Source organism: Pseudomonas eucalypticola (assembly GCF_013374995.1).
Taxonomy (GTDB): domain Bacteria; phylum Pseudomonadota; class Gammaproteobacteria; order Pseudomonadales; family Pseudomonadaceae; genus Aquipseudomonas; species Aquipseudomonas eucalypticola.
In genome coordinates, this window is record NZ_CP056030.1 from 4,546,303 (window position 1) to 4,660,760 (window position 114,458).

103 protein-coding genes, 5 tRNA genes and 3 pseudogenes (2 of these 111 only partly in view) are annotated in these 114,458 nt (G+C 60.3%); 45 read left to right on the plus strand and 66 right to left on the minus strand.

The annotated features are described in order from the left end of the window. Positions 1–94: the 5' end (the start) of a LysR family transcriptional regulator gene (locus HWQ56_RS20135; protein ID WP_176571611.1), read on the minus strand. The gene continues 815 nt to the left of window position 1, outside the view; 94 of the gene's 909 nt are visible here — the first part of the coding sequence; its start codon is at positions 92–94; the stop codon falls past the left edge of the window. A 93-nt stretch (positions 95–187) separates the two neighbouring features. Here HWQ56_RS20135 and HWQ56_RS20140 point away from each other — a divergent pair, with 93 nt between their 5' ends. Further along, entirely contained in the window at positions 188–1,366 is a 1,179-nt protein-coding gene (locus HWQ56_RS20140; RefSeq protein ID WP_425331912.1) for an aspartate aminotransferase family protein, read from the plus strand. Here the strand turns inward: HWQ56_RS20140 and HWQ56_RS20145 are convergent. Together HWQ56_RS20145 and HWQ56_RS20150 are read right to left on the minus strand one after the other, a co-directional pair. After that, positions 1,355–1,732: a response regulator gene (locus HWQ56_RS20145; protein ID WP_176571613.1), complete on the minus strand. Its 378-nt coding sequence runs from the start codon at positions 1,730–1,732 to the stop codon at positions 1,355–1,357. The two genes, HWQ56_RS20140 and HWQ56_RS20145, sit on opposite strands and share 12 nt — an antisense overlap. Before the next feature lie 21 nt (positions 1,733–1,753). Beyond that, positions 1,754–3,196, minus strand: coding sequence for an ATPase domain-containing protein (locus HWQ56_RS20150; protein WP_158153953.1), 1,443 nt, complete (start codon positions 3,194–3,196; stop codon positions 1,754–1,756). 317 nt (positions 3,197–3,513) lie between these two features. Between HWQ56_RS20150 and HWQ56_RS20155 the strand changes: the two genes are divergently transcribed. The 4 genes from HWQ56_RS20155 (at position 3,514) to HWQ56_RS20170 (ending at position 6,891) form a co-directional block, all read left to right on the plus strand. Further along, positions 3,514–4,317 (plus strand): formate/nitrite transporter family protein, encoded by an 804-nt coding sequence (locus HWQ56_RS20155; RefSeq protein ID WP_158153954.1) that lies wholly within the window; start codon positions 3,514–3,516, stop codon positions 4,315–4,317. Between the two features lie 92 nt (positions 4,318–4,409). Further along, a complete protein-coding gene (locus tag HWQ56_RS20160; protein WP_176571614.1) occupies positions 4,410–4,679 on the plus strand; it encodes a DUF3253 domain-containing protein in 270 nt (89 codons plus the stop codon). A 131-nt stretch (positions 4,680–4,810) separates the two neighbouring features. Further along, positions 4,811–6,112, plus strand: a complete 1,302-nt coding sequence (gene tcuC, locus HWQ56_RS20165; RefSeq protein ID WP_158153956.1) for an MFS transporter — start codon at positions 4,811–4,813, stop codon at positions 6,110–6,112. An 11-nt stretch (positions 6,113–6,123) separates the two neighbouring features. After that, positions 6,124–6,891, plus strand: coding sequence for a substrate-binding domain-containing protein (locus HWQ56_RS20170; RefSeq protein ID WP_158153957.1), 768 nt, complete (start codon positions 6,124–6,126; stop codon positions 6,889–6,891). On the opposite strand, the gene HWQ56_RS20175 is transcribed toward HWQ56_RS20170, so the two are convergent. After that, entirely contained in the window at positions 6,885–7,793 is a 909-nt protein-coding gene (locus HWQ56_RS20175; RefSeq protein WP_158153958.1) for a LysR family transcriptional regulator, read from the minus strand. The two genes, HWQ56_RS20170 and HWQ56_RS20175, sit on opposite strands and share 7 nt — an antisense overlap. A 192-nt stretch (positions 7,794–7,985) precedes the next feature. Here HWQ56_RS20175 and HWQ56_RS20180 point away from each other — a divergent pair, with 192 nt between their 5' ends. From HWQ56_RS20180 to cobF, 6 genes are all read left to right on the plus strand, one after another. Beyond that, positions 7,986–8,486 carry a DUF4142 domain-containing protein gene (locus HWQ56_RS20180; protein ID WP_158153959.1) on the plus strand — a complete coding sequence of 167 codons (501 nt, stop codon included), beginning with the start codon at positions 7,986–7,988 and terminating at the stop codon, positions 8,484–8,486. A gap of 82 nt (positions 8,487–8,568) precedes the next feature. Then, the gene (locus HWQ56_RS20185) at positions 8,569–9,489 is read left to right on the plus strand and encodes a class I SAM-dependent methyltransferase (protein ID WP_176571615.1); all 921 of its coding nucleotides are present in this window, start codon (positions 8,569–8,571) and stop codon (positions 9,487–9,489) included. Positions 9,490–9,673: 184 nt separating this feature from the next. Beyond that, a complete protein-coding gene (locus tag HWQ56_RS20190; RefSeq protein WP_176571616.1) occupies positions 9,674–10,699 on the plus strand; it encodes an ABC transporter substrate-binding protein in 1,026 nt (341 codons plus the stop codon). Then, complete coding sequence (locus HWQ56_RS20195; RefSeq protein ID WP_176571617.1) at positions 10,696–11,736, plus strand: FecCD family ABC transporter permease; 1,041 nt, start codon at positions 10,696–10,698, stop codon at positions 11,734–11,736. The genes HWQ56_RS20190 and HWQ56_RS20195 overlap by 4 nt, the downstream gene beginning before the upstream one ends. Next, positions 11,733–12,494, plus strand: a complete 762-nt coding sequence (locus tag HWQ56_RS20200) for an ABC transporter ATP-binding protein (RefSeq protein WP_176571618.1) — start codon at positions 11,733–11,735, stop codon at positions 12,492–12,494. The genes HWQ56_RS20195 and HWQ56_RS20200 overlap by 4 nt, the downstream gene beginning before the upstream one ends. Before the next feature lie 10 nt (positions 12,495–12,504). Then, positions 12,505–13,260 carry a precorrin-6A synthase (deacetylating) gene (gene cobF / locus HWQ56_RS20205; RefSeq protein ID WP_158153964.1) on the plus strand — a complete coding sequence of 252 codons (756 nt, stop codon included), beginning with the start codon at positions 12,505–12,507 and terminating at the stop codon, positions 13,258–13,260. A gap of 76 nt (positions 13,261–13,336) precedes the next feature. Here the strand turns inward: cobF and HWQ56_RS20210 are convergent, their stop codons facing one another. The 12 genes from HWQ56_RS20210 to HWQ56_RS20265 form a co-directional block, all read right to left on the minus strand. Beyond that, on the minus strand, positions 13,337–15,211 hold the full coding sequence (locus HWQ56_RS20210; protein ID WP_176571619.1) for a SurA N-terminal domain-containing protein: 1,875 nt from the start codon (positions 15,209–15,211) through the stop codon (positions 13,337–13,339). 207 nt (positions 15,212–15,418) lie between these two features. Next, positions 15,419–15,691: an HU family DNA-binding protein gene (locus HWQ56_RS20215; protein ID WP_008373806.1), complete on the minus strand. Its 273-nt coding sequence runs from the start codon at positions 15,689–15,691 to the stop codon at positions 15,419–15,421. Positions 15,692–15,839: 148 nt separating this feature from the next. Further along, entirely contained in the window at positions 15,840–18,236 is a 2,397-nt protein-coding gene (lon, locus tag HWQ56_RS20220; RefSeq protein ID WP_158153966.1) for an endopeptidase La, read from the minus strand. Between the two features lie 151 nt (positions 18,237–18,387). Continuing rightward, positions 18,388–19,671: an ATP-dependent Clp protease ATP-binding subunit ClpX gene (clpX, locus tag HWQ56_RS20225; protein ID WP_158153967.1), complete on the minus strand. Its 1,284-nt coding sequence runs from the start codon at positions 19,669–19,671 to the stop codon at positions 18,388–18,390. Between the two features lie 107 nt (positions 19,672–19,778). Further along, entirely contained in the window at positions 19,779–20,420 is a 642-nt protein-coding gene (gene clpP / locus HWQ56_RS20230; protein ID WP_158153968.1) for an ATP-dependent Clp endopeptidase proteolytic subunit ClpP, read from the minus strand. 92 nt (positions 20,421–20,512) lie between these two features. After that, the gene (tig, locus tag HWQ56_RS20235) at positions 20,513–21,823 is read right to left on the minus strand and encodes a trigger factor (protein WP_176571620.1); all 1,311 of its coding nucleotides are present in this window, start codon (positions 21,821–21,823) and stop codon (positions 20,513–20,515) included. A 608-nt stretch (positions 21,824–22,431) separates the two neighbouring features. Continuing rightward, a complete protein-coding gene (locus HWQ56_RS20240) occupies positions 22,432–22,719 on the minus strand; it encodes a helix-turn-helix domain-containing protein (RefSeq protein ID WP_158153970.1) in 288 nt (95 codons plus the stop codon). Continuing rightward, positions 22,716–23,036, minus strand: a complete 321-nt coding sequence (locus tag HWQ56_RS20245; RefSeq protein ID WP_176571621.1) for a type II toxin-antitoxin system RelE/ParE family toxin — start codon at positions 23,034–23,036, stop codon at positions 22,716–22,718. Before HWQ56_RS20245 ends, HWQ56_RS20240 begins: the two co-directional genes overlap by 4 nt. 157 nt (positions 23,037–23,193) lie before the next feature. After that, positions 23,194–23,269: transfer RNA gene (locus HWQ56_RS20250), tRNA-His, on the minus strand. Positions 23,270–23,324: 55 nt separating this feature from the next. Beyond that, positions 23,325–23,409 (minus strand) — tRNA-Leu (locus HWQ56_RS20255). A 55-nt stretch (positions 23,410–23,464) separates the two neighbouring features. Beyond that, positions 23,465–23,540 (minus strand) — tRNA-His (locus tag HWQ56_RS20260). A 32-nt stretch (positions 23,541–23,572) separates the two neighbouring features. After that, a tRNA-Arg gene (locus HWQ56_RS20265) sits at positions 23,573–23,649 on the minus strand. Positions 23,650–23,927: 278 nt separating this feature from the next. Here HWQ56_RS20265 and folD point away from each other — a divergent pair. Next, positions 23,928–24,782, plus strand: coding sequence for a bifunctional methylenetetrahydrofolate dehydrogenase/methenyltetrahydrofolate cyclohydrolase FolD (gene folD / locus HWQ56_RS20270; RefSeq protein WP_176571622.1), 855 nt, complete (start codon positions 23,928–23,930; stop codon positions 24,780–24,782). A gap of 86 nt (positions 24,783–24,868) precedes the next feature. Here folD and HWQ56_RS20275 read toward each other — a convergent pair whose 3' ends face one another. From HWQ56_RS20275 to HWQ56_RS20300, 6 genes are read right to left on the minus strand one after another with little or no spacing between them, the layout of a single operon-like run. Continuing rightward, positions 24,869–26,611, minus strand: a complete 1,743-nt coding sequence (locus HWQ56_RS20275) for an ABC transporter substrate-binding protein (protein ID WP_176571623.1) — start codon at positions 26,609–26,611, stop codon at positions 24,869–24,871. A gap of 47 nt (positions 26,612–26,658) precedes the next feature. After that, positions 26,659–26,931, minus strand: a complete 273-nt coding sequence (locus HWQ56_RS20280; protein WP_158158759.1) for a DUF2160 domain-containing protein — start codon at positions 26,929–26,931, stop codon at positions 26,659–26,661. An 11-nt stretch (positions 26,932–26,942) separates the two neighbouring features. After that, positions 26,943–27,743 carry a carbohydrate ABC transporter permease gene (locus HWQ56_RS20285; RefSeq protein WP_158158757.1) on the minus strand — a complete coding sequence of 267 codons (801 nt, stop codon included), beginning with the start codon at positions 27,741–27,743 and terminating at the stop codon, positions 26,943–26,945. 7 nt (positions 27,744–27,750) lie between these two features. Next, positions 27,751–28,614 carry a carbohydrate ABC transporter permease gene (locus tag HWQ56_RS20290; protein ID WP_158158755.1) on the minus strand — a complete coding sequence of 288 codons (864 nt, stop codon included), beginning with the start codon at positions 28,612–28,614 and terminating at the stop codon, positions 27,751–27,753. Continuing rightward, entirely contained in the window at positions 28,611–29,693 is a 1,083-nt protein-coding gene (locus HWQ56_RS20295; RefSeq protein WP_176571624.1) for an ABC transporter ATP-binding protein, read from the minus strand. The genes HWQ56_RS20290 and HWQ56_RS20295 overlap by 4 nt, the downstream gene beginning before the upstream one ends. Further along, entirely contained in the window at positions 29,693–30,787 is a 1,095-nt protein-coding gene (locus HWQ56_RS20300; RefSeq protein ID WP_176571625.1) for an ABC transporter ATP-binding protein, read from the minus strand. The genes HWQ56_RS20295 and HWQ56_RS20300 overlap by 1 nt, the downstream gene beginning before the upstream one ends. 241 nt (positions 30,788–31,028) lie before the next feature. Here HWQ56_RS20300 and HWQ56_RS20305 point away from each other — a divergent pair, with 241 nt between their 5' ends. Beyond that, positions 31,029–32,831 carry a sigma-54-dependent Fis family transcriptional regulator gene (locus HWQ56_RS20305; protein WP_176571626.1) on the plus strand — a complete coding sequence of 601 codons (1,803 nt, stop codon included), beginning with the start codon at positions 31,029–31,031 and terminating at the stop codon, positions 32,829–32,831. A 99-nt stretch (positions 32,832–32,930) separates the two neighbouring features. Continuing rightward, the gene (locus HWQ56_RS20310) at positions 32,931–38,855 is read left to right on the plus strand and encodes an NEL-type E3 ubiquitin ligase domain-containing protein (RefSeq protein ID WP_176571627.1); all 5,925 of its coding nucleotides are present in this window, start codon (positions 32,931–32,933) and stop codon (positions 38,853–38,855) included. Between the two features lie 533 nt (positions 38,856–39,388). Here the strand turns inward: HWQ56_RS20310 and cysS are convergent. After that, complete coding sequence (gene cysS, locus HWQ56_RS20315; protein WP_158159223.1) at positions 39,389–40,771, minus strand: cysteine--tRNA ligase; 1,383 nt, start codon at positions 40,769–40,771, stop codon at positions 39,389–39,391. A gap of 9 nt (positions 40,772–40,780) precedes the next feature. After that, complete coding sequence (locus HWQ56_RS20320; RefSeq protein WP_158159222.1) at positions 40,781–42,487, minus strand: glutamine--tRNA ligase/YqeY domain fusion protein; 1,707 nt, start codon at positions 42,485–42,487, stop codon at positions 40,781–40,783. 214 nt (positions 42,488–42,701) lie between these two features. Here HWQ56_RS20320 and HWQ56_RS20325 point away from each other — a divergent pair, with 214 nt between their 5' ends. Together HWQ56_RS20325 and lpxH are read left to right on the plus strand one after the other, a co-directional pair. After that, positions 42,702–43,205 (plus strand): peptidylprolyl isomerase, encoded by a 504-nt coding sequence (locus tag HWQ56_RS20325; protein ID WP_158159221.1) that lies wholly within the window; start codon positions 42,702–42,704, stop codon positions 43,203–43,205. Further along, positions 43,202–43,921, plus strand: coding sequence for a UDP-2,3-diacylglucosamine diphosphatase (lpxH, locus tag HWQ56_RS20330; protein WP_176571628.1), 720 nt, complete (start codon positions 43,202–43,204; stop codon positions 43,919–43,921). The genes HWQ56_RS20325 and lpxH overlap by 4 nt, the downstream gene beginning before the upstream one ends. 27 nt (positions 43,922–43,948) lie before the next feature. On the opposite strand, the pseudogene HWQ56_RS20335 reads toward lpxH, so the two are convergent. Then, positions 43,949–44,845, minus strand: a pseudogene (locus HWQ56_RS20335) (DUF808 domain-containing protein). Positions 44,846–45,005: 160 nt separating this feature from the next. Between HWQ56_RS20335 and HWQ56_RS20340 the strand changes: the two are divergent. Then, entirely contained in the window at positions 45,006–45,611 is a 606-nt protein-coding gene (locus HWQ56_RS20340; protein WP_158159218.1) for a TetR/AcrR family transcriptional regulator, read from the plus strand. Between the two features lie 55 nt (positions 45,612–45,666). Here the strand turns inward: HWQ56_RS20340 and HWQ56_RS20345 are convergent, their stop codons facing one another. Continuing rightward, complete coding sequence (locus HWQ56_RS20345; protein WP_176571629.1) at positions 45,667–46,101, minus strand: GlcG/HbpS family heme-binding protein; 435 nt, start codon at positions 46,099–46,101, stop codon at positions 45,667–45,669. 202 nt (positions 46,102–46,303) lie between these two features. On the opposite strand from HWQ56_RS20345, the gene gcl reads away from it, so the two are divergent. From gcl to HWQ56_RS20375, 6 genes are all read left to right on the plus strand, one after another. Then, positions 46,304–48,079: a glyoxylate carboligase gene (gene gcl, locus HWQ56_RS20350; protein ID WP_176571630.1), complete on the plus strand. Its 1,776-nt coding sequence runs from the start codon at positions 46,304–46,306 to the stop codon at positions 48,077–48,079. 18 nt (positions 48,080–48,097) lie between these two features. Further along, positions 48,098–48,880 carry a hydroxypyruvate isomerase gene (hyi, locus tag HWQ56_RS20355; protein WP_158158700.1) on the plus strand — a complete coding sequence of 261 codons (783 nt, stop codon included), beginning with the start codon at positions 48,098–48,100 and terminating at the stop codon, positions 48,878–48,880. Positions 48,881–48,972: 92 nt separating this feature from the next. Next, on the plus strand, positions 48,973–49,863 hold the full coding sequence (locus tag HWQ56_RS20360; RefSeq protein ID WP_158158699.1) for a 2-hydroxy-3-oxopropionate reductase: 891 nt from the start codon (positions 48,973–48,975) through the stop codon (positions 49,861–49,863). Between the two features lie 121 nt (positions 49,864–49,984). Further along, complete coding sequence (locus HWQ56_RS20365) at positions 49,985–50,827, plus strand: urea transporter (protein ID WP_158158698.1); 843 nt, start codon at positions 49,985–49,987, stop codon at positions 50,825–50,827. A 39-nt stretch (positions 50,828–50,866) separates the two neighbouring features. Next, entirely contained in the window at positions 50,867–51,691 is an 825-nt protein-coding gene (locus HWQ56_RS20370) for an ion transporter (protein ID WP_158158697.1), read from the plus strand. Positions 51,692–51,781: 90 nt separating this feature from the next. Continuing rightward, the gene (locus HWQ56_RS20375) at positions 51,782–52,783 is read left to right on the plus strand and encodes a sulfate ABC transporter substrate-binding protein (RefSeq protein ID WP_176571631.1); all 1,002 of its coding nucleotides are present in this window, start codon (positions 51,782–51,784) and stop codon (positions 52,781–52,783) included. An 89-nt stretch (positions 52,784–52,872) separates the two neighbouring features. Here the strand turns inward: HWQ56_RS20375 and HWQ56_RS20380 are convergent, their stop codons facing one another. From HWQ56_RS20380 to ccmA, 12 genes are all read right to left on the minus strand, one after another. Further along, a complete protein-coding gene (locus HWQ56_RS20380) occupies positions 52,873–53,478 on the minus strand; it encodes a DUF5666 domain-containing protein (RefSeq protein WP_425331975.1) in 606 nt (201 codons plus the stop codon). Positions 53,479–53,571: 93 nt separating this feature from the next. Continuing rightward, entirely contained in the window at positions 53,572–54,366 is a 795-nt protein-coding gene (locus tag HWQ56_RS20385) for a hypothetical protein (protein ID WP_158158694.1), read from the minus strand. A gap of 168 nt (positions 54,367–54,534) precedes the next feature. Then, the gene (locus HWQ56_RS20390) at positions 54,535–54,939 is read right to left on the minus strand and encodes a hypothetical protein (RefSeq protein WP_158158693.1); all 405 of its coding nucleotides are present in this window, start codon (positions 54,937–54,939) and stop codon (positions 54,535–54,537) included. Positions 54,940–54,941: 2 nt separating this feature from the next. Beyond that, positions 54,942–56,144: a c-type cytochrome biogenesis protein CcmI gene (gene ccmI / locus HWQ56_RS20395; protein WP_176571632.1), complete on the minus strand. Its 1,203-nt coding sequence runs from the start codon at positions 56,142–56,144 to the stop codon at positions 54,942–54,944. Continuing rightward, positions 56,141–56,611 carry a cytochrome c-type biogenesis protein gene (locus tag HWQ56_RS20400; RefSeq protein ID WP_176571633.1) on the minus strand — a complete coding sequence of 157 codons (471 nt, stop codon included), beginning with the start codon at positions 56,609–56,611 and terminating at the stop codon, positions 56,141–56,143. The genes ccmI and HWQ56_RS20400 overlap by 4 nt, the downstream gene beginning before the upstream one ends. After that, positions 56,608–57,144, minus strand: coding sequence for a DsbE family thiol:disulfide interchange protein (locus HWQ56_RS20405; protein ID WP_158158690.1), 537 nt, complete (start codon positions 57,142–57,144; stop codon positions 56,608–56,610). Before HWQ56_RS20405 ends, HWQ56_RS20400 begins: the two co-directional genes overlap by 4 nt. After that, the gene (locus tag HWQ56_RS20410; protein WP_176571634.1) at positions 57,141–59,114 is read right to left on the minus strand and encodes a heme lyase CcmF/NrfE family subunit; all 1,974 of its coding nucleotides are present in this window, start codon (positions 59,112–59,114) and stop codon (positions 57,141–57,143) included. The genes HWQ56_RS20405 and HWQ56_RS20410 overlap by 4 nt, the downstream gene beginning before the upstream one ends. Positions 59,115–59,118: 4 nt before the next feature. Further along, positions 59,119–59,586, minus strand: coding sequence for a cytochrome c maturation protein CcmE (gene ccmE, locus HWQ56_RS20415; RefSeq protein ID WP_158158688.1), 468 nt, complete (start codon positions 59,584–59,586; stop codon positions 59,119–59,121). Then, complete coding sequence (gene ccmD / locus HWQ56_RS20420; RefSeq protein WP_158158687.1) at positions 59,583–59,759, minus strand: heme exporter protein CcmD; 177 nt, start codon at positions 59,757–59,759, stop codon at positions 59,583–59,585. Before ccmD ends, ccmE begins: the two co-directional genes overlap by 4 nt. Beyond that, positions 59,756–60,520 (minus strand): heme ABC transporter permease, encoded by a 765-nt coding sequence (locus HWQ56_RS20425; protein ID WP_176572449.1) that lies wholly within the window; start codon positions 60,518–60,520, stop codon positions 59,756–59,758. Before HWQ56_RS20425 ends, ccmD begins: the two co-directional genes overlap by 4 nt. Before the next feature lie 59 nt (positions 60,521–60,579). Beyond that, the gene (gene ccmB / locus HWQ56_RS20430) at positions 60,580–61,251 is read right to left on the minus strand and encodes a heme exporter protein CcmB (RefSeq protein WP_158158686.1); all 672 of its coding nucleotides are present in this window, start codon (positions 61,249–61,251) and stop codon (positions 60,580–60,582) included. Then, positions 61,248–61,832 (minus strand): cytochrome c biogenesis heme-transporting ATPase CcmA, encoded by a 585-nt coding sequence (gene ccmA, locus HWQ56_RS20435; protein ID WP_233270968.1) that lies wholly within the window; start codon positions 61,830–61,832, stop codon positions 61,248–61,250. The genes ccmB and ccmA overlap by 4 nt, the downstream gene beginning before the upstream one ends. A 249-nt stretch (positions 61,833–62,081) precedes the next feature. Here ccmA and fliK point away from each other — a divergent pair, with 249 nt between their 5' ends. Both fliK and HWQ56_RS20445 read left to right on the plus strand, forming a co-directional pair. Continuing rightward, positions 62,082–63,650: a flagellar hook-length control protein FliK gene (gene fliK / locus HWQ56_RS20440; RefSeq protein ID WP_176571635.1), complete on the plus strand. Its 1,569-nt coding sequence runs from the start codon at positions 62,082–62,084 to the stop codon at positions 63,648–63,650. After that, entirely contained in the window at positions 63,647–63,964 is a 318-nt protein-coding gene (locus HWQ56_RS20445; protein WP_176571636.1) for an EscU/YscU/HrcU family type III secretion system export apparatus switch protein, read from the plus strand. Before fliK ends, HWQ56_RS20445 begins: the two co-directional genes overlap by 4 nt. Positions 63,965–64,453: 489 nt before the next feature. On the opposite strand, the gene uvrB is transcribed toward HWQ56_RS20445, so the two are convergent. Further along, positions 64,454–66,469: an excinuclease ABC subunit UvrB gene (gene uvrB, locus HWQ56_RS20450; RefSeq protein WP_158158682.1), complete on the minus strand. Its 2,016-nt coding sequence runs from the start codon at positions 66,467–66,469 to the stop codon at positions 64,454–64,456. Between the two features lie 329 nt (positions 66,470–66,798). Between uvrB and HWQ56_RS20455 the strand changes: the two genes are divergently transcribed. Next, the gene (locus HWQ56_RS20455) at positions 66,799–67,995 is read left to right on the plus strand and encodes an amino acid aminotransferase (RefSeq protein ID WP_158158681.1); all 1,197 of its coding nucleotides are present in this window, start codon (positions 66,799–66,801) and stop codon (positions 67,993–67,995) included. Positions 67,996–68,065: 70 nt separating this feature from the next. Next, positions 68,066–68,141: transfer RNA gene (locus HWQ56_RS20460), tRNA-Asn, on the plus strand. Between the two features lie 76 nt (positions 68,142–68,217). On the opposite strand, the gene HWQ56_RS20465 is transcribed toward HWQ56_RS20460, so the two are convergent. The 8 genes and pseudogenes from HWQ56_RS20465 to HWQ56_RS20500 all read right to left on the minus strand — a co-directional run. Continuing rightward, entirely contained in the window at positions 68,218–68,622 is a 405-nt protein-coding gene (locus HWQ56_RS20465) for a cupin domain-containing protein (RefSeq protein ID WP_176571637.1), read from the minus strand. Positions 68,623–68,739: 117 nt separating this feature from the next. Beyond that, positions 68,740–69,309 carry a DUF1285 domain-containing protein gene (locus HWQ56_RS20470; RefSeq protein WP_176571638.1) on the minus strand — a complete coding sequence of 190 codons (570 nt, stop codon included), beginning with the start codon at positions 69,307–69,309 and terminating at the stop codon, positions 68,740–68,742. A gap of 19 nt (positions 69,310–69,328) precedes the next feature. After that, positions 69,329–69,934 carry a DUF4823 domain-containing protein gene (locus HWQ56_RS20475; protein WP_158155967.1) on the minus strand — a complete coding sequence of 202 codons (606 nt, stop codon included), beginning with the start codon at positions 69,932–69,934 and terminating at the stop codon, positions 69,329–69,331. A 134-nt stretch (positions 69,935–70,068) separates the two neighbouring features. Beyond that, positions 70,069–70,707: a TetR/AcrR family transcriptional regulator gene (locus HWQ56_RS20480; RefSeq protein WP_158155969.1), complete on the minus strand. Its 639-nt coding sequence runs from the start codon at positions 70,705–70,707 to the stop codon at positions 70,069–70,071. Between the two features lie 377 nt (positions 70,708–71,084). Beyond that, entirely contained in the window at positions 71,085–71,873 is a 789-nt protein-coding gene (locus HWQ56_RS20485) for a TatD family hydrolase (protein WP_176572450.1), read from the minus strand. Between the two features lie 13 nt (positions 71,874–71,886). Next, positions 71,887–72,243, minus strand: coding sequence for a PilZ domain-containing protein (locus HWQ56_RS20490; RefSeq protein ID WP_158155973.1), 357 nt, complete (start codon positions 72,241–72,243; stop codon positions 71,887–71,889). A 60-nt stretch (positions 72,244–72,303) separates the two neighbouring features. Further along, on the minus strand, positions 72,304–73,290 hold the full coding sequence (locus tag HWQ56_RS20495; RefSeq protein ID WP_158155975.1) for a DNA polymerase III subunit delta': 987 nt from the start codon (positions 73,288–73,290) through the stop codon (positions 72,304–72,306). Then, positions 73,283–73,633 (minus strand): annotated as a pseudogene (locus HWQ56_RS20500) (dTMP kinase); the annotation flags it as partial. The pseudogene HWQ56_RS20500 and the gene HWQ56_RS20495, both read right to left, overlap by 8 nt. Positions 73,634–73,736: 103 nt before the next feature. Here HWQ56_RS20500 and HWQ56_RS20505 point away from each other — a divergent pair. The 6 genes from HWQ56_RS20505 (at position 73,737) to HWQ56_RS20530 (ending at position 83,292) form a co-directional block, all read left to right on the plus strand. After that, positions 73,737–74,630: a deoxynucleotide monophosphate kinase family protein gene (locus HWQ56_RS20505; protein WP_176571639.1), complete on the plus strand. Its 894-nt coding sequence runs from the start codon at positions 73,737–73,739 to the stop codon at positions 74,628–74,630. A 14-nt stretch (positions 74,631–74,644) separates the two neighbouring features. Next, on the plus strand, positions 74,645–76,609 hold the full coding sequence (locus tag HWQ56_RS20510) for a hypothetical protein (RefSeq protein ID WP_176571640.1): 1,965 nt from the start codon (positions 74,645–74,647) through the stop codon (positions 76,607–76,609). Continuing rightward, on the plus strand, positions 76,602–78,623 hold the full coding sequence (locus HWQ56_RS20515; protein ID WP_176571641.1) for a tyrosine-type recombinase/integrase: 2,022 nt from the start codon (positions 76,602–76,604) through the stop codon (positions 78,621–78,623). The genes HWQ56_RS20510 and HWQ56_RS20515 overlap by 8 nt, the downstream gene beginning before the upstream one ends. After that, positions 78,623–79,654: a hypothetical protein gene (locus HWQ56_RS20520; RefSeq protein ID WP_176571642.1), complete on the plus strand. Its 1,032-nt coding sequence runs from the start codon at positions 78,623–78,625 to the stop codon at positions 79,652–79,654. Before HWQ56_RS20515 ends, HWQ56_RS20520 begins: the two co-directional genes overlap by 1 nt. A gap of 2 nt (positions 79,655–79,656) precedes the next feature. Beyond that, the gene (locus HWQ56_RS20525) at positions 79,657–80,958 is read left to right on the plus strand and encodes a site-specific integrase (RefSeq protein WP_176571643.1); all 1,302 of its coding nucleotides are present in this window, start codon (positions 79,657–79,659) and stop codon (positions 80,956–80,958) included. Between the two features lie 210 nt (positions 80,959–81,168). Continuing rightward, entirely contained in the window at positions 81,169–83,292 is a 2,124-nt protein-coding gene (locus HWQ56_RS20530; protein WP_176571644.1) for a hypothetical protein, read from the plus strand. Positions 83,293–83,485: 193 nt separating this feature from the next. On the opposite strand, the gene HWQ56_RS20535 is transcribed toward HWQ56_RS20530, so the two are convergent. Together HWQ56_RS20535 and HWQ56_RS20540 are read right to left on the minus strand one after the other, a co-directional pair. Continuing rightward, positions 83,486–83,887: a hypothetical protein gene (locus tag HWQ56_RS20535; RefSeq protein WP_176571645.1), complete on the minus strand. Its 402-nt coding sequence runs from the start codon at positions 83,885–83,887 to the stop codon at positions 83,486–83,488. A 71-nt stretch (positions 83,888–83,958) separates the two neighbouring features. Then, positions 83,959–84,540 carry a hypothetical protein gene (locus HWQ56_RS20540; RefSeq protein ID WP_176571646.1) on the minus strand — a complete coding sequence of 194 codons (582 nt, stop codon included), beginning with the start codon at positions 84,538–84,540 and terminating at the stop codon, positions 83,959–83,961. Positions 84,541–85,202: 662 nt separating this feature from the next. Here HWQ56_RS20540 and HWQ56_RS20545 point away from each other — a divergent pair. Then, on the plus strand, positions 85,203–85,508 hold the full coding sequence (locus HWQ56_RS20545; RefSeq protein WP_176571647.1) for a helix-turn-helix domain-containing protein: 306 nt from the start codon (positions 85,203–85,205) through the stop codon (positions 85,506–85,508). A gap of 131 nt (positions 85,509–85,639) precedes the next feature. Here the strand turns inward: HWQ56_RS20545 and HWQ56_RS20550 are convergent, their stop codons facing one another. After that, positions 85,640–85,963: a hypothetical protein gene (locus tag HWQ56_RS20550; RefSeq protein ID WP_176571648.1), complete on the minus strand. Its 324-nt coding sequence runs from the start codon at positions 85,961–85,963 to the stop codon at positions 85,640–85,642. A gap of 180 nt (positions 85,964–86,143) precedes the next feature. On the opposite strand from HWQ56_RS20550, the gene HWQ56_RS20555 reads away from it, so the two are divergent. After that, positions 86,144–86,389, plus strand: a complete 246-nt coding sequence (locus tag HWQ56_RS20555) for a hypothetical protein (RefSeq protein WP_176571649.1) — start codon at positions 86,144–86,146, stop codon at positions 86,387–86,389. Positions 86,390–86,608: 219 nt separating this feature from the next. Next, positions 86,609–87,688 (plus strand): PIN domain-containing protein, encoded by a 1,080-nt coding sequence (locus HWQ56_RS20560; RefSeq protein ID WP_176571650.1) that lies wholly within the window; start codon positions 86,609–86,611, stop codon positions 87,686–87,688. A gap of 50 nt (positions 87,689–87,738) precedes the next feature. Here the strand turns inward: HWQ56_RS20560 and HWQ56_RS20565 are convergent, their stop codons facing one another. After that, positions 87,739–88,587 carry a hypothetical protein gene (locus HWQ56_RS20565; protein WP_176571651.1) on the minus strand — a complete coding sequence of 283 codons (849 nt, stop codon included), beginning with the start codon at positions 88,585–88,587 and terminating at the stop codon, positions 87,739–87,741. Positions 88,588–89,257: 670 nt separating this feature from the next. Between HWQ56_RS20565 and HWQ56_RS20570 the strand changes: the two genes are divergently transcribed. The 4 genes from HWQ56_RS20570 to HWQ56_RS20585 all read left to right on the plus strand — a co-directional run bounded on the left by HWQ56_RS20570 (position 89,258) and on the right by HWQ56_RS20585 (position 93,085). Continuing rightward, the gene (locus HWQ56_RS20570) at positions 89,258–89,572 is read left to right on the plus strand and encodes a helix-turn-helix transcriptional regulator (protein ID WP_245217789.1); all 315 of its coding nucleotides are present in this window, start codon (positions 89,258–89,260) and stop codon (positions 89,570–89,572) included. After that, positions 89,544–90,599 carry a reverse transcriptase family protein gene (locus tag HWQ56_RS20575; protein WP_176571652.1) on the plus strand — a complete coding sequence of 352 codons (1,056 nt, stop codon included), beginning with the start codon at positions 89,544–89,546 and terminating at the stop codon, positions 90,597–90,599. The genes HWQ56_RS20570 and HWQ56_RS20575 overlap by 29 nt, the downstream gene beginning before the upstream one ends. Positions 90,600–90,782: 183 nt before the next feature. Then, a complete protein-coding gene (locus HWQ56_RS20580; RefSeq protein ID WP_176571653.1) occupies positions 90,783–91,919 on the plus strand; it encodes a DUF5710 domain-containing protein in 1,137 nt (378 codons plus the stop codon). Positions 91,920–92,056: 137 nt separating this feature from the next. After that, positions 92,057–93,085 (plus strand): DUF4238 domain-containing protein, encoded by a 1,029-nt coding sequence (locus HWQ56_RS20585; RefSeq protein ID WP_176571654.1) that lies wholly within the window; start codon positions 92,057–92,059, stop codon positions 93,083–93,085. Between the two features lie 475 nt (positions 93,086–93,560). Here the strand turns inward: HWQ56_RS20585 and HWQ56_RS20590 are convergent, their stop codons facing one another. The 4 genes from HWQ56_RS20590 to HWQ56_RS20605 form a co-directional block, all read right to left on the minus strand. Continuing rightward, on the minus strand, positions 93,561–94,151 hold the full coding sequence (locus tag HWQ56_RS20590; RefSeq protein WP_176571655.1) for a P-loop NTPase family protein: 591 nt from the start codon (positions 94,149–94,151) through the stop codon (positions 93,561–93,563). A 357-nt stretch (positions 94,152–94,508) separates the two neighbouring features. Continuing rightward, complete coding sequence (locus tag HWQ56_RS20595) at positions 94,509–96,665, minus strand: AAA family ATPase (protein WP_176571656.1); 2,157 nt, start codon at positions 96,663–96,665, stop codon at positions 94,509–94,511. A gap of 105 nt (positions 96,666–96,770) precedes the next feature. Continuing rightward, positions 96,771–97,328: a recombinase family protein gene (locus tag HWQ56_RS20600; protein WP_176571657.1), complete on the minus strand. Its 558-nt coding sequence runs from the start codon at positions 97,326–97,328 to the stop codon at positions 96,771–96,773. A gap of 147 nt (positions 97,329–97,475) precedes the next feature. After that, complete coding sequence (locus tag HWQ56_RS20605; protein WP_176571658.1) at positions 97,476–98,444, minus strand: hypothetical protein; 969 nt, start codon at positions 98,442–98,444, stop codon at positions 97,476–97,478. 392 nt (positions 98,445–98,836) lie between these two features. Between HWQ56_RS20605 and HWQ56_RS29140 the strand changes: the two genes are divergently transcribed. The 4 genes from HWQ56_RS29140 to HWQ56_RS20620 all read left to right on the plus strand — a co-directional run bounded on the left by HWQ56_RS29140 (position 98,837) and on the right by HWQ56_RS20620 (position 103,609). Continuing rightward, complete coding sequence (locus HWQ56_RS29140; protein ID WP_245217790.1) at positions 98,837–98,971, plus strand: DUF5710 domain-containing protein; 135 nt, start codon at positions 98,837–98,839, stop codon at positions 98,969–98,971. 123 nt (positions 98,972–99,094) lie between these two features. Next, a complete protein-coding gene (locus tag HWQ56_RS20610; protein ID WP_060501916.1) occupies positions 99,095–100,291 on the plus strand; it encodes an IS256 family transposase in 1,197 nt (398 codons plus the stop codon). A gap of 65 nt (positions 100,292–100,356) precedes the next feature. Beyond that, the gene (locus tag HWQ56_RS20615) at positions 100,357–100,902 is read left to right on the plus strand and encodes a hypothetical protein (protein WP_209008732.1); all 546 of its coding nucleotides are present in this window, start codon (positions 100,357–100,359) and stop codon (positions 100,900–100,902) included. 91 nt (positions 100,903–100,993) lie between these two features. Further along, positions 100,994–103,609, plus strand: coding sequence for an NERD domain-containing protein (locus HWQ56_RS20620; RefSeq protein WP_176571659.1), 2,616 nt, complete (start codon positions 100,994–100,996; stop codon positions 103,607–103,609). 99 nt (positions 103,610–103,708) lie between these two features. Here HWQ56_RS20620 and HWQ56_RS20625 read toward each other — a convergent pair whose 3' ends face one another. Beyond that, entirely contained in the window at positions 103,709–104,251 is a 543-nt protein-coding gene (locus HWQ56_RS20625; RefSeq protein ID WP_176571660.1) for a GNAT family N-acetyltransferase, read from the minus strand. A 134-nt stretch (positions 104,252–104,385) separates the two neighbouring features. Between HWQ56_RS20625 and HWQ56_RS20630 the strand changes: the two genes are divergently transcribed. After that, the gene (locus HWQ56_RS20630) at positions 104,386–104,691 is read left to right on the plus strand and encodes a hypothetical protein (protein WP_176571661.1); all 306 of its coding nucleotides are present in this window, start codon (positions 104,386–104,388) and stop codon (positions 104,689–104,691) included. Positions 104,692–105,373: 682 nt separating this feature from the next. Here the strand turns inward: HWQ56_RS20630 and HWQ56_RS29145 are convergent. The 10 genes and pseudogenes from HWQ56_RS29145 to rpmF all read right to left on the minus strand — a co-directional run. Further along, on the minus strand, positions 105,374–106,210 hold the full coding sequence (locus HWQ56_RS29145; protein WP_245217791.1) for a hypothetical protein: 837 nt from the start codon (positions 106,208–106,210) through the stop codon (positions 105,374–105,376). 1,323 nt (positions 106,211–107,533) lie between these two features. After that, positions 107,534–107,833 (minus strand): annotated as a pseudogene (gene tmk, locus HWQ56_RS20645) (dTMP kinase); the annotation flags it as partial. Then, positions 107,830–108,993, minus strand: a complete 1,164-nt coding sequence (gene mltG, locus HWQ56_RS20650) for an endolytic transglycosylase MltG (protein WP_176571662.1) — start codon at positions 108,991–108,993, stop codon at positions 107,830–107,832. The pseudogene tmk and the gene mltG, both read right to left, overlap by 4 nt. 3 nt (positions 108,994–108,996) lie before the next feature. Continuing rightward, positions 108,997–109,812 (minus strand): aminodeoxychorismate lyase, encoded by an 816-nt coding sequence (pabC, locus tag HWQ56_RS20655; RefSeq protein ID WP_176571663.1) that lies wholly within the window; start codon positions 109,810–109,812, stop codon positions 108,997–108,999. Further along, a complete protein-coding gene (gene fabF, locus HWQ56_RS20660; protein ID WP_158155981.1) occupies positions 109,812–111,056 on the minus strand; it encodes a beta-ketoacyl-ACP synthase II in 1,245 nt (414 codons plus the stop codon). Before fabF ends, pabC begins: the two co-directional genes overlap by 1 nt. Before the next feature lie 111 nt (positions 111,057–111,167). Next, positions 111,168–111,404, minus strand: a complete 237-nt coding sequence (gene acpP / locus HWQ56_RS20665) for an acyl carrier protein (RefSeq protein WP_003175607.1) — start codon at positions 111,402–111,404, stop codon at positions 111,168–111,170. Between the two features lie 197 nt (positions 111,405–111,601). After that, a complete protein-coding gene (gene fabG / locus HWQ56_RS20670; protein ID WP_027977471.1) occupies positions 111,602–112,342 on the minus strand; it encodes a 3-oxoacyl-ACP reductase FabG in 741 nt (246 codons plus the stop codon). A 20-nt stretch (positions 112,343–112,362) separates the two neighbouring features. After that, positions 112,363–113,301 carry an ACP S-malonyltransferase gene (gene fabD, locus HWQ56_RS20675; RefSeq protein WP_158155982.1) on the minus strand — a complete coding sequence of 313 codons (939 nt, stop codon included), beginning with the start codon at positions 113,299–113,301 and terminating at the stop codon, positions 112,363–112,365. Positions 113,302–113,428: 127 nt separating this feature from the next. Further along, a complete protein-coding gene (gene plsX, locus HWQ56_RS20680) occupies positions 113,429–114,439 on the minus strand; it encodes a phosphate acyltransferase PlsX (protein WP_176571664.1) in 1,011 nt (336 codons plus the stop codon). Positions 114,440–114,442: 3 nt separating this feature from the next. Then, positions 114,443–114,458 carry the final stretch of a 50S ribosomal protein L32 gene (gene rpmF / locus HWQ56_RS20685; protein ID WP_008375086.1) on the minus strand. Its footprint extends 167 nt past the window's final position, so only the last 16 of its 183 coding nucleotides appear in the window; its start codon lies off the right edge, out of view; it ends in the stop codon at positions 114,443–114,445.

The following is a 114,458-nucleotide window of genomic DNA, read 5'->3' on the forward strand; positions in this document are numbered from 1 at the left end:
TGGTAGTGGACATGCCACAGGCATCGGCGGCGGCGGTCATGCTGCCACCTTCCACTACCTGGACGAATACACCCATGGCCTGGAACAGGTCCATTATCCACTCCTGCTTGAAAGTCCTTTCAGTGTAGGGCCATTTATCACGCCTTGCTGGATAAAGATACTGGCACCCTTCCCCTGCAAGGACACGATGCCCATGACCGCCCTGATGAACAATTACCAACCCCTGCCCATCAGCTTCGAGCGCGGGCAAGGCTGCCGCCTCTGGGACAGCGAGGGCCGTGAATACCTCGATGCCCTGGCCGGGGTGGCCGTGACCTCGGTAGGCCACAGCCACCCCCGAATCGTCGACGCCATTCGCGACCAGGCCGGCTTGCTGCTGCACTGCTCCAACCTCTACCGCATCGATTGGCAGGCGCGGCTGGCGCAACGCTTGACCGACCTGGCCGGCATGGCGCGTGCGTTCTTCTGCAATTCGGGGGCCGAGGCCAATGAAGCGGCACTGAAGCTGGCCCGTCTGCACGCCACGGCCAAGGGTATCCGCCAGCCGTTGGTGGTGGTGATGGAAAACAGTTTCCACGGCCGCACCTTCGCCACCCTGTCGGCCAGCGACAGCCCCACCTGCCAGGCCGGCTTCGCGCCCTTGGTCGAAGGTTTCGTCAGCGTGCCGTTCGGTGACGTGCTGGCCCTTGAAGCCGTGGCCCAGCGGTATGGGCAACGCATTGCCGCGGTGCTGGTCGAGCCGGTGCAGGGCGAAAGCGGGGTGCAGGTGGCGCCCAGCGGCTACCTGAAGGCTTTGCGCCAGATCTGCGACGCACAGCAGTGGCTGTTGATGCTCGACGAGATCCAGACCGGGCTCTGCCGTACCGGCCGCTGGTTCGCCGGCCAGCATGAAGGCGTAGTGCCCGACGTGATGACCCTGGCCAAGGCCCTGGGCAACGGCGTGCCCATCGGCGCCTGCCTGGCCACGGGGGCCGCAGCCGACCTGTTCGGCCCTGGCAGCCACGGCAGCACGTTCGGCGGCAACCCGCTGGCCTGCCGGGTAGCGTGCACGGTGCTGGACATCATGGAGCAGGAGAACCTGGCCGCCAACGCCGCGCACCAAGGCAGGTTGCTGCTCAATACGTTGCGCAGCGCCCTGACAGGCCATCCGGGAGTAGCGGCAGTGCGTGGCCACGGCCTGATGGTGGGCATCGAACTGCACCAGCCCGCGCCCCACCTGGCCAAGCTGGCGGCCCTCGAGCATGGCCTGTTGATCAACGTGGCCCGCGGCCGGACGATTCGCCTGCTACCGCCGTTGACCCTGGGTGATGATGACCGTGCAGTGATCGTCGAGCGCCTGATGGCCCTGCTGCAATCAGTGGGGTGAATTGTCCGGCGGACCGATCAGCTCACGCACCTTGGCGATCACTTTCATGATCTCGAACGGCTTGTCGAACACCGCGGCGAACAGCTCGGGCGTGGCGCGCCCGATGCTGCCTTGGGCACCACTCATCAACAGGATCGGCAAATGCTTGTGCAGCGGATGCTCGCGGATCTTGCGGGCCATTTCCAGACCGTCCATCACCGGCATCATGAAATCCGTGATGACCAGCGCCGGGCGCTCGCGCTCAAGGACTTCCAAGCCCTTGCGCCCGTTCGCAGCCTTGACGACCTCATAGCCCTCATCCTCGAACGCCAGTTCAAGGATGTTGGCAATCATGAATTCGTCGTCGACGATCAGGATGGTGCTCATGTCAACTCGATCCGGGCGTCTTCAAGGCTTGCTGACCGCCGAGGCGCTTCCGGATAACACTGCCTCTGCATTCTTGAAGGCCTTTTTCAGATCGATACCGCGCTCGTCGATGACCAGCTCCAGCAGTGAAGGGTCATAGACACTGTCCCTTACTTTGAGAATGGACAGCAGGCGTTTAAGTTCAGCTTCATATTCCACGAAGCGCAGCAGGAAGATGTTGTCGACGATGCTCGACAGGTCCGGTGTCGGCGAGGTGACTTCCGGCCCGAACAGGCCACGGATCTCCCAGGTCACGAAGACCGTGACCCCACGGGCACGCAATTCGCCCATCAGGGCACTGAAGAATTCCGTCAGGCGTGCGGGACTGGTGGCGCAGCGGGTCATGCCGCCCAGGCTGTCGATGAGCACGCGCTTGATCTTGAACTGGTCGATCTGCTTGAGCAGGCGCGCGCCGAGACAGTCCACCAGGCCTTCGGTGGTGGGCTGCCAGGACACGAACAGCGCGCCGGCGTCTTGCATGGCCTTGAAGTCATAACCCAAGGCCTGGGCCTTGATTTGCAGGCGCTGGGGCGTTTCATAGAAACCGAAATGCAAGGCCGGCTCAGCCGCGCTGCCTGCCGCCAGGAAGTGAATGCCCAGTGACGTCTTGCCGATGCCTGATGGCCCCATCGCCAGGGTCACCGAGGAGCGAGGCAGGCCACCGCCGATCAGCTTGTCCAGCGCCGGCACACCACTGGGCAGGCGCGTCAGGTCGGCGCTGTCCGGGCGTGACGGGTGGCTGTAGAGGCTTTCCATGCGCGGGTACACCACCAGCCCGTCGTCGGTGATCTCGCATTCATGCAGGCCCGACAGCGCACCGCTGCCGCGGGTCTTGCGCAATTGGATGCGACGAATGGAACGGGTGCCGAACAGCTCTTCACCCATTTCGATGACGCCATCGACCATGGTGTGTTCCGGGCTGCCATCGTCGAGCCTGGAACTGGTCAGGAACAACACGGTGCAGCCGGCGAAAGCGGCGTGGCCTTGCAGTTCCGAGATGAATTTTTTCGTGTCGATCTGCGATTCGGCCTTGGAGCGCGCATTGAGCAGGCCGTCGACGATCAGCACGGTGGCTTTCTGCCGGCTGATCTCGCGGCGCAGCAATTTCACCACTTCGTCCAGGCCTTCGTTCTCCAGGGTATCGAAAGCACTGACGAACTGGATTTCGTTGCCAATGCGCGAGGCATCGAAAAAGCTCAGGGTCGAAAGATACTGAAAGAGGCGCTCGTGGGATTCGGCCAGCAACGTCGCCACCAACACCCGCCCGCCATTGCGCACGTGGTTGAAGCCCAGCTGGTTGGCCAGGATGGTCTTGCCCGAACCTGGTCGCCCCTGGACGATGTAGGACGAGCCCGCGACCAGCCCGCCCTTCAACAGAAGGTCGAGCCCTTCAATACCGCTTTCAAGGCGTTTTAGCTGTTCCAAGTTCCGGCCTGCCTTTGTAAATAATCGCCGAGATGGACCGATCCATGTACGGAACGGTTAATCTCTTGAAGAATAAGGGATTCTATACCCGTTTGGGCAGCATACCCTAGCCATCGGAAAGTTTATTGCAGCATCGCTCACGGGTCAGGCCCTGTGGCCATCGACCTGGTCAATCGCGCTATCGAAACAAGCGATTAGACGTGCAGGCCATGAGCCATTAGCTTTTGCGGCAATCAATGTCGCAAAACGTCGCAGGGCCAGGATGGCGAAAAGCGGGATACGCGCATCCTTTCCACCTGGTTCACGAGTCTGCTTCCATGTCTTTGAATACCCCGCAACAGATCGCTGAAATGGCCATCGAAACCGGTACCCGCAAAGCCCAGGCGCCCTTGCCTGCGGTCATGGTACTGGGGTTTCTGGCCGGCGCCTTCATCGCCCTGGGCTTTCTGCTCGACATTCACGTCAGCACCATGATCCCCGGCCCATGGTCGTCGCTGGGCAACCTGCTGGGGGCGGCGGTGTTTCCCCTGGGCCTGATCCTGGTGGTCTTGGGCGGCGGCGAGTTGCTGACTGGCAACATGATGACCCTGCCCATGGCCCTGTTCAGCGGAACGATATCCCTGGCGGCACTGCTGCGCAACTGGTTGCTGGTGACCCTGGCGAACCTGGCCGGCGCGCTGTTCGTGGCCTACTGCTTCGGCCACCTGCTGGGGCTGACCGAAGGCCCGTTCCTGGCCAAGACGCTGGCCATCGCCAACGCCAAGGCCAGTGCCGACTTCCTGCACGCCTTCGTGTCGGGTATCGGCTGCAACTGGATGGTCTGCCTGGCGGTATGGCTGTCCTATGCGAGCAAGGAAGTGACCGGCAAGATCCTGGGCATGTGGTTTCCGGTCATGGGCTTCGTGGCCATCGGCTTCCAGCACGTGGTGGCGAACATGTTCGTGATTCCGGCGGCGATCTTCGCCGGCGCACTGGACTGGGGCGTTTTCGCCGACAACCTCGTCGCGGTGTTCCTGGGCAATGCGGTAGGCGGTGCGGTGTTCGTGGGCCTGGCCTACTTCGTGGCCTTCGCCAAGCCAGCCCGGGTGCCCCAGGCCAGCCCCGTCGAAGCGCAACGCTGAACCATTGCACTGCGCAGCCACGCCCTGCACGAAAACCTGACGCCGGGCGCCGGCTCTGCTACAAAGGCATTTTGTGACTGCCCAGTACTGCCATGACCATCGACGACAGCCTGATCACCCGTGCCATTTTCGCCCTGCTCGCTCAACGCGCCCCCGAGGAGTCGATCTGCCCCAGCGACGTGGCTCGGGTGCTGGCCGCCGACGAGGCGCTGTGGCGCAGCCTGATGCCGGATATCCGGCGGGTCGCGTCGTGCCTGGCCCAGGCTGACGTTTTGCGCATCACTCAAGGCGAGCTCACGTTGCCGCCCGACCGCATCGGCAGCGGGCCGATCCGTCTGCGCCGCGGCCGCCTGATGCGCTGACTGATAACAGTTGCGCATCAATCCATCAGAAATATGCAGTTATCATTTCAAAATATTTCCGCGACCATCGTCCCCCTACAAAAAACCCATGTGCCCCGTTGCACGTGTCATAAAAATGATGGGAGATGCACATGCAGTCCTCACCCCAGGGCGCGACCGCGTCCGCTCGCGCCAAAGCCGGCGCGGTATTCCGTGTTACCTCCGGCAACTTCCTGGAACAGTTCGATTTCTTTCTGTTCGGGTTCTATGCCACGCATATCGCCGCCGCCTTTTTTCCTGCCAGCAGCGAATTCGCCTCCCTGATGATGACCTTCGCCGTGTTCGGCGCCGGCTTCCTGATGCGCCCGCTGGGCGCGGTGATTCTGGGCGCCTACATCGACGACGTGGGCCGGCGCAAAGGCCTGATCGTGACGCTGTCGATCATGGCCAGCGGGACCATCCTCATCGTCCTGGTGCCCGGTTACGACACCATTGGCCTGCTCGCCCCCGCCCTGGTACTGCTGGGCCGACTGTTGCAGGGCTTTTCGGCGGGTGCCGAGCTGGGCGGGGTCTCGGTGTACCTGGCGGAAATGGCCAGTCCCGGCAAGAAAGGCTTCTACACCAGTTGGCAGTCGGCCAGCCAGCAGGTGGCCATCGTCGTCGCCGCAGCGCTGGGCTATGCCCTGAACCAATGGATGAGCGGTGACGACATCGCTGCCTGGGGCTGGCGCATTCCGTTCGCGGTGGGCTGCATGATCGTGCCGTTCATTTTCCTGCTGCGCCGCAAGCTTGAAGAAACCCAGGAGTTCAGTACCCGCCGCCACCGCCCGACCATGCGTGAGGTGTACAACACCCTGATCGCGAACTGGACCATCGTGGTGGCCGGCATGCTGATGGTGGCCATGACCACCACCGCGTTCTACCTGATCACCGTGTACGCGCCCACCTTCGGCAAGAGCGTGCTGAACCTGAGCACTGCCGACGCGCTGATGGTGACCCTGCTGGTCGGGGTGTCCAACTTCATCTGGTTGCCTATCGGCGGCGCCTTGTCGGACCGCATCGGGCGCAAGCCCATGCTGGTGGCCATGACAGTGTTGGCGATCGCCACCTCGTACCCGGCGCTGTCGTTCCTGGCCCAGGCGCCGAGTTTCGCGCACATGCTCGAAACCCTGTTGTGGCTGTCGTTCCTGTACGGCATGTACAACGGCGCGATGATCCCGGCGCTGACCGAAATCATGCCCGTGGAAGTGCGCGTGGCCGGTTTCTCCCTCGCCTACAGCCTGGCGACCGCGGTATTCGGCGGTTTCACCCCAGCCATCTCCACCGCGCTGATCCATAGCAGTGGCGACAAGGCCGCCCCAGGCTATTGGATGAGCTTCGCGGCCCTGTGCGCGTTGTGCGCCACCTTGTACCTGTACCGGCGCGGCAGCGCCCAGCTGCGTGCCGCGGTATGAGGGGGCATGCCATGAAACGATTGTTCACGACCCTGGCGGCCATGACGCTGGCCGCCTGCAGCCTGGCCCAGGCGGCCGAACTGAAGGTGATGACCTCGGGCGGTTTCACTGCCGCCTATAAGGTGTTGGGGCCGCAGTTCGCTGCTCAGCATGGCGACACCTTGCAGACCATTCTGGGGCCGTCCATGGGCAAGGCGCCCGAGGCCATCCCCAACCGCCTGGCGCGGGGCGAGCAGGCGGACGTAGTGATCATGGTCGGCTACGCCCTGGACGACTTGATCAAGCAAGGCAAAGTAGTGCCAGACTCCCGGGTGGAACTGGCGGACTCGCGCATCGGCCTGGTGGTGAAGGCCGGCGAGCCGAAGCCGGATATCAGCAGTGTCGACGCCTTGAAACAGGCGCTGCTCAACGCCCGCTCGGTAGGGTATTCCGACAGCGCCAGCGGCGTGTATGTGCAGGACCAGTTGTTCAAGCGCCTGGGGATCGAAGCCCAGCTCAAGCCCAAGGCGAAGATGATCGAGCGCATTCCCGTGGCCGGTGAAGTCGCCAAGGGCGAGCCGCAGGTGGGCCTGCAACAGGTCAGCGAACTGTTGCCTATCGCCGGCGTGAGCTACGTGGGCAAGATCCCCGAGCCGGTACAGTCGGTCACCCGTTTCGCCGCCGGCATCCCCGTGGGCGCCCCCCACCCGCAGGAAGCCAAGGCGTTGCTGGACTATCTGGCGTCCCCGCAGGCGCAATCCGTGGTCACCGGTACCGGGCTGGACTCAGTGCCTCACTGATCGGCGAGCGGTTTGCGCAGTTCGCGAATCAGCTCTTCCAGTTCCAGCGCCGCCGGAGTCAGGGCCCTGCCCCGGCGGCGAATCAGCCCGACGCTGCGCTGCACCGCCGGTTCCACCAACGGGATGCTGGTCATCCACTGGTGCTCGCCCAGGGGCAGCGCCATGGACGGCACCGCGGCGATCCCCAGGCCCGCCTCCACCAGCCCCAGCATGGTCGTCACATGGCGTGTCTCGCAGATGCTCGGCCGTGCCGGGCGCACATGCAGCAGCGCCTGGTCCAGGACGAAACGGTTGCCCGAGGTCTTGTCCACCGAGATGTAGTCCTGGTCGAAGTACTCGGCCCAGGTCAACTGTTTGCGCGCTGCCAGCGGATGGTCGCGACGGCACGCGGCCACGTAGTGCTCCTGTATCAACAGTTCGAACTCAAGCTCCGGTGGCAGGTTGCCAGTGAAGCTCAGGCCCAAGTCCGCCTCGCCGCTGAGCACCGCTTCCTGCACCGTGTTGGCGCTGGCATCCAGCACCTTCACGCGGATACGCGGGTACAGCTTGTGGTAGCGGGCGACCACCGTGGGCATGAAGTAATAGGCCGCCGACGGCACGCAGGCCACCGTCACGTTACCCAGGCGCGTGGAGGCCACTTCGCTGATCCCCAGCAACGCGATGTCCAAGTCGTTGAGCAGTCGCTCGGCACTGGGGGCGAAGGCACGGCCGACCATGGTCAGGCTGACCCGGCGGGTGGTGCGGTCGAACAGGCGCACGTTCAGCGCGCCTTCCAGCTTCTCGATCCGCCGGCTCAAGGCTGGCTGGGAAATGCTGATGGCTTCGGCAGCCTTGCGAAAACTGCCTTTCTCTACCACGGCGCGGAAAGCCTGCAAGTCGTTCAGGTCGAAGTTGATGCTCATCCCGGTCACTCATACCGACTTTTATCAGCCGATCAGCTTAACGCATGAATAAGGGCTATTGATGCCATACCAAGGTCGAACACCCGCTCGTCGGGCATGCCCTGATGCCAGCAAAACCTTCCCATCCCTGGTGCGCTCTACCACAAGAGCGATGTTCACATCGCGATAACAACAATTGACGGAGAGAACCCGATGGACGCATTCAAAGCAGGCACGCTGGCACTGGCACTGACCCTGGGTGGCGCCTTCGCAGGCGCGGCAATGGCTGCCACCACCAGTGATTTCGTCTCTGACGCCACCGCCGGTGGCATCACCGAAGTGGAGGCCGGCAAGCTGGCCCTGCAGAAAAGCACCTCGGCGGACGTGAAAGCGTTCGCCCAGCAGATGATCAAGGACCACGGTGCGGCCAACCAGAAACTCGCGGCGGTAGCGCACAAGCTCGACCTGGTGGTGCCGGATGACGCCACGCTGGTAGACCAGGCGAAAAAGAAAATGCTGGAAATGCGCGATGAATCGTTCGACAAGGCCTACGCCGAGAATCAGGTGAAAGCCCACGAGGACACCATCGAACTGTTCCAGAAAGAGCTCGATTCCTCCGACAAGGCCGAGCTCAAGGCCTTCGCCAAAGACACCCTGCCCACCCTTCAGGAACACCTGAAAATGGCCAAGGAACTGCAAGCCAAGCATCAGTAAACCCAGCGAGCGCACGGCCGTCGGTTCCCACGGCCGTGCCCGGGGTTTACCATGGGCGGTTTCCGCCTGCCAAAAGCCTTCGATGAACACCGACGCCATCACCCTGCTGCACCAGCACCTGTCCCGTGCCCTGCAAACCCCTCCCACCGAAACCCGCCGCCTGTTCCATGGGCGTGGCCGTTGCTGGCCAGGGCTGGAGCAGATCACCGTGGACTGGCTGCAAGGCGTGGTGCTGGTGTCCCTGTTTCGCGAGCCCGGCGCCGACGAATTGGCCGCCCTCAAGCCCATGCTGCTGCAACTGGCGCAGGCCACTGCCCAGGCTCACAGCCTGATCCTGCAACACCGTTACTTGCCCGACAGCCATGCCGAATGGTTGCTGGGCGAGCCCGTGGACAGCTGGCTGATCGACGAAGACGGCCTGCGCTACCAGTTGGACCTGGGCCGCAAGCAGAACATCGGCCTGTTCCTGGACATGCGCTACGGTCGCCAGTGGGTACGCGAGCAGGCTGCGGGCAAGCGCGTGCTCAACCTGTTCGCCTATACCTGCGGCTTCAGCCTGGCAGCCATCGCCGGCGGCGCCGAGCACGTGGTGAACCTGGACATGGCGCGCGCCGCCCTCAGCCGCGGCCGCGACAACCATCGCCACAATGGCCACGACCTGGACCGTGTCAGCTTTCTGGGCCACGAACTGTTCAAGTCCTGGGGCAAGGTCAAGCGCGGCGGCCCCTATGAGCTGATCATCATTGACCCGCCATCATTCCAGAAAGGCAGCTTCGTGCTCACCCAGGACTACCGCAAGGTGCTGCGCAAATTGCCGGAACTGTTGACCGAAGGCGGCGTGGTGCTGGCCTGCGTCAACGACCCGGCCGTGGGTTCCGACTTCCTGATCCAGAGCATGGCCGAGGAAGCGCCGGGGCTGACTTTCCAGCGGCGCCTGGCGAATCCGCCGGAGTTTCCGGATGCCGCGGCCGAAGGTGGGTTGAAGGCGCTGGTGTTTGCCTGACCCCGGCGGTGCTTGCCCTGCGCCGCAATGCAGCCTACCCTTCCCCGGTTTTTTCGCGCTTGCAACAGGAAGCCGGTTCGAATCCGGCGCGGTCGCGCCACTGTGTTCGGGCAACCCCGAAAGCCAGACCTTGTCGCCAGCCTTTCTTTCGCCCAACGGACGCGCCATCCCGGGAGCTGTTTTCATGCTGTTACGCCACCTTGCCCTTGCCTGCCTGTCGCTGGCCGCGGCCAACCATGCCCTGGCCGATACCCCCCACACCCACTACCCACTGACCTTGCAGAACTGTGGCCACAGCGTGCGCATCGACGCCGCGCCGCAGCGGGCCGTCAGCCTGGGGCAAGCCAGCACCGAGCTGCTGTTGTCCATGGGGCTGGGGCCGCGCATGGTCGGCACCGGCGTGTGGTTCGGCCCGTTGCCACCACCGCTCGCGGCAGCAGGCGCGCAGGTGCCGCGCCTGGCCGACAATGCGCCCAGCTTCGAGTCGGTGGCCAAGGCCATGCCGGACATTGTCGTGGCCCAGTACACCTATCACGTCGGGCCCAAGGGCGAAGTGGCGACGCCCGAGCAGTTGCTCAAGCTGGGCATCCCCTCCTATGTGTCGCCCAGCGACTGCGACGGCAAGGGCGTGACTGCCACCTCCAATGCCGACGGCAGCCGCGGCCAGCTGTACTCCCTGGACCTGGTGGACAAGGAAATCCGTGAGCTGGCCGCGATTTTCGATGTACCCGCCGCTGGCCAGGCCCTCAGTGCCAAGTTGCATGAACGCGTGGCCGCCGCCGTGAAGCTGGCCACCGAGACGCCGCACCCGCCGCTGTCGGTGCTCTACTGGTTCTCCAGCACGCGCCTGGAAGGCGACGCCTGGGTGGCCGGCAAGAACGGTGCCCCCGGCTACATCTCCAAGGTGCTGGGGCTGAGCAATGTCGTCGACAGTGATGAGGAATGGCCGGGCGTGAGCTGGGAAAGCATCGCCGCCAAGGACCCCGACGTCATCGTGCTGGCGCGCATGCAGCGGCGCCTGTACCCCGCCGACGACGTCGAGAAGAAACTCGCCTTCCTGCGCAATGACCCCGTGACCCGCGAACTCAAGGCCGTGCGCAATGGCCGCCTGATCGTGGTCGACGCCAACAGCCTGAACCCATCCATGGCCGTGGTCGATGCCATCGAACACGTTGCCCAGGGCCTGGCCAAGACAGGCGCGACCCCGTGATCCACCGCCTGACCGCCGACCACGCGCCTATCACGCGCTGGCTGCTGGCCGCGCTGGCGTTGGCCAGCCTGACCCTGTCGGTAAGCCTTGCCGTGTCATTGGGGGAGCTGAACATTCCCCTGGCGGTGACGTTCAAGGCCCTGCTCAACGGCGCGGGGCTGGCTCACTACGAGGTGCCGCGCATCCAGCAGGGCATCATCTGGGATTACCGCCTCAGCCGCGCCCTGGTCGCCGCCTGCTGTGGCGCGGGGCTGTCGCTGTGTGGCGCGGTGCTGCAGGCGCTGCTGCGCAATGTGCTGGCCGAGCCCTATGTGCTGGGCATCAGCGCCGGCGCGTCCACCGGTGCCGTGCTGGTCATGCTGCTGGGGCTGGGGGGCGGCGTGGTGGGTATTTCCCTGGGCGCGTTCATCGGCGCCGCGCTGGCCTTTACCCTGGTGTTGCTGCTGGCGACCGGCATTCAGGGTGGCCCTGCCCAGGTCATCCTGGCCGGGGTAGCGGGGGCGCAGTTGTTCAATGCACTGACAGCCTGGGTAGTGTCGACCTCCGCGAACGCCGAACAGGCCCGCAGCGTGATGTTCTGGCTGCTGGGTAGCCTCAGCGGCGTGCGCTGGGCCGACGTCGGGCTGGCGGCCACGGTCGTCGCCGCAGGGCTCGCGGTATGCCTGTACTGCGCGCGCACCCTGGACGCTTTCGTGTTCGGGGACGATGCCGCGGCCAGCCTCGGGGTGGCGGTAGCGCCTGTGCGCCTGGTGCTGTTTGGTATCACCGCGCTGATCACGGCCTGCCTGGTGAGCATTGTCGGTGCCGTAGGCTTCGTCGGCCTGGTGGTGCCGCACATGGCCCGGTTGCTGGTAGGGCCGCGCCATGTGCGGCTGTTGCTGGCCTGCGTGCTGATCGGCGCCAACTTCATGGTCCTGGCCGACATCGCTTCGCGGCTCATCGTACCGGGGCAAGTGCTGCCGATTGGCGTGGTCACCGCGCTGGTCGGCGCGCCGGTGTTCGCCGCCCTGCTCTACCGCAACCGGAGGCCGGCATGAGCCTGACGGCCGACCAGGTAGGGTGGAACGCGGCGGGCCAGATGATCATCGACGACATCACCCTGACCCTGCCCGAACGCGGCACCCTGGGGCTGATCGGCCCCAACGGCTCGGGCAAGTCGACCCTACTGCGCCTGCTGGCAGGCCTGCGCCCCCCCAGCCGCGGCAGCGTCAGCCTGGACGACCGCCCGCTACCCGAGTGGCCACGCAAGGCCGTCGCCCGGCGGGTGGCCATGGTAGAGCAGCAGGCGGCCACCGAGGTCGATGTGCGGGTACAGGACATCGTTCGCCTGGGCCGCACCCCGCACCGCGGCGCGCTGACGCCCTGGACCCGCGAAGACCAGCGCATCGTCGACCAGGCGCTGGCGCAGACCGGGCTGGCGCCGCTGCGAGACAGGTGCTGGCACAGCCTGTCGGGGGGCGAGCGACAGCGCACGCAGATTGCCCGCGCCTTGGCCCAGTGCCCGAGCGAACTGCTGCTGGATGAGCCCACCAACCACCTGGACATTCAGCACCAACTGCAATTGCTGCAATTGATCCAAGCGCTGCCGGTCACCTGCGTGATGGCCCTGCACGACTTGAACCTGGCGGCGATGTACTGTGATCGCCTGGTCTTGCTGCACCGAGGGCGGGTAGTGGCCAGCGGCACGCCTGCGCATGTGCTGACGGCGCCAATGATCGCGCGCGTGTACGGTGTACGTGCGCAAGTGAGCATTGGCGCGCACCACGGCCGCCCGCATATTCAATATCTGCCTTGAGGCACGTTTCATGAAAACCATTCTGGTCATCGGCATCGGCGCCGGTCACCCCGACCACCTGACGCTGCAAGCGGTCAAGGCGCTGAACCGCGCCGACGTGTTCTTCCTGTTCGACAAAGGGCCCGCCAAACAAGGCCTGGGCGACGTGCGCCGTGAGCTGTGCGCGCGCCTGGCCACCGAGCGCCCGTGGCGCTTCGTGGAGGCGTCCAACCCTGAGCGCGGCCCTGATGGCAACAGTTACACCGGTGCGGTTCGGCAACTCAATGCCGACAAGCAGCAGGTGTTCGAGGACATGATTGCCCAGCACATGGCCGACGGTGAATGCGCCGGCGTGCTGGTGTGGGGCGACCCGGCCCTCTACGACAGCACGCTGCGCATCCTGCAGGCGATCCTGGCGGACGGCCGCCAGGTGTTCGACTACGAGGTCATCCCGGGCATCACCTCGGTGCAGGCGCTGACGGCCAGCCACAAGGTACCGCTGAACGAGATTGGCGGGTCGGTGCAGATCAGCCCGGGGCGCCAGTTGCCAGCACGCATCGAGGCCGGGGACAGCCAGGTGGTGATGCTCGACGCCCACCAGGCGTTCAACCGCCTGCGGGGCCAAGGCCTGCACATCTGGTGGGGGGCGTACGTGGGGTCGGCGGATGAGTTGCTGGTTGCCGGGCCGCTGGATGACGTGGCGGACGAGATAGTGCGGGTGCGTGAGCAAGCGCGCGTGCGCCATGGCTGGATCATGGACAGTTATCTGCTGCGCCACCCTTCCTGAACGCACCGTTGGGGAAAGACAACACAGGAATATGAAAAAGGCCGCTTTCGCGGCCTTTCATGGGGCTGTCACCGGCTTAGTAGCGAGTGATGTCCGCCTTGGTTTCCAGCGCCTTGCGGTAAGCGGCAAAGTCCTGCTGACCGGCACGGGAAGCCAGGAAGCGACGGTATTGCGCTTTCTCGGCATCGGAAGCGGCAGCCGCTTCGTTCACACCGTTCAGGCGCACCACCACGTAGCTGCCATCGGACAGGCTGACGCTGTCGTAGACCGGCTTGTCCTTGCCCTGGGGCTTGGTCATGCGGAACACGTCCTGCAACACGGCGGGATCAACCCCTTCCTGGTTGCGGGTAGCGGCTTCCTGGACCTTCCACGCCTGGCCTTCCTGGGTGGCCGCCAATGGCACGGTACCGCCACGCAGCCCGCTCACCAGGGCATCGGCCTTGGCTTTCACCGCGGCGCTGGCCTTGACCTGCGCCAGGTGCTTGCGAATAGCGTCGGCGACGGCCTCAAGCGGCAGCTGTGCTGGCTTGCGGTGTTCCTTGACGTGCACCACCACGGTGGTTTCCGGGTCCAGTTCGATGGCCGAGCTGTTCGCCCCTTCGTCCATCACTTCCGGGCTGAACGCGGCCTGGATGACGGCGCGGTTGGCGGTCACGCCTTCGCTGCCACCTTCACGGCCGAACGGCGCAGAGGTCTGCACTTTCAGGCCCAGGTCGGAAGCCGGTTGCACCAGGTCCGACGCTTCGAACGAGGAGTCTTCCAGTTTCTTGGCGGCGTCCACGTACATCTGCTCGACCTGTGCGGTTTTCGCCTCGCGGGTCAGCTTGTCCTTCAGGCTGGCGAAGGTCGGCACGTTCGGTGCCTGAACGCCCAACAGCTTGATCAGGTGCCAGCCGAACTGCGAGCGAACCGGCGCCGACACCTGGTCCTTGTTCAGCGAATACAGCGACGCTTCGAAGGCCGGGTCATAAACGCCCTTGCCCGCGTAGCCCAGGTCACCGCCATTGCTGGCCGAACCAGGGTCCTGGGAGAATTCCTTGGCCAGTTTGGCAAAGTCTTCACCTTTGGCCAGGCGCGCCTGGATCTCTTCGATCTTGGCCTTGGCCTGGGCGTCGGTGGTCTTGGCATTCACTTCGATCAGGATGTGCGCGGCGCGGCGCTGCTCGGACAGGGCCGCGGTCTGCGCCTTGTAGGCTGCCTGCAGGTCTTCGTCCTTGACGGTGACCTTGTCGAAGAACGACGACTTCTTCAGTTCCACGTAGTCGATGACCACCTGGTCCGGGCTCATGAACTCCTTGGCATGCTCGTCGTAGTGCGCCTTGACTTCGTCGGCGCTGACGCTCACCGCAGCCGGGTCGGCCTTGAAGGTCAGGGTGGCGAAATCACGGGTCTGCTTCTCCAGGCGCGCAAACGCCTGCACCTGGGCATCGGTGACGAAGCTGCTGCCAGCGACACCGGCGCGCAGTTGGCCGACCAGCATTTCCTGGGCCATCATCTGGCGGAATTGCAGGCGCGAGTAGCCCATCTGGCGGATGACGGCGTCGAAACGGTCGGCACTGAACTTGCCATCCACCTGGAATTCAGGGGTTTGCAGGATCAGTTGGTCAAGCTCGGCTTCCGAGAAGCTGAAGTTGGCATCGGTGGCGCCCTGGATCAGCAGCTTGCGGTCGATGAGGCCCTTGAGGGCCGCTTCACGCAGCATTTTCTCGTCGAGCATCGAAGCGTCGAAATCCTTGCCCAGCTGTTGCATCAGCTGGCGGCGCTGCATTTCGACCGCTTGGGCCAGCTCGCTCTGGGTGATGGCGTCGCCGTTGACCTTGGCCGCGTCGGCGCTATGGTTGGTGGCTTTGAAAATGGCATCGAAGCCGGTCAATGCCATCAAGGCAACGATGACACCGATGATGGTCTTGGCAATCCAGCCTTGTGAATTGTCCCTGATATTCTGCAGCATGCGTCCCCCAGAAACGGTTGTACTGATTAAGCAACCGCGGAGAGTGGGTAGAATCCGGATAGAAGAAAGGCGCATCCGAGGATGCGCCTTCTCGTAACTGGCGGAGCAATCACCGGCGCTGTGCGTCGGCTTGAGGCCAGCTCATGGCTGCTCCGCTTCCAGGTCGGAAGTTTTTCCCGCCCCGGTCGGGCAAAGGCGTGAAAGAGCTTAGTTTACCGCTTCTTTCAAAGCTTTGCCGGCCTTGAAGCCAGGCTTCTTGGCAGCAGCGATTTCCAGGGTCTTGCCAGTCTGTGGGTTACGGCCAACGCGAGCTGGGCGATCGGTCACAGAGAAAGTACCAAAACCAACCAGTACCACGGAGTCGCCAGCCTTCAGAGCGCCAGTGACGGAGTCGATCACTGCGTCCAGCGCGCGGCCGGCAACAGCTTTCGGGATATCAGCAGATGCGGCGATAGCATCAATCAGTTCCGACTTGTTCACTCTAAGTCCCCTTATATCTATATGAGTTTGTTTCTAAGTATGTGGTGAAAGCTAAAACTGCGCCGGGAGGCTGCTGACACATGAAGTGCCGCTTTATAACAAGGGCTAGAAAAAGCTGTCAAGAAAGCCCCCCGGCTGAAAATACGTGCTAGTGCGTGCTGATTCTTTCCTTCGAATCCGAATCGCGCTTCTCGTCCTTGGCGACTATCTCCGGAGCCACATCGGGCAAGGGCTCCGGGGCGTATTGCAGCGCAATCTGCAGCACTTCGTCAATCCATTTAACCGGTTTAATCTGAAGATCCTGCTTGATATTGTCAGGAATTTCCTTCAAATCGCGCACGTTTTCTTCCGGAATGATCACGGTCTTGATTCCACCGCGATGTGCCGCCAGCAATTTCTCTTTCAAACCACCAATGGCCAGCACCTGCCCCCGCAGGGTGATCTCGCCCGTCATGGCTACGTCGGCCCGAACCGGGATCTGCGTCAACGCCGAGACCAGGGCCGTGCACATGCCCACGCCGGCGCTCGGGCCATCCTTGGGCGTGGCGCCTTCAGGCATGTGGATGTGGGTGTCGCGCTTCTCGTGGAAGTCCAGGGGAATGCCCAGGCTCTTGGCGCGGCTGCGCACCACGGTCAGGGCCGCGGTAATGGATTCGACCATCACGTCACCCAGCGAACCGGTCTTGATCAGCTGGCCTTTGCCGGGAACCACGGCGGCTTCGATGGTCAGCAGTTCGCCGCCCACCTGGGTCCACGCCAGGCCGGTGACCTGGCCGATCTGGTCCTGTTGCTCGGCCAGGCCGTAGCGGAATTTGCGCACGCCCAGCAGGTGCTCCAGCGAGTCGGAGGTCACGTTCACCGAGAAGTGTTTCTCGCGAGCATGCTCCTTCACCACCTTGCGGCAGACCTTGGCGATCTGGCGCTCCAGGCCCCGTACGCCGGCTTCGCGGGTGTAGTAGCGGATGATGTCGCGGATGGCGTCCACACCCATTTCCAGCTCACCTTTCTTCAGGCCGTTGGCAGCGATCTGCTTGGGCGTGAGGTACTTGGTGGCGATGTTGATCTTCTCGTCCTCGGTGTAACCCGGCAAGCGGATCACTTCCATGCGGTCCAGCAAGGCTGGCGGGATGTTCATGGAGTTGGAAGTGCAGAGGAACATCACGTCCGAGAGGTCGTAGTCGACTTCCAGGTAGTGGTCGTTGAAGTTGTGGTTCTGCTCGGGGTCGAGCACTTCCAGCAGCGCCGAGGCAGGGTCGCCGCGCATGTCGCTGCCCATCTTGTCGATTTCATCGAGCAGGAACAGCGGGTTGCGCACGCCCACCTTGGTCATCTTCTGAATCAGGCGACCGGGCATGGAACCGATGTAGGTACGACGGTGGCCACGAATCTCGGCCTCGTCGCGCACGCCACCCAAGGCCATGCGCACGAACTTGCGGTTGGTGGCATGGGCGATGGACTCGGCCAGCGAGGTTTTACCCACGCCAGGCGGGCCTACCAGGCACAGCACCGGCCCGCGAATTTTCTTCACGCGCTTCTGCACGGCGAGGTATTCGAGGATACGTTCCTTGACCTCTTCCAGGCCATAGTGGTCGGCGTCGAGGATATCTTCGGCACGGGCCAGGTCCAGGCGTACCTTGCTCTGGGCTTTCCACGGCACCTGCACCAACCAGTCGATGTAGGAGCGCACCACGGTGGCCTCGGCGGACATCGGCGACATCTGCTTGAGCTTGTTCAGTTCGGCCTGGGCCTTGGTGTAGGCATCCTTGGGCAGGCCAGCGGCTTCGATGCGCTTTTTCAGCTCTTCGACTTCGTTGTGGCCTTCGTCGCTGTCGCCGAGCTCTTTCTGAATGGCCTTCATCTGCTCATTCAGGTAGTACTCGCGCTGGCTGCGCTCCATTTGCTTTTTCACGCGGCCGCGAATGCGCTTCTCGACCTGCAACAGGTCGATCTCGGCATCCAGCAAGGCCAATACGTGCTCGACCCGTGCGGACAGGTCGATGATTTCGAGGATTTCCTGCTTCTGCTCGATCTTCAGCGCCATGTGCGCGGCCATGGTGTCTACCAGGCGGCCGGGCTCATCGATGCTGTTGAGGGAAGACAGGACTTCGGCAGGCACTTTCTTGCCCAGCTGAACGTACTGTTCGAACTGCGCCAGCAGGCTGCGCACGAATACTTCGGACTCGCGGTCCGGGGCGTCGACTTCGTCGATCAGTTGCACTTCGGCGCGGCAATGGCCGTCTACCTCCATGAAACGCTCCACGGTGCCGCGTTGCTCGCCTTCGACCAGCACCTTGACGGTGCCATCAGGCAGCTTGAGCAGTTGCAGCACGGTGGCCACGGTGCCCACGCGATACAGGGCGTCTTCGCCTGGATCGTCGTCAGCCGGGTTTTTCTGGGCCAGCAGCAGGATCTGCTTTTCGCCCGTCATCGCCGCCTCGAGGGCTTCGATGGATTTCTCGCGCCCCACGAACAGCGGGATCACCATGTGCGGATACACGACGACATCACGCAATGGCAGGAGAGGCAATTCGATGGTTGTCTTCATGATTTCGCCTCTACAGCGGCCCTAGGGCCGTAGACAGATGGAATTGAGCTTGTAGTCAATGTGGGGGCAGCCCCGGAAAAAAACAAGCGCTGCGGCGCAGGAAAAGCAAAGGGGCCCGAAGGCCCCTTCCTGTTTCAAGCCGTAAAACGGCTTATGCGTCTGGCGCAGCCTTGGCCGGCGTCTCACTGTTTTCGTAGATTAACAGTGGCTTGGACTTGCCTTCGATAACGCTTTCGTCGATCACCACTTTACTGACGTCGGTCTGCGAAGGAATGTCATACATCGTGTCCAGCAGCACGCCTTCGAGAATCGAACGCAGGCCACGGGCACCGGTCTTGCGCTCCAGCGCACGATGGGCCACGGATTTCAGCGCATCGGTGCGGAACTCCAGGTCCACGCCTTCCATCTCGAACAGCTTGGCGTATTGCTTGGTGAGGGCGTTCTTCGGCTCGGTCAGAATCTGCATCAGCGCAGCTTCGTCCAGCTCGTCGAGGGTTGCCAGCACCGGCAGACGGCCGACGAATTCAGGGATCAGACCGAACTTGACCAGGTCGTCAGGCTCGACTTCACGCAGGGACTCGCCCACTTTCTTGCCTTCCTGCTTGCTGCGCACTTCGGCGTTGAAGCCGATGCCGCCCGCCGTGGAACGGTTCTGAATGACCTTTTCGAGGCCCGAGAACGCACCACCGCAGATGAACAGGATGTTGCGGGTGTCGACCTGCAGAAACTCCTGCTGAGGATGCTTGCGACCGCCCTGTGGCGGTACCGAGGCCACGGTGCCCTCGATCAGCTTCAACAGTGCCTGCTGCACGCCCTCGCCCGAGACATCACGAGTGATGGACGGGTTGTCGGACTTGCGCGAGATCTTGTCGATCTCGTCGATGTAGACGATGCCCATCTGGGCTTTTTCCACATCGTAGTCGCACTTCTGCAACAGCTTTTGAATAATGTTTTCAACGTCCTCGCCCACGTAACCCGCTTCGGTAAGCGTGGTGGCGTCGGCAATGGTGAACGGCACGTTGAGCAGGCGGGCCAGCGTCTCGGCCAGCAGCGTCTTGCCCGAACCGGTCGGGCCGATGAGCAGGATGTTGCTTTTGCCCAGCTCGACGTCGTCGTTCTTCTTGTCACGTTGATTGAGGCGCTTGTAGTGGTTGTACACCGCTACCGCCAGAACCTTTTTCGCGCGCTCCTGACCAATGACGTACTGATCCAGGATGCCGCTGATTTCTCTAGGCGAAGGCAATTTATGCACGTTGCTTTCGGCCTGGGCTTCCTGCACCTCCTCGCGGATGATGTCGTTGCACAGGTCGACGCACTCGTCGCAGATAAAGACCGAGGGGCCGGCAATCAATTTGCGTACTTCATGCTGGCTTTTGCCACAGAAGGAGCAATAGAGCAATTTGCCGTTGTCCTCGCCGTTGCGGGTGTCAGTCATTCGATCGATCCAAATCCGATAGGCTTGCCACACAAGATGAAGGCAATCGCGGGGTTTTTCAAGTCCACAGGTGGCCGGTTGTGCCAACCACCTGGCATTGGCCTCGCTTACGCTGGCATCTGACGCTTGTTGATCACCGAATCGACCAGGCCGTATTCGGCCGCACGCTCGGCGCTCATGAAGTTGTCGCGGTTGGTGTCCTGCTCGATCTGCTCCAGGGTCTGGCCCGTGTGGAAAGCCAGCAGTTCGTTCAGGCGCTGACGGATCGAGAGGATTTCACGGGCATGGATGTCGATATCCGACGCCTGGCCCTGGAAACCGCCCAACGGCTGGTGAATCATCACCCGCGAGTTCGGCAGGCAGAAACGCTTGCCCTTGGCGCCGCCGGCAAGCAGGAACGCGCCCATGCTGCAGGCCTGGCCGATGCAGGTGGTGGACACGTCCGGCTTGATGAACTGCATGGTGTCGTAGATCGACATGCCCGCTGTCACCGAACCGCCCGGGGAGTTGATGTAGAGATGGATATCCTTGTCCGGGTTTTCCGCTTCAAGGAACAGCAACTGCGCGCATACCAGGTTGGCCATGTAGTCTTCCACAGGGCCGATCAGGAAGATCACCCGCTCCTTGAGAAGGCGCGAGTAGATGTCGTAGGCGCGTTCGCCACGAGCCGATTGCTCGACAACCATCGGGACCAGACCGCCTGCGGCCTGGATGTCAGAACTCTGCTGAATATAAGAATTGCGGGACATGTCTCGCACTCACTCCCAAATAGTCATGTCTTGAATACGCATAAGCCAGCGCGAAGGCTGGCTTATGGTGGTGTTCCAACGCTGGAAGGGGATCAGTCGGCTTGTGGAGCTTCAGCCGGCTTTACCGCTTCTTCGTAGGAGACCGCTTTGTCGGTCACACTAGCTTTCTGCAGAACAGTATCCACAACTTGCTCTTCCAGCACAACCGAACGCACTTCGTTCAGTTGCTGGTCGTTCTTGTAGTACCACGCCACGACCTGCTCTGGCTCCTGGTAGGCCGAGGCCATTTCCTGGATCATTTCACGTACGCGGGCTTCGTCCGGCTTCAGCTCGTTGGCCTTGACCACTTCAGCGACGATCAGGCCCAGCACGACACGGCGCTTGGCTTGTTCTTCGAACAGCTCGGCCGGCAGTTGGTCTGGCTTGATGTTGCCACCGAATTGCTGAACGGCTTGAACGCGCAGGCGGTTCACTTCGTTTTCCAGAAGGGCCTTCGGCACCTCGATCGGGTTGGCAGCCAGCAGACCGTCCATGACCTGGTTCTTCACCTTGGTCTTGATGGCCTGGCGCAGCTCGCGCTCCATGTTCTTGCGAACTTCGGCGCGGAAGCCTTCCAGACCGGTTTCCTTGATACCGAACTGGTTGAAGAACGCTTCGTTCAGCTCAGGCAGGGTCGGCGCCGAAACGCTGTTGACCTTGACGGTGAACTCGGCGGCCTTGCCGGCCAGGTCCAGGTTCTGGTAGTCCTCTGGGAAGATCACGTTCAGCACGCGCTCTTCACCGGCCTTGGCGCCCACCAGGCCGTCTTCGAAGCCTGGAATCATGCGGCCGGAACCCAGCACCAGCTGGGTGCCCTGGGCCGAACCACCGGCGAACACTTCACCGTCGACCTTGCCGATGAAATCGATGTTCAGCTGGTCTTCGTTCGCAGCGGCGCGGTCGACAGCTTCAAAACGCACGTTCTGCTTGCGCAGCACTTCCAGCATGTTGTCCAGGTCGGCATCAGCCACTTCGGCGCTCAGGCGCTCGACGTTGATGGACTCGAAACCTGCAACGGCGAACTCGGGGAATACTTCGAAGGTCGCGATGTATTCCAGGTCCTTGCCCTTTTCGAACACTTTAGGTTCGACAGCCGGGGCACCGGCTGGATTCAGCTTCTGCTCAACCACGGCTTCGTAGAAAGTCGCCTGGATCAGGTCGCCCAGGGCTTCCTGACGTGCGGAATCTTCGTAGCGCTGACGAATCACGCTCATCGGCACTTTGCCAGGACGGAAGCCTGGAACCTTAGCGCGACGGGCAGTCTGTTGCAGACGCTTGTTGACTTCGGTCTCGATGCGCTCGGCAGGCACGCCGATGGTCATGCGGCGCTCGAGAGCGGAAGTGTTTTCAACAGAAACTTGCATGGATTTTCCTCGTTGCACAGACGTTAGCCGGCCATTTCCGACCCCAATCAAGGGCATGCATTCTAGAGGGTCGAACACAAGAAGTCACCCTGTGCAAGACAGCTTGGAAAAAGGAGTTGCCAAACCACCGCCAAAGCCCGGCCGCAAAGGGCTTGGCAGAGGGTTCGGGTCTCAGCGGAGGGCCTTTTGGCTCACGACGGGCGGCGCGGACGCGAAGTTCGGCAACCTGACATTGGCTGACGTATCTTTTCGAAATATTTACGTTCGTAGACAAACAGTTACAAATTTTCAGTGTCTGATTCATCAGTACGGGTGCATTACCCCCGACACCAGGAGACAACCGTGATCAACAAACTGACCAAACTGACTGTAGCCACCGTGGCCGCGCTCGCGATTCTGAGCACTTCCGGGTGCATTATCTTCCCTGGCCACGGACATGGTGGTGGCGGGTATCACCATGGGTGGTATCGCTGAGTCGCTGATGGGAATGAAAGCCCGCCTTGTGAGAGGCGGGCTTTTTTGTGGGGTATTGGAGGGGGAGACCGGGCGTATGGCTCGACTCATCTGGCGCCCTTGAGACCGAGCACCGCACGCGCTGCGCTCGGTCGTCACACTGACAATGCATTCAGCACATGCACAGGATCATTGTGAATCGCCTTGAGCAGCGCCTTCGCCGGCCCGGTAGGCTGGCGCCGCCCCTGCTCCCAATTACGCAGCGTCCCAAGCTGGACATCGATCATCGCAGCGAACTTGACCTGCGAAAGTCCGGTCGCCTTGCGGATTGCCTTGACCTGCAAAGCATCGACATGAAATTCACGGGAAGGCTCTCGCTCCCCTCGAAGAATTTCGTCCATCTGCCCGACACTTTCCATCAACTCTTCGAAAAAGGTACTCATGCTCGACCCCATCGCTCTATCGCTAACTTTAGCTGCTTGCGCTCCTGGGCAGTCAGATCAGCTTTCTCACCCTTGGCGTAGATCATCAGCAACGCAATCCGTGACGCGCCGACAAAATGGTAATAGATAACCCGAGCACCGCCCCGCTTGCCATGACCGTTCGCCGCCACACGAATCTTGCGCACACCACCCGTACCCTCGATGAGAGCCCCCGCACACGGGTCACTCACCAGCTGCAGCTGCAGCCCAAGGTAACCATCATGGTCCAGGAGCTCGATGGCGCGTCGCGTAAACACAGGCGTTTCGATAAAAATCATGCGCGCAAGGTACGCCGCTGACGCATACCATGGTATCAGATTTTCGTGACCGGATTTGTCGACACCGAGCAGAGGTTGCCCGGCAAAACACCGACCCACAACCCGACCACGACAAAAAAGGCGCCTGATTCGCATCAGGCGCCTTTTTCATGAGATATGGGGTGGACGATGGGGATCGAACCCACGACAACAGGAGTCACAATCCTGTGCTCTACCAACTGAGCTACGCCCACCATAACGCATTTGCAACCGGTTACCCCAAAAACGAACGGGGCGATACAGCTTGTATGGTGCGGACGAAGAGACTCGAACTCTTACAGCTTGCGCCGCTGGAACCTAAATCCAGTGTGTCTACCAATTTCACCACGTCCGCTTGTGAAGCTTTTAAAGCAAAGGCGCCCGACTTTCATCAGGCGCCTTTCGAAATATGGGGTGGACGATGGGGATCGAACCCACGACAACAGGAGTCACAATCCTGTGCTCTACCAACTGAGCTACGCCCACCATATTGCGCTACTTGTGCCAAAGCTGCCTAATGGCGCACCCGGCAGGACTCGAACCTGCGACCATCCGCTTAGAAGGCGGATGCTCTATCCAGCTGAGCTACGGGCGCTTATTAAATCTGCACTCTGTGACGACTACAAATTTTAAGCTTCAGTCCTGCTGAGTTAAACCACTAACTCTGCCTGACCTTTTTCACCAGTGCTAGGCTCTGCCCGACAAGTGCGACGAATGTTATAGACGCCCCGAAAGGCCGTCAACTGTTTTCTTGAAAAAACTCATTTTTTTTAAGGGGTTAGCGGAATCGTCGGACCAAGCGCCTTTGCCCTGCTTCTATAGCATGCGAGAATAGGCGCACCTTTTTTCCCTCTCGATGGTTAATCACGCGTCATGACTGCACAACTAATCGACGGCAAGGCGATCGCCGCTAGCCTGCGCCAGCAGATCGCCCAACGGGTCACCGAACGCCGCCAGCAAGGCCTTCGCACACCCGGCCTCGCCGTGATCCTGGTCGGCAGCGATCCTGCTTCCCAGGTTTATGTCTCGCACAAGCGTAAAGACTGTGAAGAGGTAGGCTTTCTGTCCCAGGCCTTCGACCTTCCCGCCCAGACCACCCAGCATGAACTGGAAAGCCTGATCGACCGTCTGAACGACGACTCGAACATCGACGGCATTCTGCTGCAACTGCCGCTGCCGGAGCACCTGGACGCGTCCCAGCTGCTGGAGCGCATTCGCCCGGACAAAGACGTCGACGGCTTCCACCCCTACAACGTCGGCCGCCTGGCCCAGCGCATCCCGCTGCTGCGCCCCTGCACTCCCAAGGGCATCATGACCTTGCTGGAAAGCACCGGCCAGGACCTGTACGGCATGAACGCCGTGGTGGTGGGCGCCTCCAACATCGTGGGCCGCCCCATGGCCATGGAGCTGCTGCTGGCCGGTTGCACCGTGACCGTCACCCACCGTTTCACCCAGGACCTGGCCGGCCACGTCGGCCGCGCCGACCTGGTGGTGGTGGCTGCGGGCAAGCCCGGGCTGGTCAAGGGTGAGTGGATCAAGGAAGGCGCCATCGTCATCGACGTGGGCATCAACCGTCAGGCCGACGGCAAGCTGGTCGGCGACGTGGTCTATGACACCGCCCTGCCCCGCGCCGGCTGGATCACCCCGGTACCCGGCGGCGTAGGCCCCATGACCCGTGCCTGCCTGCTGGAAAACACGCTCTATGCCTGCGAAACCCTGCATGGCTGAGTGAAGCCGCCCCGCACAGGGCGACGCTTGCAAAAACGCCGCATGCCCAGCCTCGGGATGCGGCGTTTTCGTTGGCACATCAAAGGCTATTTACGCGCCGCCTCCCACGACTTGAGCAGCTCGGTGTAGCTGACGGTCTCACCCTGGGGCTTTTCATTGGCCAGCTTCGGCTTCGGTGCGCCAGGCTGGTCGAACCAGTACTGGGCATCGCGTTCGGGATTCATGATCGGCGCGCAGGTTTTCTGTGCCTTGGAACGCTCAAGCCGGGTCATGACGGCGTCCTGGTCCTTGGCCAGGCCATCCAGCGCCTCTTGCGGGGTTTTCTCGCCACTGGCAACCTCGGCGATATGGCTCCACCACAGCTGGGCCAGGCGCGGGTAGTCGGGCACGTTGGTGCCGGTAGGCGTCCATTGCACACGGGCTGGGCTGCGGTAGAACTCCACCAGCCCGCCCAGCTTGGGCGCCAGGTCGGTCATGGCCTGGGAGTTGATGTCCGACTCGCGAATCGGGGTCAGCCCAACGATGGTCTTTTTCAGCGACACGGTTTTCGAGGTCACGAACTGCGCGTAGAGCCACGCAGCCACGCGTTGTTTTTCAGGGGTGGAGTACAGGAATGTCCACGAACCGGTGTCCTGGTAGCCGAGCTTCATGCCCTCCTCCCAATAAGGCCCCTTCGGTGACGGCGCCATCCGCCATTTCGGCGTGCCATCAGCATTCATCACCGGCAGCCCCGGTTTGGTCATGTCGGCAGTAAAAGCGGTGTACCAGAAGATCTGCTGGGCAATGTTACCCTGGGACGGCACGGGCCCCGACTCGGAGAAGGTCATGCCCGCCGCCTCGGGCGGCGCGTAGGCCTTGAGCCAGTCCACGTATTTCTGGGTGGCGAACACGGCCGCCGGGCCATTGGTGTCGCCACCACGGGTGACACTGGAGCCCACAGGGTGGCAGTCCTGCACGCGGATCCCCCACTCGTCCACCGGCAGGCCGTTGGGCAAGCCCTTGTCACCGCCCCCGGCCATGGAGAACCAGGCATCGGTGAAACGCCAGCCCAGGGAAGGGTCTTTCTTGCCGTAATCCATGTGACCGTAAACTCGCTTGCCATCGATTTCCTTGACGTCCTGGCTGAAAAACCTGGCGATGTCTTCGTACGCCGACCAATTGACCGGCACCCCCAGTTCGTAGCCATACAGTTGCTTGAACTTGGCCTTCAGTTCAGGACGCTCGAACCAGTCGGCGCGGAACCAGTACAGGTTGGCGAACTGCTGGTCAGGCAACTGATAGATCTTGCCGTCGGGGGCGGTGGTGAAGGAAATACCGATGAAGTCCTTGATGTCCAGGGTCGGCGAGGTGAAGTCCTTGGCTTCCTTGGCCATCAGTTCAGTGATGGACTCGGTCTTGCCGTAGCGAAAGTGCGTGCCGATCAGGTCCGAGTCGTTGACCCAGCCGTCGTAGATGTTTTTGTCCGACTGCATCTGCGTTTGCAGCTTCTCCACCACATCACCTTCCTGCAGCAGGTCGTGGGTCAACTGGATGCCGGTGATTTCGGTGAACGCCTTCGCCAGGGTCTTGGACTCGTACTCATGCGTGGTCAGGGTTTCGGAGACGACGTTGATCTTCATGCCACGAAACGGCTCGGCGGCCTTGATGAACCACTGCATTTCCGCCATCTGCTGGTCGGGCGTCAACGTGGAAGGTTTGAACTCGTTGGCTACCCACTTCTTCGCCGCGTCTTGGTAGGCATCGGCCCAGGCAAGGGTGCTCAAGCCGCTGAACGCCAGCGCCGATGCCAGGGCAATGCTATGTCTCAGCGTGTTGTTATTGTCGAACATAGTGACCTCCTGATTGAGTATCCGAAGGAGCGTGCCGACCCGGTCGGTCAACCCCAGCGCATCACAGCCAACAGCCACACCAGGGACAGCAGCGAGGCCACCCAGATGCTCCAGTCGGTAACGCCGATCACCAGCAGGTGCAGGTAGGCGCTGCCGAGCAGTCCGATGAACAAACGGTCGCCGCGTGTGGTGACGATGGGCAGCAGGCCGCGGCGTGCCACGCCCGGCATTCGCAACTCCCACACCGTCATGCCCAGCAGCACCACACCCACGGCGGCAAAGAACACCGCGGTGGGCCACGTCCAGGCCATCCAATCCATGTCTGTACCCTCTACACCCGGCCCAGGGCAAAGCCCTTGGCCACATGGTTGCGAACAAACCAGATCACCAGCATGCCCGGCAAAATGGTCAGCACCCCCGCCGCGGCCAGCACCCCCCAGTCGATGCCCGACGCCGACACCGTTCGGGTCATGACCGCGGCGATGGGTTTGGCGTTGACGGAGGTCAAGGTGCGCGCCAGCAGCAGTTCGACCCAGGAAAACATGAAGCAGAAGAAGGCCGTGACGCCGATGCCCGAGCCGATCAGGGGCATGAACAACTTGAGAAAGAAGCGTGGGAAGCCATAGCCGTCGATGTAGGCGGTTTCATCAATTTCCTTCGGCACGCCGGACATGAACCCTTCGAGGATCCACACCGCCAGTGGCACGTTGAACAGGCAGTGGGCCAGCGCCACCGCGATATGGGTGTCGAACAGGCCGATGGACGAATACAGCTGGAAAAACGGCAACAGGAACACGGCCGGTGGCGCCATGCGGTTGGTCAGCAACCAGAAGAACAGGTGCTTGTCACCCAGGAACCGGTAGCGGGAAAACGCGTAGGCCGCCGGCAATGCCACCGTCAGGGAAATCACCGTGTTCAGGCTCACGTACCACAGGGAATTGAGGTAGCCGCCATACCAGCTGGGGTCGGTGAAGATCACCTGGTAGTTGTGCAGGGTGAAGTCCTGGGGCCACAGCGTCAGGCTGCCGAGGATCTCGCCATTGCGCTTGAACGACATGTTCAACAACCAGTAGATCGGCACCAGCAGAAACAGCAGGTACAGCCACAACGGCAGTGTTTTACGCAGGTTCATGACCACCTCAGCCGTTGTCGTCGCCGTGGGTCATGGCCGTATAGAACAGCCAGGACACCAGGAGAATGATCAGGAAGTACACCAGCGAGAACGCCGCGGCCGGCCCCAGGTCGAACTGGCCGACCGCCATTTTGGTGAGGGTCTGGCTGAGGAACGTGGTGGCATTGCCCGGGCCGCCGCCGGTGAGCACGAAGGGTTCGGTGTAAATCATGAAGCTGTCCATGAAGCGCAGCATCACCGCGATCAGCAGGACGCTCTTCATCTTCGGCAGTTGGATGTAGCGGAACACCGCCCAGGCCGAAGCGCGGTCGATACGCGCGGCCTGGTAGTACACATCGGGAATGGCGCGCAACCCCGAGTAGCACAGCAAGGCCACCAGCGAGGTCCAGTGCCAGACGTCCATCACCAGCACCGTGATCCAGGCATCCCGCGTGTTGGCGGCGTAGTTGTAGCCGATGCCCAAGGTGTTGAGCGACCAACCCAACAAGCCGATGTCGGCACGGCCGAAAATCTGCCAGATGGTGCCCACCACGTTCCACGGAATGAGCAAGGGAATCGCCATCACGATCAGGCACAGCGATGACCAGCGCCCCCGCGCCGGCATGGTCAGGGCGATACCGATGCCCAGAGGGATCTCGATCAGCAGCACGCAGGCCGAATAGATGAACTGGCGCAGCAGCGAGTCATGCAGCTGGGGATCGCGCAGCACCTGGCGGTACCAGTCCGCGCCGACGAAATAGCGGCTGGACTGGTCGAAGATGTCCTGCAGGGAGTAGTTGACCACGGTCATCATCGGCACGATGGCGCTGAACGCGACCAGGGCAAACACCGGCAACACCAGCCACCAGGCCTTGTTGTTCTGCACTTTCACGGCGCCACCTCCACCAGATACTGGTCGGCGTAGATCATCAGCCACTGGGCAGGAAAGCTGACGTAGAGTTGGGCGCCCGGCACCGGGCGGTCCTCGGCCAGGCGCGCCTTGAGGGCCACGCCGTTGAGCGACAAGGTCAGGATCTTGTACGTCCCCAGGTCTTCGACGTGCTGCAACTGCGCCGGCCAGCCGCCCTCGTAGGGGTGGTCCCAGACCCTGACGAATTCCGGGCGTATGCCCACCTGCAAGCGCTGGCCCGGCACATGGCGCAACTGGCGTTGCAAGCCTTCGCCCAAGGGCAGGTGGACACCGGCGAAGTCGACACCGTCGTCGCGGGCCATGGCGTCGATGAGGTTCATGCCCGGGCTGCCGATGAAGTAGCCGACGAACGTGTGCCCCGGCCGCTCGAACAGCTCCCTGGGCGTGCCGAACTGCACGATCTGGCCGCCGTACATCACCGCGATCTTGTCAGCGAACGTGGACGCCTCCAACTGGTCATGGGTGACGTACACCATGGTGATGTTGAACTGCTCGTGGATCTGTTTGAGCTTGCGCCGCAGTTTCCACTTCAGGTGCGGGTCAATCACTGTCAACGGTTCGTCGAAGAGGATCGCCGACACGTCATCACGCACCAGCCCGCGGCCCATGGACACCTTCTGCTTTTCATCGGCGCTGAGGTTGCGCGCCTTGCGCTGCAACAGCCGCTGCAAGTCCAGCACCTGCGCCACTTCCTGCACCCGCGCCCGTACCCGTGCCTCGTCCTGGCCCTGGTTGCGCAATGGAAACGCCAGGTTGTCGAATACCGTCATGGTGTCGTACACCACCGGGAACTGGAACACCTGGGCGATGTTGCGCTGCTCGGGGGTCAGGGCGTTGACCACCTTGCCGTCGAACAGCACCTGGCCCTGGGAGGGGCTCAACAAGCCGGAAATGATATTGAGCAAAGTCGACTTGCCACAGCCGGATGGCCCGAGCAGCGCGTAGGCGCCGCCCTGTTCCCAGACATGATTCATCTCGCGGATGGCATACTCGTCGTCGCCGTAGCGGTGTGCCAGGTGCTGCAAGCGGATCTCGGCCATCAGGCAACCCTCGCCGCGCGCTGCCCGGGGGCCTGGACCAGGCCGCCGTGGGTGGCGAACACAAACAATTTGTGGGTGGGGATGTACACCTTGATCGGCGCGTCCACGTCGCAGGCATGCACGCCGGACAGGTGCAGCACCAGCGAAAAATGCTCGTTGCGCACGTGCAGGAAGGTTTCCGAACCGCTGATTTCAGCCAGCTCCACGGTCACCGCCAACTCCAAGTCGTCGTCATTGGAAGGCACCAGGCTGATGTGGCTGGGGCGCACGCCGAAGCGGTATTCGCCATCGGCGACGCCGCGCAGGTCGGCGTTGCGGGAAAAATGCACGAAGCCGGCGAAACTCACTTCATTGCCGGCAATGCGCCCCGGAATCAGGTTGATCGCCGGCTCCGAAAACAGCTGCGCGGCCAGCATTGTCTCGGGGCGGTGGTACACCTGCGCGGTGGGCCCGCTCTGAATTACCCGCCCTTCGTGCAATACCGTGGTAGTGCCCCCCAACGCCAAGGCTTCGTTGGGCTCGGTCGTGGCGTACACGGCGATGGTGTGGCGGCTGGCGAACAACTGGCGCATTTCCTGGCGCAGCTCCTCGCGCAGCTTGTAGTCCAGGTTCACCAACGGCTCGTCGAACAGAATGAGTTCGGCGTCCTTGACCAAGGCCCTGGCCATGGCGGTCCGTTGCTGCTGGCCGCCGGACAATTCCAGCGGGTGGCGCTTGAGCAAGTGCTCGATACGCAGCATCTGCGCCGTGGCCTGAACACGCTCGGTGATCTGCGGCGCCTTTACCCCCGCCTGGCGCAGCGGCGAGGCAATGTTCTCGAACACCGTCAGGGTGGGGTAATTGATGAATTGCTGATAGACCATCGACACGTTGCGCTCGCGCACCGGGCGCCCGGTCACGTCCACGCCATTCATGAGCACCCGGCCACTGTCGGGGCGGTCCAGCCCGGCCATCAGGCGCATCAGGCTGGTCTTGCCCGCCAGGGTGCGCCCCAGCAGGACGTTGAACGAGCCCGGCTCGAAACTCAGGCAGGCATCATCGATGAAAGGCTGCTGATCGACGACGCGGGTAACGTGTTCCAGCACCAGGGACATGGGCGCGGCCTTCTTTATTGTTGGATTTCAGGCTCAGGCGACGAGGGGAGCGAGTTTCGTGCCAAGCCGCTGTCCCACGCCAAGTCGCTGATTTCACAAGACGTCGCTGCGCAGGCAGCGTGAGCGAGTGCTCAAGGGTGAACACCGCTGAACACTATTGGCTGAACAGCTGAACAGTGGCGCATTGACAAGCCAGCGGCCTGGACGACACTGGTGGAACAAAAACAATAGGCCAACCGCCATGTTCACCCCTAGCGCCACCCTCGATCACGAGGCCATGCTGCAGGACTCCTGGGCTCGCTGCCGCGCGTTCGGGCTGCACCACGGCTGTGCCGCGCACTTCGACCCCTGGACCGGCGAACGCCTGCAACGCTGGCTCGCCCGCCACGCCCACCTGGTGGCCACGGCCTGCCGGGAAGTGCTGCCCTATTACGAAAACATTCTTGGCAACTCCAGCTGCCTGATCCGCCTGGCCGACGGCCAGGGGCGCCTGCTCAAGCGCTGGGGCGAACAACGCCTGGCCGAGCCGCCAGGCTGCGCCGGTTTCGAGCCAGGGGCGTGCTGGGCGGAGCGGCATGTCGGCACCAATGCCATCGGCACGGCGTTGGCCTGCGGCCAGGCCGTGCACATCGAGCATGACGAGCACTTTCTCAAGGCCAACCGCTTCATGTCCGGTTCCGCGGCCCCCATCTTCGATGAGCAACGGTGCATCGTCGGGGTGCTGGACGTGTCCAGCGACAGCTACCTGCCGCCGTCGCATACCCTGGGCATGGTCCGCATGATGAGCCAGAGCGTAGAAAACCGCCTGATCCGCGATGCCTGTGCCGAACGCCATGCACTGCTGACCTTCAACACCGGGCCGAGCAACCTGGACAGCCCGTGGGCCGGGCTCCTGGCCTTGGACGCCCACGGTCGCGTCGTCGCCGCCAACCGCCGGGCCGACAGCCTGTTGGCGCAAGCCTTGCCCGGTACGAGCGTGGAACGGCTGTTCAAGCAAACGCTGGCGGCGTTGCTGGACCATGGCAATGGCGCCACCTTCACCCTGGTGGCAGCCGGGCGCAATCGTTTCCAGTGCAGGCTGCAACTTCCAGCCCAGGGCCTGCCGGCCGGTATCGCCACGGGTAGCCCTGCCCTGCCCGCCACCGCCCTGGACCCCGCGGTGGCCAAGGCGCTCAAGGTCGGGAAGCGCCTGCTCGACAAAGACGTAGGGCTGTTGATCTGCGGCGAGACCGGGGCGGGCAAAGAGTGGCTGGTGCGCGCGCTGCACCAGGCCAGCGAGCGCCACCGCTGCCCGCTGGTGGCGGTCAATTGCGCCGCCATCCCCATGGAGCTGGTGGAGTCGGAGCTGTTCGGCTACGAACGCGGGGCGTTCACCGGCGCTCGGGCCACTGGCAATATCGGCCTGGTTCGCAAGGCGCACACAGGCATACTGCTACTGGACGAAATCGCCGACATGCCACTGGCCACCCAGGCGCGTCTGCTGCGCGTACTGCAGGAACGCGCCATCCAGCCCCTGGGGGCCGGCGACCCGGTACCGGTGGATATCCGCGTGATCTGCGCCACCCACCAGGACCTGCGCCAGCGCGTCAATAGCGGGCACTTTCGCCAGGACCTCTATTACCGTATCGCCGGGGCAACGCTGAACATGCCACCGTTGCGCCAACGCAGCGACAAGCTGGAACTGATCCAGGCCTTGCTGGCGCCGTTGCACACCCCAGGCGAACCGCAACGCCCGCTCAGCCCCGCGGCGTTGAAAGTACTGCTCAGGCACCCCTGGCCGGGCAATATTCGCCAATTGCAGTCGGTCTTGACGGTCGCACACGCCCTGGCCGAAGGCCCGCACATAGAGGTGTGCGACCTGCCTGAATCCTTCCTCGATGAACTGCAGGAGTTGCCCGCCGCCCTGAGCGCTTCGGCGGCGACGCTTGACCTGGGCGAGTTGCTGCGTGATAGCGACGGCAACATTTCACAGCTAGCCCGGCGCCTGGGGGTCAGCCGCAACACGCTCTACAAGCGCTTGCGGGCCCACAAGACCGAGCGATGAGTGAAACACCACAAGGCGTGTGCACATAGACATTGATACCGTTTCCCGTGGAGGCGCCCCTTAGACTGGCAACCCCTCAATGGACAAAAGGACCTTGTCATGCCAGCCCCCGTCAATGCAGCCACACCCCCCACACCCGCCCCCCATTACGAGATTGCCAAGCATGCCATTCCCGCCTGGCTCCTGGAGGCCGGCCGCGACACCCACGCCACGCTGCGGGCGGCCGGCGCGGCAATGCCCCAGTGGTACATCAAAGGGCGCCAGGCCATGCCCGACGTGGTCGAGCAACTGGCGGCCGCCTACCGCGACTACCGTTTCTGCACAGGCCAGGTCGACGAGATTTTCACCCTGCTGCCTACCCCCGAAGCCTTCGCCAAGCCCAAGCTCGAAGCCGAGCTGCAACGACGATTTGGCCTGGACCTCGATACCGCCGCGACCTACCTGTTCCATGCCCGCCACGCAGTGGTCGACAACAGCTTCGCCTCCGCTTCCAAGGACCCTGTGGTGCAACTGCAGAACGCCCGCAAGGCGGCCACCAGCACCCTGTTGCAGGCGGCCATGCAGAACTTCGAAGCCGCTGACACCGTTGCCGGCGGTTTGGACGACGGGCACATTCGCGCTGGCCTCTATTCGCACTACCCGCTCGACGGCCTGGCCATCCGCGGCACGCGGTTGAGCCTAGAACCCCACGCGTTTGCCGGGCTTTGTCGCGACCTTGACCTGGGCAAGCAGTACCAGGAGCACCTGAACCTGGTGCTGCAATGGCCCCAACTCAGGGAGGACGCACCCGGCACCGGCCGCCAGGAAGTGGCCGCGCGGGTGAAACGCCTCGAGCAGTCCCGGCTGCGGCTGTACGCCCACATCGCCCTGCTCAAAGGCGATATCGACCGCGACGTGCACCGCCAGTTGAGTACCCTGACCGCCGAATCCAGCTACACCCACTTCCACCACTTGAGCCTGTTCGACGCGCCCTTGACCGATGTCATGGTCATCATTCACCCGCGAGGTACCGACGACGGGCCGGAGCCCGTCACCGCCTACTTGCCCGGCGACCCCGTGGCCGCACTCAAGACCTATCCCTCGCGGCTGGCCTTGATGCACGCGCTGCGCGACCGGCTGCTGGAGCCCGCTTACCAGCGTTTCTTTGCGACGCGGGTACCGGCGCGCCAGCGCAACGCGCTGTTCAGCCGCTTGAATGCCACCCTTTACCCGAAAACCTGGAACAGCACGCAAGGCTGGTATGAGGTCAAGCGGGACAACGAGGCGGCGATCCACCTGAGCACCACGGCCTTCGACACCTACTGGCTGGAAGCCCTGCACGACCGCAAGCTGGGCACCTTGCGCGATGACGCGCGCTTCCACCTGGTAGCCACCGCCGAACAGGACCGCAAGAGCCGCGAAGCGCGCCTGCAGTATTTCGAGGACAAACTGTTCGATGCGCTTAATGTCGCGGCGTTCGTGGTGCCCGGCCTTGGCGAAGTGATGCTGGCAGTGACCGCCGCGCAGCTGTGCTACAGCACTTACGAGGGCTTCGACGCCTTGGTCAAGGGCGACCAGGACGCGGCGTTCGGCTACCTCATGGGGGTGGTGGATAACCTGGCCATGATCGCCCTGATGGCGGGCGCCGGGGCCGGCGTGGGCGGCAGCCTGCCTGGCGTGGAACCTCCCGAGGCGGTCAAGGCCATGCGCCCGGTGACCCTGCCCGACGGCAGCCAGCGCCTGTGGAAGCCCGACCTGGCGCCGTTTCACCATGACGTGTTGTTGCCACCCACCTTGCGCCCCAACGCCCTGGGCCTTTATGAGCACGGTGGCAAACTGTGGTTGGCCAAGGACGGCCGCACCTACAACGTCAAGCCGCCTGAAGGCGATGGTCCTTACCGCCTGCGCCACCCCCGTCGACCTGACGCCTACGCGCCGCCCGTTCGCAGCAACGGCAAGGGCGCCTGGTTGGATGAACTTGATCGCCCACAGGAGTGGGAAGGTCATGACCTGTTTCGGCGGCTCGGGCCCATGGCCGATGGCATCGACGACCAGGTCGCGGCGCGCATCCTGCGCGTGAGCGACACCCATGAAGCTGTGCTGCGGCGCACGCTCGCCCAGGGCGAACCGCCGCCCGCCCTGCTCGAAGACACCTTGCAGCGCTTTCGCCTGGACCAGCAACTGGGCACCTTCATCGAGCAACTGGAAAGCGCCACCCCCGTCACTGATAGCGCCCTGCAATGGCAACTGCTCACTGAAGCGCCAGGCTGGCCGCAAGGCCGGTCGCTGGAGTGGGTGAGTGCCCAGGGCGAACCCCTGGGGCGCTTTGGCCCCTCCGCCGAGACCGGCACCCGCATCAGGGTCGAGCAAGGCCCGGGCGATCCACTGCCGTCGGTACTGGCACAACTGAGCGAAGCCGAGATCAAGGCGCTGCTGCAGGAAGATTCCAGTGTCGGCCCACTGAGCAGCGCAGTGCGTAGCCGGGCGCTGCGTGAGCAACTGGCGCGGCGCGCCCGACACAACCGCACGCAGTTGTTCGAACAGCGCTACCAGGCCTGGCAGAGAGGTTCCGAGCCCCTGGCCACGTTGATCCAGGCGGCCTTCGAGGGCCTGCCCCGCAGCGTCGCCGAAGAGCTGGCCACCCATGCCACGGCCCAGGAGCGCGCGCACCTGCAAACCGAGGGCAAAGTCCCCCCGCGGCTGGCGGCCGAGGCCCGTGCCTACCTGGCCAATGTGCGCCTGGTTCGCGCTTATGAAGGGCTCTACCTGGATACCCCGGCCAACCCCGACGCCGAAACCGTCAAACTGCACAGCATCGAAGCCCTGCCCGGCTGGTCCCCGCAGGTACGCATCCAGGTGCGTGAGGGCACTTTCACCGGCCCTTTGGTGGACCAGGCAGGGGGCGACAATGCCTCGATCGACAAAGTGCTGATCAGGAACGGCGACCGCTACGAAACCCGTGACAACGATAACCGCCACCTGCACGGCGAGGACACGGTATACGGCGCCGTACTGCATGCCCTGCCCGACACCCAGCGCGCCGAACTGGGCTTCCCGCATGTCGGGCAGCAGCAACCGCTCAGGCACACCGTGCGCCAGGCGCCGTTGCTGCCCCGGCATAAAGTCCGCGAATGGCTGCACATGGGCGCCGACACGCCGGGTGGCAAGTCACCCATGGGGCTGGCCGATGGCCGCACCGGCATGGCACTGCAGGCGCCTGCGCGGGCCGGGCGGATCATCACCGAAGACTCGCTGCTCGACAAACTGCGCGTCCTGGAACTGGAGTCGGCGCTGGATGCCCGCGCCCCGGTGCTGCTGGAAGAATTGTATGGCGCCGGCCTTAGCCGCGAGACCATCGACGAGCGCCTCAACACCTTGCTGGACGAGCAGGCCCAGCTACGTACCGCCCTGGACGAGTGGGTGCTGGAGTCCGCCTCGATCACCCGCCTGGACGACCTGCGGGTCGGCAGCCGCCAGCGTATCGGCGATGCCCTCTGGCATTGCTGGCGCCGCGGCGCCCTGGGTGAAAGCCCCCGGGTCAGCCATGAACTGCGCCTGGAGTCGGTCTACCTGGCGGATTTCCCCCGCGACCTGCCAGCGTTTCTCCTCGAACGGGTGCAGCGCCTGAACCTGCGCGACCTGCACCTGAATACCGACGCGCGCCCGGCGCTGGCAACTTTGGAGGCCAACCAACTGGAAACCGCCGTGCAGGCCGAGACAGATGCTGTAGGCAGTTTCCTTGCCCGCTTTCCACGCGTGACCGCGTTTTCGCTGCAAGGGCACGAGTCGCTGAGCTTCGCCTGGTTTAGAGACTGGCCGAACATGATCGCACAGCAATACCCTGGCCTGGCCGAACTCAGGCTGGTGGACCTGCGCCTGCCCATACACCCCGGGACGCTGCAAGCGCTTCGAGGGCTGCGGCAACTGCGGCGCCTGGACCTGAGCGGCAACCCTGTCTATGGCTCACTGGACCTGTCCGGCATGACCCTGGATCACCTGGGCATGGACCGTACCACCGACCAATGGAGCGCGGTCAGGCCCAACTGGTTCGCGCCCGAAGTGCTGGACCACACGGCCGAGTTGTCGTTGCGTGGCAACCACCTCACCGAGCTGCCAGCCGAGGTCCTCGCCAACCCTACCGGCGCCACCCGCCGCACGCGCCTGGTCGTGCGCGAGAACAACCTGCCCCGCGACGTCATGATCACCGCGCGGATGAGCGAGCGTCCCGACAGCCGCTACACCTTCGACCCGGATTTGCCAGAAGAGACGCTGCGCAAGCTGCTTGAGGACAACCGCCAACTGGAGAAGGCCCTTGACGATTGGCAGGCCACCTCGTCATCGGCGGCGACGGTCGATACCGCCCGCCAGGCCCAGCGAGCCAGCACAGCCCAGGCCATCTCCAGCTATTGGCGCACCTACAGCATCGAAGGATCTGCGCCGTTCCTGAACTTGGAAGGCGCCGCCCTGGCGGACTTCCCCACCAGCCTGCCAGACACTTTCTACCAGAACGTGCGACACGTGACGGTCAGCAACACCAACGCCACCACCGCGCAGATCAACAGCTTTCTCAGGCGCCTGCCCAACGTGCAGAGTCTGGCGTTCACGGGCCACGCCCGGGCAATGAGCGAACTGCCCGCCGCCTTGTTGGACCTGCCTGCGCTGCGCACCCTGAGCCTGAGCGACCAGGGCCTGGTGATCGACCAGGCAGCCATCGATTTCTTCGCACGGCTGCCGGCCCTGGAAACCTTGATCCTCAACCGCAACACCCTGGGCACCATCAGCAACGCCCGAGGATTGGCCGCCCGGCACATGGCCTGGCTGAGCCTGGACAGCACCGGCATAAGCCAGTGGCCCCAGTGGCTCAACGACCTGATCCCCAACCGCCTGGAACGCGTCGGGCTGGAGGGCAACCAGTTGACCGAATTGCCGGAGCACATCCTGGCCAACCACCGCAGCGACACCGGCCACACCATTCTGGAACTGCGCAATAACCCCTTGACCCACGACACCATGCGCAGGGCCCATGTGTCAGAGTCCTACTACCGCCCTTACGCTTTTGACATGGACCTGCCCGATGACATCCTCAACCTCTCCCAGAGCGATGCGCACAGTTCCGACACCGAGCTTTCCTCAGAGGCCAGCCACTCGTCCCATAGCCCCGGTCTGCATGCCGAAGCCGATGCCCAGGTCGCCTCGGTGGAGCCTTGGCTGGCCGGCGACGTCGAGGCACAGGCCAAGCGGCGCAGCACCTGGGCGTCCATCGCCGACGGTAATGACGCTGGGCAACTGCTGAACCTGATCGACCGCCTGCGCCAGACGGCCGATTTCCGTCGGCTGTCTACCCGCGGGGAGCTGATCGAACGCGTGTGGGCCGTCTTGCAGCAGGCGGCCACCGACGTGGAACTGCGTCTTTTGCTCAACGGCATGGCCGAAGAGCCGCTGCAGCAGATTCTGGCCCACGACACCTGCCCCGACGGCATCCGTCTGGCGTTCAACCAGATGGAGATTCAGGTGTTTACCCGCCAGTCGATGGTTGGCATTCCCGAGGGCCAGCGCGGCCAGACCCTGCACCGTCTGGTGCAGCAGCTGTACCGTTCCCAGGAACTGGACCGCTTCGCCATCGAGCAGGCAGGCGCGCGCGACCAGGCCGAGGTGCGCCTGGCCTATCGCCTGCGGTTGGCCCAGGAATTGGACCTGCCGCTGCCGCCAGGGCGCATGCTGTACGAGGGCACGGCGGACCTGCGCCCCAACGAGCTGGAAGAGGCACGGCGCCACGTGCAACGGGGCGAACAGGGCGAGTCCTTCCTGCGCTACGCTGCGGAGCGCGACTTCTGGCAGGCGTACCTGCGCGACGTCTACACGTCGCGGTTTGCCGAGCTGAAGGCCGATTACGAAGCCAAGGTGCTGAAACTGACCGAAGATTCACCCGTTGAGTCGGTAGACCAGTTGAGCGACAGGATCACTGCCCTGGAAACCCAGTGGCACGAGAACGAGCGTCAATTGCTGATGGACCTGACCGCGCAGGAGGGCCGGCGCTACGCTTGAGGCAGCCTGACCGACCGGAAAACCGAGGAAAAAAAAGGTTCTTCACGGAATCTCGGGAAAGTTGTCGCACCACTGCAGATCCACAGTGAGCAACCAGAGCAGATCAGGTGATGTCCCAGGCATAACTGGCCCGAAACGGATGTGGGACCGGGCTTGCCCGGGAAGCGCCGCGCGGGCGGCGCTCGATCTTAACAGCGACACTACAACATCGCCTGGCACTTGGAGGCCCTGATGCAATCCCCAGCCAGGAGCTCCGATGAACATTTTTTCGGCCTGCCTTGCAATTGCATCAAGGCCACCAGATACATGTCTTGGTCTTTTCTGCGCCCCTGAAATCGAGCGCCGCCCGCGCGGCGCTTCCCGGGCAAGCCCGGTCCCACATCTGTTTCGGGCCAGTTATGCCTGTGAGATCACCTAGGCCGCCTTGTTTGTCCACTAAAGATCTTCGTAAGTACAAGCAACCTTCCCGGCATTCCGTGAAGAACCAAAAAAAAGGGGATGCCAACGGCATCCCCTTTTTCATGCAGCGACGGTCAGTCCGCCAGGCGCCAGGTGGTACCACCCTTGCCATCTTCCAGCACCACGCCCATGGCGGTGATCTGGTCGCGGATGCGGTCCGACTCGGCCCAGTCCTTGTTGGCCCGCGCCGCCAGCCGCGCGGCAATCAGGGCTTCGACTTCGGCCGCGTCAACCTTGCCTTCGGCACCGGCACGCAGGAAGTCATCCGCTTCCAGTTGCAGCACACCCAGCAATCCGCCCAGTTCACGCAAGCGCGCCGCCAGGCCTGCCGCCGCGTCGATATCGCTATCGCGCAGGCGGTTGATCTCGCGCACCAGGTCGAACAGCACGGCGCAGGCTTCCGGGGTGGCGAAGTCGTCGTTCATGGCGTCGGTGAAACGCTGAACGTAATCCTCGCCACCGGCGGCAGCCACCGCCGGCAGGCCCTTGAGCGCATGGTAGAACCGCTCCAGCGCACCCTTGGACTCGCGCAGGCTGTCCTCGGAGTAGTTGATGGAGCTGCGGTAGTGGCTGGACACCAGCAGGTAGCGCACCACCTCCGGATGATACTTGGCCAGCACGTCGCGAATGGTGAAGTAGTTGCCCAGGGACTTGGACATCTTCTCGCCATTGATGCGGATCATGCCGCAGTGCATCCAGGCATTGGCGTACTGCTGGCCGGTGGCGGCCTCGCTCTGGGCGATCTCGTTCTCGTGGTGCGGGAACTCCAGGTCGTTACCACCGCCGTGGATGTCGAAGGTGTCGCCCAGGCAGCAGGTCGACATCACCGAGCATTCGATGTGCCAGCCCGGACGGCCTGGGCCCCACGGTGACTCCCAGCTCGGCTCGCCAGGCTTGACGCCCTTCCACAGCACGAAGTCGAGGGGGTCCTGCTTGGCCTCGTCCACCTCGATGCGCGCCCCGATGCGCAGGTCTTCGATTTTCTTGCGCGACAGCTTGCCGTAACCCTGGAACTTGCCGACGCGGTAGTACACGTCGCCGTTGCCCGGAGCGTAGGCGAAGCCCTTGTCGATCAAGGTCTGGATCATCGCGTGCATGCCGGCGATGTGGTCGGTGGCACGCGGCTCCAGGTCTGGCTTGAGGATGTTCAGGCGCGCCTCATCCTCGTGCATCGCGTCGATCATGCGCGCGGTCAGGGCGTCGAAGCTTTCGCCGTTGTCCCGCGCGCGGTTGATGATCTTGTCGTCGATGTCGGTGATGTTGCGCACGTACGTCAGATCGTAGCCGCTATGGCGCAGCCAGCGGGTCACCAGGTCGAAGGCGATCATGCTGCGGCCATGGCCAATGTGGCAGAAGTCGTACACGGTCATGCCGCACACGTACATCCGCACCTTGTTGCCGTCCAGCGGCTTGAAGACTTCCTTGCTCTTGGTGAGCGTGTTGTAGATCGATAGCACGATGATTCCTTAGCTGCCCCACGAGTCGCGCAGGGTGACGGTACGGTTGAATACCGGACGACCAGGCTGGGTATCTTTCAGGTCGGCGCAGAAGTAGCCTTCGCGCTCGAACTGGAAGCGGTCTTCCGGCTGTGCGTTGCCCAACGAAGGCTCGGCACGACAACCGGTCAGCACTTGCAGCGAATCAGGGTTGATGTTGTCCAGGAAGCTGGCGCCTTCCTCGGCCTTTTCCGGGCTCGGGGAGCGGAACAGGCGGTCGTACAGGCGCACTTCGCATTCGACGCTGGCCGCGGCCGGCACCCAGTGGATCACGCCCTTGACCTTGCGGCCCTCGGGGTTCTTGCCCAGGGTGTCGGGGTCGTAGCTGCACAGCAGCTCGACGATGTTGCCGTCGGCGTCCTTGATGGCTTCGTCGGCGCGGATCACGTAGCTGCCGCGCAGGCGCACTTCACCGGCCGGCTCCAGGCGCTTGTAGCCCTTGGGCGGCTCTTCCATGAAGTCGTCGCGGTCGATGTAGATCTCCCGGGCGAACGGCAGCACGCGCACGCCCATGTCTTCTTTGGGGTGGCGTGGCAGCTCCAGGGTTTCTTCCTGGCCTTCGGGGTAGTTGGTGATGGTGACCTTCAGCGGGCGCAGCACGCACATGGCACGCGGGGCGTTGCGGTCCAGGTCGTCACGGATGCTGAATTCCAGCATGTTCATGTCCACCACGCCGTCGGAACGGTTGGTGCCGATCATTTCGCAGAAATTGCGAATCGACGCGGCGGTGTAGCCACGACGACGGAAGCCCGACAGAGTGGACATGCGCGGGTCGTCCCAGCCCTGCACGTGCTGCTCGTCGACCAGTTGCTTGAGCTTGCGCTTGCTGGTCACGGTGTAGCTCAGGTTCAGGCGGCTGAACTCGTACTGGCGCGGGTGGCTGGGCACCGGCAGGTTGTCCAGGAACCAGTCGTACAGCGGGCGATGGCCTTCGAACTCCAGGGTGCAGATGGAGTGGGTGATGCCTTCGATGGCGTCGGACTGGCCATGGGTGAAGTCGTAGTTGGGGTAGATGCACCACGTGTCACCGGTCTGGTGGTGGTGGGCATGCCGGATGCGGTACAGGATCGGGTCGCGCAGGTTCATGTTCGGCGAGGCCATGTCGATCTTGGCGCGCAGCACGCGCTCGCCATCCTGGAACTCGCCGGCCTTCATGCGCGCGAACAGGTCCAGGTTCTCTTCCACCGAACGCTCGCGGAACGGGCTGTTTTTACCTGGCTCGGTCAGGCTGCCACGGTATTCGCGCGCCTGCTCGGGGGTCAGGTCGCAGACGTAGGCCTTGCCGGCCTTGATCAGGTCCACGGCCCAGTCGTGCAACTGGTCGAAATACTGCGAGGCATAGCGCACTTCGCCGGCCCATTCGAAGCCCAGCCATTTGACATCACGCTCGATGGCGTCGATGTACTCCTGGTCTTCCTTGGCCGGGTTGGTGTCGTCGAAGCGCAGGTGGCACACGCCGCCCAGCTCCTTGGCCAGGCCGAAGTTCACGCAGATCGACTTGGCGTGACCGATGTGCAGGTAGCCGTTGGGCTCCGGCGGGAAGCGGGTGACGATGCTGGCGTGCTTGCCCGAGTCCAGGTCGGCCTGCAGGATCGGCCGCAGGAAATTGGTCGGGACTACCGGCGCGCCTTTGGCGTTTGCGGCATTGGGAGCGTGATCGGCGGTGGGCTTGCTCATAGGATCCTTGAAAACGTACCTGTGGCCATGGGTAGGCCGACTAAATCAAAGCGCTTATCATAGCCGAAGCTGTCAAGTCGCTGACAGGCCAGTCTGCCGGGTTTCGCCGGCCGTCTGCGAAAAAACAGCCTCGAAATGCGTATCGCGACCTGTAAACTGCGCGTCAGGGTTATAAATGACCCGCCAAATTCTCCAGAGAAGAGCGAATCCTGAAATGTCCAAAGTAAAACTGACTACCAACTTCGGCGACATCGTGCTGCAGCTGAACGCTGAGAAGGCTCCGAAAACCGTGGCCAACTTCATCGAATACGTCAACGCTGGCCACTACACCAACACCGTGTTCCACCGCGTCATCAGCAACTTCATGATCCAGGGCGGTGGTTTCGAGCCAGGCATGAAGGAAAAGAAAGACAAGCGCCCGAGCATCCAGAACGAAGCCAACAATGGCCTTTCCAACGCCAAGTACACCGTGGCCATGGCCCGTACCATGGAGCCGCATTCGGCTTCGGCGCAGTTCTTCATCAACGTCGCCGACAACACCTTCCTGAACCACAGCGCACCGACCGTTCAAGGCTGGGGCTACGCCGTGTTCGGTGAAGTGGTCGAAGGCAACGACGTGGTCGACAAGATCAAGGGCGTGGCCACTGGCTCCAAGTCGGGCCACCAGGACGTACCGGTAGACGACGTGGTCATCGAGAAAGCCGAGATCGTTGAGTGATTCTGCTGATCTCCGATCTGCACTTGCAGGAAGAACGCCCGGACATTACCCGGGCGTTCCTGGAGTTTCTCGCCGGGCGCGCGCGCTCGGCGAGCGCTCTTTACATCCTGGGGGACTTTTTCGAAGCCTGGATCGGCGACGATGGCATGAGCCCCTACCAGCTTTCGATCGGCGAGGCCCTGCGCGCCCTCAGCGACAGCGGCACGAAGATCTTTGTGATGCACGGCAACCGCGACTTCCTGATCGGCAGGCGGTTTTGCAAACTGGCGGGCGCGACGCTGCTGCGCGACCCCAGCGTGGTGGACTTCTACGGCGAGCCGGTGCTGTTGATGCACGGCGATAGCCTGTGCACCCGCGACGAAGGCTACATGCGCATGCGCCGCATCCTGCGCAACCCGCTGACGTTGTTCGTGCTGCGCCACCTGCCCTTGCGCACCCGCCACAAGCTGGCACGCAAGCTGCGCAGCGAAAGCCGCGCACAGACACGCATGAAAGCCAATGACATTGTCGACGTCACGCCCGAAGAAGTGCCGCGGGTGATGGCCGAACACCAGGTCGCCACTCTGATTCACGGCCATACCCACCGCCCGGCCATCCATAAGCTGCAGGTGGGCGACGCGCCGGCGCGGCGCATCGTGCTGGGCGACTGGGACAAGGAAGGCTGGGCGCTGCAAGTGGATGAACAGGGCATGGCCCTGGCGGCATTCTCCTTCTAGGCTCTGTTGCGGCTACCGGTGACGAACTCAGCCGCGCACGCCGCGCCAGAGCTTGCCGGCCACCGACACCACCGCCAGTACCACGGCACCCGCCGCGACACCCAGCACACCATTGATCAAGGCCATGGTCACGCTGCCGCCGATGTCCTGCACCCAGTGGTGCAATGGCGCGATGCCGTGCACGAGGATGCCGCCCCCCACCAGGAACATCGCCGCCGTGCCGACCACCGACAGGGTTTTCATCATGTACGGTGCCGCGCGCAGGATGCCGCCGCCCACGGTGCGTGTCAGGCGGCCTTGGCGGCGGGTCATCCACAGGCCCAGGTCATCGAGCTTGACGATACCGCCCACCAGGCCTTAGACACCCACGGTCATCACCAGGGCAATGAGGCTCATCACCACCACCTGCTGCATCAGTGGTGCGTCGGCGACGATGCCCAGCGTGATGGCGATGATTTCCGCCGAGAGGATAAAGTCAGTGCGCACCGCGCCCTTGATCTTGTCCTTCTCGTAAGCCACCAGGTCGACCGCCGGGTTGGCGGCCGCCGCGCTCAGGGCCGCGTGTTCGGCATCGCCTTCCTCGTGACGGTGAAGAAAGGAGTGCGCCAGTTTCTCGAAACCCTCAAAGCACAGGTACGCGCCGCCCACCATCAGCAATGGTGTCACCGCCCACGGCGCAAAAGCGCTGATGGCCAAGGCCGCGGGCACCAGGATCACCTTGTTGCGCAGCGAGCCCTTGGCCACCGCCCACACCACCGGCAGTTCCCGATCGGCGCGCACGCCGGTGACCTGCTGGGCGTTCAGCGCCAGGTCGTCACCCAGCACCCCGGTGGTCTGTTTGGCGGCGACCTTGGTCATCACCGAGACGTCGTCGAGCACCGCGGCGATGTCGTCCAGCAACACCAGCAGACTGCTTCCTGCCATAAGAATGGTTCCCATCGTTCATGTTCGATGGGTGCGAGCATACCGTGTCGCCGCGTGGCTGCCCACCGAGAGCTCACGGGCTGGCCGCCCGCATTGAGCGGCGCGCAAGCACGGTGCTACCATGCCCCACCGCCCCAGCAGGCAAGGAACCACCGGGTTTATGAGCACCATTCGCGAGCGCAACAAAGAACTGATCCTGCGCGCGGCCAGCGAAGAGTTCGCCGACAAGGGCTTCGCCGCCACCAAGACCAGCGATATCGCGGCCAAGGCCGGGCTGCCCAAGCCCAATGTGTACTACTACTTCAAGTCCAAGGAAAACCTCTACCGCGAGGTGCTGGAGAGCATCATCGAGCCGATCCTGGCGGCCTCCACGCCGTTCAACCCTGACGGCGACCCCAGTGAAGTGCTCAGCGGTTACATCCGTTCCAAGATCCGCATCTCCCGGGATGTACCCGCGGCGTCGAAGGTCTTCGCCAGCGAAATCATGCATGGCGCCCCGCACCTGAGCCCCGACCAGGTGCAGCAGCTCAACGCCCAGGCCAAGCACAACATCGAGTGCATCCAGACCTGGATCGACCGCGGCCAGATCGCCCATGTCGATGCCCACCACCTGATGTTCAGCATCTGGGCTGCGACCCAGACCTACGCCGACTTCGACTGGCAGATCGCCGGGGTCACCGGCAAGGCGCGGCTGGACGAAAGCGACTACGAAGCGGCGGCACAGACGATCATTCGCATGGTGCTCAAAGGGTGCGCGCCAGACTGAAAACCGTACCGCCTGCTTCCCGAGCTTCGCCCGACCTCACCCGGACGAAGCTCGCTCAAACGCCCGGGTCCGCCACCCACCCCGACGCTTCGATGGCACTCACCGCACACCGCTCATCCACATCCGACGCATCGCCGCTGATGCCCACCGCTCCCACCACCACGCCCTGCTGATCCCGGATCAGCACGCCACCCGGCGCCGGCACTACCCCACCCTGCCCCAACCCGTTCAACGCGGCGAAAAACGCCGGGCGCTGCTGCGCGTCCGTGGCCAGCAATCGCGACCCCTTGCCTAGGGCAATCGCGCCCCAGGCCTTGCCGATGGCCACGTGGGGTCGCAGCAGGCTGGCGCCGTCCTGGCGTTGCAGGCTGATCAGATGACCACCACTGTCCAGCACCGCCACGGTGAGCGGCGCAGCATTGAGTTCATGGCCCGTGGCCAGGGCGTGTTCGGCAAGGCGGTTGGCGACGGTCAAGGTAAGGGTAGACATCGGCAGATCCTCTTCAGTGAAAAATCGACTCGACAAATAGAACACAAATAAAAATATAATTGTATACAATATAGAAGATTTCGCCCGTAAACGCCATTCTTCGGCAAACGCGAAAAGGGTTTGACCTGACGCCACTGCCGTGAATACACTCGAAAGAAAAGCCACTTGTATACAATTACAAAACACAAAGAGGCACAAAACCATGAGCAAAATGAGAGCAATCGATGCAGCCGTTCTGGTGATGCGCCGCGAAGGTGTGGAAACCGCTTTCGGCATTCCCGGCGCCGCCATCAACCCGCTGTATTCGGCCCTCAAGAAAGTCGGCGGCATTGACCATGTGCTGGCGCGCCACGTGGAAGGCGCCTCGCACATGGCCGAGGGCTACACCCGTACTCGCGCCGGCAACATCGGTGTGTGCATCGGCACGTCGGGCCCTGCGGGCACCGACATGGTCACCGGCCTGTACAGCGCCTCGGCCGACTCCATCCCCATCCTGTGCATCACCGGCCAGGCACCCCGCGCCCGGTTGCACAAGGAAGACTTCCAGGCCGTGGACATCACCAGCATCGTCAAGCCGGTGACCAAGTGGGCGACCACCGTGCTGGAGCCGGGCCAGGTACCCTACGCCTTCCAGAAAGCCTTCTTCGAAATGCGCTCCGGGCGCCCCGGCCCCGTGCTGATCGACCTGCCGTTCGACGTGCAGATGGCCGAGATCGAATTCGATATCGATGCCTACGAACCGCTGCCCGTGCACCGCCCGGCCGCCAGCCGCACCCAGATCGAAAAGGCCCTGGCCATGCTCGACCAGGCCGAGCGCCCGCTGCTGGTGAGTGGTGGCGGTGTGATCAACGCCGACGCCAGCGCCAAACTGGTGGAGTTCGCCGAGCTGACCGGCATTCCGGTCATCCCCACACTGATGGGCTGGGGCACCATCCCCGACGACCACCCGCAGATGGTCGGCATGGTCGGCCTGCAAACCTCGCACCGCTACGGCAACGCCACCCTGCTCAAGTCCGACCTGGTACTGGGCATCGGCAACCGCTGGGCCAACCGCCACACCGGTTCGGTGGAGGTGTACACCGAGGGCCGGCGCTTTATTCATGTGGATATCGAACCCACCCAGATCGGCCGGGTGTTCACCCCCGACCTGGGCATCGTCTCCGATGCCGGCAGCGCCCTGGATCGCTTCCTGGAAGTGGCCCGCGAATGGAAAGCCGGCGGCCGCCTCAAGGACCGCAGCGCCTGGCTCGCCGACTGCCAGCAGCGCAAGGCCAGCCTGCAACGCAAGACCCACTTCGACAATGTGCCGGTCAAGCCCCAGCGCGTGTATGAAGAAATGAACCAGGTGTTCGGGCAGGACACCTGCTACGTCAGCACCATCGGCCTGTCGCAGATCGCCGGGGCGCAGTTCCTGCACGTGTACAAGCCGCGCCACTGGATCAACTGCGGCCAGGCCGGCCCCTTGGGCTGGACCATCCCGGCGGCGCTGGGCGTGGTCAAGGCCGACCCGGCGCGCAAGGTGGTGGCCCTCTCGGGCGACTACGACTTCCAGTTCATGATCGAAGAACTGGCCGTGGGCGCGCAGTTCCACCTGCCCTACATCCACGTGGTGGTGAACAACTCCTACCTGGGGCTGATCCGCCAGGCCCAGCGCGGCTTCGACATGGACTACTGCGTGCAGTTGGCCTTCGAGAACCTCAACGCCCCCGAGCTCAACGGCTACGGCGTGGACCATGTGGCCGTGGCCGAGGGCCTGGGTTGCAAGGCGCTGCGGGTGTTCGAACCCGCGCAGATCCAGCAGGCTTTGCGCAAGGCCCAGGCACTGATCGAGGAATTCAAGGTGCCAGTGGTGGTGGAAGTGATCCTGGAGCGGGTGACCAACATTTCCATGGGCACCGAGATCAACGCCATCAACGAATTCGAAGACCTGGCCCTGGTGGGCAACGACGCCCCGACCGCCATCGCCCTGCTCGACTGACCAATCAAGGAGGCTTGTATGCCACGTTTCGCCGCCAACCTGTCGATGCTGTTCACCGAGCAGGACTTCCTCGCCCGCTTCAAGGCTGCCGCCGACGCCGGCTTCGAGGGTGTCGAGTACCTGTTCCCGTACGATTTCACTTCAGCCGAGCTCAAGGCGCAGTTGCAGGCCCATGGGCTGACCCAGGTGCTGTTCAACCTGCCAGCCGGTGACTGGGCCCAGGGCGAGCGCGGTATCGCCTGCCACCCGGACCGGGTCGAGGAATTCCGCGCCGGGGTCGACCTGGCGATCGCCTACGCCCAGGTACTGGGCAACACCCAGGTCAACTGCCTGGCCGGTATCCGCCCCCAGGGCGTGGCCTGCGCCACGGTGGAAACCACCTTCGTCAGCAACCTGCGCTACGCCGCCGACAGGCTGCAAGCGGCCGGCATCCGCCTGGTGATGGAGATGATCAACACCCGCGACATCCCCGGGTTCTACCTGACCACTACCGATCAGGCGCTGGATATCCAGGCCAAAGTGGGCAGCGACAACCTGGCGTTGCAGTACGACATCTACCACATGCAGATCATGGAGGGTGACCTGGCCCCCACCCTGTCCGCGCACCTGGGCAAGATCAACCACGTGCAACTGGCCGACAACCCGGGGCGCCACGAGCCGGGCACGGGCGAGATCAATTACCGGTTCCTGTTCGAGCACCTGGACACCCTTGGCTACCAGGGCTGGGTGGGCTGTGAATACAAACCGCTGACCACGACCGAGGCCGGCCTGGGCTGGCTCAAGACCCACAACGCCATCTAACCCACCGCATGCCCGGACACAAGGCAGCGGCTGTCCGCGCCCTTACCCCGGCCCTGCGGACATTCATCATCCAACAATAAGGGACCACTACCATGGCAAAAATCGGATTCATCGGCACCGGCATCATGGGCCACCCCATGGCGCAGAACCTGCAGAAAGCCGGCCACCAACTGTTCCTGTCCTCGCACCACGACGCGGCCCCCGCCGACCTGGTAAGCGCCGGCGCGCTGGCCCTGGCCAACCCGCGCGACGTGGCGCAGGAAGCCGAGTTCATCATCATCATGGTGCCTGACACCCCGCAAGTCGAAGACGTACTGTTCCGTGAGCACGGCATCGCCGAAGGCCTGGGCAAGGGCAAGGTGGTGATCGACATGAGTTCCATCTCGCCGTCCGCCACCAAGGCCTTTGCCGCCAAGGTGAACGAGCGCGGCGCCCAGTACCTGGACGCACCGGTGTCGGGCGGCGAGGTGGGTGCCAAGGCCGCGACCTTGAGCATCATGGTGGGCGGTGACCAGGATGCCTTCGACCGCGCCCTGCCACTGTTCCAGAGCATGGGCAAGAACATCACCCGGGTAGGCGGCAACGGCGATGGCCAGACCGCCAAGGTGGCCAACCAGATCATCGTCGCCCTGAACATTCAGGCAGTGGCCGAAGCGTTGCTGTTCGCGGCGAAAAACGGCGCCGACCCGGCCAAGGTGCGCGAAGCGCTGATGGGGGGGTTTGCCTCGTCGAAGATTCTGGAAGTGCACGGCGAGCGCATGATCAAGGGCACCTTCGACCCGGGCTTCCGCATCAGCCTGCACCAGAAGGACCTCAACCTGGCCCTGCAGGGCGCGCGCGAACTGGGCGTGAACCTGCCCAACACCGCCAACGCCCAACAGGTATTCAGCACCTGCGCGGCCCTGGGCGGCAGCGGCTGGGACCACTCGGCGCTGATCAAGGGCCTGGAACACATGGCCAACTTCAGCATTCGCGATAACTGATCGCCCCTGCACCACCGTCCCTGTAGCAGCGGACCTGGCCGCGTCCTCGGTACACGCGGCGTGCCCGGGCCGCGTGCTACAAGCCGGCGGCACGTATAACACCACAACGATAACAACGACCGTGCCCAAGCCCTTCTGCCCCGACTGGGCCACCGCCCTGCTCAACGGCTTCAGCCAGGTGCTGCTGCAACGCCACCCGCTCTGCGGCCTGTGTTGCCTGCTGGCCATCCTGCTGTGCGCCCCCCAATCACTCGGTGGCGCGCTGCTGGGCGCCGCCACCGGCCTGCTTACGGCCCAACGCCGCGGCTACCCGCGCGAACACCGCCAGGCAGGCCTGTTCAGCTACAACGGTGTGCTCATTGGCCTGCTGTTCAGCCACTGGCTGCCATTGAACCTGACTCTGCCTTTGCTGATCATCGCCGCCAGCGGCCTGAGCAGCCTGCTGGTAGCGCGCTGGCTGGCGGTCTGCGCGCGGCCGACGTGCCTGCCAGCGTACACGGCCCCCTTCGTCCTCGCCGGCTGGGCCCTGGCCTGGGCCGTGGTGCCGGGCCGGGACACGGCGCAGGTTTTTGCCGTCAGCGACCTGCTTACCGGCCTGGGCCAGGTGTTCGTGCTCGCCAGCCCGATGGCCGGCGCCCTGGTGTTGCTGGGCCTGTGGCTGGCCGACCGACGCGCCGCTTGCTGGGCCCTGGCTGCGTCTGCCGCGGGGCTGGGGTTCGCCTGGCTGCAGAACGAACCGCCGCTGCCTGGGCTGTACGGCGTCAATCCCGCCCTGGCCGCCGTGGCCTTCAGTACCCGACCCCGGTACGCCGTGGTCGCCGTGGTACTGACATTACTGCTGCAACCCGGCTTCGCCAGCCTGCCAGTGCCGGCGCTGACCGCACCGTTTGTCCTCGCCTGCTGGCTGGTGAAGGCCAGCGCTCGCTTGCTGCAGGGCGAACCGGCCTTGCACAGGCCAAGGTAAACCCCCTAGGCTCTGTCCATCTTCTGGACCCGAGCCCTTATGGAAAACCCACGTACCCTGCGCGAAAAGCTCTACACCGTTATCTTCGAAAGCGACACCCGCGCCGGCCGACGCTTCGACACCACCGTGCTGCTGATCATCCTTGCCAGCCTGGTGCTGGTGGTGATCGACAGCATCGAGAGCGTGCACCGCCAATACGCCGACCTGTTCGCCTACATCGAATGGGGCCTGACCACGATATTCGCCGTGGAGTACCTGCTGCGGCTGTACTGCTCCCCCAAGCCGGTGCGTTACGCGTTCAGCTTCTATGGCCTGGTGGACCTGCTGGCGATCGTGCCGGGCATTCTCGCCATCTACTACAGCGACGCCCAATACCTGATGATCGTGCGGGTGATACGCATGCTGCGTATCTTCCGGGTGCTGAAGCTGCGCCCCTACCTGAGCCAGGCCAATTACCTGTTGTCGGCGCTACGCGGCAGCCGGCAGAAAATCATCGTGTTCCTGCTCACCGTGTCCACCCTGGTGACGGTGTTCGGCACGCTGATGTACGTGATCGAAGGCCCGGAAAACGGCTTCACCAGCATTCCCATGGGTATCTACTGGGCCATCGTCACCCTGACCACCGTGGGCTTCGGCGACATCGTGCCCAAGACCCCGGTGGGCCAGATCGTTTCCGCGCTGGTGATGATCACTGGCTACTCGATCATCGCCGTGCCCACGGGCATTTTCACTGCTGAACTGGCCAATGCCATGCGGGGCGAGCGCCAGCAGCGCCCCTGCCCGGTGTGCGCCAAGGCCGACCATGACAGCGAGGCCGCGTTCTGTTCGCGCTGTGGCAACGCCTTGTTCCGGAAAAGAGAATAAGCACTCCACTTTTAGATCTTTCGGGGCGCCTGACGGCCCGGCTATAGTTGCTGGCCAAATGCTTTCAATGACAACAACAGGACATCTGCCATGCATAAATTCTTGAGCGCTTCGCTGCTCGCCGCCGGCCTGGGGCTGGCCGGCCTGGCCCAGGCGGCGCCGCCGCTGCTGAACGCTTCCTACGACGTGATGCGCGACTTCTACAAGGACTACAACGCTGCGTTCCAGAAACACTGGCAGGCCGAGCACGCCGACGACAAGGTCACCGTGCAGATGTCCTTCGGCGGTTCCAGCAAACAGGCGCGCGCGGTGATCGACGGCCTGCCCGCCGACGTCATCACCATGAACATGGCCACCGACATCAATGCCCTGGCCGATAATGGCAAGCTGGTGCCCGATAACTGGGTGACACGCCTGCCCAATGACAGCGCGCCCTTTACCTCGGCCACGGTGTTCATCGTGCGCAAGGGCAACCCCAAGGGTTTGAAGGACTGGAACGACCTGGTCAAGGACGGCGTGCAGGTGATCGTGCCCAACCCCAAGACCAGCGGCAACGGCCGCTACACCTACCTGTCAGCCTGGGGCTATGCGCTGAAGAACGGCGGTGACGAGAACAAGGCCAAGGCGTTCGTCGGCCAGCTGTTCAAGCACGTGCCGGTGCTGGACACCGGTGGCCGCGGCGCCACCACCACCTTCATGACCAACCAGATCGGCGACGTACTGGTGACCTTCGAGAACGAAGCGGAAATGATTGCCCGCGAATTTGGCCGCGACAAGTTCGAGGTGATCTACCCCAGCGTCTCTGCCGAAGCTGAACCGCCGGTGGCGGTGGTCGACAAGGTGGTGGACAAGAAAGGCAGCCGAGCCCTGGCTGAGGAGTACTTGAAATACCTGTGGTCGCCGGAAGGCCAGGACATTGCTGCGCAGAACTACCTGCGCCCGCGTGACCCGGCGGTGCTGGCCAAATACCAGGACCGCTTTCCCAAGGTCGACTTCCTGTCAGTGGAAAAAACCTTCGGCGACTGGCGTACCGTGCAGAAAACCCACTTTGCCGATGGCGGGGTGTTTGATCAGATCTACAGCCCGCAATAACCTGGCTTGAGAGTCGTGTCGCGCTTTTCCCGCGCTTCGCCGGGTCCCACAGGGTAAACGAACCCTGCGGGAACGGCGCGACACGCCTCCTACATCGGCGGCTTCAAGCCATTCTCACCCGCAGAAATAGCCTTGGCGGTGTAGCTGCCATCCGCCGCCTTCTGCGCGAACAGCACCACCTTCACCCCCGGCTTCAGCAAGCTGCGATCGGCCGGCACCAGGTTCACCACCGGCACGTCCTCCGGCACCAGGATCTTCTGCTCGCCGCCCTTGTATTTCACCGTGATGGTGCGCCCGTTCGCCACCACCAGGTCGCCGACACTGCCGTTGGTCATGCTGCTGTTGCTGGCCAGGTCGAAGGCGCGGTGGCCATCACCGGTGCCGGCCATGGATGGCGGGAACACATGCACTTCCAGGGCCTTGAGGGTGCCGTCAGCCTGAGGCACGGCCGCCGAGCCGATGTAGCTGCCCGGCTTGATGTCAGCGATGTTGGCCAAGGTCACGCCGCGCACCTGGGTGTCGGCAGTCAGGTGTACCACCACATCTTCGCCACGGTTGGTCTTGACCTGCAGGTCGTCGCCGTTGACCGCCGTGATGGCCCCGCGCACGCCCGAAGGTGGTGCGTCGGCGGCCTGCAGGCCGGCGCTGGCGAACACCGCCAGGGCCAGGGTGGAAGCGCAGAACAGACGTTTCATGGACATCACAGACACTCCTCGGATGAGCGGGCCAGCACGCGGATAGTTAGCCAGCGATCTATCCGGACTTTACCACTCCTTCACGGGGAAGGGTCACGCTGCGGCGCGTTCTTCATTCAGCAACGTGACGCCGCCATCGACGATGACTTCCAGGTTGTGGTCTCGGCCCCAGCGGAACAACTGCGCCAGCAGCAGCGAGTTGATTTCGCCGAACAGGTACAGGGTGTCCACCGGCTGCTCCAGCACCCAGCGGCCCAGGGCGGTGGCTTCCAGCGAGTCCTGGAAGTCGTAGGTGAATTCGGGTTCGCTGAAGCGTGGCTTCACGTCGATGACCGCGCTGGGTTGCGCGCTGGCCTGGCCGCTGCCGACCCGCACATGGGCCAAGGGCAACCGCCCTACGCGCCAGTCACGCAGCAACTGGGTGAGGCGCACCTTGGCGCGCTGGGCCTTCATGTCCAGGCGGCCTTCGCTGGGCACTTCCAGGCGCTGGTTGAAGATCAGCCACAGGGCTTGGCGGCGCGGGGTCTTGAGCAGGATCTCAGCCTTGACCTTGGCGGCCCGCAGCGACAGCGCCAACACCAGCAGCAAGGCAGTGGCCACCCAGCGCAGGCTGCCCTCGCCCGCCACCTGCACCACCAGCGCGAGTGCCACGCAGCCCAGCCACAGGTAATCGGCGCGCTTCCACGCCACCTCGCCCCAGCGGCCCAGGGAAATGCACAACCAGCAGAACAGGCAATACAGGAAGAGCGCCGCCACGGCCAGCCAGCGCAGGTCATGGGCCAGGGCGAACAGGTCGAACGCAGGGCTCAGCCAGGCGCTGACCACCCCCAGCAGCACCAGTGAAATCAGCGTGGGTAGGAGGTAGGGTTTGTTGAAAAATTGCTTCATGGGTATCAGCCGAAAAGTCCAGGGGCGTGCTGGCGTATCGGCTGAAGTGGTTGATTCTTTATGGAAAATTGGCGTTCACAGGTAAAAGACCGGGGTGCCCGGCACCCGGCCAGGCCCGCTGCCAAAGGCTGTAGCAGCGGACCTGGCCGCGTCTAGGGCGCCGCACAATCACTGGCTATGCAAGCGCCCCAACCCCGGCGGCACGCCACCGGTGTCGGTGCTCTGCCACGGCCCGCTCAGGCTGGTGGCCCAGGTCCAGCTGCCGTCCCAGCGGTAGTAGGTGCGCTGGCGGTAATAGGTGTCCGCCTGCCCTTCCAGCACATACACACCCAATTTCGGGTCCCAGTGGCTGGCACCGCCCGGCGGCGGGGCGAAGCTGGCCGAGGTGCGCGGCATGGGTTTGCTCGCCGGGGCGCCCGGGGTCACCGGTAGCGGCTTGCCGGGGCTTGGCGGTGCGGTCTGGGGCAGCGACGGGATGGTCGGTGCCGTGGGCTGTGGCTGCGGGTGGTGCACCGCGCAGGCACTGAGGCCCAGCACCAGGCTTAACAGGGAAACACGGGCAATGGCGTGCATGATCAGAGATCCGGGCTGTCGATGGTCAGGTTTTGCGGCGCGCTGGTGCTGCTGGCCAGGGGCTGGCTGCGGCCGACCCATTCGCCCTTGGTCGGCTGGCCGGCACGGGACACGCGCGCCACCAGTTGGACCTCGGGGAAGTTGGACAGTTTCAGCTGCGGCATCATCGCATCGCTATCGCTGAGCTCGACACTGGCGGGCAGGTCCGCCACGGTCAGGCGCTTGACCGCCAAAGGCATGGGCGGCCCGGACGAGGCGCGGGCAAACACGAACACGCTGTCACCCGGCTGCACCTTGGCCTTGAGCCCAGCCGTTAGGTCGACGTTGACCTTGAGCAGTGCCGCGCCTTTCGCCACAGGGGCAGCGGCAGGACTGCCGCCACTGGCGGTGATGCGCTCGGCCGCGCGCTGGATACCACCTTGCAGGGCCGCCCGGGACGGGTCGTCGGCCGGCAGCAAGGCCAGCAGGCGTTGCCAGTAGTCCACCGCTTCCTGGTAGCGCTGGCCCTCGAACGCGGCGATACCGCGCAAGCCCAGGCTGGTCACTTCCTTGGGGTCGGCCTTGAGGGCTTCATCGGTGAGGGCCTGGATCTCGGGCGACCACTGCTTGTCGCTGGCGAAATACTCGGCCTGGGCCAGTTGCCCCAGCAGCTCCGGCTGGCGCCCGGCCACGGCCAGGGTACGCTGGAAAATGCGCGCGGCGTCGGCCGGGCGGTTCTGCGACATGTAGGTACGGCCGAGGAAGAACAGGCCCTCGGCGGAGTCTGGCTGGGCAGCCACGGCGCGTTCCAGGCGGCTGGTCATCTCGGCCATGGAAGCGGGCGGCGTGGCGAATTCACGGGTCAGCTCGACCTTGTCGCTGGCACCGAAATGCAGGTACAGGCCCAGGGCCGCCACGGGCACCAGCACGGCCGCCAGCAACGGCAATGGCCGGCCCAGGCGTGCCACCCGGCCCTGGTCGGCACCTTCGGTGTCAGCCAGCAGTTCGCGGCCAGCCTCGGCGCGGCCCGCCTCCAGTTGTTCGGCGCTGAGCACGCCCTCTTCCCGCTGCGCAGCCAATTCGGCAATGCGCTCCTGGTACAGGGCCACGTTCAGGGCGGTGCGGTCTTCTTCCTGTTGGGCACGACGGCCGCGCACCACAGGTATCAGCAAAAAGCCCAGGGCAACCAGCAACAGCAGCCCTACGGCGAGCCAGAAATCAATCATGGGTGGTCTTTATCCAGCAGGGTAGTGAGGCGCGCGCGCTCGTCGGGGGACAGGGCAGGTTCAGCCGCAAGGCTGGTGTGCTTGCGGCGGCGCACGATCAGCAAGATCACGCCCACACCGCCCACCAGCAACACGCCGGGGCCGAACCACAGCAGCCAGGTACGGGCGGTCAGCGCGGGCTTGTAGCGCACGAACTCGCCATAACGGTCGACCATGAACTCGACGATCTGCGGGTTGGTCTTGCCTTCACCGAGCATGCGGAAAATTTCCCGGCGAAGGTCAGCGGCAATCGGCGCATTGGAGTCAGCGATGTCCTGGTTCTGGCACTTGGGGCACCGCAGTTCCTGGGTCAGTTCGCGGTAACGGTCGCGCTCGGCGTCGTTGGCGAACTGGTAGGTGTCAATGGCCGCCTGGGCCACGCCGGCCAGGCCCAGGGCCAAGCCGGCGGCTGCCAGCCAGCGCTTCATGGCCGGGCCTCGTCGACCAGGCCCTGGTACTGGCTGGCCAGTTGCTCGCGCCACACCGTGTCGTCGATCACGCCCACATGCTTGTAGCGGATCACACCCTTGGCATCGATCAGGAAGGTTTCCGGCGCGCCGTACACGCCCAGGTTCAGACCCAGGCCGCCCTGCTCGTCATTGATGTTGAGCTGGTAGGGGTTGTGGAAGTCCTGCAGCCACTTCAGCGCGGCGCCGTTGTCATCCTTGTAGTTGACCCCGTAGATCACCACGCCCTGCTGGGCCAGCCGGGTCAGCACCGGGTGCTCGACCCGGCAGGAAATGCACCAGGTGCCCCACACGTTGACCAACGCCGGCTTGCCCTTGAGGTCAGCCTCGGTGAGGGTCTTGCCATCCTGGACCGAGGGCAGCGAGAACGCCGGGAATGGCTTGCCGATCATCGCCGAGGGCAGCTCGGACGGATCGAGGTACAAGCCGCGGTAGAGGAACACCGCCACTACCAGAAACAGTGCCAAAGGCACCAACAACATCCAGCGCTTCATGCCGCTGCTCCATCCAGACCCAACACATCGCGCACCTTGGCGCGCACCTTGACCCGATAGCGCCGGTCGGTCGCCGCCAGGGCGCCGCCCAAGGCGGTCAACAGGCCGCCGAACCAGATCCAGCGCACGAACGGCTTGACGTGCACCCGAACCGCCCAGGCACCGTTTTCCAGCGGCTCACCCAGCGCCACATACAGGTCGCGGGTGAAACCGGCGTCGATGCCCGCTTCCGTCATCATCGACTGCTGCACGGTATACAGGCGTTTTTCCGGGTACAGCACGGTCACGTCACGGCCGTCCTTGCTGACACGCACGGTGCCGCGGTCGGAGGTGAAGTTCGGGCCGCGGTAGTGCTGCGCCCCGTCGAAAATGAAGTGGTAACCGGCCAGGTCCACCGCTTCGCCCGGCGCCATACGCAGGTCGCGCTGGGCACTGTGGCTGCTGGACAGCACCACGCCCAGGGCGCATACCGCCATGCCCAGGTGGGCCACGTGCATGCCCCAGTAGCTGCGGGTCAGGCCTCGTGCCCCTTTCATCAGGCCTTTGTGGCGGGTCTTGTCGAACAGGTCGCGCACACCGGCCAGCAGCACCCAGGCCGCGAGGGCGAACACCGTAAGAATGGCCCAGTCGACATTATCCACCAGCAGCCCGCCAATGGGCGCCAGCACCACGGCGCCGATCAGCACCGGGGTGAGCATGCCGCGCAACCACTGCAGCGGCGTGTCTTTCCAGCGCACCAGCACGCCTACCGCCATCACCACCATGAGGATGCCCATCAGTGGCACGAACAGCGCGTTGAAGTACGGCGGGCCTACGGATAGCTTGGCGCCGCTGAGGGCGTCCAGCACCAGTGGGTACAGGGTGCCCAGCAAAATCATCGAAGCAGCCACCACCAGCACCAGGTTATTGCCCAGCAGCAGGGTTTCGCGCGACCACAGGCCGAAACCCACGTGGCTCTTGACCACGGGGGCGCGCACGGCGAACAGGGTCAGCGAGCCGCCCACCACACACAGCAGGAAGATCAGGATGAACACCCCGCGCGCCGGGTCGGAGGCGAAGGCGTGCACCGAGGTCAGCACGCCGGAGCGCACCAGGAAGGTACCCAGCAGGCTCAGGGAGAACGCAGCGATGGCCAGCAACACGGTCCAGCTCTTGAACACGCCCCGTTTTTCGGTGACGGCCAGGGAATGGATCAGCGCGGTGCCCACCAGCCACGGCATGAAGGACGCGTTTTCCACCGGGTCCCAGAACCACCAGCCCCCCCAGCCCAGTTCGTAGTAAGCCCACCATGAGCCCAGGGTGATACCGAAACCCAGGAAGCTCCAGGCAACGATGGTCCAGGGCCGCGACCAGCGCGCCCAGGCGGCGTCCAGCCGGCCACCCAGCAGGGCGGCGATGGCGAAGGCGAAGGCGACCGAAAAGCCCACATATCCCATGTACAGCATCGGCGGGTGGATGATCAGCCCCGGGTCCTGCAACAGCGGGTTGAGGTCCGCGCCGTTGGCCGGCACTTGCGGCAAGATACGGGCGAAGGGGTTGGAGGTCAGGATCAGAAACAGCAGGAAGCCAGTGCTGATCATGCCCATCACCGCCAGCACCCGGGCCAGCATCACCTGTGGCAGTTGCCGGGAAAATACCGATACCGCGAAGGTCCAGCCCCCCAGGATCAGCGCCCATAGCAGCAGCGAGCCCTCATGGGCGCCCCACACCGCACTGAACTTGTAGTACCAGGGCAAGGCACTGTTGGAGTTGTTGGCCACGTAGCCGACGGAGAAGTCGTCGGTCATGAAGCTGTAGGTCAGGCTGCCAAACGCGAACAGCAGGAAGGCGAATTGCCCCCAGGCCGCGGGCTGGGCCAGGCCCATCCATTGCCGGTCGCCGCGCCAGGCGCCGAACAGCGGGACAGTGGCCTGCACCAGGGCAAAGCACAGGGCCAGGATCATGGCCAAATGGCCGAGTTCGGGAATCATGGTTTCAACCTTCCTTGACGGGCACAGGTGCGGCGCCGGGCGCGGACTGGCCGCTGTCCTTCAGGGCCTTGGTCACCTCGGGCGGCATGTATTTCTCGTCGTGCTTGGCCAGGATCTGGTCAGCCACCACCACGCCATCGGCGTTGAGCTTGCCCAGGGCGACGATACCCTGGCCCTCGCGGAACAGGTCCGGCAGGATGCCGCGGTAGGTGATGGTGACGTTGCTGTTGAAGTCGGTGACCACGAAACGCACGTCCAGCGAGTCGGCCGAGCGCACCAGGGAGCCCTTCTCCACCATGCCGCCGGCACGGATTCGCGTGCCGGCCGGCGCTTCGCCGTTGGCGATCTGCGTCGGGGTGTAGAACAGGTTGATGTTTTCCTGCAGCGCGCTCAGCGCCAGGCCCACGGCCACGCCCAGGCCGGCCACCAGGCCAACGATGATCAACAGACGTTTCTTGCGCAGCGGATTCACTTGCCTTTCTCCCGGCGCAGACGGCGCGCCTCTTCCTGCAAATAGCGCCGACGGGCCAGCAGCGGCGCGGCGATATTGTTCACCAGCACCACCAGGCAGATGCCGTAGGCCGACCAGACGTAGGCGCCATGATGGCCCATGGCGAGAAAATCACCGAATGAAGCGAAATTCATGCACCGGCCTCCAGACCCAGAGCCTGGGCCACTTCGGCCTTGGCCCAACTGCTGCGGGCTTCACGCTTGAGCACTTCCAGGCGCATGCGCATGAGCAGCACGGCACCGAAGAAGCAATAGAAACCCAGCGCCGTGAACAACAGCGGCAACCACATTTCGGCCGGCATGGCCGGTTTTTCCGTGAGGCTGAAGGTGGCGCCCTGATGCAGGGTGCTCCACCATTGCACCGAATACTTGATGATCGGAATATTCACCACGCCCACCAGCGCCAGCACCGCACAGGCCTTGGCGGCGCTGTCGCGGTGGGTGATGGCGTGGCCCAGGGCAATCAGCCCCAGGTAGAGGAACAGCAGAATCAGCATCGAGGTGAGGCGTGCATCCCACACCCAGAACGTACCCCAGGTGGGCTTGCCCCAGATGGACCCGGTGAGCAGCGCCAGGGCCGTCATCCAGGCCCCGATGCGCGCGCCGCACTGCAAGGCGATGTCGGCGATCTTCATTTTCCATACCAGGCCCACCAGCCCGGCGATGGCGATCATCACGTAACACGACTGGGCCAGCATGGCCGCCGGCACGTGGATATAGATGATGCGGAAGCTGTTGCCCTGCTGGTAGTCCGGTGGCGCGAAGGCCAGCCCCCAGACCACGCCAATGCTCAGCAATAGCGCCGCGGCGATACTGAGCCAGGGCAACAGCCGGCCGCTGATGCCGTAGAACCATTTCGGCGAGCCGAGCTTGTGAAACCACGTCCAACTGATCACGCTGCTATTCATCACGGTACATCCTGAATCATCGCCAGCCCTCATGGGGGCTGGCCTCATTATTCGCCGACGCTGATCTTGAGGCCAGCGGCTATCGCAAAGGGTGTCAGGGTCACCGCGAGGGCGGTCAGGCTACCCAGCCACAACAGGTAGCCGGCGCTCGGCATGCCTTGCAGGGCGGCCTGCAGCGCGCCGCTGCCGAGAATCAACACCGGTATGTACAGCGGCAGAATCACCAGCGCCAGCAACAGGCCGCCGCGCTTGAGCCCCACGGTCAGGGCCGCGCCCACTGCGCCCAGCAGGCTGAGCACTGGGGTGCCCAGCAGCAGCGAGGCCAGCAGCACCGGCAGGCAGGCCAGCGGCAAGCCCAGCATCAGTGCCAGCAAAGGCGACAGCAAGACCAGCGACAGGCCGGAAAATGACCAGTGCGCCAGTACCTTGGCCAGCACCAGCAAGGGCAACGGGTGCGGGGACAGCACCCACTGTTCCAGGGAGCCGTCTTCGAAATCGCTGCGAAACAGGCCATCGAGCGAAAGCAGCACCGACAACAGCGCCGCCACCCACACCAGGCCCGGCGACAAGGTACGCAGCAACTGTGCCTCGGGCCCGACGGCCAGGGGGAACAGGGCGATCACTATGGCAAAGAATACCAGTGGATTGGCCAGTTCGGCGGGCCGGCGCACCAACAACCGCGCTTCACGCTTGATCAGGGTAATGAACACGCCGCTCATGCTGCCCACCGCGCCAGGTCCAGCTCACGGTAACCGGACGGCATCGTGGCCAGGCTGTGGTGGGTGGTGAGCACCACCATGCCGCCGTTCTCGCAGTGCGCGGCCAGGTGGCCTTCCAGTTGCGCCACCCCGTGCTTGTCCAGGGCGGTGAAAGGTTCATCCAGAATCCACAAGGGCGCCGGCGCCGGCAGGTACAACCGCGCCAGGGCCACGCGGCGCTGCTGGCCGGCCGACAAGGTATGGCAGGGGACGTCTTCGAAGCCGTGCAGGCCCACGGCGGCCAGTGCCTGCCAGATTGCCTCGCGCGAAGCCGGCTGGTGCAAGGCGCACAGCCAGGTCAGGTTTTCCTCGGCGCTGAGCACATCCTTGATACCGGCCGCGTGGCCGATCCACAGCAGCATCCGCGCCAGCGCCGCGCCCTGCCCTGCCAGCGGCTGGCCGCCCAGCAATACCTGGCCGGCAGTGGGCTGCATCAACCCGGCCAGCAGGCGCAGCAGGCTGGTCTTGCCACTGCCATTGGGGCCACTGACCTGCAGCATGTCGCCGGGGCGCACGCTCAGGTCAAGCTGCTCGAACAGCATCCGCCAGTCACGCTCGCACGCCAGCGCCTGGGCTTGGAGATGAGGAGTCAATCGAAGGCCTTAATCATTCGGATGAAGGGTAGCGACGACGGCTCAAGTCGACGCCCGGTTTGCCGTTATGCTGGCAATGGCGTACGTCTTGCAGCGGTTGCAGGGCTGCCCACTCTGTATACAAGGTTTGGTAAAGTTGGTGCGGCATTATACATACCGACTCCCGTTGCCAGCATGGCAATTTCCACAGGCCCGTTCATGACCCCTGACATCACCAGCGTCTCTTCCCAGCAACCCCTGCCGGCAGCATTGCGTCCGGTGGTGAGCGGTGTGGACACGCTCAAGCTGCTGACCTCGCTGGAAGGGCTGCTCAACGTGGGCGACAGCGCCACGGGGCAAGTGCTATCGAGCAAGGCCGGCGGTGTTGGCCAGCCGTTCCAGGTGGTGCTGGCGCTGACGACCGCCAGCGGTGAACAGGCCACCGTGGTGGCCAGCAGCAAGCAGGCCTTGCCTCAGGGCACCCAGGTGACGCTGACGCAGCTGCCCTCCGGCACACTGGGCATCGTGGTGCAACAGAGCAAAAGCACGGCCCTCGCTCCCTTGACCCAACTGGACACCCGCCAATTGCCGGTGGGTACGCTGGTGCAAGGCAAGGTGCTGAGCAGCGAAGCGGTTCCCCAGGGCGGCAGTTACCGTTCGCTGGTTGCCCTGCTGAACACGCCGCTCGCCGGCAGCACCCTGGCGCTTGACAGCCCAGGCCCGCTGCGCGTCGGCAGCCTGCTGAGCGCCCAGGTGCAGGGTGCGGGGAACCTCAGCTTCGTGCCCTTGAGTGGCCGCCTTGAGCAGTTGGCGGTGCACCAGCAATTGCAAAGCCAGCAAAGCCGCCAGGGATCGCTGGAAGGTTTGCTGGCCGCGTTGCAGACCCTGGGCGACAGCAGCGAGGTGGCTGACGACCTGCGCACCAGCGCCAACCGCTTGCTGGGCAGCCTGCCGGACATCCGCCAACTGACCGACGCCCGCGGCGTGGCCCAGGCACTGAACGCCAGCGGTCTGTTTCTGGAAGCGCAGTTGCTCACCCCCCAGGCGGGCGCCCTGCCCGATGACTTGAAAAGCAGCCTGCTGCGCCTGGTGGCGCAGATTCTCCCCAACCTGCCCGGCAGCGCCCCGTTCAACCCTGCCGAGGCTGCCAAGGCATTGGCCAACGCCCTGCCCGGCTATGTGCGCAGTGCATTGGGCACCTTGGGCCAGGTGGGTGAGAAACCGGCGACCAACAGCTTTCCGCTGCCCTCACGCCTGCTGGGCGGACTGGACGGTGACAACGACCTGCAGCAGCTGCTGCGGCTGGCCTCGGCGGCCGTCTCACGGTTGCAGAGCCATCAGCTGTCGAGCCTGGAGCAAAGCGGCATGAGTGAGGACGGCAAGATCCTCACCACCTGGCAGCTGGAAATCCCCATGCGAAACCAGCAGGACATCGTGCCCTTGCAGGTGCGAGTCCAGCGTGAAGATGAACCCCAGCAACAGCAACAGCATCCGCCACAGCCGACTGCGGAGCAACGGGCCCCGCTCTGGCGGGTCGAACTGGCGTTTGATCTTGACCCGCTGGGCCCGCTGCAGATTCAGGCACAACTGCTGCGCGGAAGCCTCAGCGGCCAGTTGTGGGCCGAATGGCCGCAGACCGCGCGGCTGATCGACAGCCAACTGGACAGCCTGCGCCAGCGCCTGCTGGCCCAAGGGCTGGAAGTGACCGAGCTGCACTGCAATCAGGGTACACCGCCGCAAGGACCACGCACGCACCTGGAACAACGCTGGGTGGATGAAACCGCATGACCGACAACGCCCCCCGCCAAGCCATTGCCCTGACCTACGACGGCCAACAGGCCCCGACCGTGAGTGCCAAGGGTGACGACGAACTGGCCGAAGCCATTCTGGCCATGGCCCGCGAATATGAAGTGCCTATTTACGAGAATGCCGAACTGGTGAAACTGCTGGCGCGGTTGGAATTGGGTGACAGCATTCCGGAGGCGCTGTACCGGACCATTGCCGAAATCATCGCCTTTGCCTGGAATCTGAAAGGCAAATCCCCGCAAGGCTTCGACCCCAGCCCAGCGCCGTTGGAGCGGGACATCACACCTGGCGGCTGACCGGCCATGACGTAGCGGTCACCCAGGACAACGCGGCGCGGCCTTCCCGAGCTTCGCCCGGTCCCACAGCGAAAACTGCACGTCGCATCAAACCCGGTGAGGCAGCCTTCCCCAGCTTCGCCCTGGCCCACAGCGAAACCGCCCGCCGCATCAACCCTGTGGGACCGGGCGACAGCTCGGGAAGCGGGCGCTGCGGTGCGTCAGGGACAACGCGGCGCGGCCTTCCCGAGCTTCGCCCGGTCCCACAGCGAAACCTGCGCGCCGCATCAAACCCGGTAGGGCAGCCTTCCCCCAGCTTCGCCCTGGCCCACAGTGAAACCCGCCCGCCGCATCAACCCTGTGGGACCGGGCGACAGCTCGGGAAGCGGGCGCTGCGGTGCGTCAGGGACAACGCGGCGCGGCCTTCCCGAGCTTCGCCCGGTCCCACAGCGAAAACCGCACGCCGCATCAACCCTGTGGGACAGCCTGGGAAGCGGGCGCTGCGGTGGGTCAGACGTTGAGTAACCGCTCGCGCAATTTGGCGATTTCGTCGCGCATCTGGGCCGCTGCTTCGAACTCCAGGTCGCGAGCCAACTGGTACATCTTCTCTTCCAATTGCCGGATACGCTTGGTGATCTCGCTCGGCGAGCGCAGTTCGTTTTCGTATTTAGCGCTTTCCTCGGCAGCCTTGGCCATGCCTTTGCGCTTCTTGCTGCGCGAGCCCGGCACGGTGGCGCCTTCCATGATGTCGGCGACGTCCTTGAACACCCCCTGCGGGGTAATGCCGTGGGCCTCGTTGAACGCCACCTGTTTCTCGCGGCGCCGCTCGGTCTCGCCAATGGCGCGCTCCATGGAACCGGTCATGCGGTCGGCATACAGAATCGCCCGACCGTTGAGGTTTCGCGCCGCGCGGCCGATGGTCTGGATCAGCGAACGTTCCGAACGCAGGAAGCCTTCCTTGTCAGCATCCAGAATCGTCACCAGCGACACCTCGGGCATGTCCAGGCCCTCACGCAGCAAGTTGATGCCCACCAGCACATCGAAGGTGCCCAGGCGCAAGTCGCGGATGATCTCCACCCGCTCCACGGTGTCGATGTCCGAGTGCAGGTAGCGCACTTTGACGTCGTGATCGGCCAGGTAGTCGGTCAGGTCCTCGGCCATGCGCTTGGTGAGCACCGTGACCAGCACCCGCTCCTCCTTGGCCACCTGTTTGCGGATTTCCGACAACAGGTCATCCACCTGGGTCAGGGCCGGGCGCACTTCCACTTGCGGGTCGACCAGGCCCGTGGGGCGCACCACCTGCTCGATCACCCGGCCAGCATGCTCTTCTTCGTACGGGCCCGGGGTGGCCGAAACGAAGATCGTCTGCGGGCTGACACCCTCCCACTCGTCGAAGCGCATGGGCCGGTTGTCCAGCGCCGAAGGCAGGCGGAACCCGTACTCCACCAGGGTTTCCTTGCGCGAGCGGTCCCCCTTGTACATGGCGCCTACCTGCGGAACGCTGACGTGAGACTCATCGATCACCAACAGCGCGTCGGGCGGCAGGTAGTCGTACAGGGTCGGTGGCGGCGCCCCGGCCGGGCGGCCGGACAGGTAGCGCGAATAGTTTTCGATGCCGTTGCAATAACCCAGCTCCAGGATCATCTCCAGGTCGAACCGGGTACGCTGCTCCAGGCGCTGGGCTTCTACCAGCTTGTCCTTGCTGCGCAGGTAATCCAGGCGCTCCTGCAGTTCCGCCTTGATGCCCTCTATGGCGTCCAGCAGGGTTTCGCGCGGTGTCACGTAGTGGCTCTTGGGGTAGAACGTGAAACGCGGCAGCTTGCGGATCACCTCGCCCGTCAATGGGTCGAAAGCCGACAGGCTCTCCACTTCGTCGTCGAACAGCTCGATGCGGATGGCTTCCAGGTCCGACTCGGCCGGGTACACATCGATCACGTCACCGCGTACCCGGAACGTGGCGCGGGCGAAATCCATCTCGTTGCGGGTGTACTGCAGGTCGGCCAGGCGGCGCAGCAGGGCGCGCTGGTCGAGTTTGTCGCCGCGGTCCACGTGCAGGACCATTTTCAGGTACGTCTCCGGGCTGCCCAGGCCATAGATGCACGACACCGTGGTGACGATGATGGCATCCTTGCGCTCAAGCAACGCCTTGGTGGCTGACAGCCGCATCTGCTCGATGTGGTCGTTGATCGACGCATCCTTCTCGATGAAGGTGTCCGACGACGGCACATAAGCCTCCGGCTGGTAGTAGTCGTAGTAGGAAACGAAGTACTCCACGGCGTTGTTCGGGAAGAATGCCTTGAACTCACCGTACAACTGCGCAGCCAAGGTCTTGTTCGGCGCCAGCACCAGGGTCGGCCGCTGCACCTGGTTGATGACGTTGGCGATGCTGAAGGTCTTGCCCGAGCCAGTCACGCCCAGCAGAGTCTGGTGCGCGAGGCCGGCCTCGATACCTTCGACCATCTGGCGAATGGCTTCCGGCTGGTCGCCGGCGGGCTGGAAACGGGTGACGAGCTGGAACTCGGACATGACGAACCTCTTGGTCATCCGCCGGATGAATCCTGCGGACGTAAACGATCACAGCGCGCAAACACGCCTGTATTTATAGACAGTACTTATACCTGAAGTAGGGCCTGGGCGCGCCGGTTTCAAGACAATGCCTACAAGGTTATTGGACCGCGCCTACTTGAAAATGACTAACGGTCAGAAAAAAAACCGCGTTTCCTCCGGAAAACCTGCCGCAACCTGTCGCACCCCCCAGCAAGGATCTCTATACTGACTCCCCGTTTGTGCACCGCTCTAGTGCATGTCTGGAGCAGTGCACCCCCCCTCACTCTCCAATCAGAGCTACGGTAAAAATGAGCCTGTTTTCCGCTGTCGAATTGGCACCCCGCGATCCTATCCTGGGCCTCAACGAAGCCTTCAACGCTGACACCCGCACTGACAAGATCAACCTGGGCGTAGGCGTTTACAGCAACGAAGAGGGGCGAATTCCCCTGCTGCGCGCTGTCGTCGAGGCCGAGACCGCCCGCGTTGCCCAGCACGCAGCCCGTGGCTACCTGCCGATCGACGGCATCGCCGCCTATGACCAGGCCGTGCAGAAGCTGCTGTTCGGCGCCCAGTCGCCCCTGTTGGCCGAAGGCCGCGTGGTCACCGTGCAGGCCGTTGGTGGCACCGGCGCACTGAAAATCGGCGCCGATTTCCTCAAGCAGCTCTCGCCCAACGCCACCGTGGCCATCAGCGACCCAAGCTGGGAAAACCACCGCGCGCTGTTCGAAACCGCCGGCTTCCCGGTGCAGAACTACCGCTACTACGATGCGGCCACCAATGGCGTGAACCGCGCCGGCCTGTTCGAAGACCTCAACGCCCTGCCAAACGGCTCCATCGTCGTACTGCACGCCTGCTGCCACAACCCGACCGGTGTGGACCTGACCCCGCAGGACTGGAAACAAGTGCTGGAAACCGTTAAGGCCAAGGGCCACGTGCCGTTCCTGGACATGGCTTACCAGGGCTTTGGCGACGGTATCGACGAAGACGCCGCTGCCGTGCGCCTGTTCGCCGAATCGGGCCTGACCTTCTTCGTCTCCAGCTCGTTCTCCAAGTCGTTCTCGCTGTACGGCGAGCGCGTTGGCGCCCTGTCGATCGTCACCGAATCGAAGGAAGAAAGCACCCGCGTCCTGTCCCAGGTCAAGCGCGTGATCCGCACCAACTACTCCAACCCGCCGACCCACGGCGCGATGATCGTCGCCACCGTGCTGAACAGCCCGGAACTGCGTGCCCAGTGGGAAGCCGAACTGGCCGAGATGCGCCTGCGCATCCGCGGCATGCGCAACCAGATGGTCGAAGGCCTGGCTGCAGCCGGCGCCAACCGCGACTTCGGTTTCGTGGGCCTGCAGCGCGGCATGTTCTCCTACTCGGGCCTGACCGCCGCACAGGCCCAGCGCCTGCGCAGCGACTTCGGCATCTACGCCCTGGACACCGGCCGCATCTGCGTGGCGGCACTGAACCAGCGCAACATCGACCGGGTGATCAAGGCGATCGTCGCTGTCCTGTGATCTGATTTTTACCGGGAAGTCACCGAAAAGGTTGACTTCCCCTTTTGAATCAGTAACATAGGCAGCAGATTCCGCGATAGCTCAGTCGGTAGAGCAAATGACTGTTAATCATTGGGTCCCAGGTTCGAGTCCTGGTCGCGGAGCCAAACATCACGAAGCCCCTCTTCTAGAGGGGCTTTGTCGTTTCTGGGGCATGGCCCCACCTTGGCCTGAGCCCCTCTGTCATTTGGGTGCGTAAGGCTCCAGCACCGCCTGCCCCTCGTCCTTCAGCACCCACACCAACAACTTGGCCGGCTGGCTGGCACTGGCATTGCGCGACACCAGGTGCACAGTGCCCGCAGGTTCGTACCAGTATTGCCCGGTCTTGTAAGTGACCGGTGGCTGCCCTTGCAGCTGCGACACCACACTACCCTCAAGCACGTACGCCATGACCGAGCCGGGATGGCTATGGGCGGCGGAGGCTTGGCCGGGGGCGTAGGTCACTGTCAACATCATGGCCTGTTTGCCAGGGGCGTTGGGTAGCGCCTGCTGCTGCAGAACCTCAACGTTGTCATGGCCCGCTTCATGGGCGCCGGCCAGGGGGCTGGCGCACAGGAGGGCAAGGGTGAGCGCGGTGATGGCTTTCATCTTCGGAACCTCGAATGGACGCTGAGGTTGACGTTAGGCCCAATTACCCCGAGGGCAAAGAGCCAATGGCGCGGAAGATCAGGTAGCCATTGTGGCCGAGTGCATGGCTGCGAACCCTCAGTCGGCGGGGCACGGACCGATAGCGAAAAACTGGCCGCTGCTCCACACCCCTAGCCAGCGCTGCCCGCGTAGTTCGCGCACCACGGCCAGTTCCACCAACTGGTAGAAGACGTTGCGATGCACCAACGCTTCCAGGTTGCTGCGCACCAGCACGTACGGGGTTGGCTCCTGGGTGTCGGGGTCGATCTCTACCCGCAGAGGATGGTCGGCGTCGGCGACCACGGTGTCTTCCACGTTGGTGACGAAGCGCAACACCTGAGCCTCGCCCTGCCCTTGCACGTCCAGGGTCACCGCGACGAATGGTGCGTCATCGACGGTGATGCCGACTTTCTCCACCGGGGTCACCAGCACATAGTCATCGCCATCACGCCTCAGGATGGTGGAAAACAGCCGCACCATCGGCTTGCGGCCTATCGGCGTGCCCAGGTAGTACCAGGTACCGTCCCGGGCGATGCGCATGTCAATGTGGCCGCAGAAGTCGGGGTTCCACAGGTGCACGGGCGGCAGGCCCTTTTCGCTCTTGGGGATCTGGGCCAGCAGATCATTGGCCTTGCCGGTGCCACTCATGGGGTGCTCCTGTACGACGTTAGGGGCGGCTCATGCCCAGAAGGATACGAGCGTAATCCTCCAACGGTGGCTGGAGCAAATCTTCCGGCTTCTGGTTGTGGATGGAGAACAGCCCACCGCGCATGCGAATGGTAGCGCTGTCGATCAGGTAGCGGGTGTTGGTCTCGATCAGCATCACTTGAATGATGCCGTTGTCCACGCCCAGGCGGTCGACGGCTTCCTGGTCGGACCATTCATCGAAATTGCCGATGCGGTCATCAGCCGCCGCGAAGCGGGTGTACAGCAGGTAACTGGCGCCGGCACTTCGGGCTTCGCCCAAGGCCTGCTCCAGCCCCAGCGGGGCACGGGCGCGACGAACCATGGGAAAGTATTGGATGAAGCCGTCGAACGCAGCTTCAGCCACCACGTTAGGCTTGGGATAAGCGCTGCCCGGCGGGGCGAAAGCGCCCTGGCCAATGTAGATGAACGAATCGGGCTGCAGGCGGAAATTGTTCAGGCGCCGGGTGTTGCTGTGGTTCAGCACCCCGGCGTCGCTCAATTGTTCGCGGGTGGCTTCACCCATGTCGCTGACACTCATGCAGCCGCTCAGCGCCAACAGGGCAAGCAGCAAGACCAGGCTACGCATCTTTCCTCCAGAGGCCGGTGACGGAAAACCGGCGAATAGGCGCGTGATGCAGCTTTTGCGCCAGAATGAGGAAGTTCGATTGCAGAAACCGCTGGCGGCCTGGTCCTTCAAAAAGGGATCAAGCCCGTCAGCCTTTAACCGCCGGTCGGCTCGCTGTCGCGCTTGCGCTTGTTGCCCATGCGCACGCCAATGTCCATCAGGAACTGGAAGAACCCTTCCTGATCCTCCAGCACATTGCTCCAGAACGGCGAGTGGTACAGCGCCACGGCGCCATGTACCAGGGCCCAGGAGGCGCAGTAATGGAAGTATGGCGGCACGTCTTCGAGCTTGCCTTCGCTGATGCGGCCCTTGATGAGCAGGGTCAGGCGTTCGAAGTTCGAGGCGCGGATCTTGTGCAGCTCCTCGACCATCTCCGGTACCTGGTTGCCCTTGACCACTTTCTCTTCCAGGCGATCGAACAGCCGGTAACGCTGCGGGTCGCGCATGCGGAATTCGAAGTAGGCGCGCGACAGGGCTTCCTTGTCACGGTCGACGTCGGCCGAGTGCAGCAGTTCGTTCAAATCGCGCTCGTAGTCGAGCATCAGGCGCAGGTAGATCTCCGCCTTGGACTTGAAGTGCTTGTAGATCGTGCCTTTGCCGATACCCACGGCGTCAGCGATCATCTCCACGGTGACACTGTCTTCACCCTGGTCGAGGAACAGCTTGAGCGCGGTGTCGAGGATTTCCTGCTCTCGGCGACGAAATTCACGGACCTTGCGAGGTTCTTTCTGCATAAGATGAACTGGATCGAAATCGAAGCCCGGTATTATGCCTAAATCGCAGCAAATTGCACGGAAGTTCCAACCAGATTCCTGCCGATTGGCCGAAGCGCGGCTGCTTTTGCCATCAAGTTTTTGACGCTTTGACGGCCATCCTTGCCAAGCGGACTCAATGAGCGGCGACGTATTCCAAATCTGTTTAAAAAATAATCAATCACAGGTGGCGTAGTGCGAAAGGTAGCCAATACTTGAAGTGTCGGCGCGCTCATACCCCCCCAAGTGACACGCCGATAAAGGTGTCAAGGGAACGCACGCCTTTGTTTTACTCCTAATGGTCTTAACCCGGATTCACCCCCCAGAACCCGGGTTTTTTTTGCCTGGGATTCGGTACCTCACGCGCCTTGCAGGTGAGCCAGTGGAAACAGGCGCTTGAAGTTGGCCGTGGTCTGTTCGGCCAACTGTTCGAAGCTCTCGCCCCGCACCAGCGCCAGAAATTCGGCGACTTCACGCACGTATTGCGGCAGGTTGGGCTTGCCCCGGTGCGGGATGGGTGCCAGGTACGGCGAGTCGGTTTCCACCAGCAGACGGTCGGCGGGTACCTGGCGGGCCACGTCGCGCAGGGCGTCGGCATTGCGGAAGGTGACAATGCCGGACAGGGAAATGTAATAGCCCATGTCCAGGGCTGCCTTGGCCATGTCCCAGTCTTCGGTGAAGCAGTGCAGCACGCCCGCCTGGGGCAGTTGCGCCTCGCGCAGCAAGTCCAGGGTGTCAGCGCGGGCACCGCGGGTGTGGATGATCACCGGCTTGCCGGTCAACTTGGCCGCCTCAAGGTGCAGCCGGAACGACGCCTGCTGCAGTTCGGCCGCCTCGGGTTCATAGTGGTAGTCCAGGCCGGTTTCACCGATGGCCACCACGCTCGGGTGGTCCAGCTCATCCAGCAGCCACTGCAGGGCGGGTGCCTCGCCAGGCTTGAGGTCCAGTGGGTGAATACCGACCGAACAGTCTACATCGCTGTAGCGCTCGGCCACCGCCTTCACGGCGCCGGCATTGTCGGCGCTGACGCCGATGCACAGGAAGTGCCCCACCCCGCGGTCACGGGCCGCCTGCAAGGCGGCATCGAGGGAACCGTCGTGCTGGGCCAGGTCCAGACGATCGAGGTGGCAGTGGGAATCGACAAGCATGGGCATGGGCAACTTACATCGTGTGGGTGGGGCGGTCGGACTTGATGGCGCCCGCCAGGTAGGTTTCGATCTTGTTGCGCGCAGTGTTGTCACCATCGTTGAACTGCACGCCGACGCCCGCGGCACGGTTGCCCTGGGCGCCCTTGGGGGTGATCCAGGCCACGCGGCCGGCCACCGGGATTTTTTCCGCCTCATCCATCAGGTTCAGCAGCATGAACAACTCATCACCCAGCTTGTAGCTCTTGGTGGTGGGGATGAACAGCCCGCCGTTCTTGATGAAGGGCATGTAGGCGGCATACAGCACCGATTTGTCCTTGATGGTCAGGGACAGGATGCCGTTGCGCGGGCCGGGACTGACTGGCTGATTCATGGGTACTCCTTGGGTGCGCCTACTTGCCAAGGCCCGCGGGTGCGGGCCCCGCTACGCTGTTCATGACTGCCCGGGCAACCCTGCCCAGGACACCAGCAACGCTTCGAGCAACAACACGCGGTTGAGGTTGGCCTTGGACAGCACCTTCTGGCGCTGGGCCAGAATCCAGTCCTGTACTGCCAACACCTTGCCCTGCCCGCTTTTCTGCGCCAGGTACTGCACCACCTTGCGCATGTCCTGCAAGCCTAACCCCTCTTCATCCTGCGTCAACTGGTAACGCAGGATGAGGTTGGACCAGTCGCAGAACCAGTCGAACAGCAACAACAGGGGAATGGCGTTCCAGGCTTCGGCCAGTTGCGTGGGCGACGTCTGCTGCTTGAGCAACTTCTTCACGCCCTCGACCACCAGGGCCCGCTGCTCGACCACGCCCTGGGCCTGCAGGCTGACCGCCACCAGGGGCGAATCCGCCGCCAGGGTCAGCAGTTCTTCACGCTGTTCATCGCTGCTGTCCGGCAATGCCGTGGCCAGCCAGGCCAGGCTCGTGGCGTGGCTGGGCAGCGGGCAGGCCTGCTGCACGCAGCGGCTCTTGATGGTGGGCAGCAGGCGGCTGGGCTGGTGACTGACCAGCAACAACACGGTGTTGCCCGACGGCTCTTCCAGGCTTTTGAGCAAGGCGTTGGCGGCGTTGATGTTCATGGCCTCCACCGGCTCGATCAGCACCACCTTGCGCCCGCCCAACTGCGCGGTCTGCACCACGAAGCTGACCAGGTCGCGGACCTGGTCGACCTTGATGGCCTTGTCGGCCTCCTCGGGCTCCAGGATGTAGTTGTCCGGGTGGCTGCCGGCGGCGAGCAGGTGGCACGACTTGCACTGGCCGCAGGCCGCCAGGCCAGCAGGGTGCTGGCATAGCAGCAAGGCCATCAGCCGCTCGGCCAGGGCCCGCTTGCCGATACCCTTGGGGCCATGCAACAGGTATGCATGGGCGTGCTGGCCGCGGCCGGCCAGATGCTGCCAGAGGCTGTCCTGCCAGGGGTAGGCCTCAGCCACGGCAGCGTGCCTCGATGGTCGGCAACAGGCTGTCCAGCTGCTGCTGCACCTCGGCCAGGGTCAGCGCCGCATTGACCAGGGTGTAGCGCCCGGGCGCCGCCTGGGCACGCGCCAGGTAGGTGTTGCGCACGGCTTCGAAGAACGCGCGGCCTTCCTGCTCGAACCGGTCCAGGCGCCCACGGGCAGTGGCGCGCGCCAGGCCAACTTCCACGGGCAGGTCGAACACCAGGGTGAGGTCGGGGCGCAGGCTGCCCTGAACGAAATCCTCCAGGCTGGCGATGCGCGCCTGGCTGAGGCCACGGCCGCCGCCCTGGTAGGCATAGGTGGCGTCTTGTATTCGTTCTTGATTGAATGTAAACATGAACTTACTATACACCCTTAAAGCAATATGTAAACATCGTCCAATAACCCTCAAACCCCAAGGAATCCGGGGTCTGGAGCCAGTTTTGCCCACTATCATCGGCCTTGCCGCGATTGCGCGCTCAGGGAAAGACACTGTCGCCTCAATGCTCCTTGAGCACGGTGACGTAGCAGCGTACGCCCTGGCGGACCCTCTGAAATTGGGGTGCCAATCGCTCTTCGGTCTTACTGATGAAGAGACATGGTCGGACGACCTGAAAGAGAAACAGATTCCGGCTTGGGGAATGTCCCCACGCCAAATGTTCCAGCGCGTCGGAACGGAATTTTTGCGCGATCATAACCCAGACCACTGGCTACTGCGCGCTGATCGGCATTTGAACCACCCGAAACCAGAGTCAGAGCCAGCCCTATCTCCTTCCGCCGAGCCCGCTCAATCCTCTTCCTTTATAGAAGCAGCAGTCGTACCCGCAACCAGCTCAGCAGCGAAACCATCAGGAACACCTGCGGAGATACCAGATCTGGCAACCGCCTCCATCTGGCTGGCCGTGCAGTCGATTTGGGGGATCACAGACCAGCAAGCGTTCGAACCCGCATCCCGAGACGCTACCGATCCTTATTGGTCACTAACGCCAAACGAGATGTATGGCGTACTTGAACACTACTTGGATAAATACTTCCCAAACTATGAGGAAGTGCGAAACAAGCTCCCATTGCAACTACCAACCAGAAGCCTCACCCCAACAGAAGGCAAAACCAAGTTCATCATCAAAGACATTCGCTTTGAGAACGAAGCCGACTTCTGGCGCAGCCATAACGGCGTGATCTGGCATATCATCAGGCACAACGCGGCCAAGGTTAACGCTCACACATCAGAAGCAGGAATAAAAGTTCAACAGGGTGATACCACCATTAAAAATAATGGTACACTTGAAGAACTTAGACTAAAAGTGGACTTGGCCTGGACCAACGTCCATTCCTGATTGAGCCAAGACCAATGGACGTAAATGAAGTACTCGACATCGCCACAGTCGAAGCACGCTGTGGCATGTTGCTGAGAGCCCCCTACCTGAACCATCCGTATTACAGCAGCACTTCCAACCTGTGCATAACGCTACATTACATCTTCATGCGCTATGCACCCACGGTTGTAGCCGAAAACGGCTATCGACTTTCAAGAGCGATCTGCATCTTTTTCGACTACCTAACCGAACAGCGCGAAATTACGCCAGTCGCGCTTCAGCCCACTGAGTTCTCCGATATCTCTATCGAGGTTCTGTTGGGATACCAAGACTATCTGCACCGCAATAAAATGCCCATCTCCAACGCGGAAAAAATGAAGAGTGCATTCGGTGCGGTTGCGAAGCAGCACGGCACCATCCCCCTTCTGCTCTTCCCAGTGATCAACCGCCCCCCTAGCAAGAAGACCGAGCCCTTGAGCGATGATGCGTACGAGGGCCTCAAGACCGCGCTGATCACGCACATCGACAAGCTGTACGAGAAACTCGAATACCGCAAGGTCGTTGAGCGTGCGACAGCCTACGAGTACCACTCAATCCCTCCAAATGATCCTGATAACCCGCTCCCGGTGCGAGCCTGGAACATCGATCATGCCCGCAGTTTGAAAACGCTGACTGAACTCGGCTTCCCAATGGGGATTCCTCTCGACATTTTGTCCGAAAGCATGAGTCGCCCCCGCATCAACGGCTATAGCCGAGATTGCGATACTATTCTTAAAGCCCTCATGTACAAATACATTATCTGCGCAGGCACAGAAGGCCACATCAAGCTCGACGACCTGTTAGATAAATACTATCCAACCTCAATGGACCAAGCGGCGATTGTCGTATTCCTGCTCCTTCAATCTGGATGGAATAAAGAGACTGTTATCGGAATTGACGAGTCTGACTTTGAGCACGTCCTGACGGGTTCAATTGACGAGGGTCTTGCGGTTATTTTTTCAGAAAAGTATCGCTCGCAAGGCCTGGACAAGCCGTACGAGGCGCCGAAGACTATTACTGCATCAAGTAATCGTGAGGATCGCTATTCGATCTACAGCCTTATTATTTTGGCCCAAAAACTATCCGCACCATTGAAAGGATATCCATTCGACACCAATCCATTCCAAAAGGCTTGGGAAGAGCGTAATCCGCTTTTTCTATTCCTGAGAGCGAATGGGGACTGGTTCAAAAATGGAAGTCGCCACTCCTCCGTTTCGGTGCTTCGAGCTTATGTCGTTGGCATTGAGCACTTCTTGAAAGAATACGAAGTCATCGAAGATGGTAAGAGACTGCTACGAGCAGCCGACATTACCAAGAGGCTCAGACCAACCTGGTCCCTTCACAAAAAGCAGACCACGCCACTGAGCATGATTGCCACCCATTTTGGCCACGAGTCTACGTCCACAACCGACGTGCACTACGACAGCTCCGGTGCCGCGATGAAAGAGCGCCGCGAGCGGCTGCGGGATGAGCTTGAGGCGGTCGTCACGCTACTGGTGAACCGGCAGTTCACCGGGCTGATGAGCAAAAAAGCCAATGCCCAGGCAAGCGCCCAGATCAAATTCTTTACCATCCCCGGCAAAGACCGCCCACTGTGGGGCTGCGAGGATCAGTACGCCCCAGATTGGCTTGGCCACGAGAGTTTCATTGAGCCTGGCAGCAAATGCTTCCAGCTTGATAAATGCATTGGCTGCTCGAAAATCCGGCTTTATGAGGACTCACTGCCGTACCTGATGGAGCGCCAGTCGCACATTGAGTATGAGCTTGAGAACGAAAGCAAAGGGCCCCGTACATCAGACTTGGAGTGGGAAAAGGACATTCTGGAGTCGCTCATCGACGATATGGCCGATGAAGACCTGATCAAAGACGCCGCGCGCTACCGTCGTCGCAACGCACCGCTTCTCCCCCGAGACATGTCCAGTTTGCGTCTGATTTTTGAGGAGGAGTCGGCCAATGTCTGATTATTTGGAAGAACAGGAACGCCTGATCGCCGAGTTCGAATCCGATGCCGAAGAAGCTGCCATGGAGGCTTTTGAAGCACTCCTGGAGGAAACCGCTGGGCGTATTGACACTGCCAAGCATGGGCTGCTCAGCAAGCTGGCACTTTTCCCAGATGGAGACTTCCCAGTCTCGCTCTACTCTGAGTACCGCGATGCAGTCTGGACGATGACAGACGAAACGAAGGGGAGGCCCGTTCGGATCCGTTTCGAGCTGGAAATGCCTGGCCTGAGCGAGCTGAAGCGTGCACTTACCTACCATCTACTACCAGCGTTCACTCCGTTTGCGCGAATCAAGTCGTTTACATCCAGCAAATCAAAAGCACACGACTTTCGCTTCATCGAGATGTATCTACTCGCGCCAAATAGGCTGAGCGCGATTCCTGAGCACCTTCAGCTCATCACGCTGCCCATGCTCAACCAAGCCCTGGATGACGCGAAGGACAGTGGCAAACCCAGCCATTACACCGGCTTGTTCTTTACGCTGCGGTTCTGGCACTCGCTGTCAGCGCACAAGCTGATCCCTGAGGAGCTGCGCCTCTCTCCAGAACTGAGTGGAATCGACACTCGCGAGCGCCACAAGGACGTACAGGACACATTTTCCGGTTCATTGCAGACCTGGGTCCCGTTCTCGGAAGGCGAGCTGGAAAAGCTGGTGAACTATGCTCTTTTCTGGATCAATGACGCTGCACCCCGCCTGTTGGAGGCTCGCGCCCTCCTCATGGAGAATGGCCTTGATCAGATGGTTAGAGGCAAGATCAGGCGCACCAGTCGTCAGACTGACTTCGAAAATGCCTTGGCCATCGAGATTAATGGCACAGAAGTGCTGAATTACTCCATGACAGAAGGAGAGCACGGCGGTGCTCACGTATACAGCTACTTCTGGATCAAGAACTTTTCGCAGGCCATCGACAAGGTCCGAAACGCGGTATTCGTATTCGTCGCTCTTGTGACTGGCATGCGCAAAACCGAGCTGGGACTTTTGACGTTTGATGACGTCGTCGAGGATCAGGCTGGCCTGTACTGGATTGATATCACTCGGTTCAAAACCACAACCGATGCCAACTACCACGGAGAGACCGAACGACTGCCCCTCCCCCGATTTGTCGGCGAGAGCGTTAAGGCGCTCAAAACCCTGCGCAGCTTCTGGACCTTCTACAGAAACGGTTTCATCTTCCAGACCACCTACAACACAACGCCGGTGACCAACGAGAAGCCGCTTCTTCCCCCTGCGATCATTGTCGAGCTGGAGGAAGAGACTGGTATCGACCGCATCCATGCGCATCGTTTCCGCAAGACCATTGCCGAGATCCTGATTCATCGAAGCGAGCGCAACATCGACCTCATTCGGATGCTCTTCGGGCACCATAGCTACGCGATGACACTGCGGTACATCTCCCGCAACCCTTACCTCGTTCGCGGTGTGGCCCAGGCTCTGGAAGAGAGTTACTCGAAAGAGTTTCATGAAATCGTGTCAGCGGTTCGGGACGGCGGATTCTCTGGCGACGCGGCAGATCGTTTGGCACAGCAAATCTCTCGCCGTCCAGAAGACTTCAAAGGCAAGCGCTTGAAGGTGTCAATCCTGGTTTACGTGAGCCACCTGCTAAGCGCGGGTAGCCCGATCTATGTGGGTCGCACAGCGGTGGGTACGTACTGCGTGTCTGGTGATGAATTCGACGAGACCAACCTTCCTCCCTGCCTGGTGGGAAGGCAGCGGCCTGAAGGCCGAATTCGGCCAGATCCGGGGTATTGTCAGAATGAGTGCCGTAATGCGGTCGTCATCGGTAAGGCTGAGCAGGCCCTGGAAGAGAACGTGCGCTTCTACGAGACCCTGCTGGAGAACGGGAGCAGCTCGATGACCGTGCGGTCCAGGCAGCGCATCCAGGCCAAAATTGACGCGCACAAACGCCATCTCAACAACCTGCACAACACTGAAGTCGCGAAGTCGTTGCAGATCCCGCTGCTTGAGGTGTCGTGATGGAAATGAACGACACTCGGCGAGTCCTGATCGACCTCATCGCTGAACACCAGGCATCGAACCCCAGCGTCAAGCTGGGGGTCGGCGAGCTTTCGGAGAGAGCCGGAATCTCACGCCAGGCGTTCAATCGTTACTACGGTGATCTCAAGGACTACGCATGGGGCATCAAGCCCATCGGTGACCTGCTGGTCGATACCGATCATGACCGGACCAAGGATCTGATCAACCAGAACCAGGCCAGCCTGAAAGAGCTTCAGCAGCAGATGTCCCGGCTGAGTGCCGATCATGAAAAAGAGATGGAGAAGACTGTCGACTCCTACATCACTTCGCTGATGGTCAACGACATCACACTCCATGGGGCGAACGATATCCGGGTGACGCTGGAGAAGCAGACGCTTTACAACCTGGAGCTGAAAAAGCAGATCAACCAGCTTGAGATCGACCTCTCCAGGGCGAAGCAAACCACTGCACTGAAGAATATTGCTGTGGTGCCTGGCGCAGGCGCAAACACCAATGCTGGTTCGGATGCAGGCGCCAGCCAGCGGGGCGAGAAGGTCAAGGTCGATGTGGATCTTACAAAGGCGTATGCCGCGTATGCATCGACTAAATCGCTGGATGAGTATGAGGACAAGAAAGATATTGCAATCAACGCTGCCACGCGCAGCATCAACAAGCTCGCCACCGACAAAAGCTGCACCATCGTTCTGTTTGCAGAGCGCTACATTTGCCGGTTCGGCGTGTTTTTTGATCGCTATCAACCGACCGACGATGGCCTTCACATCGTGGTTCGTGTCCCCATTTTCGATGGCACCGAACTCAAGACATTCGTCTCGACTCTGGCACCCGCATCAGCGATCCATATCCACATTCCGTTCATGGCATCTGTGGGTGATTTCAATCTTCAACGCAGCTTTTTCTTCAACCGCATCCCTGAGTTTGAACTGAAGTATGCCGACGCTGCGGACCCTATCAGCATCACCATGGACAGGATCGATCAAGTTATTCACTTCAAGCCGAAGCAAGGTGACTGATCATGCTAACCATCAAGCGAAAACTGCTGGATTATCATTGCCCCTCCTTGGGAAGGCAGGTCACCCACTACGCCCTGATCGCACAGCTGCCCAAGAAAAAACTGCTGCTTAGCCATCCCAACCTGTTCCTCTACGACACCACACGCTCATCCGAGAAAACGTCGTCTCGGTACTCAAGCGTTATCTCGATGTTCTACAAATTCCTCTCGACAGAAGAGAAATTCAAGGACCTTGATCCATCGCAGTATCATGCTGTAGTCGACAACCTGGACCTGAAGCGTTGGCAGCTCGCAAGGCAAATTGCCAGAGTGGCAAAGCAAAGCCTCAAACCGACCTCAGAGACCATTTTTGAGGATGCGAAGATCGTGCTGGTGTTTTGTCACTGGCTGAATCTCAAGGGCTATCGAACCAACGTCAAGGTCGAGATCAAAACCCATACCGCTAACTTCAAGCGGAACAGCCTCTTGGCGTATGTGCAGGCCAAAGCGCGAACCTCCATCAAAGCCAAGAATATTCAGGCGCTCGACAAAGAAGCCAGGCAACGACAGAGGCGTACGCTCATCACGGCTTCAGAAATCAAGACGTATTTGCAGGCATTCACCGACCCCGTGTACCCAGTCCTGTTCAAGCTCGCGCTTGGCACGGCGATGCGTCCCATGGACCTGTGCACAGTGCCATACCTCGGAAACGGCGCGAACGCTCACATCATGCCGTATTCCGAAATGGACCAGGAGCCGACGCTCTTTAACTTCACCGTGTATGGCAGTAAGGGAAACAAGACACGGACCATCAAGATTCATCGAGACGACCTGCGAGTGCTAGACGAGCAGTACATCCAGCCCTACTACGACGAGCGACGGAAAAAATACAAGAAGAGGTTCGGGGAGGACTGTCCATTGGACATCTTGTTCCTGAACGCGCAAGGCCTTCCGGTCACTCCCGAGAAGATCTCTTCACGGGGTAACGCTGCGAAGGACAAGGCCGTAGCTAAGGACAAGGCGTTTCGAGCGTCACTCAATTTCTACGAGTCGCGTCATTGGTGGCCGACGATGTTTCTCATTAGCTACTTCAAGGAGGACTTGCTGACGTCTTCCGCCGACGTGCTCTGGGCAGCCTGCGGAGAGGCTCTCGTCCAGCAGATGGGCCATGAAGACGTCTCGACAACATTCGCTCACTACATCGATATGGGGCGGGTCGTGATGATGGCGAACAAAGGCAAGATGACGGAGCTGATCACCCAGGCACACAACAGCGTGCACTCGTTTATCGACACAGTGACCACGGGCAACCTGATCCTGGACTGAGAGCGGCAGCACGGTTTGAGTTATGGACAGCAAGCTGGGAGTGAGGACCACCAGCCCCTCCCCTGGCCTACTCCAGCGCGAAGCGCTGATTTCTTCAGTCACATGCCAGCTCAAGGTTCGCGTTCTGATATTCGCCCAACGTATAGGGTGCGGCCCGCGATAGAATCCTCAATCCATTGAACACGATCCAGCCAAGGAAGGGAGAATGACTTGAGTGTGGAAATCAGCTTCGACCATGAACTCGCAGTTGCCAGCATCCAATTGGCCGGTTGGGCTCCGGAGCTGGTCGATCATGTAGGGCGCTATTTTGATATCCAGGAGGGCATGATTCGACTGGACTACGCCCACCTATCTGGTGAGGAAGCCAGCGCTTCACTCTTTTGGAGCGACTGGACCAGTAACGAACGACAGCAGCTTGAATTCGAACTCAACGCTGCCGCACAGGAAGGGCCTATTGCAACGTCCTTAGTGCTCCTGGGGCGCGGAAAGAGTGGAATCAAGAATTCGTCGTCAATCTTGGATCAGAACACCTACCAGTCGGCTATGGAAGCGTTCCGGAAGGACATGCTTAACACCGAGTCGCAGGGTTTGCGTGCAATCATTCTGGCTGAGATCGCTCCCCGTCTACGTTGGACCAAGCATCTACTCGGCACAAGCTCAAAGGACCGGGCCAGCTTTCTGAAAGATCGCCAGCTGATGTCAGCGCTTGTTAGTAGAACGTCAAAAGACGACTGCATCGCAGCCCTTAAGCTAGTCATTACCGAAAACAGCCGGGAAAACTGGGCTTTTGAGCAGTTGGCCGCGCTGCACTCGGAACATTTGCTCGACCAGCTGACGGATTTTTTCAATAACCCTTCGAACAATCCGCACGGGCTGGATCGCCATTTTCTCTGCTCGCTCTATGCGAATTCACTGATGATCCAGAATGATCGACGTGCCTGCGAGCTGGTTCTTGATCAAGTCAACCCGATAGTTTTCTCTCAGCTGATCCAACATTGTCATACGCTCGCAGCAGACGATGTCCGCAAGCTATTCCTTGATTGGCGTGCTCAGTCAAAGGCAGGAAAAAAAGACGACTTCAGAGAACCCGTCGCTAAAGCCTGCTTGACGCTTGCCAAGCTTTTGAACGGCCCCCTACCTTCAGACCTTGCGCTTGCCGCAGCATGGCACGGGTTCGTGGAGCCAAATCAGTCCAGCCAACAAAGCGTCATTGAAAGCCTCAAAGAACTGCCAACCGGGATGTGGGACCAAGGATCGCTGTGGAGTCAATTGGGCCCTGCGGCCCGCGAAGCATGGCGGCATGATCTGTTTGGTCACGTGATAGGAAGGCAAGAGCTGGCCCAAGGCCTCTTGAGTTTTTCCTGCCTGTGGCTCCCGCAGGAAGCGTTCGCCGAAGTTGAGCCTGTACTTCTCCAATTGATAGCTGATCACGATCACCTAACCTTCGCGACCGAACTTGCCCGCACTGGCCCAAGGCAAGTGCAGCTACGGGCGAAAGGGCTTGTTCGGCAAAAGCTGGAGGTATTGGACTTCGAGGTGCCACAAGGCCAAAGCGAAGATGCTACGGCGATGCCGAGTCTCAATGCCACAACTTGGTTATGTGATCCTTCCGTGGAACGAGTTATCCATAAGGCCCTAAGTCGGGCGGAAGAGGAATTTTGTAGCGAGTACTCGGCGACTTGGGGAGAAGACGAGGAGGCCCACACAGCGCGGCTGTTGAGCCTTACACAGGTTGCGGTTGGTAATGCTAGCCGCCAGTTGCATCAGCTCTCTTCCATGACGCGGTCTAAATATCCCAGCCTGTCGGTGGCGGTTCGTCAGCCCAGTAAGCGCGAGGAAGGGGCCGTTACCCATGCCGGTGCTCCTCTTGGAGCCGACGTGCTATTTCTGACCCGCATCATGGATAACGGCAAACCGGTGATCCAGCGGGCTACCCTCGTCCAGGTGAAAAAACGCTTCGGCACTGCTTCAGGGAAGGGATTTAGCTCGAAGATAGGCATCGATCTGGAACAGTGCCAGAACATGCTGACGCAGACGGAACACGCCTACTACCTGATCGCAACCCCGGCCTCGACACCTTCGGTGCTCTGGGTCGCCCCAGCCAGGCTGGTACGGAACTTGACCCAATTGGGCACGAGCAAAACCTCTGTCGACGCAGCTCAGGTTCGAGATGCCAGTTGCTCCTTTGCGGACTTTTTCTTGTACAGCTTGGTAGGCCTGTGGGCAGGCGACGAACATGAGGAGGTGGTCGCTCTCGCCCACGGTGATCCCCGGCTTGGACGAACGCCTCGCTACATCGTCGAAATTGAAATTCGCCGCCAACCTAATGATTGATGCCAGCAGCCGCCCCTTACCTCGATCTGAGACTGACCAGGAATGGAGCGGGAAGCGTTAAAAGGCAGATGGCTCCGTTTAGCGAAAGACCGGCTTCGCCGAAGGTTGCCAGGTGGGGTCTATCACCGCCGAATAGCATGAGGTCATCCGAAGAATTGCTGATTAGCAGCAGATGCCAGACCGCGATTCGCGCTTAGATTTCAAACCACGGCCCTGAAGACAGGGTGAAGGCGAATGCGTGGTGACCGTCACAGCGAGTACGCTGCCAGCCATCACGATAGATCGTGGCCCCGTGCCCGCCACAAACTTCGCAAACGCGCATCGAGTGGCGATGTACAAACTCCGCCATAGCCTCGATCTGCGGGGATGCGCCTTCGACCATGATGTGCAATGCACCGAACTTTTCGGTCACTTTGTAGAGTTTGGCACTGGAACCAGCTTGCAAATTATAAGCATGTGCAAGCGCACAAAACGTCTCAATCAGAGGAAGCCACCCCGGTCCACACGCCGCAGGTAGACTGGCATGAGGATCGTGAAAAACCGACGGGTATTTGTCACCGAGAAGCATCGCCAAATTTTCATAATGATACGGCATCGTGCACTCCCCTCCTATGTCCTCATCACTACCGTTTTTTCCAGGCTCATTGGCGTGTACCCCACCCCGAATCACTGATCGTCAGACTCAGGTTTGTCAACCGCACAATGCGACACGACCACACCATGCCTCTTTAACTCCGCGATGCTCTTATCAAAATTAGTTTTGTATTGCTGTAAAAGCCTTTCGCCAGAAGGCGGTCGAAGGGGGTGGCGACCTTGGGGCTGAAGCGCAGGATCAGCGTGAGCCGTTCGCTTCAGAGGCTTGGTCGGAGAATCCTGGCCCAGGTCACTCAGCTCTCGCTCACGGAGATTAATACATACCGGTTCAGCAGGAGGCGTCTTCGCCTCGCGTAAAAGGTCGCTGAACCATTTCCAGCCCAACGCTGCAAAAGAAATGATCCCATAGCGACTGCCATTTTCCGTAACTACCCATAGGCTTCGACCCGCCGCGTGGACTTCAACAATATGCGATGTTTGAATACGATGACCGTCAGCGAACCGGCCTAACTCATCGGCCTTTACGTGACTCCACACTTCTCCGACCATCACGGGGGGCGAGTCCAACCTGGCATTCGTGACGAATGCTGTAAAAGCGATCCCATTTGCGTCAGCAAGCAGCCTGGATACAGCATTCTTAAAATCTCTTGTCATTGCAGCTCCTGCCTACCACCCAAATCCAACCCATCCCTTCAACCTACCGATCTTCAGATCGAGCGCGCCTATCCACGAACGTCAGTAGCTCACCCGAGAACAAGCGACGAAACCCGATCCGATCCAGCTCTCTCCACCCCAATGCCTCACAAGCTCCTGGCTCCAGCTGTAGGAAGAATTGCCCATCGCTGGAATGGCACACATATCCCAACCACGTCGGAACTTGACGATCATCCAACGACCGGCGCATCGCTAAGACATCGCCTGGAGATACGACCGGGCGGTGATCAGGGTCGAGGACAAAATAGCCCGCTCGCCGTGCGACCTTTGCCGAACTCGATGCTTCGATGTCTTCAATGTCCTGGCAGAGCGAGCCCATCGGCCCCACCTTCACCGAACCTGGCTTCAAAGCCTTGTTTCGATAGTACCGATCAATCCGCTCTCGGATCCGAATCCACAACGCACGGGAAATCACCGACTGCCTCGCTCTGCTAGGCGTATGGCTGCTACCAGACGCGGACGAGACGTCGCGGCTTCAGGGCAGCACTCAAGGCCAACATAATATTCAAAGAACCACAAAAGCACACAATAGTGGGCATTTCGAAGATCCTATCCCTCCTTGCGTTTAAATGCCAGCATTTCAAAATGCTGGAGCAGACGGGTTGGATATCGACGAAGCGTTTGGGCTCGTGCTACGCGAAATCCGTGAATTCCGTGGGCTGAAGCAGGACTCGTTCGGCTCGGCAGCCTCGCGGAATTACATTGGCCGCCTAGAAAAAGGTGAGCATTCTCCGACTCTTGAGCGTGTCGAAAAAATCGCGGATGCGTTGGGCGTAGATCCAGTGCTGTTGATTTTGTGGTCTTACGACCGGGCTGGCGACAAGGCGCTCGGGACGAGCGGAGAAAAGGGCAACGACGCTTTGAAAAAACTGATGGCCGCAATGCTTGATCTTGGGGAGAAACGATGAGGGGTTGAGGCCCGCTCGGGCAATGGCCCGATTCGGCGGATCGAGCTTTCACAGGCGACTGGCTAACGGCCTCCTCTCCGTGGCTCCTTTCTCGCGCAGCGGGCTCTGCCACTGCCAACACGGAACTCGAATTACATCGGTTTTACAGAAACGACCTCTACGTACCTGTACTTCTTTCTCGCTGCCCTCACCGCTTCCTGCTCAGCCAAGAGCGTGCTGAGCGTGTCGGCTTCATACACAAACTCGTAAGTCTTGCCTTCGAATTCATTGCCGACCCGAAGAACTACCTTCAAGCGCGGAGTAAATGGCTTTGGCGCCTTTCGTTTTACCTGAGGAGTCGCGGTCTGCAAATGCACAGGGCTATCTGGCGTGGCCTTTGCTGGGAGCGTAGGTAGCGCCTCAGCGCTACCGAATAGCGCTTTGCGCATATCGGCTTCAGTTAAATCGTTTTGCATCTCAGGTTCCAGTGACCGGGTAATCTGGCTGGTCACATATTACCAGCATTCCCTGCCTGGCCCCTTGCAATCCCTCAGTGCAAATGCACCAGGCCGTGGCCCGCCGCTCAAAAAAACCATCGCTTATAAACAAGATCTTGAAATATGGGAGTTAGGCTTTCCGGCCAACAGGTTCGAACGATGAAGCAGGCCTGGACACCTGGCCTAAGCAACAAGCTCGACGAACGCACCCGCGCATTTGTAAGGGCAGCTTCGGAAGGCCTGGAACGGACAGCTCATTGGTTCATGAAGCTGGCCATTCAACGCTTGCTGAAAGAAGCTGAGGCAGGCGCACAAGTGGCAGATTTACTCGATAGCGAAGCCCTGCACGCCGATCAAGAGCACTACAGCACCAACCCATTGGTGAAGCCAAGGGCTTTGCGCTAGACCGCACCTCCTCAGTCGCCTATGGTTAACCAGCAGCATCGATACCAAAGATCCCGCAGCACCTTGCTGGAGCGTCCGGCTTCGTCCTTTCCACTCAGGGCGAAGCTCCCGGTAGGAGCAGTGGACATTTCTAAGGCTCAGTGATGCCGTCATTGATAAAACAAGCTTTTAATTCGTAACATCCTGACAATTAACCATCAGCGCCAGGGAGCTAGGGCAGTGGAGCTACAGTCACGAATCGTATTCATCGACACCAATATCTACATCTCGAAAAACTATCAATTTTTAACCCACGCCTTGGGCTCACTCAAACAGCTCCGAGAAGCAGATGAGATACGTATTCTCATCCCCGACGTTACCGATAGGGAAGTTAGGTCCCACATCCGCGCGGAATCAGTCGCTGCTGCCGCCACACTCAAAAAGGTTAAAAAAGAAGCGATGCTGCTTCGAAACCTACCTGATGTACCTGCACACGGAATTTTTACCGACATTTCTGCGGATGAAATCGAGGAAAAGCTATTACAAAATTGGGAATTATTCATAACGGGCGAAGGAATTGAGCAAATCAGCGTTGACGGTATTGCGCCCAGCAGGGTGTTCGAACGTTATTTTTCAGTAACCCCGCCCTTCGCCACCGGGGCAAAAGAAAAGGAATTTGCAGACGCTTTTGTGTTAGAAAGACTGGCCGACTTCTCAGTAGAAAGAACCCACTCAATCCATGTAATTAGCAACGATACGGACATGGAGAAGTATTGCGCCGACAACCCGAGATTAGTATTCAGCAAATCCATCGATGAATTCATTAGCGCGGTAAACCTCAGAGTTTCTGTAGAACCATCGGCATTTGCAACTGAAGCGCTGAACAAAGTAGCCGATGAGATTTTGGACTATGTCGAGCGATATCTGCCTGAGGCAGATTACGAAATACGCTCCGTAGACTGGACTGCGGAAATCGAGAACATAGATATTCAAGAGTTGAAACTCTCAAGCTCCAACCTTATTTCTGTTGATGATGAACAATGCGAATACGAATTAGAGTACACAGCCATAATCGAGACAACTGAAAGCATCAAAGATTATGACAGAAGCCCATTTGATCACGAGGACAACAGCTATCCTTTTGTGCTGGAATCAGAGGTCATTCGGAAATTTGAGCTACCGATCTCTATAGAAGCCAGACTATTCTACGAGGACAAACTACTTAACAGCGTTAGCTTCGATGTAGATCTGCCATATGGAATTTTGCTCAAAAACCCCATAGAAGAAACTAGACGCGAACTCGATATTAATGGCGACTGATTAAGGTACGGCCTGCGCGCCGCTAGCTCAGCGGCGCCAGATTTTGAAATTCACGTCCTAAGTGTCCGAATTCTTGCAGTCAAATCCACCTCAAGCTGCGCTATCCCTTGGTCATTTGCGAGATACCTGATATGCCGTAGGTGTGCAATATCGAATGGGATGTCAGCGGCGTTTTGGGTAATGATGATCACTTCCTTACCATAGGAATGAGCGATCCCCATCTCGTAGAAAACGTTGGCATTCTTGCCGGTGCAATCGCAAATGACTATCGCGGCTTCGTCAATCAAAGCAACAACATCCTGGATAATCGCCGGGTGGTCCCATCTGTTGTCGGCCCGCCCACTGTCCATCCCATTCGCTGTGGCAGCTCGTTGAATGGCATCCCAGACAGGCCCGAACCCCGCGAAAGGCATCATTGCAGAGAGTAAATCAGGGCGAACACGCTGAGGCGTTGCTAGCTGGAAAACAGTAGGCTGCCGAATGGGGCGTCTCCACTCCGTCAACAAGACTTTGAACAAATCGGCGTCCTTGATCGCCCAATGACTGTGTTCAAACGGGCCAAATCCCTTGCGCGGGACCTGGATCCCTAAAGCGGGAGCAAGCGCCATCAGATCATCCAGAGGAATCGGGGGGATATCAGGGTCGTAGCGATACTCGACCACAACATTGCTGCCCTGCAATCGCGTGCTGGTAATCTCCCCTACACGAGCAACTTGATCAGGCTCAAACCTGGAGTTTTCCGGGGAAAAAACAGCAGGCAATCGCCTCATCAGATCAAAATTGGGCAGATCCCCAGTCTTCCACTGTGGCCCTAGAGCAGCATCAACATAGACACGTCCTAGAGCAAGCTCGTCGCGCCGACCGCTCCAGCCGTTTGCCATAACTAGCAAATTGAACATAAATCGCCTCCTTGCCCTGAGATCACCCATTTAAAAGCCTTGCCGTCCCACGTTGCAACCGAATTCAACCGAAGCCTTCTGATTGGCGTTGAAGCCGTTTTCCCGAGGAACCGCAAAGGTGTCTGACAGCCGCGTTCACTAGTGCCAGGCCACCATTCCTTACAGAAATAAATTCGCTAATAGCGAATTTATTTTTGACATCTCTCTCGATCAGGCATAGCCTGCATCTGCGGTAGGGAGATTTACTCGCAGCTGTGGGGGCTTCGGCCCTGTGGAGGTTCGCCTCTAACCCTTCCCCACGCGCGCCGAGGCCTCAGCACCACTGGCCACCGGGCCGCGAAGGGATACTGCTTCCGCGCGAGACGGAAGCAGGTGCTCAGAAGGGGGGAAAAGTGTTGCTTGCTCCAGCTTTCAATCCAGTTGCACGCGAGACCTCTCAATTCAGAGAGGGCAACGAGGATAAAAAATGAAAACTGATAAACCCGCCAAGCGACGCTCGACAGTGAAGAAACGACGTAAGGTGAAATGGCTAAAGGTGATTTTCAGTGCTGTACGTTGGATCGGGTTCGCGTTATCCCTGGTCGACAAGCATTGGCCCAAGCTCTCGGAAAGCTTACGTGATCTGCTCTAACTGTCTTACCCCCGCTGTTGTCACACGTAAAGGAGCCCTATGATGTTGAACCAGGCGCTGCGCTTGATTCGCACTTACCATGACTTGTCTCAGACCGAGCTTTGTAAAGAGCTTGGCATCTCAAACTCATATCTATCAGAGATTGAGTCAGGAAAAAAGCAGCCCACGATTGAGCTACTCACTAAATACAGCGATCACTTCGAAATACCGCTATCCTCCATACTTTTTTTCTCTGAAAATATGGATACCCCCAAACCTACATCCAAGCTGCGAACCAGCATTGCAAAAAAGGTCATACACATTTTGGAATGGGTGGAAAATAAAAATGAGGCAAAAGCGAGAAAAGGTAGTTAAGCGCGAGCGTAAATCCTACGAAATTTGCCAAAGCGCATTATACAATACGTCGACCAAATCTAAGTTGGCGTCGCTATTCTCGATTGGGATCCAGGAATTAAAAGAATGTATTGGCGATTACCGCCAGTTCCAGCTAAAATCAGAGCCAGACCCCTTCAAGGCTGGCAAGCCACCCAAAGTTCGGCAGGTGCAGAAACCATCGCCTCGCCTATTAGTCATTCATGAGCGAATTTTGAAGCTTCTCCGCTGTGTACGTGTGCCTGAATATATGCAATTCGCGCTGAAAGGTACATCCTATAAAATAAACGCCGAAGCGCACCTTGGAAAAAACAGCGTCGCCACGCTGGACATTCGGAATTTTTTCGGCTCCACATCAAAGTCAAAAGTATTCAACTTTTTCAAGGAAGCTCTCAAGGCACCAGGTGATGTCGCAAACTTGTACGCAGACTTGATCACGTTTGATAACTGCCTACCTACTGGAAGTCCGCTCAGCCCATTAATTTCATTCTATGCAAACAAAAGCCTTTTCGACGACATAGACAATATAGCAAAAGCCCACAACCTGGTGTTTACCTGCTACGTGGACGACCTGACGTTCTCAGGTGACAAAATTAGTGACGGGTTTATGTGGCAAATTGAGCAGACTATTGCTGCACACGGACACGTTGTTGCTAGTGACAAAACCAAGGTATTTAAGAATGGGAGACCTGCCCACATCACTGGCGTTATTGTCCACGATGGCCTTATTCGAGTACCAAACGCTCGACACAGAAAGATGAGGCTAATTAAAGCTGCTATTACCAGCGGCAAAGGCACTCATGGCCTTTCAAAAAAGGAACTTGAGTACAAATTGGGAGGATTGCTTGGGGAAGCAGCATATCTCGACCCCAGCCTCTTACCCGCCGCTATCGAGTTCAACAAATCTTTTCAGAAAAGCAACACAAAAACTATAGAACATAAAGCTGACCATACCAATAAAAATGATAAGCAGTCACCGGACAGCCCTATAGACGTCCCTTGGGAGTAGTATAGTGCCTAGACACCAAAATCTGCGGCAAGCAATGATCTTGAGTCTAGAAAGCACTTTGTGGAGATATTTTCCTTGAAGCGCAATGCCCCACATCTGAGGCATGAAGGATCATAGAACAACCTAGTTCTTTGTTTGACCCCACTCCGTAACTGACCATCTTTAAATATTACCGAGACTGAAATGGCAACCCGTATCGACTTAGCCGTACCATACGAAGAAAAAGATGAAGCTAAAAAGTTCGACGTTGAGTGGGATGAAGAAAATCGAGTTTGGTGGACGACTGACGAAGGCATGTGTGAAGCGCTGGAGAGATGGCTACCATATACTCCTACTCCTCCAGACGTGGTCGACTCTCTGCCAACGTTCGAGCCCACGGTAGATGAGCAAGTTTTCGTCGAACAGCTCGCTCAAGATTGCGAATATGAAGAGTGGATGTTGCTTATGCTGCCTGAAGATAAATGGGGAGCATTCTGGCGCGACGATCTGAAAACGAGTGCCGCTACGCATATCGCCGAAGAAAACTACGATGGGGGCTGTCGTTTTATTGCTACCAGCATAGATTCCGTATTGGACTATATGCGCAACAATCTCATTCATACTGGCGCCATACACAAAGAGTCAAATAGCCTCCTCCTAGACGGTCCAACTTGCTATGGCAAGCTTACTATAGGAAATAGGACGTTCGACATCGAACTTTCTGCTTTTTGCGAAGAGATGGTAGAAAATATGTCCTCACATACCCCAATCCCATCCCAGAACAGCAACCTTAGCCTAAGCATATTTTCATTCATTGACAAAAATACAGCTGAAATTTTCAAGGCACCGCTGATCAAAGACCTTGCTATTGCAGAACAAATCTCAAAGTCACTTAGGCTGCCCCTGCCATTGGAGGCAAAACTAAATCGAGTAAAATGCTCAGAATTTATCGACGCGCACAAATCTGACCTGACAATGTACCGAGCCATTCGCAGAGAGCTTGAGCGCGGCACTTGGCCGATAACCAAGCTCATCAACAACTATGTAAAATGGATAGTCGCTCGAACTAAACTAGCCCAGAACATACCATGGGAGTCGATTGCTGACGAGCTTGGAGTAAAAACCAAAGCCACAATTGAAAAGTACGCGGTTCAGGCGGACCAGGCAGAGATTGATAATCCAGAACTCCTGACCAACCCAACATACACAAGCCTAATTAAAATTGGCCTTGCTGGAGATAGCGTTGATTATGCCGTATCACACTTGGTTGATGCCGCCGCTTGGGAGGAATTCGCGTATGAAAAACAGGTACGCAGAGCCTTGAAGGCTAAAAACTCATAAACCAACGCGGGCTTCATTGCTGCTGCGCAGACACTCCTTGGGTTACCATTCGGGGTAGGTATCGGATTGAGCGCCGTCTCATCTTTTTCAAGTGGGACGGTCGCCCTCTAGTAGAAAGATCAGGATGAACACTTAATATGGCAGGCATTAAAAAGGACAACCACTACGTACCCCAGGCCTACCTGAGACGTTGGCAGACAGGTAATCAAATCCTTACTTACAGGCTTCTGGTTCCACATGAGAACTGGCCTCATTGGAAAGTGCATTCACCCAAAAGTATCGCCAAGCTCCAACACCTTTATACTTATTTCTCGGGCTCTCAAGACAGCGATGAAATAGAGCACTGGCTAGACAGTGATTTTGAACAACCAGGATTGGCCTCTATTGCAAAGGTAGTAAAAGAGGCCAAATTAAATCCCGAAGATTGGCAAAACCTGTTTCGATTCGCTCTGGCCCAGTCAGTGAGGACGCCTACAGGCCTAGAGCGATTTTTGAAACGTCAAGACGAAACGCTTGAGAAAATCTTGGAAAGCTCGATGGGCGAGTCAGTTGCTAAATTTGAAGCGGCTCAAGCATCTGGAACCAAATTTGAGACACCCCCTGCCGTTGATCCACACAGCAAGCTACCGCTCAAACTCAGTCGCATAAAAAATGATGACGGTTCGGAAAGTATCCAAGCAAAAGTACTGAGCGGGAGAAAGTTTTGGATCTGGCAGCTCGAACATATCCTGAAAAATACCGTTAACCGTATGCCAGCTCTCCGGTGGACCATCTTACACGCTCCCGCGTATACTTCTTGGCCAACTACAGACAACCCGCTCACACGGATATGGGATGGTCCAAATGGTAAGCTTAGTCTCGAAGGTGGCTGGGGAGTCCCGGGTACAAAAATTTTTCTTCCCCTCAGCCCCAAGCACCTTCTGTTTGCTCAGGTCGGCCAGCGCCCTCCTCGACGCGGAACAGTAGTTTCGCTTCATGAGGCGGCATACATTCGCACGATGATCCTATACGGTGCCAGTCGTTACGTATTCTCGACCGACACTCATGATATTGCAGAGTGCAGACCGCGAACAGTCAGTCAAAAGCAATTCGATGAGGAGAGAAAGCGTTGGGCCGACTGGCACGTTACTCAATCAGAGGAGGAGGCTAATTACCCCAACCTCTGAGTTAATCTAAGAAAGCCACCAGACTGAGGGCTAAAGACACTTGGCAGCTTGAGGTGGCCATTTAATGCCCTACAGCTTAGCGGAGGCTTTCGAATCTCCAATACCCCAGCTGGTAATGGGGCGCGTGCCGAAAACGTCCAGATTCAATCAGCTGGTTACGGATGGTGAGGTCGGTGAGATTCAGAAAGGTTGATCTCGTGCCTCAAGAGGCACGGCAGAAGCGACCCGGACCGTAACAGGACAAAGCTCTAGAGGCTGCCGCCATACCCCCACTGGCAGCTTCTCAGGCGAAGCCTGGGCTAGATCGGCGAACGTCCCTGATCAACGCGCCAATGAGGGTCGAACTCAACCTGAGAATAGACTGGCAGGCGTGAGCCATGATGACGTGTGTCCATTTATCACTGTAGGCCTGTGACCAGTGAGCCGCTGCGCAGGAGTACCCTAGGTGTGTCTGGCAGCGGCTCAGTGAGGCACTCTAGAAGCGCAATCCTACAATTTCGCCGTTCTCGTCAGTCGCTGGCAGGTCGTACGTGTCGATCAGTTCCCCTTTGGCGAAAACGAGTCTTGGCATCCAAAAGGAATGCTTTGCAACCAACTCCAATAGCTGAGCCACAGACGATACCTCTCCAGGGCTGCGCAGCCTGAAAAAGTACATGTCGCCCCAATCGTGTTCAAAATACTCCTTGAGGTCATCGCTATCGAGCGTCTGCGATATAGGTCGTTGAGCTGGATCTTCTTCGTCAGGCTGAGCGCAATATTTCTCGAATAGCTGGTTGCGTAGTAATTCGAACGCGTACTCCTCCCACTGGATTGGGGATTCATCGTCTTCTATGTCCGGGACTTCTGAGCCATCAAAGGCGAGAAGAAAGCCCCTGCGGAATGCGTCCTCAATTGGTCTGCACTTCTCGGCAGCCTCTGCGACCTGATGCCAACTGTCGAAACCAGCGGTTTTGGCTACGATCTCAAGGGCTTCATGGTGGGGTATCTGCCGGTCTCGCTTGAGATTGCGAGCACGTTGTTTCAGAAGGGAGACGGCTTTTTGGGGGATCAGGAAAATGCGTTTCAAGTGGTAACTCCTCTGATCGCGGAGATTCGGTGCCCACTGCCGAGATCCGCACAGGGAATCCCAAACGCTGTAAATCAAGGAGAAGATCGTCCCATTCGGGTTTGCCTTGGTGGGCAGCAGGCTTCGATCAAGCCTGGCGGCATGATAGGTGGGCTCGGCCCCGGATTCAACCTTCATAGCCCCTCTGGACACCTAACGCCAAGGGACTGGATCAAAGGAGCTGAGCACATGCCATTGACGAGTAACGTCAGTACCCCGGATAGGGGGTGATGGAGTCTGGAAGGCATCTCTACAGAATGAACCGTCAGTAGGTCTACGATCCGTTCAGGCACAGAAATCCCCCCAGACATCCAATCTCTACTTGCTCATTGCCTGATAATGCTCCGAATATCCGCACTCTTCAAAAATCAGCCTCAAGCCGTCCTTGAACACCTCATGGTCGAACTCTTTTATGTCAAAAATATTCTGCCCCAACGAGTGTGATTCTCGATTCATGTAGCGATAGAACGTCGTAAACTTATCAGTCGACAGCGCTGGCTTCTGGAATACGTTATTAAAGTCCCTCTTCTGAACAAAATTGAAGAAATATTCTACGATATTCCGCATGCAGTTAGCGATCAGTGCAGGAGGCGAAGCTTGGTCCTTGATGATCGACCAGTACGACTGGTAGTCATTCTGAATCTCTTCGTACTTCATCGTAACCACAGAGCTTCCGTTTGTATTTTTGAATACTCTGAACAAATGCTGGGTTTCGCCGCGCGTCTTATGGTTCGTGTGTGTTAACTCATAGAAAAAATACAGGCTATGAGTGAGCACAAAAATCTGCTTGTAAAGGTCATCATTGATTAAATATTTTTTAATCAACTGCCCAATATTAAATACGTATAAATGCGAAAGACTGGAGATTGGGTCATCAATCACTACCACTTTGGCTTGAGGCACTGCCGTGGCCGTTTTCTGTCCTTTACACAGCTCAATAAAGTAAAGAAAACTAATAACAGTCTTCTCACCTTCACTCAATGAGTGGAATGCATTCGCTTGATCAGTAGTCCTGGAGACCCGGTAAAAATTCTCACCATATGGCACAACGGAAAAACCATCAATGCCTATTTCCAGAAGCCCGGCATTGATATTCTCAATTGACTCCTCAATGTTGACTGTTTGCTTTCGAAGGGCAGCAAGCTTGCCGTTAGAGGCCGCGACGGCCTCGCTTATCTTGGTGGCCTGGTCGCCTATCTCGCTGGCCTCGACCTTAAGGTCTGCGGTTGCGAGCGTGTAGGCGGAAATCGTCTGGTCATAGTCCCACCTCATCAGGGTCCAAAAACGCGTCTTGATGTTTTCCCGAGTCCTTTTCTTGTTCGCTAACTTGTCGTTATGCGCCTCGATCAACTCGTTCAGTCCGCTAATCAAGTCATTGATCGTTTCGACGGCGGACTGAGTATTGGTGAGAGCAACCGCCGTGCTTGGACTTTTGAGCTTGTTACCAATGTGAAGGACATTTTCGCGGATTGACGCTTTCAAAGCCTCGCATGCGATGCTCCAGGCATCTACAAGCTCTTTGCTGGCGAGGGGAGAATTTGAAATATCCTGTATATTCAACCCAGACGTCAGCGCTTCATATCGTGTCTTATATGACTCCAGATTATTGACATCCTTCTCATAGGCCTCGTCGAAAACCTGTCTGATCGAGTCGATGATCTTCTGAGTGACCGTCTCTTGCTGGCAGAACGGACAAGCTTGAGGATCCTCATCCTCTGAGAGGTACTGGAGCCCTTGCTTTACCCAGTCAGAGTTTCCAGTCCTGGAGATAAACTCGGCAACAGAGCCCTCTTGACTACCAACGATAATCTTGGACCACAGTGCATCTTCCTCAATTGCCAACCAGCTAGCCGAAAGAGTTTGGATTTTTGCGAACGGGGCTGCGCCCTCGCCTTCGATTGAGGTGGCCTCAGCCTTCAAATCATCAGCCGTGTAACCAGGCACGGCATCCGGCATGGTTAGGCCAACAATGTGCTGGAAAAGAAGTTCGGTCTTCTTCAACCCTTCCAAACAAAACTCCAGTACTCGGTCGCCGCCTGCGAAATTCGTTTTGATTTCCCAAATTTTGCTACTCGCTTTTGACTTTTCCTGTTCAAGCTTGGTGGAGTTCTCAGTGGACAGTTTTGAATTCGCTTGCTGAGCCGTCAGATGCTTATCCAGCTGCTTCGTCTCAGCTTCAATTTGTTGGAGTGCAACCTTGTTCTCTTTGGAAAGGGTAAAAATTCCTTTTAAATTATCCTCAACGTAGAAATAGTCATTCAGAAAGCTCTGGTTGTACACCAAAATTTCGCAAGGCTGACTGGTCTTCAGGCTGCATTTAGCGAATTGTGGCGCGCTCTGGTTGTACAAAAATTCGGATATGGTGCTCTTGCCTGCGCCATTGAGCCCATAGATAAGCGACGTCTTGTTGGTGGGCGACAGTGTGGATTTGGATCTGTAACTGGTGACGCCATCAATGTTCAATTCCGTGATCACAACCTTACTCCTAAATACTGGGTGGCTTTGAGCCATCACTATTGGCAAGGAGGAGCATAGGTGAGCTAAGCGCAGCGTGCCACGGTAATCGGCATGCTGACGTCATTAGGCTCGGCCTAAGGCACGGTAAACCGTCGCTCTGTGTACCCCGAAGAGCTTTGAAATTTCCGAGACTGGACGCCCTGCTTCCAGCAACTCACGAGCGTGCTTAGTCTGCGAGGGACTTAGCGCATGTTTAGGACCGAATTTTACACCTCTGGATTTAGCAGCTTCCCTGCCAGCACTGGTGCGCTCTGCGATCAATGACCGCTCGAAATCTGCAATTCCTGCGAAAACAGTCAAGATCATCCGACCTGCCGGTGTCGTCGTATCCGCCCAGGGCTCCGCGAGCGAGCGCAAACCAGCCCCCTTGGCTCGTAGCAACTCCGCAATGGAAAGCAGGTCGGATGTCGACCTGGCGAGACGGTCGAGACGCGTCACAATCACGACATCCCCGTCTCTCAGGTGATCAAGCATTCGGGTCAGTTCTGGCCGATCTCTTTTAGCACCACTCACTTTCTCTTCAAAAATTCTGGCGCATCCCTGCTCAACTAACTGAGAATGCTGATGTTCAAGACTCTGGCCTCGCGTAGACACGCGAGCATAACCAATCAACTGGCTCATTATTATTCCGTCGCAAATTATATTCCAAGCTTAACATAATTTGCGACAAACTAGCGCGACACTAGAAGCACTGATATAAATAGATCTAAATTTTGTCGCATAACTTTGCAGCCATGCGACAACTCCATTAAATCAAAAGCAACGAGCCTAGCCATAGAAATATGTTGAGAGCTGCGAAGGATACTGCTTGCCCAAAACTATATGCATAGCCAATTTTGCATCTTTATTTATTTCTCCAGCCAGCACCCTAACGCTATTTCTGAATCGGTTAATACGACCAGCTTTGAGTTTATACCTTCGTTCACAGCTCGCCACGAAAATCTCGATACCATCCATTAACTTGGTGCTGACTGGCTCCACACTTAAACAATCATCACCACCAGAAACCTTCCCAAATGAAAACTGGTGGGCCGCATCATTTCTGAGGTCCGTAAGACGACGAACTAGACTTAACAACTTCTTATCTAAAAGAACATTATCTGCACAGAACTTTATCATTTCGTGATAGGTCAGTTCACCAAGCGGTTTTGGCGTCGCTTTCCGGCTATCATCAATAATTTTATACAGCATGCCCTGAATATAGGTCGCATGAGCAATGATTTCAGCACGACATTCAAATGAGTCAAACTTTCCATCATGCGATGGAATTTTCACCTTAGAGAATTCGTCTCCCAAACTATGCATAGCAAGACGAATCTTAACTAAATGCGGAAATTTCAACTCTTCCATCCGTAGCTTCTTCATCAAATCCATGCGAAGCTTTATTGAGTAATCTTCGGAGTACTGAGCAATTGAAAAAGAATCAGTTATTGCGTTCCAAAAGCTTGAGAAAGAATAGCTGAGGATCACCTCATCACTCTGCTCCCCTAAATTATAATCAGCACGCCCATCAATTGACGTCCAGTAGAGGCGCTCAACAATTGTCCGAACCTCCTCTGGATTGAGAGTATGTGACGCAAGAACTTCTGGCTCATTTAAAATCCCCCTGAGATATAGCGTCTCGATGAACCCTGGCTTGCTATCATCCACCACGCCTTTAAGATAGTAATTCCTAGGCACACTCATACTTAAGCCCCATAAAATTTTATCAAACGCATCTAAATAGCGATAACTCATTATCTTGGAGCCACCATGGGCAGCTCACAGTTTTACCAATATCGTTATCCGTGCTCACTATACGTAATCCTAAATTCCAGTCCCAACTAGATCGCTGGCAGGCCATGCATGCCCAGCTATCAGTTTTCTGCCAAAACCAACCCAACCCAACCTTACACATGAAATATTTCACAACTAGCACACCAACTGACTACTTTCCGCGCACCGGGCTAGAGGCATCACTGGAAACCATGCACCACCCCTCGCGTACGACTCTTACCCTTCCATTCTCTGACACGGGGTGTCCTCTACCTACAGAATGATTTTCTGGGATACTGAGCCCTCAGGCAACACCAGAAGGCTCTGGCATGGGCTTCTGCGCTTACCGACGATCAACACGTATGGATACAGACATGGAAAGGATCAATCTCGCTGTCCAATTCTCAGAGAAGGATGAGGCGAAATCACTCGGTGCGCGATGGGACCCGTCCCAAAAGACCTGGTACATCCCCGAAGGCGTAGAGATCGGCTCGTTGACCCGATGGTGATCGTGTCCCAGGAAGTGGTGTAACTAAACCAATCGAAGGCGCCCTGCGGGCGAAAGAGGTTGGTCATCGTGGTTTTTGGCTAACGTTGAGTTTGCGGACTTAACCTTCACCAGAGAAACCACGATGACCAAGCCCACTATCGCATTGACCGAGTTGGTTGAGAAAGGGGCAGATGCTGATCTGCTCAAGCAAATGATCCAGTTCGTTGCCCAGCGCATGATGGAGTTCGACGTCGAAGGCCTGTGCGGCGCCGGCTTCGATGTCAAAAGCCCAGACCGGACGAACAGCCGCAACGGCTACCGTGATCGCCTCTGGCAAACCCGCGCTGGCGATGTCGACCTAAAGATCCCGAAACTGCGTCAGGGTAGCTATTTCCCCGGCTTTCTAGAGCCACGCCGTACTGCCGAGAAGGCTATGGCGGCGGTGATCCAGGAGGCCTATATCCAGGGTGTTTCAACGCGTTCAGTGGACGAGCTGGTCAAAGCCATGGGCATGACCGGCATCTCCAAGAGCCAGGTGTCACGGCTGGCTGGCGAGATTGATGAGCGGGTCCACGCCTTCCTTGATCGCCCACTTGAAGGCGACTGGCCCTATCTCTGGATCGATGCTACTTACGTCAAGGTGCGGGAGGCCGGGCGCATCGTCTCGGTCGCCGTCATAATCGCCGTGGCCGTGAACACCGATGGTGGCCGCGAAGTCCTGGGCATGCGGGTTGGCCCTTCGGAAGCCGAGCCGTTCTGGACAGACTTCCTGCGAAGCCTTATGCGGCGTGGCCTGCGTGGCGTAAAGCTGGTCATCTCTGACGCCCACGAAGGGCTCAAGGCCGCTGTTTCCAAGGTCTTCAACGCGACTTGGCAGCGTTGCCGCGTGCACTTCATGCGCAACGCCATGGCCCATGTCGGCAAGGGGCAACGCACCATGGTGGCGGCGCTCCTGCGTACGGTTTTCGCCCAAGACAGCCGTACCGAATGCCATCAGCAGTGGCGCCTGGTCGCCGATCAACTGCGCGAAAAGTACCCCAAGATCGCAACGCTCATGGACGGCTGCGAGGATGAAGTGCTGGCGCACATGGCGTTTCCCAAGGCGCACCGGCAGCAGTTGCACAGCACCAATCCACTGGAGCGGCTCAATGCCGAGATCAAGCGCCGCACCGATGTCGTGGGTATCTTTCCCAACGATCCGGCGATCACACGGCTGGTAGGCGCGATGCTGTTGGAGCAGAACGACGAGTGGTGCCTGCAACGGCGTTATATGCAGTTGGAGGCCTTTGAGGCAGTCAGCGATAATCCACAGGCCAAGCTGTCGGCCGTGATCAACTAAACGGCAAGCTCTGTGGCCAGAACCGCGATGAGTTACACCACTTCCTGGGACACGATCCCCGATGGTTGCCAGTCACCCAAGAAGCCGATCTGGAACACGGTCCAGAATTCTACATAAGAGCGCCCTATTACTACGTCATCGAGTCGATTTCGAGCTGCTGGGGCTGCTCGAACCTGACCCGCGTTTTCTCGTTCAAGCTGCCCGAGCAACACGAGGAGTTCGACTACTACATCGATGAGGACGAAGATTTCGCACTCACCAGCAATCTCGGAGAGTGGAAGCTTCGTGGGCATCGCGGAACGGTATCCAACGTCGACAGCCTCTCCCCATCGGTCACGAAGCAGATCCAGCGCTTTACTGACAAATTCAAACTGGCATACAGCAAGACTGTAGGAAGCCGTTACTGGATGAACCATTGCGAGCACTGCGGTGCAAAGCTCGGGGATTTCTTCATGCATAGCGAGCCAGGGGGGGCCTTCTTCCCGACCGCCCCTCACGAGGCTCAGCGGATGACACTGATCAAAATCAATGAGCGGTTCGAGGCAAACTGTAGCGTTGGCTATTCCACTGAAGATTTCTTCGATTGGATGCAGGTGCGCGAACAACCCTAATTACCCAATCAAAACCCGCACTGGCCGACGACTTGACGAGATTCAGGTCCGCCTGTGGTATTGGGCCCCGTAAGCAGAAGGCGCTGTATCGATGGCAAGGATGATCCCGGATAACGGACCTCGTGGAACCGAGAGCAAAGGTGAGCGAGATCTTTACACCATCCTCAAAGCGGAGCTACCGGACGACTACGTTGTCATTCATAGCCTTCCATGGCTCTCCTCCGCAGTGAGAAAAGTCGATCCTCGGGCAAAACCAACCGGTGAGATTGACTTCTTGATCATCCATCCGGAGAAAGGGCTGCTCGTGCTCGAAGTGAAGAGCGGCAGATACGGTGTCAAAAATAACGAGTTCGTGCATCTCAAGAATCACTACTCGATAGATCCTATCGGTCAAACTCGCAACAACGTGCATGGAATCGCCAGATGGTTAGGGTCAGATCCGGCACTGCACCTCCGGATCGGATACGGATTTATTTTCCCGGACTCCGATTTCGCAGGAAAGGCAATCGCGCCTGGCATGTACGACACGACATCCGGTCCCCAACAACCGCTCTACATCGACTATCGCGAGATGCCGAACGTTACGCAGCGGATCATAGACTTGATGGACTATTGGAAAGTCGCCTTGGGTAACTCGGATTTAGGGGAGTCTCGCGCCGCTCGCGTCATTGAATACCTCACGCCAGAAATCGATGGCAGGCGGTGCTGGGCCAGCCGCATCATCTTCGACAACAAACAGTGGCTCCAGCTGACCGGAGAGCAGAGCACAGTTGTAACCAGGGTGATGAATAGCCAAACCTCGCTGGTGACCGGCTGGCCCGGAACCGGGAAAACGCTAATCGTGATCGAAACTGCACGGCGACTAGCCGCCCAGAAGCAAAAGGTGCTGGTGGTTTCGTTCAACAACAAGCTCACGGAGTATGTACGCACCCAGCTTGCTGATTCAAAAGGCTGCGATGTAGTGACCTGGCACGGTCTATGTGGCCAGGCGCGCCACGCTTTAGGCCGCACCAGCGAGCCAGGCAAAGAAGACGACTGGTACAGGCAGCAATGCGTGCTCGATCTTAACGACGCTATTGAGGAAGGTCGTATGGCCGCTTACAGCGCCCTGCTCGTCGACGAGTCTCAAGCCCTCCTCCCATCTTGGTGCGAAACCCTTACCAAGTGGTTCCAAGATAAGCCCAAGGCGTTTTTCTGCGACGAGACGCAGGTCTTCCCGTACGAGCGAGACAACATCCCGTTGAAAGGTCTCAGCGAGCTGCTTGGCGTTGATCCGTTCCCACTCACCATCATCATGCGGATGCCAAAGGCAGTCACAAACATTCTCGAAGAAGCGGTGCCACCCAAACTCCAGCACTCGACCCCTCGGGTATTGGAGCATGACACCGCCGTTGAAATAATTACCGCAGATCCATGCCTGAAAATATCTCAGATCGGGCAAAAGCTCATCAACAACGGAGTCCGGCCTCAAGACATCGTAATTTTGATTCCAAGGTTCCTCTCAAGACAATACATTGAGTATTTGGTAAGAGAGAAGCCACGTTGCGAAACCATCACGAAATTCCGTGGCTTAGAAGCGCCTATCATCTTGATTCTTGGCGCGGAGCTGCTTGGTACCGCTGAATTGTTTAGTGCCTACTCTCGGGCGACCTCAAAATGCATAGCCATCTATAACTCAAGCAGTGACAACTGGTCCGACGACGAGATCTTTAGACGTCGACTGAAATGCGTTCCTGAAAATCTAAAAATCCTGGAGGAGGAGCAGGAAAAACTGTTTATACATAACAGAATTGCGCTCACCACAGAAAGGATTTCACTAAATTGCGTCAGCATTAATATCTCTTGGGCCAAATCTTGGCAAGCCTGGCTCATTGAGATTGACGACGACCAGCCCATAGTGGAAATGTGGATCGCTCATCTGGTGCACAACCTAACTCAGCCCATTTTTTATTGGCTGAAAGGCTCAAAATCCTACCTACACCTAGCTCAGATTGATTCATTATCGCCAGACCCTATAGATTCCCCAGATTCTTATCTGGCAAAAACGCAAGACTTTCATGCATGCAAAAAATGCGAAGCTTTAACACCGCATTCTTTCGATAGCAGGCGTAGCTGTGCACTTTGTGAAAAAAAAGCAGATAGGTCGCCCTTTCCAGAGCAGTCCATAATAGGTGAGATCAAACTGATGGATGGCGTCGTGTCCGGAGAGCTGGCGAAAGATCGCATCCGTGAACTGCAACCTGATCTGCCGCTAAACATTGCCGCCGCCGCTGCGCTATACCGTGCCGAACGCAACAAGAAACGCTCAAACGTGCTAAAAGTTCAGCTTCCAGGCGGACGTAGATTCTACTTGATCGCGTATATTTTCGTTCAGGTAAGAATTGCCACCGCCAGACTTGGAGCAGTGATGGAGGCTAACGCCCTCGCGGATGAACTCTATGATCGCTTCAACGGGCTCAAATCCATCTCTTCAACCGAGTGGAGGAAATTTTTCGCTAATGCGATGGGCACGTTCTATTCGAAAGGCTACATGAAGAAGATCAGCAAAGGCTTTTACTCGCCAGTGGAGGACGACGAGGCCCCTGTGCCGTGGAGCAACCAGTCAGACGGGAGCGATACGGCCACTGGAGAAAAGGGTATAGATAAGGACGTTGCAGGCAGCGATCAAATCGAACCAGGCCCTACGAGCATTGTGGGGGGCGGATAAGCCCGTCGAGTCGCATGCCATGCTGGATATGGCGCCCCCTGGAAACTTTCGACCTGGCCCAAGCCAGTGTCGCTCCAATACCCTTGGTCAGCAGCGCCATCACTCAAAGGGGTGCGAAAGGCTCTTGGTCAAGTCTGAGCTATCTGGATCGCACCGGACGAACCCCTTGCGCTCGTACCATGCGATCAGGGCCTCATCAGTACACTGCTCTCGATCCAAGGATCTCGCCGTCAGTTTGACGCTCGTGCATCCAAGCTCAGATGCAATGCGCTCGGCCTGTGCAAGCACCCACGCTCCTACCCCTCCACTCCTGGCTTCGGGAAGGACGAAAATCTCGTAAATGTAGCCTTCTGACGCTTCTCCATGTTCGTAGATGAGCAACCCTGCTTCCACACCGTTCCGTAAGACCACGAAAGACCGCGTCTTAGGGATATATCCTCGGAGATACCGCTCGCGGAGGCAGAGGTCATGCAGCTCTCCAGAGGCAAATATTTCGGTTGTGGTCAGCACTGTCACGTCCTCACAAGCTGCATGATCAATTCCAAATAATAGCGTCGCATCACACTGCCACTGATAGCTAGCTGTTTGCTGGGCTACGCGGAAACATCCAAGTCTGGCACGCCCTGTTGCCTCGCAGCCCATCTCGACTTTGCATCACCGACATAAGCGCATGAGGTAAAAGTCGCCGAGGCCAGTGGCCGCACTCAAAACTAAGGTTTTTCCGAATCCGGCATGCCTTCCACTTCGGAATCCGCTGATGGACTTGTACCCGGAACATGATGAGACACGACGATAAAAAGGCGCCTGCGACCGGCTCAGCGATGGTTAGGGCGATAGGCCCGCATGAGGAGTCATTGAGTGCCACGGAAATCGTGGAGCGCTACAGCGCCCTCTACGGGCATGCTTTACACCCGACAAACGCAGGGAATGCGGCCAGAGCGCTGGGCCTCGACTATATCGGGGTTCCGAACGATGAAATGTCGCAATACGGCAAGATACAGAAGCGCTACGCGGCTGCGGACCTGCATCTGATCTTTAAGCGCCTTGATGTGCTGGTGGCATCACGCAGCAAGTATCAGTGACGCGCCCGCCGATGCCTTTGGGCCCTCAGGAGTCCATGAGGGGTTCCGATGTGAGCAACCCCGTCCGCCGACCTGCACAAGGCATGACCATGATCACAAAGAGGCCACGCCCAACCCACCTGGCCTCTTCTGCGAAGCAGCTCCGGCAACGGGTATACAAAATTCTCCTGACCAGCAGAGGATGTCATCAGGGCCCGGCGAGCTACACCCTCTGATGACCTCCGCACAGCGGCTCGCTCTGAAGAGCAGACTGGCATACTGGACATAGCTTCATGATCCAGTCGCTGCCCTCCATAGAAGCCTCCACTGCATGCTCAGCACCGCACAATTGGCATGTACGGTCCGAGCGCTGTTCTACCAGTTCTGCCAGCGCTTGAAGCTCTTGAGGGGCATGCGCCAGCAACTCAACAGCCAGGTATCCATTTTTCGGCCTCATATGAACCTGCACGCCATGTGCTGTACAGGCCGCACGCATTTGGTCGATTAGCGGCTGCCAACCTCGATACCGATCATCCATCCCCTGGCCCTCATTGACACCTCACGAACCGTTGCTTTCTACAACCACCCACTGGCTACTTCGCGGCACGCGCTTGGCAAAGCTGGATTCAAGTCTCCCCCTCGCCCACCCTTGGCTGGCATGATCGGTCTAACAGCTCCCCTTCGACCGACACATGTGAACGCATCACAAATCTGGCAGAGAAAATGCCTCCCGGTATGGCGCGGTGTATCTCGGATCGAACACGCACACCTGATTCTCGCCAGAACCTGGATAAACGATGGTGATCAGGTCCGCAATGTTCGCCGCTTCAGCAAGCGACTCGGCCAAATCTGATAGGTACACGGAGCGCTTTTCCCGAACCTCATGCCAATGAGTCATCCCACCGCCGATGTACAGATAAACTCCCGCCTCAGCAGCCGTATTTCGCAGGTCTCGAAGCGCGTCGGCGCTATTCGCCACATCCATGATCAGATGATAATTCTCCACCACCACGCTGGAGCCAGGCAGCTGTGCGGTAATTATCTCTTTCAGCTCAGCTAAGCCAATCGCACCGTTTCTCCACTTCAATCTTGCTTCAGGGTCTGGAGAGAAAGGCGGCTCGCCATCGACCAGATCCTCAGCAGAACCCTCATGCCCATCCAGGAGATTTACTGCACTGGTCAGCTTCGGCCAATCATCATCCGAGATAACCACCTGATCGACAGTGGAAAAATCCAGGCGCCCGAGTAAGGCCAGTAACTGCCTCACCAGAACAGCAGGATTGTGGTTGGCGATAACCACTGTCGCTTTACCCTTATCAGCATCATCAAAATAGCTGATATTCCTCAGGGTCTTGGCTACGAGCCAGGCAAGGACTTCGCGCCTCAGCGCCACTGTGCGGGATACCACAACCGCAAGCCCGGGAAATTCGATCTCCGGATAGTCAATCCTGTTTCTTTGGTAGGTAGTGGGATCATTGAAAATAGCGTCAATCCTATCAATTTCCGAAACCATCAGACGCTCTAACTGCTTACTCGGCATGAAACTGCTTTCCTGGAAAAACCGGTGTGATCTATCGGGCTCTGTACGGCGGCAGGTTGTCGGGCTCACTCATAGGCGCCCTGGTTGGGCACTCATCGCACAGCAGGCCATGTGGTATGGCGTGGAACTCAATCACCAATCACCACGCTCACCTGCGGCCTCTGCTGGTCCTTTTTTCGCCTCCCCCTACAGCATCACAATTTTCTGGGATAACACATCATCCACGCAACACAGAGAGGCCCTAGCACGGACCATTGCGCCTGTAACTGAACAAGGCCTTCGGGTGCAGGCATGGAAGGGCCGACTTGGTTCGACGAGAGCGATATGGCCAGTAGGAACGAGCTATGAAAGGAGATGGCGGGCTCATCCACTATGGAAGAGGTGATCACCCTAGATGAGCGCCAGAAACGCTGTAAAAAACGTGTGAACGCTCCAAGGCTATTAGCCGAACAGAAGGGTTCAGCCTGGGTAGGGCCAATGTCGTCCGAACGCTGCCCGAGAAGCCAGGCACTGAAGTCCCCTACAGGAAGATCCTCCGAGCTTCGTTCACCCGGTTGGGCTTGAACCGAGCATAAAGAGTACATTAGTACTCTTGGAAATTTGCCATCTCTCCTGCCTGAAAAACCCGTTGGCCAACATGCTTCGCAGAACGATGACGCCATTGCTGCCAGACAAACCCGTACGCTCACGGCGGAAGGGCGAGATCGTAAACGTGTTTTATCGTTAACGTCGGAGGTTAACGGAAATATTCGTTTACGGTCCGGCTAAGCGATTGCCGAATTTCGGAGGGTTCGTTCAATTACGTATCATTTCATCCAGCCAGGAAGCGCCTACGTCGACGGAGCACCATACGGCGCCCCTGTCCTCTGCCTTTGCTTAGGAAAGGCTGCGCCTTGAGAATTGCCATTGAAACAGTTGCGGGGCGAGCTGAGCGCTTCGTCAGAGACTCGGGCATCAGAATCCGTTCGTCGGATATATTTTCAAAGGATCTCTGAGGGCTGCTCGGTGGCTCGAAAATTCAGATAGGACGGCGCGTTAGCAGCCTGAGCGTCGCCGATTTGACGACAGGACGCGGGGGTTTACATTTCGACGAGATAACGGACGAGCGGTCGGAAAAAAACTTGTACAAAATCCGTTTCCAAACTACCCGTGCTTTTCTGAGGCGCAAGATTGGTTTACATTTTTCTGAAAACCATCCCGTCAGGACGCCAAAAAACCTGTAGAGCAAGCGCCTAAAGGCCCGTATTTACAGGCTGATCATGCGACCAGGGGGAGATGGCCGTTTTTCTGGCTAGGTTTACGCGAGTTTCCGAACAAATCTAAACTTTGGGTGAAACGGTCGCACAGCACCACCGCGCCGCGTGCCAGGGCCGGGCGAATCACTTCGCTCAGGTGCTGGGCGCGGGCGGCGAACACCAACAGCAGCTCGGTGTCGGCGTGCATGGCTTCGTCGCTGGGCGCCAGCAGCAGTTCGCGAATGCGCTCGGCCAAGGGCGTGCCGCCGGGCTCGCGGGTCAGCACCACGTCCAGCCCGTTGGCCCGCAGGCGTTCGGCCAGGTACTCGCGGTTGGTGCTCTTGCCCGCGCCTTCGGGCCCTTCAAGGGTGATGAATAAACCGGTCACTGGCTGTCCTTCTGAGAATCATGGGGCGCATCGGCGGGGGTGTCCGTGGCCGTGTCGGGGCTGGCCGCTGGCACCGCCGGCGGTTGGCTGCCCGGCTCCTGGCCTGGCTGCGGTGCCGGCAATGGCACGGGCGCGGGGCTGGAGCGGTAGTCGGCGCGACGCTTGAGCTGGAACTCGCGCACCGCGTTGTTGTGGTCTTCCAGGTCGTCGGAGAATACGTGGCTGCCATCACCCCGGGCGACGAAATACAGGCTGGTGCCGCTGGCCGGGTTCAGCGCCGCGTGCAGTGCCTCGCGGCCGACCATGGCGATGGGCGTCGGTGGCAGGCCGGCGTTGGTGTAGGTGTTGTAGGGCGTCGCCTCGTGCAGGTCGGCACGGGTGAGCTTGCCGGTATAGCGCTCGCCCATGCCATAGATCACGGTAGGGTCGGTCTGCAGCAGCATGCCGGATTGCAGGCGGCGCACGAACACGCCGGCGATCTCGGCGCGCTCCTGGGGCACGCCGGTTTCCTTCTCCACCAGGGAGGCCATGATCAGCGCCTGGTAGGGTTCGGTGTACGGAGCATCGGCGGCGCGGTCGGTCCACTCCTTGGCCAGCACTTCGTCCAGGCGGCTGTAGGCCTGGCCCAGCAGGTCGGCATCGGTGACGCCGCGCACGTACTTGTAGGTGTCCGGGAAGAAGCGCCCTTCCGGGAACACGCCCTCGTGGCCAAGGCGTGTCATCACTTCGGCGTCGCTGAGCCCGGCCAGGGTGTGCTTGAGTTTTTCCTGCTTGTCCAGGGCGGCCCGCACCTGGCGGAAATTCCAGCCTTCGACCAAGGTCAGGTTGTACTGCACCACTTCGCCACGCTTCCACACGCCCAGCAGGTCTTGCAAGGTCATGCCGGGCGTCAGGCGGTATTCGCCGCTGTGCAGCGGCTGCCCGGCCAGGTTGAACCGCCAGTACAGGCGCAGCCACAGGGCATCGCGCAACGTGCCCTTGGCCTGCATGCGATTGAAGGTCCCGGTCGGCGTGGAGCCGGCGGGCACATCCAGCAGCTCTTCCTGGCTGACGTTCAGGGTTTGCTCAAGTGCGCTGTGCACTTTCCAGGCAGCGACAGCCAAGGTAAGGCCTGCCAGAATCACCAGGGTTTCCAGCAGCACCAAGAATTTACGTCTCACGAATCACACATCCAATACTGCGCGGGCAAGGCTCTGCAGTTTACGGGTGAGCGGCCCGGCAGACCAGTTCAGGGAAACAAAAGCATACACAGGCCAGATACCGTACACGCTGTTGCAGACGAAGACTTCGTCGGCGCCTTCGAGGTCGGCCAGCCACAGATCACGTACCTGCACCTGGATGCCCAGGCGTTCTGCCTGGGCCAGCAGCTCGGCACGCATGACGCCCGCCACGCCACAACGGCTCAGGTCGGCGGTCAGCAAGTGGCCATCGCGCACCAGAAACAGGTTGCTGAAGACCCCTTCGACCAACCGACCGGAGGTGTCGCGCATCAGGCCTTCGGCATAATCGGGGCTGCTCCACTCGCTGCGGGCCAGCACCTGCTCCAGGCGGTTGAGGTGCTTGAGGCCGGCGAGCAAGGGCTGTTCGGCCAGGCGGGTCTGGCAGTCGAACAGGCGAACACCCTGCTGGGCATGGGAAACCGGGTAGGCCGCCGGCGCGTTGGCCAGCACCAGGCGCCGGGGGGCCGCCAGCGGGTCGGCGGCATAGCCGCGCTGGCTGTCACCACGGGTGATGACGAGCTTGAGCACGCCCTCCCCCAATAGCGCGGCGGCAGCCAGCAGCTCGCGCTCCACCAGCTGTGCATCGACGCCGATGGACAACCGGGCGCCCCCCTCCACCAGGCGATGCAGGTGACGCGCCAGCAACGTGGGCCGGCCGGCCTTCACGGCAATGGTCTCGAACACCCCATCGCCGTAGGCCAGGCCCCGGTTTTTCACCGCGAGGGTGTCGGCCGGCTGGCCGTCGACCCAACTGAACATCAACCGTTGAACCGGCGGAACACCAGCGAGCCGTTGGTACCACCAAAGCCGAACGAGTTGGACAGCACCACATCGATGGGCATGTTGCGCGCCTGATGCGGGACGAAGTCCAGGTCGCAGCCTTCGTCGGGCTCGTCGAGGTTGATGGTGGGCGGCGCCACCTGGCTGTTGATGGCCAGGACACTGAAGATCGCTTCCACCGCGCCCGCAGCACCCAGCAGGTGGCCGGTCATCGATTTGGTCGAGCTGACCGCCAGCTGATAGGCGTGATCGCCGAACACCGACTTGATCGCCGACGCTTCCGCCAGGTCACCGGCCGAGGTCGAGGTACCGTGGGCGTTGATGTACTGCACGTCGCTGGCATTGACGCTGGCGTCGCGCAGGGCGTTGGCCATGCAGCGGGCCGCACCGGCGCCGTCTTCGGGTGGCGAGGTCATGTGGAACGCATCACCGCTCATGCCGAAACCGACCAGCTCGGCATAAATGGTCGCGCCGCGGGCCTTGGCGTGCTCCAGTTCTTCGAGCACCAGCGCACCCGCGCCGTCGGACAGTACGAAGCCATCACGGCCCTTGTCCCACGGACGGCTGGCCCGGGTAGGCTCGTCATTGCGGGTGGACAAGGCGCGAGAGGCGCCGAAGCCGCCCATGCCCAGGCCGCAGGCCGCCATCTCGGCGCCACCGGCGATCATCACGTCGGCTTCGCCATAGGCGATATTGCGCGCGGCCATGCCGATGCAGTGGGTACCGGTGGTGCACGCGGTGGCGATGGCGTAGTTAGGCCCCTGCACACCCAAGTGGATGGACAGGAAACCGGAAATCATGTTGATGATCGAACCTGGCACGAAGAACGGCGAAATCCGCCGCGGCCCGGAGGCATGCAGGATCTTGCAGGTTTCTTCGATGTTGGTCAGCCCGCCGATACCCGAGCCCATGGCCACGCCAATGCGCTCACGGTTGGCATCGGTCACTTCCAGGCCGGCGTTACGTACGGCTTGAAAACCGGCCGCCAGGCCGTACTGAATGAACAGGTCGAGCTTGCGGGCTTCCTTGACCGACAGGTACTCCTCGACGTTGAAGCCTTTGACCGAGCCGCCAAAACGGGTGGAGTAGGCAGAAAGGTCGGTATGCTCGATCAGACCAATGCCACTGCGGCCAGCCAGAATGCCCTGCCAACTGCTCGGCACATCCGTGCCCAGTGGCGACAGCATACCCATACCGGTGACCACGACGCGTCTACGCGACACAGCGCTCTCCTTATTCTAGGAACAACTCTTTACATCTCATCTAAAGAAAAAACCGCACGCCAGCAATGGCAGTGCGGTTTTTCCATGACAAGAAGCTGCGATTACACAGTCTTAAGCCTGGTGGCTGGTGACGTAATCGATAGCGGCTTGAACAGTAGTGATTTTCTCAGCTTCTTCGTCAGGGATTTCAGTCTCGAATTCCTCTTCCAGAGCCATCACCAGCTCAACGGTGTCAAGGGAATCGGCACCCAGATCTTCAACGAAGGAAGCAGTGTTCACCACTTCTTCTTCTTTAACGCCCAGTTGCTCGGCGACGATTTTCTTGACGCGTTCTTCGATGGTGCTCATACCTTGTTTTCACTCCTAAATGGACATAAGTCAGGCAGCTGGCCGGTGTGTAAGTTTATAGGAAGGCTTCGGCATTTCAAGCTGAAAGCGTCACCACCTGATCACACCTGCCCGCTGTCTAGAATTTGGTTGCAGCTTTATAACGGATTTTAGACAGCACGTATGACATTTTTTTGAAGCAATCCGTCACATTTCACTTACATGTACATGCCGCCGTTCACCGGGATAGTAGCACCGGTGACATAGGCTGCACCTTCCGAGGCCAGGAAAGCCACCACTTTCGCGATTTCTTCGGCCTGGCCCAAGCGACCCAGGGGAATCTGGGTCTGCAAGGCTTCACGCTGCGCTTCAGGCAGCTCACGGGTCATGTCGGTGTCGATGAAGCCTGGGGCCACCGAGTTGACCGTGATCGCACGCGAGCCGACTTCACGGGCCAGCGCACGGCTGAAGCCCTCCAGGCCCGCCTTGGCAGCAGCGTAGTTCACCTGGCCGACGTTGCCCATGGCGCCGACGACCGAGCCAATGCTGATGATACGACCCCAACGAGCCTTGGTCATGCCGCGCAGCACGCCCTTGGACAGCCGGTACAGGCTGTTGAGGTTGGTGTCGATGACATCATGCCACTCGTCGTCCTTCATGCGCAGCATCAGATTGTCGCGGGTGATGCCGGCGTTGTTGACCAGAATGGTGGGCGCACCGAATTGTTCGGTGATGGCGGCCAGAACGGCGGCGACGGATTCGTCGCTGGTCACGTTCAGCTCAAGGCCGGTGCCCTGCACGCCGTTTTCCTTGAGGGTGGCGGCGATGCGCTCGGCACCGGAAGCCGAGGTGGCGGTACCGATGACGGTAGCGCCCATGCGGCCCAGTTCCAGGGCGATGGCCTGGCCAATGCCACGGCTTGCGCCGGTAACCAGTGCGACTTTACCTTGCAGGCTCATGCAGGCTTCTCCTATCTGTATCAGGCCTGCGCCGCACGGGCGGCGGCGAAGGCGTCTGGGGTATTCAGGTTTTCAGTGCTCACGCCGTCGGCGCAGCGCTTGTTCAGGCCAGCCAGGACCTTGCCCGGGCCGCATTCGACCAGGCGTGGCGCACCGTTGGCGGCCAGGAACTGCACGGACTCGACCCAGCGAACCGGCTTGTACAGCTGTTCCAGCAGGTCACGCTTGAGGGTGTCGAGGTCGGCAGGCACGGCGGCGCTGACGTTCTGCACCACCGGGATCTGCGGCGCCTGCCAGTCGATGGCGTTGATGGATTCGGCGAACCGCTCGGCAGCCGGCTTCATCAGCGCGCAGTGCGACGGCACGCTGACCGGCAGCGGCATGGCACGCTTGGCACCGGCGGCTTTGCACAGCTCGATGGCGCGTTCCACGGCCGCTTTCGCGCCGGCAATCACCACCTGGCCAGGGGAGTTGAAGTTCACTGCACTGACCACTTCGCCCTGGGCCGCTTCGGCGCAGGCGTTGACCACCACGGCGTCGTCCAGGCCCAGGATGGCGGCCATGGCACCTTGACCGGCCGGCACGGCTTCCTGCATCAGTTGGCCGCGGCGCTCCACCAGCTTGACCGCGTCGCCCAGGCCCAGGCAGCCCGCCGCCACCAGGGCGCTGTATTCGCCCAGGCTATGGCCGGCGACGAAGGCCGGGCGCTCGCCGCCTTCGGCCAGCCACAGGCGCCACAAGGCGACCGAGGCCGCCAGAATGGCCGGCTGGGTCTTGTCAGTCTGGTTGAGGCTTTCGACCGGGCCTTGCTGAATCAGCGCCCACAGGTCGTAACCCAGCGCGTCGGAAGCTTCCTTGAACGTTTCCAGCACCAGCGGGTATTGGGCGCCCAGCTCGGCGAGCATGCCCAGGGACTGGGAACCTTGCCCTGGAAAGACAAATGCGAGGGATGCAGACATTTAACAAGCCCTTAATGATCTTGTCGTCGGAGAATTGACGTGCAACCGAAGTTGAACGCAAGAAACTGACAGTTGGATGACAGATAGAACCGGGTGGTCACATTTAAGCACTCCTTGGCGGATATGCCTAAAGCAACAGCTCCTCCAACCGCCCGTGAAGGCGCTGGGGAAGGTTTTCCTGGATTTCGGCCAGTGCGCGGGAAATGGCGCTCTGAAAGCCCTGGACCCCCGCGGCCCCGTGGCTTTTCACCACGATGCCCTGCAAGCCGAGAAAGCTGGCACCGTTGTGACGGGCCGGCGCCAGGTCAGCCTGCAAGCGCTTGAGCAACGGCAACGCCAAGGCGCCCACGGCGCGAGACATGAGAGTGTGGCGGAACAATGCCTCGATGCGCGCACTGATCATGGTGGCCAGGCCTTCGCTGGACTTGAGCAGGATATTGCCGACGAAACCGTCACACACCACCACGTCCGCTTCGCCGCGGTACAACCCATCACCTTCGATGAAGCCGATGTAGTTCAAGCCCTTGGCACCCTGGAGCAGGCTGGCCGCCAGCTTGACCTGCTGGTTGCCCTTGATGTCCTCGGTGCCCACGTTCAACAGCGCCACGCGCGGGCGCACGACGCCCAGCGCCTGGGCCGCCACCGAGCCCATCACCGCGAACTGGAACAGGTTGTCGGCGCTGCAATCGACGTTGGCACCCAGGTCCAGCAACTGGCACGTGCCCGCCTGGGTGGGGATGGCCGCCACCATGGCCGGCCGATCGATACCCGGCAGCGTCTTGAGCACATGGCGCGACAACGCCATCAGCGCACCGGTGTTGCCGGCACTCACACAGGCCTGAACCTTGCCGTCACGCAACAACTCCAGCGCCACGCGCATGGAAGAGTCCGGCTTGCCCCGCAACGCCTGGGAAGGCCGTTCGTCCATGCCGATGACTTCGCTGGCCGCCACGATCTGCAGGCGCGAGCGATCCGCACCGGGCTGGCTGGCGATCAGTTCTTCTAGAAGGAGTGGGTGACCGACGAGGGTCAGGTACAGCGAGGGGGTAGCAGACAGGCAGGCGAGGCTGGCCTGGACAATGCTGCGGGGACCGAAGTCCCCGCCCATTGCGTCAATCGCGATGACTTGAGCGGACAAGGATTACTCGTCAGCGCCC

Bases quoted from the DNA above. Each gene is read 5' to 3' on its own strand.
- HWQ56_RS20140 (WP_425331912.1), top strand. From the start codon at position 188: ATGCCCATGACCGCCCTGATGAACAATTACCAACCCCTGCCCATCAGC.
- HWQ56_RS20145 (WP_176571613.1), bottom strand. From the start codon at position 1,732: ATGAGCACCATCCTGATCGTCGACGACGAATTCATGATTGCCAACATC.
- HWQ56_RS20155 (WP_158153954.1), top strand. From the start codon at position 3,514: ATGTCTTTGAATACCCCGCAACAGATCGCTGAAATGGCCATCGAAACC.
- HWQ56_RS20160 (WP_176571614.1), top strand. From the start codon at position 4,410: ATGACCATCGACGACAGCCTGATCACCCGTGCCATTTTCGCCCTGCTC.
- tcuC (WP_158153956.1), top strand. From the start codon at position 4,811: ATGCAGTCCTCACCCCAGGGCGCGACCGCGTCCGCTCGCGCCAAAGCC.
- HWQ56_RS20170 (WP_158153957.1), top strand. From the start codon at position 6,124: ATGAAACGATTGTTCACGACCCTGGCGGCCATGACGCTGGCCGCCTGC.
- HWQ56_RS20175 (WP_158153958.1), bottom strand. From the start codon at position 7,793: ATGAGCATCAACTTCGACCTGAACGACTTGCAGGCTTTCCGCGCCGTG.
- HWQ56_RS20180 (WP_158153959.1), top strand. From the start codon at position 7,986: ATGGACGCATTCAAAGCAGGCACGCTGGCACTGGCACTGACCCTGGGT.
- HWQ56_RS20185 (WP_176571615.1), top strand. From the start codon at position 8,569: ATGAACACCGACGCCATCACCCTGCTGCACCAGCACCTGTCCCGTGCC.
- HWQ56_RS20190 (WP_176571616.1), top strand. From the start codon at position 9,674: ATGCTGTTACGCCACCTTGCCCTTGCCTGCCTGTCGCTGGCCGCGGCC.
- HWQ56_RS20200 (WP_176571618.1), top strand. From the start codon at position 11,733: ATGAGCCTGACGGCCGACCAGGTAGGGTGGAACGCGGCGGGCCAGATG.
- cobF (WP_158153964.1), top strand. From the start codon at position 12,505: ATGAAAACCATTCTGGTCATCGGCATCGGCGCCGGTCACCCCGACCAC.
- HWQ56_RS20210 (WP_176571619.1), bottom strand. From the start codon at position 15,211: ATGCTGCAGAATATCAGGGACAATTCACAAGGCTGGATTGCCAAGACC.
- lon (WP_158153966.1), bottom strand. From the start codon at position 18,236: ATGAAGACAACCATCGAATTGCCTCTCCTGCCATTGCGTGATGTCGTC.
- clpX (WP_158153967.1), bottom strand. From the start codon at position 19,671: ATGACTGACACCCGCAACGGCGAGGACAACGGCAAATTGCTCTATTGC.
- clpP (WP_158153968.1), bottom strand. From the start codon at position 20,420: ATGTCCCGCAATTCTTATATTCAGCAGAGTTCTGACATCCAGGCCGCA.
- tig (WP_176571620.1), bottom strand. From the start codon at position 21,823: ATGCAAGTTTCTGTTGAAAACACTTCCGCTCTCGAGCGCCGCATGACC.
- HWQ56_RS20240 (WP_158153970.1), bottom strand. From the start codon at position 22,719: ATGAGTACCTTTTTCGAAGAGTTGATGGAAAGTGTCGGGCAGATGGAC.
- HWQ56_RS20245 (WP_176571621.1), bottom strand. From the start codon at position 23,036: ATGATTTTTATCGAAACGCCTGTGTTTACGCGACGCGCCATCGAGCTC.
- folD (WP_176571622.1), top strand. From the start codon at position 23,928: ATGACTGCACAACTAATCGACGGCAAGGCGATCGCCGCTAGCCTGCGC.
- HWQ56_RS20275 (WP_176571623.1), bottom strand. From the start codon at position 26,611: ATGTTCGACAATAACAACACGCTGAGACATAGCATTGCCCTGGCATCG.
- HWQ56_RS20280 (WP_158158759.1), bottom strand. From the start codon at position 26,931: ATGGATTGGATGGCCTGGACGTGGCCCACCGCGGTGTTCTTTGCCGCC.
- HWQ56_RS20285 (WP_158158757.1), bottom strand. From the start codon at position 27,743: ATGAACCTGCGTAAAACACTGCCGTTGTGGCTGTACCTGCTGTTTCTG.
- HWQ56_RS20295 (WP_176571624.1), bottom strand. From the start codon at position 29,693: ATGGCCGAGATCCGCTTGCAGCACCTGGCACACCGCTACGGCGACGAC.
- HWQ56_RS20300 (WP_176571625.1), bottom strand. From the start codon at position 30,787: ATGTCCCTGGTGCTGGAACACGTTACCCGCGTCGTCGATCAGCAGCCT.
- HWQ56_RS20305 (WP_176571626.1), top strand. From the start codon at position 31,029: ATGTTCACCCCTAGCGCCACCCTCGATCACGAGGCCATGCTGCAGGAC.
- HWQ56_RS20310 (WP_176571627.1), top strand. From the start codon at position 32,931: ATGCCAGCCCCCGTCAATGCAGCCACACCCCCCACACCCGCCCCCCAT.
- HWQ56_RS20320 (WP_158159222.1), bottom strand. From the start codon at position 42,487: ATGAGCAAGCCCACCGCCGATCACGCTCCCAATGCCGCAAACGCCAAA.
- HWQ56_RS20325 (WP_158159221.1), top strand. From the start codon at position 42,702: ATGTCCAAAGTAAAACTGACTACCAACTTCGGCGACATCGTGCTGCAG.
- HWQ56_RS20340 (WP_158159218.1), top strand. From the start codon at position 45,006: ATGAGCACCATTCGCGAGCGCAACAAAGAACTGATCCTGCGCGCGGCC.
- HWQ56_RS20345 (WP_176571629.1), bottom strand. From the start codon at position 46,101: ATGTCTACCCTTACCTTGACCGTCGCCAACCGCCTTGCCGAACACGCC.
- gcl (WP_176571630.1), top strand. From the start codon at position 46,304: ATGAGCAAAATGAGAGCAATCGATGCAGCCGTTCTGGTGATGCGCCGC.
- hyi (WP_158158700.1), top strand. From the start codon at position 48,098: ATGCCACGTTTCGCCGCCAACCTGTCGATGCTGTTCACCGAGCAGGAC.
- HWQ56_RS20360 (WP_158158699.1), top strand. From the start codon at position 48,973: ATGGCAAAAATCGGATTCATCGGCACCGGCATCATGGGCCACCCCATG.
- HWQ56_RS20370 (WP_158158697.1), top strand. From the start codon at position 50,867: ATGGAAAACCCACGTACCCTGCGCGAAAAGCTCTACACCGTTATCTTC.
- HWQ56_RS20375 (WP_176571631.1), top strand. From the start codon at position 51,782: ATGCATAAATTCTTGAGCGCTTCGCTGCTCGCCGCCGGCCTGGGGCTG.
- HWQ56_RS20380 (WP_425331975.1), bottom strand. From the start codon at position 53,478: ATGAAACGTCTGTTCTGCGCTTCCACCCTGGCCCTGGCGGTGTTCGCC.
- HWQ56_RS20385 (WP_158158694.1), bottom strand. From the start codon at position 54,366: ATGAAGCAATTTTTCAACAAACCCTACCTCCTACCCACGCTGATTTCA.
- HWQ56_RS20390 (WP_158158693.1), bottom strand. From the start codon at position 54,939: ATGCACGCCATTGCCCGTGTTTCCCTGTTAAGCCTGGTGCTGGGCCTC.
- ccmI (WP_176571632.1), bottom strand. From the start codon at position 56,144: ATGATTGATTTCTGGCTCGCCGTAGGGCTGCTGTTGCTGGTTGCCCTG.
- HWQ56_RS20400 (WP_176571633.1), bottom strand. From the start codon at position 56,611: ATGAAGCGCTGGCTGGCAGCCGCCGGCTTGGCCCTGGGCCTGGCCGGC.
- HWQ56_RS20405 (WP_158158690.1), bottom strand. From the start codon at position 57,144: ATGAAGCGCTGGATGTTGTTGGTGCCTTTGGCACTGTTTCTGGTAGTG.
- HWQ56_RS20410 (WP_176571634.1), bottom strand. From the start codon at position 59,114: ATGATTCCCGAACTCGGCCATTTGGCCATGATCCTGGCCCTGTGCTTT.
- ccmD (WP_158158687.1), bottom strand. From the start codon at position 59,759: ATGAATTTCGCTTCATTCGGTGATTTTCTCGCCATGGGCCATCATGGC.
- ccmB (WP_158158686.1), bottom strand. From the start codon at position 61,251: ATGAGCGGCGTGTTCATTACCCTGATCAAGCGTGAAGCGCGGTTGTTG.
- ccmA (WP_233270968.1), bottom strand. From the start codon at position 61,832: ATGCTGTTCGAGCAGCTTGACCTGAGCGTGCGCCCCGGCGACATGCTG.
- fliK (WP_176571635.1), top strand. From the start codon at position 62,082: ATGACCCCTGACATCACCAGCGTCTCTTCCCAGCAACCCCTGCCGGCA.
- HWQ56_RS20445 (WP_176571636.1), top strand. From the start codon at position 63,647: ATGACCGACAACGCCCCCCGCCAAGCCATTGCCCTGACCTACGACGGC.
- uvrB (WP_158158682.1), bottom strand. From the start codon at position 66,469: ATGTCCGAGTTCCAGCTCGTCACCCGTTTCCAGCCCGCCGGCGACCAG.
- HWQ56_RS20455 (WP_158158681.1), top strand. From the start codon at position 66,799: ATGAGCCTGTTTTCCGCTGTCGAATTGGCACCCCGCGATCCTATCCTG.
- HWQ56_RS20465 (WP_176571637.1), bottom strand. From the start codon at position 68,622: ATGAAAGCCATCACCGCGCTCACCCTTGCCCTCCTGTGCGCCAGCCCC.
- HWQ56_RS20470 (WP_176571638.1), bottom strand. From the start codon at position 69,309: ATGAGTGGCACCGGCAAGGCCAATGATCTGCTGGCCCAGATCCCCAAG.
- HWQ56_RS20475 (WP_158155967.1), bottom strand. From the start codon at position 69,934: ATGCGTAGCCTGGTCTTGCTGCTTGCCCTGTTGGCGCTGAGCGGCTGC.
- HWQ56_RS20480 (WP_158155969.1), bottom strand. From the start codon at position 70,707: ATGCAGAAAGAACCTCGCAAGGTCCGTGAATTTCGTCGCCGAGAGCAG.
- HWQ56_RS20485 (WP_176572450.1), bottom strand. From the start codon at position 71,873: ATGCTTGTCGATTCCCACTGCCACCTCGATCGTCTGGACCTGGCCCAG.
- HWQ56_RS20490 (WP_158155973.1), bottom strand. From the start codon at position 72,243: ATGAATCAGCCAGTCAGTCCCGGCCCGCGCAACGGCATCCTGTCCCTG.
- HWQ56_RS20510 (WP_176571640.1), top strand. From the start codon at position 74,645: ATGGACGTAAATGAAGTACTCGACATCGCCACAGTCGAAGCACGCTGT.
- HWQ56_RS20515 (WP_176571641.1), top strand. From the start codon at position 76,602: ATGTCTGATTATTTGGAAGAACAGGAACGCCTGATCGCCGAGTTCGAA.
- HWQ56_RS20520 (WP_176571642.1), top strand. From the start codon at position 78,623: ATGGAAATGAACGACACTCGGCGAGTCCTGATCGACCTCATCGCTGAA.
- HWQ56_RS20525 (WP_176571643.1), top strand. From the start codon at position 79,657: ATGCTAACCATCAAGCGAAAACTGCTGGATTATCATTGCCCCTCCTTG.
- HWQ56_RS20535 (WP_176571645.1), bottom strand. From the start codon at position 83,887: ATGCCGTATCATTATGAAAATTTGGCGATGCTTCTCGGTGACAAATAC.
- HWQ56_RS20540 (WP_176571646.1), bottom strand. From the start codon at position 84,540: ATGACAAGAGATTTTAAGAATGCTGTATCCAGGCTGCTTGCTGACGCA.
- HWQ56_RS20550 (WP_176571648.1), bottom strand. From the start codon at position 85,963: ATGCAAAACGATTTAACTGAAGCCGATATGCGCAAAGCGCTATTCGGT.
- HWQ56_RS20555 (WP_176571649.1), top strand. From the start codon at position 86,144: ATGAAGCAGGCCTGGACACCTGGCCTAAGCAACAAGCTCGACGAACGC.
- HWQ56_RS20565 (WP_176571651.1), bottom strand. From the start codon at position 88,587: ATGTTCAATTTGCTAGTTATGGCAAACGGCTGGAGCGGTCGGCGCGAC.
- HWQ56_RS20570 (WP_245217789.1), top strand. From the start codon at position 89,258: ATGATGTTGAACCAGGCGCTGCGCTTGATTCGCACTTACCATGACTTG.
- HWQ56_RS20575 (WP_176571652.1), top strand. From the start codon at position 89,544: ATGAGGCAAAAGCGAGAAAAGGTAGTTAAGCGCGAGCGTAAATCCTAC.
- HWQ56_RS20580 (WP_176571653.1), top strand. From the start codon at position 90,783: ATGGCAACCCGTATCGACTTAGCCGTACCATACGAAGAAAAAGATGAA.
- HWQ56_RS20585 (WP_176571654.1), top strand. From the start codon at position 92,057: ATGGCAGGCATTAAAAAGGACAACCACTACGTACCCCAGGCCTACCTG.
- HWQ56_RS20600 (WP_176571657.1), bottom strand. From the start codon at position 97,328: ATGAGCCAGTTGATTGGTTATGCTCGCGTGTCTACGCGAGGCCAGAGT.
- HWQ56_RS20605 (WP_176571658.1), bottom strand. From the start codon at position 98,444: ATGAGTTATCGCTATTTAGATGCGTTTGATAAAATTTTATGGGGCTTA.
- HWQ56_RS29140 (WP_245217790.1), top strand. From the start codon at position 98,837: ATGGAAAGGATCAATCTCGCTGTCCAATTCTCAGAGAAGGATGAGGCG.
- HWQ56_RS20610 (WP_060501916.1), top strand. From the start codon at position 99,095: ATGACCAAGCCCACTATCGCATTGACCGAGTTGGTTGAGAAAGGGGCA.
- HWQ56_RS20620 (WP_176571659.1), top strand. From the start codon at position 100,994: ATGGCAAGGATGATCCCGGATAACGGACCTCGTGGAACCGAGAGCAAA.
- HWQ56_RS20625 (WP_176571660.1), bottom strand. From the start codon at position 104,251: ATGGGCTGCGAGGCAACAGGGCGTGCCAGACTTGGATGTTTCCGCGTA.
- HWQ56_RS20630 (WP_176571661.1), top strand. From the start codon at position 104,386: ATGATGAGACACGACGATAAAAAGGCGCCTGCGACCGGCTCAGCGATG.
- HWQ56_RS29145 (WP_245217791.1), bottom strand. From the start codon at position 106,210: ATGCCGAGTAAGCAGTTAGAGCGTCTGATGGTTTCGGAAATTGATAGG.
- pabC (WP_176571663.1), bottom strand. From the start codon at position 109,812: ATGTTCAGTTGGGTCGACGGCCAGCCGGCCGACACCCTCGCGGTGAAA.
- acpP (WP_003175607.1), bottom strand. From the start codon at position 111,404: ATGAGCACCATCGAAGAACGCGTCAAGAAAATCGTCGCCGAGCAACTG.
- fabG (WP_027977471.1), bottom strand. From the start codon at position 112,342: ATGAGCCTGCAAGGTAAAGTCGCACTGGTTACCGGCGCAAGCCGTGGC.
- fabD (WP_158155982.1), bottom strand. From the start codon at position 113,301: ATGTCTGCATCCCTCGCATTTGTCTTTCCAGGGCAAGGTTCCCAGTCC.